Here is a 111,023-nt window from a genome sequence, read left to right on the forward strand (position 1 = left end):
CGCCGCGGGCGTGCCCGACGTTGCGCGCCTGCACGTGCAGGCAATGCACCTGGTGGGCCTGGGCAATCGCCGCGCTGGCATCGCTGCAACTGTCGAGTACTACCAGAATCTGTACCGCTTCACCCAGCAAGCCCGGGTGGTTGGCGGCGATCCGCGCAGCCCGCAGGCAATCATCCAACAGGGCTTCTTCGTTATGTGCCGGGATCAGAATACCGATCATCGTAAACCCTCATGGCGAGCGACCGAGGTGCCATCCAGGCTCCACAGGTCGAGCAGGAAATCCGGGTCCTGGTACTGCACCAACGGTGCTACACCCAGACGCTGTTGCAGCACGGCGTGCACCTGTTCGGCGGTTTGCGGGCAACCGTCAATGGGCACTCGCCAATGGCAGGCCAGGATTTGCCCGTCAGCGGTCAAGGCGGCGAGTGCGCAATCGATCAGACGATTAAAATCACCTGCATCGAGGTAATAACAAAGCTCACTCAATACGATCAGCTCGAATTGCCCGCCGGGCCATTGTTCCGGCAGGCGACGCTGCTCCACCCGGGCATGAGGAAAACACTCCAGCCGCGCTTGTGCCAGCCGTACCGCCGCAGTTGCAGTGTCGCAACACAGCAGGCGTTCACAACGCAGGGCCAACTCGGCACTCAGTTCGCCGTTGGCACAACCCGGCTCGAATATCGACGCATAGCGCGGCCGCGTCAGCACGGCCAAGGTCAGGGCGCGCTTGCGTTGTTCGTACCAGCGCTGACGAAAAGCCCAAGGGTCGTCATTGCCGGCAAACAACTGGTCGAAGTAGGGGGTTGCCACACTCATACGAACACCATCTCAAAAGGTTGCAGCAAGCGCTCCACCACATAGGGCGCCAGCACCGCAGGCAAACCGATTTGCGGGTCGCCCTCCAACTGGCTGGCGAAGGCGTGGATCGCATGGCGTTTGCGTGCCACTTGCTCAGCGGTCAGCGGAATCTTGCGCGCCCGATGCCAGGGCACCTTGTGGTCTTCGGCGGTGGCCCAGTGCCAAGTCCACACCGGTAGTTCACACAGCACTGCACCGACGGCCTTGGCTGCCTTGGCGCTGGCGCGGCCCACGGCCTCATGGTCGCAATGCCCATCCTCGCACCACGTGGCGAACACCACATCGTTAGGCTTGAGGTGGCGCTGGATAAATTCGCAGAGCTGGGCTTCGCGCTCGGCCACATGGCTATCGGCAAACCCGCCGCGCAGCCATTTCAAACTGTGCAGCGGCAAGCCAAGGCGGTGCAAGGCCTGGGCCGATTCCTGCGGACGCACCACACTCAGACGCTCCACCGGCCAGCGCCGGGAGCCCGGGTGGCTGGCGCTGCCATCGGTGACGGAGATCAACTGGATAGGGCGATCCAGCGCAGCCAGCCCTTGCAGCAGGCCACCACTGCCCAGCACCTCGTCATCCGGATGCGGGGCGACTATCACCGCTCGATGCCCTGGCGGCACCAACTGCGCCACACTGATGTGCTGCAATTCGGCCAATCGTGCGCTGTTTTGCCAGTGACTCAACGGCGTGCCCTGGCCAACAATCGCATTGGGCCTCATAGCGCCCATCTCCCTGTGGGCTCGCCGGCGACCTGTTCACCGAGGGCGGCCAAGTCGCGTTCGGCATGACTTTGCCGCACATACACCGGTAAATCGGCCATCAACTGGGCAAAGTGCGGATCCTTGCAATACGGCCCGGCGCCGACCGCGCGGCCCACATGCTGGATCACCTGCTCGACTGTGTCCTCGATACACGCACGCGTCTGTTGCGCCAGTTGCCGCGCATCAGCGCGAGGCTCGCGGTCGATCTGCGCGGCGCTGGCGCGCAACACGCAGGCGGCGCTTTTCAGCGCGCTGTCGACCGCGCCGAGGTGGGCCAGCGCATGGGGCTCTGCACGTGTGGCGCACTGGGCGCGCAGTACTTCACCCAGGCGTTGCGCCGCGCCGTACCAGCACGCGGCAATGCCGATCCCACCGTGCCAGAAGCCCGGACGGGACAGATAGTCGCCCGGGCCGCCCACGGCAATTCCCCTGGCGGCGCTGAACAGGATGTCGACGCTACCGGTCGCCGCCATGCCCACCGCCTTCCAACCCTCATCCGTCACCGTGATGCCCGGTTGATCCATCGCCACGGCCACCAATTGCTGGCGGTCCTCTTCGTCCCAGGCCGTCAGCAAACCATGGCTGACCACCGCCGCACCGGAACACCAGGCTTTGCGCCCCTCGACGAGCAGCCGCTGGCCGTCGCGACGCACGTGCACCTTGGCATTCGGCGGCTCGGCCGCCCACATGCCCCAGGTGCTGCCCAGCGGCGGCAAGGGGCTGTCGAGTTCGGCAATGATCGCCAGGGCATCGGTATGGCCTTCGAACAACTTGCACAGGCGCAAGTCATGCCCGGCCACCTGGGCCAGTTGGCTCAAGCGGGACAGGGTCTGGCCGCTGCCCGGCAACGGCAGTTGATCAAGGCCTTCTTCTTGAAGGGCCCTCAGGGCGTTACCCAAGGCTTGCGTGTCGGCATAGCCCCGGTAGCCCTGGAGGAAACCGTGCAACGCCATTTCACACCTCGCCTTCGTGCTGCAGTTCAAACAGCAGCAGCGAGCGAGCGGTGACCGCGTACTCATGCTCGAAATCAAAGCGTTCCTGGCCACGCACAGCCGGGTCGTTGGTGTCGAGCAGGCATGTCCAGAACTCGCCCTCCGGCACCGGCGGCAGGCGGAAATTGACCAGGTCGTGATGGGCGTTGACCACCAGCAGCAACGTGGCGTCGGCCCCGGCACGGCGAATCCCGGTTTCCTGGGCGCGGCCATCCATCAACATGCCCAGGCAGCGGCCCTGGCTGTCTTCCCATTGCTCGGTAGTCATTTCGTTGCCATCCGGCGCGAGCCAGGTGACGTCCTTCACGCCGATGTCTTCGTTGTAGTCGCCCACCAGGAAGCGCCCACGCCGCAGGATCGGGTACGCCAGACGCAGCTTGATCAGGCGCTTGACGAACTTGAGCAGCGCCTTGCCGTCATCGTCCAGATCCCAGTTGACCCAGCCGATCTCGCTGTCCTGGCAATAGGCGTTGTTGTTGCCGTGCTGAGTGCGAGCGAACTCGTCCCCGGCGACGATCATTGGAGTGCCCTGGGCCAGCAGCAAAGTGGCGAAGAAGTTGCGCATCTGGCGCAGGCGCAGCGCGTTGATCTCCGGGTCGTCGGTAGGGCCTTCGACGCCGTGGTTCCAGGACAGGTTGTTATTGCTGCCGTCCTGGTTGTTCTCGTCGTTGGCTTCGTTGTGTTTGTCGTTGTACGACACCAGGTCGTGCAGGGTGAAGCCGTCGTGGGCGGTGATGAAGTTCACCGAGCTGTACGGTCTGCGCCCGCGGTGATTGAACATCTCGCCCGAGGCGGTCATGCGCCCGGCGAAGTCTGCGAGTTGGCCGTCGTCGCCTTTCCAGAACGCACGCACGGTGTCGCGGAAGCGGTCGTTCCATTCCACCCAGCCTGGTGGGAAGTTGCCCACCTGGTAGCCACCGGGGCCGCAGTCCCAGGGTTCGGCGATGAGTTTCAACTGGCGCAGCACCGGGTCCTGGCGGCACGCCACGAGGAAACTGTGGCGCTCATCGAACCCGTCGCGGTAGCGCCCGAGGATGGTCGCCAGGTCGAAGCGGAAGCCGTCCACGTGCATCTCGGTGGCCCAGTAACGCAGGGAGTCGGTGACCATTTGCAGCACGCACGGGTGGCTCAGATCCAGGGTGTTGCCGGTGCCGGAATCGTTGATGTAGAAGCGCTTGTCGTCGGGCATAAGGCGATAGTAGGAGGCGTTGTCGATGCCGCGCATCGACAGGGTCGGGCCGCGCTCGTTGCCTTCGGCGGTGTGGTTGTAGACCACGTCCAGAATCACTTCCAGCTTCTGCTCATGCAGGTGCGCGACCATCTCCTTGAATTCGGCGATCTTGCCGCTGGCCAGGTAGCGCGGGTCGGGGGCGAAGAACGCGATGCTGTTGTAGCCCCAGTAGTTGGTCATGCCTTTTTCCAGCAGATGCTGGTCGTTGACGAAGGCGTGCACGGGCAGCAGCTCGACCGAGGAAATGCCCAACTGGCGGATATGCTTGAGCACGTCATCTTCCATCAGGCCGGCGCAGGTGCCCCGCACCGACTCGCCAACCGAAGGATGGCGCATGCTGATGCCGCGCAGGTGGGTTTCGTAGATGATCGTGCGGTCCCACGGCACTCGTACCGGTTGGTCGTTGCCCCAGGTGTGCGCCGGGTCGATGACCTTGCACTTGGGCACGAAGGGCGCACTGTCGCGTTCATCGAAACTGAGGTCGTCGTCCGGGTGGCCGATGGTGTAGCCAAACAGCGCTTCGGACCATTTGAGTTCGCCCACCAGTTGCTTGGCGTAGGGGTCGATCAGCAGCTTGTTGTGGTTGAAACGATGACCGTTGGCCGGGTCATAGGCACCGTATACGCGGTAGCCGTAAATCAGCCCGGGGTGAGCATCGGGCAGGTAGCCGTGGAAGATCTCGTCGGTGTATTCGGGCAGTTCGATGCGCTCCAGTTCGACCTCGCCGGTATCGTCAAACAGGCACAGCTCCACCTTGGTGGCGTTGGCGGAAAACAGCGCAAAATTAACACCCAGGCCATCCCAGGTGGCGCCGAGGGGGAAGGGCAAACCTTCACGGATCCGCGACGGCTCATGAACCGGCGTCGCTGTGGTGTTGTCGGGTTTGCTCATCGAGTTGCTCCTGCAAAAGGTCTTTTTTCGGGCCGAACGCCGCCGTACTGACGGTGCTTCAGCGCATGGCTTGGACGGAAAAGGGCCTGCAGCGCGCAATGCGTGCTGCAGGCCCGAGAAATCATGGGGCGGGCGGTTTGGGCTTCTTCGGGGCGGCGGGTTTCTTCGCCGCGGGTTTGGCGGCGGCAGGCGCAGCAGGTTTGGGCTTTGCCGCAGCCTTGGGCGCGGTTTTCGGCTTGGCGGCCGGTTTAGGCTTGCTCGGCGTCAGCGCCTCGGCTTCCGCCAGCTTGCGCGCCATCTCCCAGTGGCGATCGTGGGCGCCATCGGGCTTGCCTTCAGACTCCCAGATCTGATGCGCCAGTTCGCGAATGCGTTTGTCTTCTTTACTCATCACAAACTCCTCACAGAAAATTTTCAGCTTTCTTGATTATCAGGATTGATAAAGACATTGACCGGGAGATCCCCCAGGGCAGCGCTGATCAACAGCTCCTTGTTGGGTGTGACTACGGCCGTTTGAAAAAGTCCCTTCCAGTTTTGTGCAGGGGCGGCGAACGGTAATTTCACCCGCGTATCGCCCCAAACCTGCGCATTGATCTGGGGAAACATCCCGTTTTCAAGCAACGGATAAGACCAGCGCGGCACCACCACCAGTAACTGCTTGCCTTGATGTTCACGGTAGAACGCAACCACGCGCTCAGCGTGCTGGCCCACCACTTCCAAAGGCGTATAGCTGCCATGGCGCAGCAGCTCGGGGCAGGCTTTACGCAGGCCCAGTACTTGGACGATCACTGCCTGTTTGATACGCCCGTCGCGCCAGTTGAACAACAGTTCGCCGATGTCCGGTGGTGCCTGCAATGCACGTTGCCGCGCAGCGAAGTCCACCGGGCGCCGGTTGTCCGGGTCGACCAGGCTGAAGTCCCAGAACTCATCGCCCTGGTAAATATCCGGCACACCCGGCACGGTCAGATGAAGCAAGGTTTGCGCCAGCCCATTCAGGGCGCCGGCGGGGGCGATGGCCTGCGCAGCACTGTCCAACGCACTGCGCAGCGGCGCACCGGCCTCACTGAGCAGCAGGCGCTTGAGGAACGCTTCCACCGCCTGTTCGTAAGCTTCGTTGGGCGCGCTCCAACTGCTCTGCAACTTGGCCTCGCGCAGGGCTTTTTGCTGCCACTGCCACAGGCGTTGCTGGTACGCCGCCAGATCGGGGTTGGGCTCCAGCGGCCAACTGCCCAGCAGCACCTGATAGAGAATCAACTCATCGCCCGCCGAAGGGCTGTCTGCGCTCTCGCGCAGGGGCTCGGCCAGGCGGCGCCAATGCTCGACCTGTTCGGCATACCAGGGTGCGCACTCGCTGAGCACCGCCAGGCGCGCACGGGTGTCTTCGCCGCGTTTGTGGTCGTGGGTGGCGGTGGCCAGCAGGTTGCCGGGAAAGGTCTTCAGGCGCTGTTGATTGGCCGCATGGAAATCTGCCAACGGCGCACTGAATTGCTCGGTACTGAAGCCCACATCGTTGCGCGACAACAGCACCGCCGAACGGTAGAACGCGGTGTCTTCCACGGCCTTGGCGGCGGCGGGCGAGGTCAGTTGCTGGAAGCGCACGCAGGCATGCTTGAGCATCTTGCGCGCGCGGCCTACCGGGCGATTGCGCCAGGGCTGGCCACCCAACCATTGCTCCAGGTGGTCGAGCACCGGCCAGTCGCCTTCGTTGAGGGTACTGCGTGCACCCTCCATGGCATGCTGGAACACCTTGTCGTCGGCCGCACTGCGGCCCTTGGCGCTGATATAGGTGCGGTACACCGGGAAATGCACGATCAGTTCCTGCAAGGCCCGGCGGATGGCGCCCAGGGTCAGGTCACGGGTCATCACGTCATCGCGGGCCACTTGCAGCAGCGCCTGGGCCACGTTTTCGAAGTCGCCGCCCAACGAACCATTGAGGATCTGCTGGCGCGCCAGCCGCGCTTCCTCGCCGAAGGTTGAGGGCCGCTCGCTGTGACGCGTCCACATCTCAGCCAGCGCTGCAAAACCTTCGGGATGGTGCTGCAGCAATGACAACTGGTTCATGAACTCGTAGCCGGTGGTGCCATCCACCTGCCAGTCTTCACGCAGGGTTTCGCCTTCGCCAAGGATCTTTTCAACAAAGATGGGCAAGTGGCGTTGGGGTGACAGCGCGTCTACGCGGCGGCGCAATTTGCGGCAATAGCCACGCGGGTCGGCCAGGCCATCGATATGGTCGATGCGCAGCCCGTCGACCAGCCCCGCGCTGATCAGCTCGAAAATCTTGCCATGGGTGGCTTCGAACACCGCCGCGCGTTCGACCCGCAGGCCGCCGAGCTCATTGACGTCGAAAAAACGCCGCCAGTTGATGTCGTCTGCGGCTGTGCGCCAACTGGCCAGGCGATAGGTCTGTTGTTCGAGCAGGTGATGCAGGCGCTCGAAACCGTCGGGCTGGCGACTGTCGAATGCGATCAGGCGTTGTTCAATAGCGGGTCGCAGCTCGCTGGCGCGTTCGGCCAGGGCTTGTTTGAGCTCGGTGGCTCCGGCGTAGGCGTCGTGCTGATAGGCGAGGGCGGCGAAACGCTCGGCCAGCGATTTGAGTAACTCGTCGCTACCCAGAATCAAGCCGTAGTCCCTGGGGCAAATCGGAAAACGGTGTTCGTAATGCTCGACGTAGAAACTCCCCTGGGCGGCATCGAACTTGAGCGCCAGCGTGCCGTTCTGCAAGGCTTCGCCGTAATCGCTGCCGAGGAAGGGCATCAGCAACTGGCCCTTGAGCAGCGGGTCGGGGGAGTGCCACTGGATGTCGAAGAACTCGCTATAGGGGCTCAGGCGGCCCCATTCCAGCAGGTCCAGCCACCAAGGGTTATCCGCGCCGCCCACGGCCATATGGTTGGAGACGATATCGAGGATCAAACCCATGTCGTGCTCACGCAGCGCGGCGACTAGGCGACGCAACGCCGCTTCGCCCCCCAGTTCCGGGTTGACGCGGGTCGGGTCGACCACATCGTAGCCGTGCATGGAGCCGGCGCGGGCGCTTAACAGTGGTGAAGCATACAGGTGGCTGATGCCCAGTTGGGCAAAGTACGGCACCAGTGGCACCGCGTCATCAAGGGTAAAATCTTTATGAAATTGCAGGCGCTGGGTGGCGCGCAGGGGCAGTGCGTTCATCGGTCACGCTCATAGGCTTGGTTGCGCGCCACGGCCAGCAGTTCGAGGCGACGCGCGGCGCTGTCATTGTCGAGCAGGCTGGCGGCTTCGCCGGGCAAGCGTCGGCGCCAATTGGGGTGGGTGTCGAGGGTGCCCGGCAGGTTGGCTTGCTCCTCGATGCCCAATGCATCTTCCAAGGGCAACAACACCAGTGGCGCACGGGTATGGCCCAGGTAGCGCACGCTGGCGTCGACCATATGGTCGGTGTCGTTGCGGATCTCGTCGATGAAGTTCTGCGGGTCCTGACTCAAGGCTTGGCGCAGTGCCTGGCGTTCGCGCAGGCGGTGTTCGCTCCATTGGTCTACGGTGGGCGCATCGATCAGGCCCAGCTGGATATTCCATTCGATATCGCGGCTGTGCCACCAGCCATTGAGGGTCGGCAAGTCGTGGGTACTGGTGGTGGCCAAGGCGTTGTCGGGCCAATCGAGGATGGGCTTGAACTGGCCGTCATGGTTCTGTTCGAACAGCAGCACACGCATGCCCAGGATCGAACGGGCGCTGAGCTTTTCGCGCAGGCCTTCGGGCACGGTGCCCAGGTCTTCACCGAGGACGATGGCCTGGTGGCGGTGCGATTCCAGGGCGAGCAAACGCAGCAGGTCGTCCACCGGGTAATACAAGTAGGCACCTTCACGGGGGGACGCGCCCAGAGGGATCACCCACAGGCGTTGCAGGCCCATCACATGGTCGATGCGCAAGCCGCCGGCATGGGCGAAGTTGGCCCGCAGCATTTCGATAAAGGCGCGATAGCCATTGCGCTTGAGGCCCTCAGGGGAAAAGGCAGAGATGCCCCAGCCTTGCCCTGCGCGGTTGAGAATGTCCGGTGGCGCGCCCACAGTGAGGTCGGCCAGCAGTTCATCCTGCCGACTCCAGGCCTGGCTGCCGCCGCCGTCGGCGCCCACCGCCAGGTCGGCGATCAGGCCGATGCCCATGCCGCTGCCACGGGCGGCCTGTTGTGCGCGCTCAAGGCTGCGGGCAATCAGCCATTGGGTGAAGGCGAAATAGCCGATTTCGTCGCGGTTGTCCTCAGCGAACTGCGCCAGGGCCGGGCTCTGTGGCGTACGCCAGGCTTCGGGCCATTGGCGCCAGTCCAGGTCCTCACCCGCGGCCGCACGCTGGGCCTGTATGGCTTCGAAGCGGCAGTGGTTTTCCAGGGCTTCGCCGCCGGCCTGGCGGAAGCTTTGAAAGTCGGCATGCTGGGGATGCGCGCCGTGGCGGAAGTCTTCATACAGTGTGCGCAGCAGGCGTTGCTTGGCTTTGGCGGCGGCCGGCCAGTCGATCAGCGTGAGCTGTTCCAGGGCATGCAACTCCTCAGCCAACCCGGCAGCTTCGATGGCGTTGCGCACCTCACGTTCACCGAGGATGCACGCCGGCGAAGCATACAGGCTGTTGAGAAACAGGCGGCTGGAGGGTGAATAGGGGCTGAAACGCTCAGTGTCGGCGCTGAACATCGCGTGCATCGGGCTGATTGCCACGGCGTCGGCGCCGCGCTCGGCGGCGGAACGCACCAGGTGCTCCAGGGCCAGGGTGTCGCCAAAACCGCCATCGCCCAGGCGGCGCAAGGCATAGAGTTGGGCGCTCAGGCCCCAGGCGCGAGCGGGTTGGCTGTCCACCGCGTCGGCCACGCTGTAGCAGTGGCTGGGCGCGACGGCCAGGGTGAAGGTTTGCCCGTCGATATGCACCTGGTGGTAGCCAAGGGCAATCACGCCGGGCAATACGGCCTCGCCATCCAGGCGCAGCTCCAGGGTTTCGCCGCCTTCCAGGCTGACGCGACACGGGGTGTCCGGGGCGAAGTAGCGTGCCAGGTCCAGGCCCGCACCGCTGTCGGTGGTCATCAAGGGCGGCAGGTGCCGGTCCTGCTGCGCCTGCTCAAGTTGCAGCAGGCTCGCGTCGATTTCGGCATCGCTGTCGGCCGGGTGCCCCAGCCCTTTGAGGACGGCGCGCAGGGCATCAGGCTTTACATGTTGCGGGCGACAGTTGGCATCGATCCAATCGACGGCCAGGCCCGCGCGGCTGGCGAGAATTTCCAGGTTCGCTTCGCTCAAAGAATGTCTCCAACAGGGGATAAGCAAACGCGTGCGCTCAAGGGCGGTAAGTGCGCACCTTGCGGGGCAGGCGTTTGGAAAATAATCGGGTGGGGTGCCGGATGATCCAGGGGCTGTTCACTCAGGTTCAGGTCGATCTGCAGCACACGGCCGTTGCCCAGGCGCCAGCGCGCGGTGACGGCATGGTCAGCCAGCACCTGCGCGCCCAGGGCGACGGTGCCGGGCAAGTGCGGCACCACGTGCACGTGACGCAGGCTCAGCAGGTGGCGGTAGAGCTGGGTGTGGTCGTTCTCGACGAAAGAGGGCACCGACTGTAAAAAGGTTTGCAGCGCGTTGGGGTCGGGGATGCGCTGGCGTTGCTCGGGGTCGTGAAACGCCGCGAAGTCGGCAAATTCATTGCGCCGCCCCTCACGCACCGCCTCGGCCAGTTCGCCATGATGGTCGGTGAAAAACAGGAACGGCTCGGCGGCATTCACCTCGTCGCCCATGAACAACATCGGGATCATGGGGCACAGCAACAGTAGGGTGGTCGCGGCGCTCAGTGCCTGGGGCGAACACAGCTGGTGCAGGCGTTCGCCGAGGGCGCGGTTGCCGACCTGGTCGTGATTCTGCAGGAACGCGACGAAGGCGCTGGGGGGCAGATCCGCACTGGGTTCGCCGCGAGCTTGGCCATGGCGTGTCGTCTCGCCCTGGTAGATGAACCCCTCGGCCAGGCAGCGCGCCAGCTTGGCGGTAGGCTGCTCGGCAAAGTCGCTGTAGTAGGCGTCGGTTTCACCGGTGAGCAGCACGTGCAGCACGTTATGAAAGTCGTCATTCCATTGGGCGTCGAAATCGTGCTGCAACAGGCTGGCCTGGTTCAGTTCGTTTTCCAGCATCAGCCACACGTGGCGCCCGCCGTCTACCTGCTGGCGTACCCTTTGTGCCAGTTCCTGCAGAAACCCAGGGTTGTCGATAGCGTGCACGGCATCCAGGCGCAGGCCGTCGAAGCGGTATTCGAGCAGCCACATCAAGGCGTTATCGAGGAAGAAATCCCGCACTTCACGGCGCTCGAAATCAATGCCGGCGCCCCAGGGTGTGTGCACGTCCTCCTGGAAGAACCCCTGGGCATACTGGCCCAGGTAATTGCCGTCGGGGCCGAAGTGGTTGTAGACCACATCGAGGATCACGGCCAAACCGTGGCCGTGGGCACTGTCGATCAGCTGCTTGAGTTGCTCGGGAGTGCCGTAGGTGGCGTGGGGCGCATAGGGCAGCACGCCGTCATAGCCCCAATTGCGTTCGCCGGGAAATTGCGCCAAAGGCATCAATTCAATCGCGGTGACGCCTAGTTCGGCCAGGCGGGGCAGGTGTTTCTCGACAGCAGCGTAGCCGCCCATGGCGCCGACGTGGAGCTCGTAGATCACCGCCGTGTGCCACGGGCGACCCTGCCATTGGCTGTGGCGCCATTCATAGGCGAGGGGGTCGACTACTCGGCTCCACCCATGCACGTCCAGCGCCTGGGCCCTGGAGGCGGGGTCGGGCACCGTGTTTTCGCCATCGATGTTAAAACGGTAAAGCGTGCCGGCAGGGCACGCGATTTCGACTTCAAACCAACCACCGGCCTGGGGCAGCATGACGATGGTTTTACCCTGTTCCAATTCAACGCTGACATAAAATGCGTCTGGCGCCCATAACGCAAAGCGCGTGCGGTGCGCGTCCAGCATGATTGCGCCGTGGGGCCAGGTTTCCAGAGTCCTTGACGGCATCTATGAAGACCTCCCTTAGTTGTTCCAGTCGCTACTTGTTCGATTTCCCCAGGGCCTTGGCCACCAGTTGTTCGTAGAGTTCGGCGTAGGGTTCCACGGCCTGGCACCAGTTGAACGGCTGGGTCATGGCACGGCTGCGCATGGCATTGAGCAGACCGGGGAAGGCGAACACCTTGAAGGCGCGGCGCAGCGCCTCTTCGTAGCTTTGCACCGTGGATTCATTGAACAGGAACCCGGTGACGCCATCCTCAATGGTGTCCGCCAGCCCGCCGGTGTTACGCGCCACCGGCAACGAGCCGAAGCGTTGCGCATACATCTGGCTCAGGCCGCAGGGTTCATAGCGCGACGGCATCAGCAGAAAATCGCTGCCGGCGAACATGCGGCGGGCATCGGTCTCGTTGAAGCCGATGCGCACCCCCACCTGACCCGGGAAGCGCAGTGCCAATTCGCGCATGGCCTGCTCTTCTTCCGGCTCGCCACGGCCGATGATCGCAATCTGGCCGCCGTTTTCGACGATGAAACCGGCGACGGCTTCGGTCAGGTCCAGGCCTTTCTGGTAGACCAGGCGCGAGACCACAGCAAACAGCGGACCACTGGATGGCTGCAGCTCAAACAGCTCGCGCACGTGGGCGGCGTTGATGGCTTTGCCTTCCCAATCGCCGATATTGAAGTTGTGGGTCAGGTGCGTGTCGGTGGAGGTTTCCCAGCTTTCGTCGATGCCGTTGGGAATGCCGCTGAGCAGGCCTTGCTGGGTCTTGCTGGCGAGGAAGCCATCCAGGCCACAACCGAATTCCGGGGTGGTGATCTCCTGGGCGTAGGTGGCGCTCACGGTGGTGATATGGCTGGAATACGCCATGCCCGCCTTGAGAAACGACATCTTGCCGTAGAACTCCATGCCTTCCTGTTGCAGGGCGTGGGGCGGAATGCCCAGTTCGGGCGTCGAGGCCAGGCTGACCACGCCCTGGTAGGCCAGGTTATGAATGGTGAACAGGGTTGGCGTACGTGACCCACGCCAGTGCATATACGCGGGGGCCAGGCCCGCAGGCCAGTCGTGGGCGTGCACCAGGTCTGGGCACCAGTGGATTTGTGCAAGGTTGGCGGCAATGTCCGCGGCAGCCAAGCCCAGGCGGGCGAAGCGAATATGGTTGTCCGGCCAGTCGCGGCCGTTGTTGGCGCCGTAGGGCGTGCCTTCGCGCTCATACAGTTCGGGGCAGATCAGCACATAGATGACCAGGCCGTCCTTGAGGTCCATGCGCCCGATCTTGCACGGGGGCAACGCGGCATGGCCACCCAGTTCACCGACGATATGAATCGGGTTATCGCTTTCCATCACTTGCGGGTAACCCGGAATCAGCACCCTCACGTCATGCAGGTGCGCCATGGCGCGGGGCAGGGCCGCGGAGACGTCGCCCAGGCCGCCGGTTTTCACCAGGTCCGCGAACTCGGAAGTGACAAACAAGACTTTCTTTCGATTCGGATTCTGACTCACGACCGGCCGCACAGTGTTGGGCAGGTCGGCCAAAGACTTTGGCGCTCCTGCCGGCTGACTAAAACGCTCTCCCTGAGTATCTACTGCGGCACTGATCATAATGCACTCCCATCTGTTGGTTGGCTAATGGCCCGCTGCCATCGGCTCCGAGTGACCGCATCCTGCGGCCATGCACACAAGCGCTATACAAACTGGCAAGGCGTATGCCAGTTGCAACGTCGGCTTAAAAAGATTGGATGAGCGGGCATTCGGCCTGAAGCGCGCGTGCTCGCCCTTACCTAAAACTTGACCAGCGGCAGGTTTCGAAAGTTTAGATTTTTTGCGGGGTTTTTGTTTTGGAACGGACCCATCGGTCATGAGTCTAGGACAGATCCCAGCGCCTGCTGGGTTTTCATGCAGATTTTGTAGGACAAAAAACTTTTAACGATATGCGCCTGTGGCGAGGGAGCTTGCTCCCGCTGGGACGCGTAGCGGCCCCAAAATTTTGGGAGCGCTGCGCACTCCAGCGGGAGCAAGCTCCCTCGCCACAGGGGGGGGGGCGCACTTTAATGGTGCGTCAGGCGAGCCCGCGAATGGGCACACCCTTGGCCCAGGCTTGGATATCTTCGATCATCTGCTGATAGAACTGCCGGTAATTCTGCTCGCTCACATACCCCACGTGTGGCGTTGCGAGCACATTGGGCAAGCGGCGAAACGGGTGGTCAGCCGGCAGCGGTTCCTCGGCAAACACATCCAGCGCCGCCCCGGCCAGGCGTCCGCTGCGCAATGCTTGCAGCAGTGCCTGCTCGTCCACAATCGGCCCGCGTGCGGTATTTACCAGGTGCGCTGTGGGCTTCATCCAGCCCAACGCTTGCGCATCCACCAGACCACGGCTGCGCTCGCTGAGCACCAGATGGATGGTCAGAATATCCGCCTGCTCAAACAGCTCGCGCTTGCTGACCCAACTCACCCCTGATTCCGCCGCTCGCTCGGGCGTGAGGTTCTCACTCCAGGCAATCACCCGCATACCAAAGACCTGGGCGAACCTTGCGACTTTCTGGCCAATGCTGCCCAGCCCCAGGACGCCCAATGTCTTGCCGTGCAGGTCGCCGCCCAGGCCGACCTGCCATCCGCCCGCACGCAGTGAGTTGGCTTCGGCGAGCAGGTTACGTGTAGAGGCCATGATCAAGGCCCAGGTCAGTTCCGGTGCGGCGTGTTTATAGCTGTCGGTGCCGCACACCTGGATGCCCAGGGCCTTGGCTGCGGGAAGGTCGATGGCGGCATTGCGCATGCCGCCGGTCACCAGCAATTTGAGCTGGGGCAGCCCTTGCAGCAGGGCTTTGTCAAAGGTTGAGCGTTCGCGCATCAGGCAAATCACCTCGAACCCTTTCAAGCGCTCAGTCATGGTGGCGGTATCGGCGGGGTAGTCGTGGAGAAAATGCACCTTGCCCACGCTGTCCAGCGCCGACCAATCTGCCACGTCGCTGGCCACGTTTTGCCAATCATCCATCACTGCGATCTGTATCGACATGCACGCGGGCCTCGAAAAGTGGCAATTAAAGGGCGTTCAACCCGTGCAACAGGGCTTTATGAAACTGTTCCGGCTCTTCCACCTGGGGCGCATGGCCCAGGCCGGGGAACTCCACCAACGTGGCGCGGGGAATCAGCTTGGCCACCTGCTTGCCCAGTACCTCGTAATGACCAATTTTGGCCTTGACCGCCGCCGGCGCCACATCTTTGCCGATGGCGGTAGTGTCGCTGGTGCCGATCAGCAGCAGGGTGGGCACCTGCAAGTCTTTGAACTCGTAGTACACCGGTTGGGTGAAGATCATGTCGTAAATCAGCGCCGAGTTCCAGGCAACCTGAAGATGCCCCGGGCCTTGGTTCAGGCCGGCGAGCATGTCTACCCAGCGCTCGTACTCGGGTTTCCAGCGCCCAACGTAATAGGTGTTTCGCTCGTAGTTGCGTACACCGTCGGCGCTCAGTTTCAGCTCGCGCTGGTACCACTGGTCGACGCTCTGGTAGGGCACGCCGAGGGCTTTCCAGTCTTCCAGGCCAATGGGGTTCACAAGCCCCAACTGTTCGGTTTGCTGGGGGTACATCAGCGCATAGCGTGTGGCGAGCATGCCGCCGGTGGAATGGCCGATCACCGTGGCCTTTTGAATGCCGAGCTTTTCCAACAGTTGATGGGTGTTGGTCGCCAGTTGCTGGAAGCTGTACTGGTAGTGGTCGGGCTTGCTGGAGGTGCAAAAACCAATCTGGTCCGGGGCGATGACGCGGTAACCGGCGTCACTGAGCGCCTTGATCGAACCCTCCCAGGTAGCGCCGCAAAAATTCTTGCCGTGCATCAGCACCACGCTGCGGCCGTTTGGAGTGCCGGTGGCGGGGACGTCCATGTAGCCCATTTGCAGGGATTTGCCCTGGGATTGGAAGGCAAAATGATTCAAAGGGTAGGGGTATGCAAAGCCCTGCAACTCAGGGCCGTAGGTGTCAGCTAACACGGGCGCCGCGCTGACCGAAAACAAACCGGCTACGCATAATGTACGGATAAAAGGCATGGGTTTTGGCTCCGAGACAGATGCCCGGATGCTCTTTGCCCGCGATTAACGGGGGATTAACGCCCACTGCAACGTCAGCGCTGCGATTACGCCATAGCGCAGGCTTTTCGCCAGGGTTACCAGCAGTAGAAAACGCCACAACGGCTCACGCATCACCCCAGCCACCAACGTCAGCGGATCACCAATGACTGGCACCCAACTGAGCAACAACGTCCAGTGCCCCCAGCGTGCGTAATGGCTGCGAGCCTTGTCCAGCTGATTGGCGCTCACCGGGAACCAGCGTCGCTCTTTGAAGCGCTCGACCGAGCGCCCCAGCAGCCAATTGACCAGCGAGCCCAGCACATTACCCAGGGTGGCGATGCCCAGCAGCAGCCAAAGGTTGTAATGCCCGCTGAGCAGCAGGCCGACCAGCACAGCTTCCGACTGCAGGGGCAATAACGTCGCGGCGCCAAATGCCGCGCCGAACAGCCCCAGGTACCCCATCAACACCGGTCAGTGAGCCGGGTAGTCCGCTACCACCACGTCTTCGCCGTCGCGGGTCAAGCCAATGATTTGATACGCCTCGCTGCGTCCGTCTACTTCCATGCCTGGCGAGCCCAATGGCATGCCCGGTGCGGCAAGGCCCAGCAGGTCGTTGCGCTTGCGCAGAGCCAGGACCTGCTCGGCGGGTACGTGGCCTTCGACGAACTTGCCGTCGATCACCGCGGTGTGGCAGGAGCCAAGGCGTGGCGCCACGCCCAAGCGTTGTTTCACCGCGCTCATGTCGGCTTCAACGTGGTCGTTGACCTTGAAACCGTTGCTCTCCAAGTGGCTGATCCACTTCTTGCAGCAGCCGCAGTTGGCGTCGCGGTGTACATCGATGGGGATCAGTTCGGCGGCCTGGGCCAGGGTGGTGGTAAACAGGGCACTGAGCAGGGCCAGTCGCAATGGGGTTTTCATCGTGGGTCTCACTGAAGGCGCGGCAATAAGCCGGGCATTCTCCCTGCTTTTGCCGGCATGTTTGCAATGTGACGTCGTGGTAATGTTTCTAAATTATACGAACCCCGGATTGTCCAGCCGCTGCTTGAGCCGGTCCAACGCAATCGCCGACAACGCGACCATGCGCTCATGCAAAGACGCCAGTTGCAGTTCAGTCTCGTAAGTCAGCACCCGTTTGAACAGGGTGCCTCCCTGATGAGCGCGCAAGCAGTAATGGATGCAACCGTCAACCGCCAGGGAGGTGAACACGGTCTTGAACTCGCTGGGGCGGCGGGCGATTTGTACGCGGTAACTCATGGGGACGCGTATGCCCAGCAGGTCGATGATTTCGGTAAAACGCGTGCCGACCGGTAATGAGCCGGTGGTGCCGGTGTCGGCGCTGAGGGAGGTGGGGTGCCACTCGTGCCAGCGGTCGGGCTGGGTCACATAGTCATAAACCGCCTCGATCGGCGCCTGGATGAAGCGTTCCTGACTGATCTGCTCCAAGCGGACCGAATGCTCAGTCGCGTGCATGACACACCTCCTGTGTGGCGGTTTTTACACTAGGAGTTGTGAGAATAGTCTGACTCCCATGCTTTGCACGAGAGTCGGCAGACCGTTGATCAATCCCGCTGAGAACGGCCCCCACAAGGGTTTCCAGCAAACGCTAGATATCCAGCATGGCCAGCACTTCCTTGGGGTAACGCAGGCCTGCGGTTGCATTGGCAGGGAAGATTGCATCCAGCGCAGCCAGTTCGTCAGCGCTGAGAGAAATCGACAGCGCCTCCACATTCTCTTGCAGATAGGTGCGCCGCTTGGTGCCCGGAATCGGGATGATGTAATCGCCTTGGGCCAATACCCAGGCCAGCGCCAGTTGCCCGGCCGTGACACCTTTGTCTGCCGCCAGGCTCTTGACCTGTTCTACCAGCAGCAGGTTTTTCGCAAAGTTCTCCCCCTGAAAGCGCGGGCTGAAGCGTCGGTAATCATCGGCGCCGAAATCATCCGGGCTCTTCAAGGCGCCGGTGAGAAAACCTCGGCCCAACGGGCTGTACGGCACAAACGCGATGCCCAGGCGCTGGCAAGCGGCGAGGCAACCATTGTCTTGCTGGTCGCGGCTCCACAGCGAATATTCACTTTGCAGGGCGCTAATGGGATGGACCTTATGCGCCCGTTCCAGAGTAGCGGCGGACGCCTCGCTCAGGCCCAGATAGCGCACTTTGCCCTGTTTCACCAGGTCGGCCATGGCGCCGACCGTTTCTTCGATGGCCACGTCGGGGTCGATACGGTGCTGGTAGTACAGGTCCAGCGTATCCACCCCCAGGCGTTGCAAGGTGCCGTCGATGGCGTTGCGGATATACTCGGGCCGGCCATTCACCCCGCGCACTACGGGGTTGGCAGGGTCGCGCACAATCCCGAATTTACTGGCCAGGAAGACCTGGTCGCGCTTGCCGGCAATAGCCTTGCCGATCAGTTGCTCATTGGTGTGCGGGCCGTACATGTCCGCGGTATCGAGAAAGTTGACGCCCAGCTCCAGGGCGCGGTGCAAGGTTGCGGTGGCTTCGGTGGTATCGGTGCCGGGCGTGTAGAAATCGGTCATGCCCATGCAGCCAAGGCCGATGGCAGACACATGCGGGCCGTTTTTACCGAGTTGTCGAGTGTGCATAGGGAAGCTCCTTGTGATGAGGGGCCCATTGTTACCCTTGAAAAAATGCAGATAAACCCGCTAAAAGTGCTATCACTGTTCGTAATATCTAAACAATTCCCCACGGGAGCATTTTATTGGATCGTTTTAACGCCATGCGCGTGTTCACTCGGATTGTTGAATTGGGCGGGTTTGCCAAGGCCGCCGACAGCCTGCAATTGCCACGCGCCTCCGTGACGATCCTGATCAAGCAACTGGAGGCCCATCTCGGCGTGCAACTGCTGCAGCGCACCACGCGCCACGTCAGCCCGACCCTGGATGGCGCGGCGTACTACCAACGTTGCGTGCAATTGCTGACTGATCTTGAGGAAACCGAGGCGGTGTTCTCCACGCGGCGCCAGAACCCCCGGGGCACATTGAGCATCGATATGCCCTCAGGCATTGGGAGCTTGATTGTCATTCCGGCCTTGCCAACGTTCACCGCGCTGTACCCACAGATCGAGTTGGAGATCGGCCTCAATGACCGGCCAGTGGATCTGATTCGCGAAGGCGTCGATTGCGTGTTGCGCGGTGGTCCGGCCCTGGATGAATCGCTGGTGGCACGCCCCTTGGCGATGATGGAACAACTGACCCTGGCCAGCCCCGCGTACCTTGAACGCATGGGCACGCCCACTTGCCTGGAGCAGTTGGCGGGTCACCAAATGGTCGAGTACGTGTCCAGCGCCAGCGGTAAACGTTTTGGCCTGGAATTTCTGCTGGGCAGCGAGTTGCATCCGATCAACCTGCCGAAAGTGGTTGCCGTGAACAGCTCTGCCGGTTACTTCGCTGCGTGCGAAGCCGGCTACGGGCTGATCCAGGCACCTCGTTATCACTCCCTGCGCCAACTGGCCGAGGGCACGCTGGTGCAGGTGCTCCCTGATGTGGCAGTGCCGAAGATGGCGCTGACTGCGTTGTACCCGCCTCATCGGCAGTTGTCGCAGCGGGTGAGGGTGTTCGTCGATTGGCTGGTGCAGTTGTGCGCTCGGCCCGGCACCGGCTTGCAAGGCTAGGCTTGCGCCCTGCGATAGGCGCCAGGCTGTTGCCCGGTGACTTTATGGAAGGCTCGGGTAAACGCCGCCACCGATTGATACCCGGCCGCCAGCGAAACCTCGGCCACCGTCTGGTCCGCCTTGAGCAACCCACAGGCGTGGCGCATGCGGATCATCAGCAGCACTTGCCCGGGCGACTGCCCACACAGTTCGCTGAAGCGCTTGAAAAACGCCGAGCGCGACAACCCGGTACAGGCCGCCATGCTTTCCAGGCTCCAGGGCTCGGCGGGGCGGGCGATCAATTGCTCCAGCAAATGTGCGAACGCCGGTGCCCGGCCCAGCGCCGCAAGGCCGCCAAGCTCGGTGTTGTCGAGCACTTGCTGGCGCAGCACATACAGAAACAGCAGGTGGCACAGGCGCTCAAGCAGCGCGGAAGAGGGCGCTGGGGTGCGTGCGCATTCTTGCAGGATCAATTCGAACAGGTTGCGTGCAGCCATCAGCGACGGGTCGCCGGCGCGCAGGATGATCCAACTGGGCAGGGTGTCGACGATCAGCGTCGACAATCCGGATTGGAAGTGAAAGAAACCGCAGACTAGTCCTACGCCGTCCGTGGCCGTGCTATCGAGAGGCAGCATCGAGCGGCGTGGGCACTGCTGGGCGCCGGCCGCCGTGGCTTGGCCGGAAAGCCTGAAGGCAAAGTCACGCAGCAGGAACACCGCGTCACCATTGTTCAGGTGTTGGGGCGTTGGATCACCGTCGATATGCAGCCAGCATTCGCCTTGCACAATCAAGTGGAAGCTCGCCTGCGCCAGGCCATGGGTGCTCGCGTGCCAGTCACCACAATAACGGCCGACGTGAAACAGGCTGGTGTTGAGTTCGAGGCTATCTAATAACCAATCGACAAGTACATCGGACGAATTCATCTAATGGAAAGACTCAAGAGCAAGTAATCGCTACTTTAGCCTATTGAGCGCTTTTTTTAGAACCAACAGACTGGGGCATTCAAACCCAACAGGAGTCCACTTCATGTCCCGTGTACCGTTGCTCACGCCTGAAACCGCACCGGAAGCCGCCAAGCCCTTTCTGGAAAACGCGCTGAAAGGCTCGGGTTTTATCCCTAACCTACTGGGCGTACTGGCCAACGCACCGGCTGCGCTGGAAACCTACATCACCGTCTCCGGCTTGAATGCCAAGGCCGAGCTGAGCCTGGCCGACCGTGAAGTGGTGCAACTGATAGCTGCTACTACCCACGGTTGTGATTTCTGCGTCGCCGGCCACACGGCGGTTGCCCGCAACAAAGCCAAGTTGCCCGAGGAGGTGATCGAGGCCTTGCGCCGCCGGGGTGAGTTGCCTGACGCGCGCTATGAGACACTTGCCGCGTTTACCCGTGAAGTGATCGCCACCCGTGGGGATGTGAGTGACGCGGGCTTTGAGGCGTTCCGCGCCGCTGGCTACACCGACGGCCACGCGCTGGAAGTCATCCTGGGTGTCAGCCTGGCAACCCTGTGCAACTTCGCCAACGTGTTTGCCCGCACCCCGCTGAACCCGGAGCTGGCGCAATACCGTTGGGAAAAACCGGCCAACTGATTCGGCGTTGGCCCACCTGCTGTAAAAGGAGAGACATGAATGCTTGACCCAATCTTGAGCCGTTGGCTCGATGTTCAAGCGCAGGCCCTGGACGTGGGCAGTTGCGATCCACAGGAAGTGCTGCCACGGCTGGCAGAAGCCAATATTCTGAGAATCGGCGTGCCCACCCACCTGGGCGGCCTGGGCGGCGATGTGGCGGGTGCGGTCGAGGCCATCGCCAATGTGGCCAGCCATTCCCTGGCTGCGGCGTTTGTGTGCTGGGGCCAGCGCTCGTTTATCGAGTACCTGCTGCAGAGCCCCAATCAGCGCTTGCGCGAGCAGCTGATGCCAGACCTGCTCAGCGGCAAGTTGGCCGGCGCCACCGGGTTGTCGAATGCGATGAAGTTCCTGTCGGGTATCGAGACGTTGCAGATCAGCGCCGAGCCCAACGACCACGGTTGGATCCTCAACGGTCGCCTGCACTGGGTGACCAACTTGCGCAAGAATGGCTTTGTCGCTGCGGCGGCCATCGAGCATGCCGGGGGCGGCGCGCCATTTATCCTGGCCATTCCGGATTCGGTGGCCGGGTTGCAGCGCTCCCGTGACCTGGAGCTGCTCGGGCTGCAATCGAGCAACACCGCAGCGCTGGGCCTGGAAGGCGTGGAGCTGAGTCGCGAGTGGTTGTTGCACGAGGATGCGCGCAAGTTTTTACCGGCGGTACGCCCGGCGTTTCTAGGCTTGCAGTGCGGTATGTCGATTGGTTTGGCACGGCGTTCCCTGGCTGAAGTAGCCCACCATTTGGGCGCCAGTCGTACCGTGTTGCGCGACGAGCTGGAAGCCCTGCGCGCAACGCTGGATCATCTGGTCAACGAGCTTGAAAAGGGGCTGTTGGCCGGGCGCTTTACCGCCGAGCCCATACCGCTGTTCAAACTGCGTATCGCCTTGGCCGAAACCGCCGCCAGCGCTGTGCAGCTTGAACTGCAAGCCAGCGGTGGCAAGGCCTACCTGACCGCCCACGGCAGCGGCTTTGCCCGGCGCTGGCGCGAGTCGGCCTTTGTACCGATCGTAACGCCCAGCCTGGTGCAACTGCGTACCGAGCTACACCGCCAGGCCAATCTATGAGCCAGGCGGTATTGACGGCCCAGGGCATTTGCCTGGGGTATGGCAGCGGGCCGGTGTTGCAAGGCTTCGACTTGCACTTGCAACCGGGTGAAGTGGTGTCGATCCTGGGCCCGAGCGGCGTGGGCAAATCCAGCCTGCTGCGCGTGCTGGCCGGCTTGCAGGCACCTCAGGCTGGCCGCGTGCAGGTATTGGGCGAGCCGTTGAGCGGCCCGCATCCGCGCGTGGTGGTGGCTTTTCAAGACCCGAGCCTGTTGCCTTGGCTGACCCTGGAAAAAAACGTTGCCTTCGGCCTGGATTTCGCTCGCCAACCGCACTTGAGTGGTGAAGAACGCCGCCGTCGTGTTGATCACGCCATTGCAGCGGTGGGGCTGGAGCCTGCGCGCCAGCAGTTCCCGGCGCAATTGTCCGGTGGCATGGCACAGCGCACGGCACTGGCCCGCTGCCTGGCGCGTCAGCCACAAGTGTTACTGCTCGACGAACCCTTCGGCGCGCTCGATGAAGTGACTCGCGCCGATATGCAGCACCTGTTGCTCAAGGTCAATCGTGAGCAAGGCTCGGCGGCCGTATTGATCACCCACGACATCGACGAAGCGCTGTTGCTGTCGGACCGCATCCTGCTACTGGGTAACCGCCCGGCGCGGACGTTGGGCGAGTGGGCTATCGATTTGCCACACCCTCGGGAAGAACAGGTCGAGGCCATCGGCGCGCTGCGTATCGAAATTTTGAAAACCTTACGGCAGGCGGGCCGCCCTCAACCCAACCCCCTTGAACAACAGGAGTTTACTTATGTGTCTGGATGACCTGGCCCACTCGCGCCGTGACTTTCTCAAACTCTCCGCCGTGCTCAGTGCCGCCGGCGCCTTGCCTCTGCTGAGCAGCCTGCAGGCGCGTGCCGCCAACGAGCCCGACGCGCCGGTGCGTATTGGCTATCTACCTATCACTGACGCCACGCCACTGCTGGTGGCCCACAACAATGGCCTGTTCGAAGCCGAAGGCATCAAGGCCGAGCGCCCAGTGTTGTTGCGCAGTTGGGCCCAAGTGATCGAGGCGTTTATCTCCGGCCAGGTCAACGTGATACACCTGCTGTCGCCAATGACCGTATGGGCGCGCTACGGCAGTAAGGTCCCGGCCAAAGTCGTGGCATGGAACCATGTGGGCGGTTCGGGCTTGACCGTATCCCCAGGCATTACCGACGTGAAGCAACTGGGCGGCAAGTCGGTGGCGATTCCGTTCTGGTACTCGATCCATAACGTGGTGGTGCAGCAACTGTTCCGCGATAACGGCCTCACACCGGTCACCCGCGCCACCGGCAGTTCGATTGCTGCCAATGAGGTCAACCTGATCGTGTTGCCGCCCTCGGACATGCCTCCGGCCCTGGCCAGCAAACGCATCGACGGCTACATCGTCGCCGAACCGTTCAATGCCCTCGCAGAAAACCTCAAGGTTGGTCGCGTGCAGCGCTTCACGGGTGACGTGTGGCGAAACCATGCTTGCTGCGTGGTGTTCATGCACGAGCACGACCTGGCTAACCGTCCGGAGTGGTCGCAGAAGGTGGTGAACGCCATCGTCAAGGCCCAGGTGTGGACCCGCAACAACCGTGAAGAGGCGGTGAAGCTGCTGTCCAAGGATGGCCCGAACCGTTACACGCCCCATGCCGAACCGGTGTTGAGCAAAGTCCTGGCGCCGGTGGCCAGCGACCGCGCCTCCTACGTGGCCGACGGCGCGATCCAGCACGCCAACTGGGACGAGCATCGCATCGACTTCCAACCGTACCCGTTCCCCAGCTACACCGAAGAACTGGTGCGGCGCTTGAAGGACACCTTGATCGAAGGCGACAAAAAGTTTCTCACGGACCTGGACCCAGCCTTCGTGGCCAAGGACTTGGTGGACGACCGCTTCGTGCGCAACGCGATCGAAGCCGTGGGTGGCATGCAGACCTTCGGTTTGCCGGATGGTTATGAGCGGCACGAGGAGATCGGCGTTTGAACAACAGCAGAATCCCCGGCTGGTGGCTGGGGCTGAGTGGCTTGGCGGGTTTGTTGGTGCTGTGGTGGTTGGGCGTGAAAGTGTTCGGCGAGGCCGATGGCCTGTCGGCGCGCTTTTCCCTGGCGGCCACCGCCAGCAGCTTGTGGGAATTGCTCGGGCGGGGTGAGTTGTACCTGCATATCGCCGTGAGCCTGAAGCGTATTTTCGTCGGGCTGTTTATCGCGTTGTTGGTAGGCGTACCCCTCGGGCTGCTGGTGGGCAGTTCGCGTAACCTGGAGGCGGCGACCACGCCAGCGTTCCAGTTTCTGCGGATGATTTCGCCGCTGTCCTGGATGCCGATCGTGGTGATGCTGATGGGCGTGGGCGACCAGCCAATCTATTTCCTGCTGGCCTTTGCCGCTGTCTGGCCGATCATGCTCAACACCGCAGCGGGCGTGCGTCAGCTCGACCCGCGCTGGTTACAGTTGAGCAAGAGCTTGAGCGCCACGCGTTGGGAAACCTTGCGCCGGGTGGTCATTCCTGGCGTGGTAGGGCATGTGCTGACCGGCGTGCGCCTGGCCATCGGCATCCTGTGGATCGTGCTGGTGCCCTGCGAAATGCTCGGGGTCAGTGCGGGGCTGGGGTATTACATCCTCGACACCCGTGATCGGCTCGCGTATTCGGAGTTGATGGCGATGGTGGTGGTGATCGGGGTGCTGGGGTTCGCGCTGGATGCGTTTGCGCGTTGGTTGCATCGGCGGTGGGTGCATGGCGGCTGAGTGGTTGAAACCGGCGTCGAGGCTCCGAACCCGCCTGACGAGTAGGTAATGTCGATGCAGTAACGCGTGAAGCCCCCAAGCGTGCTGCACGCGTTGTGCACGAAGCGTTATCCGGATGCAGATCAGCGGCGCTGGTAACCGCCACCACCCTCATAGCGGTGATCATGCCAGCCCCCGCCGCGCGGGAAGAAGAAACAACCGCCCAGGCTCAGCATGATCATCAGTGGAACCAGCAGGATGAGTCGTCGCAGCATTTCACAGTTCTCCAAGGGGTATTCGCAAGGCCTGTCAGGCGGAGGGCAAGCCAAAACTTTTCATCGCCTGTAACATAAGACCCTGCCGAAACCGCGCCATCCCCGTGACTGGGTATGTGCTTGGCATGCACGGCGATACACAGTGGATACATTCTTCAGGTTCAGGAACTCGTCATGACCCAAAAGCAACGCTTGAAATACTCGCTTCTGATTGCCCTGGCTGTACTGGGCGCGATGTTCGGCCTGTCTTATCTGCAGAACGCAGGCGTGATCAGTGAAAAAACCTTCCAGTACCTGGCCATCGCGATTGCCGTGGTCGTCGTCGTGATCAACGGCATCATGCGCCGCAAGGTCAAGCCTAACTTCTGACGGGCGTCAGTCAGGCACGACCTTCGAGTACCTTGGCAGCCTCTTCATGGAGGCTGTAGCTCTTGTCAGCGTTGAGGGTGATCACGCCCTCGCTGCATAGACGCTTGAGCACCTCGCGCACGCTGAGAAACGACAACGGTATGCCCAGCTCCAGCAAATGGCTGTGCACGCCGCGTACCCCGAGGGTGCGCTGGTTGTCGGCGGCAGCGAGGAGGGCGTCGATGACCTTCAGCCGGATCAGGCTGGTGCGCAAACCGAAACACTTGAGCAAATGGCGGATGCGCTGGTTGCCCTGCTGTTCGGGCGCGTTACCGAACGCCCGTGCGTCGTTGCCATAGTGGGTATCTGCGGCCTTTGAATGTCCATCCGTGGGCACTTGCGGGTTATACATGCAAAAACTCCTTTTCAGAGCCTGATCAGGAAAAAGATGGTGCTCTTGGGTAATAAGACGAACGAGTGACGCAAATCATGAAACGATGGATGTAGAAAATTTGTCGGTATCAGGTTTGTCACATCCCCTGCGCCGTCGATAGGCAACCTTGTGCGGTTAAATTTTGCCGGGCGATGTGCGTTCTTACGGTGGGGTAACCATCCCTCGTAAGGCTGTTCAATTTGACTGTGGAGTCGGCGTGATTATTTCCAAGGGGTTGTCCAGAGTGGGCACGGCAGGGCTGTTACTCGCCTTGAGCCTGGCCGTATCGGCACGCGAGCAAGTGACGCAAACGTCGGCGGATATACGGCGTACCAGTTATGGCGTGCCGCATATTCGCGCCTCTGATGAGCGGGGCCTGGGGGTGGGTATGGGTTACGCCTATGCCCAGGACAACCTGTGCTTGCTGGCCAATGAAATAGTCACGGTCAATGGCGAGCGGGCGAGGTTTTTCGGGCCGGACCAGGCGACCCTGGAAGAGCGCAACAACCTTGCCAGCGATGTATTCTTCAACTGGCTGAATACACCCGAGGTCGTTGCGGCATTCTGGAAAGCCCAGACGCCCGAAATGCAACAGCGCATCGAAGGGTACGTGGCCGGCTACAACCGTTATCTCAAGGATAAGGGCGCACCCGCACAGTGCCAGGCCGCGTGGGTACGGCCCTTGGTAGTGCAAGACCTGGTGAAGTTGACCCGCAGGCTATTGGTGGAAGGGGGCATCGGCCAATTCGCCGAAGCCTTGGTCGGGGCAGCACCGCCGCAGGCCACCGCCAGTGTGCAGTCCGGTGCCAAAGCCTTTGCCACGGCCGCCGCCAACCAGCAACGCTTCACGCTGGATCGAGGCAGCAATGCCGTTGCCGTGGGCCGTGACCGCTCATTCAATGGCCGTGGCATGCTGCTGGCCAACCCGCATTTCCCGTGGGTGGGCGGCATGCGTTTTTACGAGATGCACCTGACCATCCCGGGCCAGTTGGATGTGATGGGCGCCGCACTGCCAGGGCTGCCCGTGGTGAACATCGGTTTCAACCAGCATGTGGCGTGGACTCACACCGTGGACACGTCCAAACACTTCACCCTGTACCGCCTGACCCTCGACCCCAAGGACGCCACCCGTTACCTGCTGGACGGCAAGTCCATCCCCCTGGATAAAACCGCCGTAACGGTACAGGTCAAGCAAGCTGACGGCAGCCTCAAGGCCGTGACCCACACCGTCTACAGTTCGCAGTTCGGCCCCGTGGTGCAATGGCCGGGCAAGCTCGACTGGGACAACCACTACGCCTTCAGCCTGCGCGACGCCAACCTGGGCAACGACCGGGTGCTGCAACAGTGGTACGCCATGAATCGCGCCGGTAGCCTCAAGGAGCTGCAAACCTCAGTGCATACCCTGCAAGGCATCCCCTGGGTCAACACCCTGGCCGCCGATGACCAGGGCCAAAGCCTGTACATGAACCTGTCGGTAGTGCCCAACGTCAGCGCCGCCAAGCTGGCAAAATGCAGCGACCCACGGGCCGGCCTGCAAATGATCATACTCGACGGCGCCCACAGCGCCTGCGCGTGGGACATCGACCCGCGCGCGGCCCAGCCGGGTATCTTCCCGGCCGACCAGTTGCCCCAGTTGCAACGCACCGACTACGTGCAACACTCCAACGATTCCGCCTGGATGGCCAACCCCAAGGCGCCGCTAAGTGGCTTTTCGCCGGTGATCAGCCAGGACAACATCGGCCTCGGCCCGCGTGCGCGCTTCGCGCTCCAGCGCCTGCAAACCCTCGAGCAGCAGCCGATCACCGTCACTGATCTGCAAGACATGGTCATGGACAACGAGGTGTACCTGGCGGGCCAAGTCATGCCCGACCTGCTGACGTTCTGCGCCAAACACCTGGGCACTGACGCCGCTACGCTACAGCCGCTGTGCACCAGCCTGAAAAACTGGGACCAGCGCGCCAACCTCGACAGCGGCGTCGGCCTGGTGCACTTCATCAACCTGGTGCAGCACCTGCAGCAAATCCCTGACGCCTGGCGCGTGGCCTTCGACCCGGCCCATCCCCTGACCACCCCTAGCGGCCTCGCCATCGACCGCGCCCCGGTCGCCAAGGCCCTGCGCGCAGCCATGCTGGCCTCCAGCGCTGAGGTCAGCAAACTGGGGCAGACCCGCTGGGGCGATATCCACGTCTCCGGCCAAACCCCCATCCACGGCGGCCCGCAAGAACTCGGTATCTACAACGCCATGCAAACCGTGCCCCGCGCCGACGGCAAACGCGAAGTCGTCAGCGGCACCAGCTACCTGCAAATCGTCAGCTTCGACGACAAAGGCCCCAACGCAGTCGGCGTCTTGGCATTCTCCGAGTCCAGCAACCCGGCGTCCGCCTATTCAAAGGACCAGACCCAAGCCTTCTCCGAGAAAAAACTGCGCCCATTGCCCTTCACCGAGGCCCAGATCAAGGCCGACCCGCACTACCAAATCCACACGGTGAAGGAGTAGGGCAGAGGCGCAACCCCTTGATGCCAAGGCAGAATATTTTTTGAAATCAAGGGGTTGCAGGCATAGGCAAATGAGTACATAATGGCGCCCATCGAACGCAACGAAGCATTAAAAACTTCAATGTATTCAATGAGTTAGAGTAGAGGCAGGCTTCACGTAGCCCACTCAAGTTTGTATGCGGTGAATGTCAGCAACCAGGGCATTGATCGTTTGAGGCCGAGTAGCAAAATGGTTATGCAGCGGATTGCAAATCCGCCTACGCCGGTTCGATTCCGACCTCGGCCTCCACTCTTGAAAACCCCGTAGATTAACGTCTACGGGGTTTTTTATTGCCTAAAATGCAGCAATACCGCCACCGCCCTGATTCCGTGAAACTGATCGAAGCGAATGATGTCCGATTGCTATCGGCCAAGGAAGAGGTCCGCCAAGCGCGCATTGGGTCTACGCTCAGTAAAGCCTCAAGCGACCTCCTCATGCCGGTTTAGCCGCGCGCTTATCCTGCCAGCGCAGGATAACGTCCGCACTCATCAAAGCTGACAGAGTGACCCATGAAACAAAAAATTCTTCTTGTAGCCGTGTGTGCTGCACTCATCCAAGGCTGTGCCGCCCCTTCCAAAAGCCATGAAGAATCACCTTCAATGCCTATTACCTCAGCAGCTGTAGCCCAGCCGACCTTATCCGCTTACGACTGGAACCTGGTCTCGGCAACGGATGCGTCGGGCAAGCCTCTTGTGGCGATGAACAAAGGCATCGAGCGCAAGTTGCGCGTTGCCTTCGGTGACAAGAACCTGAGCATCAGCGGTGGCTGCAATCGTCAGTTCGGCGGCTTTCACTATCAGGACGGAGTTCTGAAGGTTCAGCCACTGGCCTCTACGCTGATGGCCTGTGACAAGAGCCTGATGGACCTTGATGCCCAAGTAGGGCGGCTGTTCAAGGGTGATCTGCGCGCTGTGATCACCGGCGATAACGTGGCGCCGATGCTGCAACTGACGACAGCGGATGGCTCGGTGCTCAAGCTGCAAGGCGAGGCCACCCCGCAGACCCGCTACGGTAGCGAGGGTGAGGTCAAGTTTCTGGAAGTGGCGGCCAAGACGGTCAAGTGCAGCCATCCTTTGATCCCAGGTTATCAGTGCCTGCAAGTGCGCGAGCGTCGCTATGACGACGCGGGCCTGCAACTGGCGACCCAAGACACCTGGCATCCGCTGTACCAGCCTATCGAAGGCTTTGTGCATCATGACGGCGTGCGCACTGTGCTGCGGGTCAAACAGTACGAATGGAAGAATCCGCCAGCGGATGCGCCTTCGACGGTCTACGTGTTGGATATGGTGGTCGAGCAGGACGCTTCTGGCAGCAAGTAAGCGAACACAAACCCCGTAGATCAGCGTCTACGGGGTTTTTTATTGCCTGTGATTTATGCGTGTTTTCGACGAGTGACACGTCTAGATCAAGGGTCCTGGGTCGATCAGGGGTTGTCACGTGCGGATTTGCCGACTACCCTGAAAATGTTTGAATTATTACAAACAATTTCGGTGTGACTGTTTTTTAGGTCATACGGCTTCAGGACGAGGAACGAAAAATGTTTTCACATGAAGGTACTGCACTAGAGCTGTTGGTCTTGGTTTTTGGCGTCACTGGGTTATTGTTGATCGCCTGGTTTATTCACCATCAATACGAGCTAAAGTCGCGTAGGCATGTAAAAAAACAACATGTTTCTGGCCAGCAGCGTGAAGCTCAGAGCCGCTGACTGTCCCTTCACCCGTGCCAGCCTTTACGGCTGGCTTCAGCATCCGGTTTTCAATGGACTGCAAGGTTTTCCCGAGCCCACTGCTCAGCAGTGGTGACAGGAATCGATTGTTGCTCGTTGAACGTGGCCGCCTTAGGCCAGGCCACACCATTGCCTTGTGCGAATACAGCACGGTACTTCTTGATGTGGTGCGTGGGGTCTTTTTCCAGTGCCTGCATGAGATAGTCAACCGTCCACACGTTGCGTTTGAACGGGCGATCCAGAACGCGTTCCAGCATGCTCGCAACCTGCCCATACGTGACGGTGTCGCCGGCGAGATAGACAATCTGATTGCGCATGCGCGGTTCGAAGAACACGATTTGCGCTGTCAGCGTACCGATGTCGTCCGGTGTCGTGAGCGTCACGCTGTTCTCGAGGCTGCCCAGGGCGTTCACTGTGTTGTTGTCGAAGTCGACGACCTCGAACACCGGCTCGAACAGGAAGCTGGTGAACATGCCTGTCGAGATGATGACCCATTCAGTGTTGTCCTGGGCGCGCAGCAACTCACGCACATCCAGTTGGGCATCGAACAGATCCTGGGGGCTGCCCCGGCCAATCACTTCGAAATCCACGCCAAACTGCCAGGGGAAGTAGCGCTTCACGCCGGATTTGAGTGCGGCGGTTGCCAGCTTCATCGGGGTTTCTCGGCCCGCGATCATGCCCGCGCAGCCGATCACGGTATCGAAGCGTGCGAAGACCTTGGCAAGTTGATCGATTGAGTCGTTCACCAGATCTGCGGCGACCATCTGGATGCCCAGGCTGCGCAGCTCATCGATGTCTGCCTTTTTCTCGGGCGCTTGAGTGTTGATGGTCGATTCCCTGAGTAATACGCTGATGGTGGAACCGGGCGCGCGTTTGGCCTCCCGCGCCAGGTTGCGCAAAACCGGCAGGCCGAGTTCGCCGGCACCTAGAACGAGGATCGATTGAGGGGGAAGTGGGGTCATTTCAGGCATGATTTCTCCGCAGGCCTGTTGGCGATAAGATGAGCCCATGCTGGCACGATTCGGCAGCGCTCATAAGAAGGCACACGTGTGATACCAGGGGTAGAAATGACCGATCAGGAAACGCTCAGCCAGGCAGAAGTTATCTGCCAGTCGCTCAGAGAGGAGGACGATGGCGTCAGGCGTGAAGTCCTTGCTCATGCCGGTAGCCGCTGGGCATTGGGCATCCTGCATGCCCTGGGTGTGTACGGTGCAATGCGTCATGCCGAGATAAAACGACAGATGACGGGTGTGACTCAGCGCATGTTGACCAAGACGCTTCGTGCCATGGAGCGCGATGGTTTGTTGGTTCGGCGCGAGTTCGGTGAAATTCCTCCCCGCGTCGAGTACGAGCTGACGCCGCTGGGCAGGGAGCTTTTGATTCGCATGTCGCCTATCTGGACCTGGGTGGTGGAAAACGTGGAGGACTTTCGCAAGGCTCGGCGTATTTTCGACAGTCAGGAAGGCAAAAAACCGGCATGGCAGGTTCCCACACCGGTTCCCGATGCGCCTCGGTAAGCGCTACTTCTCGATGAAGGCTTTGCAAGTGTATGCCTCGATCCATCCCTAGCTGTACGGGGCGCAGCGCGCCATAACCCACTACTGTCGCAGGCACATCACCACCGCTTGGATGCCGCGCCATGTTCATGTCTACCAGCCTGTTATCAGCCTTCGTGCTGTTCGCTTTTGTCTCTTCGATCACCCCAGGGCCCAACAACACCATGTTACTGGCCTCAGGCGTGAATTTCGGCTTTCGACGTTCGATGCCTCATGCGCTGGGGATCAGCATTGGCTTCATGCTGTTGGTGATTTGTGTGGGGCTGGGCTTGGGCGAGGTGTTCAAGCTGTTTCCGTGGGCCTACACGCTATTGCGTTATGTCGGCGCCGCGTATTTGTTGTATCTGGCGTGGAAGATTGCCAATGCGGGCGGCATGTCTGATAACCCGGATGAGCATGGCAAGCCGATGACCTTCCTCGGTGCGGCGGCCTTCCAGTGGGTCAACCCCAAGGCGTGGATCATGGCGCTGGGGGCGATCACTACCTACACGCCGGCCGAGGGTTATGTCACCAATGTGCTGGTGATCGCCCTGGTGTTTGCGGTGGTCAATTTGCCGAGCGTGTGTGTATGGGTGGGGTGTGGCAGCGGCTTGCGCAACTTGCTGCGTAAGCCGCGCTGGTTGCGGTTGTTCAACTGGTCCATGGCCGGGCTGTTGGTGCTGTCGCTGTATCCGATGCTGTTTGTGGGCTGAGGTGGCGTAGGTAACGCGTTGATTGTCAGGCCGTCATCGCAGCATAGGTATCTACATAACTTCGGCACGACGCTAAATCTGTGGCGAGGGAGCTTGCTCCCGCGACGGCCTGGCAGCCGACACAGATATAACTGACGCGCCGCGATCCAATGTGGGAGCTGGCTTGCCTGCGATGACCATAGGTATCTACACAGCTTTGCAAAGCACCCGTAGCAGCCGACGGTAACCACGATGCGAAGCGAGTCGCTCTTGATCTGCTTTTGATCTTAGGCGCCCCGTCAAACCACGCTGGCCGGAATCAAAAGTGAGCCGCTGTAAAAGCGGAACCCTAAGTGGCCGCTACCGCAGGAATGGATATGTACACGGTCCAACTGAGTTGACCGTCAGGCCGTCATCGCAGGCAAGCCAGCTCCCACATTTAGGTCTCGGGGCGTCAGGTAGATCACCGTCGGTTGGCAGGCCGTCACGGGAGCAAGCTCCCTCGCCACGATGCGGGATTAGACCGGCGAGATGGTCGCCAACATGCCGATGCCAATGGTCAATACCAAAAAGCCGAACAGGAAAATAGCCATCTTGGTCATAAGGCCTCCGAGGGGAAGGGGACGACAGGAGTGTCGGGATGGGGCTATTGTCCGCCTCAAGCGGTTTTCAATACAGGCGCAGATCGAAAAGAAAAAACCGTATCAGATCACCGCGCAGCGCCTGGGCCGTGGCTTTTCAAGCGAACAGTTTTTATCAAGATCAGTGCAATGGCCGCTGCCAGCCTCGAGCGTCACCTGAGACAGGCACTGCATTTGCCCCTAAGATAGCCCCCACTGCACAACAATAAGCGTGGGCCGACCCTCGATGGAAAGACGCCAGTTCAGCGGTGGCATGCAAGGCAAGAACCTGCGCTACCTCAGTGATAATCCCCAGCAATCGACGCCGGTCACCCGTGTCGGTTTTTTGCTGCTCGAACACTTCTCCTTGCCGGCCTTCACCCAGACCCTCGACACGCTGGTGACCGCCAACCTGTTGCGCCCTGATCTGTTCGCTACGCGCACTTTCGGGTGGGGCGAGGGCGAAGTCATCAGCGACTTGGGCCTGATCATTCGCCCGGATGCGAACCTGATGCTGGCGAGCTTGCAGGACTTGGACCTGTTGGTGATCTGCGGTGGTTTTCGCACCGAACTCAAGGCCAGCGAGCCATTTATCCAATGGCTGCGCAGTGCGGGTGAAGCGGGCGTGCGCCTCGCCGGTTTGTGGAACGGCTCGTGGTTCCTCGGGCGTGCGGGGCTGTTGCAGGGTTACCGCTGCGCCATCCATCCCGAACATCGGCCGGCACTGGCCGAAGTGTCCAAGGCGGCGCAGGTCACCAGCGAACCCTATGTGATCGACCGCGACCGCCTCACCGCGTCCAGCCCCTCGGGGGCTTTCCATATGGCCTTGGACTGGATCAAGAGCCTGCATGGCAAAGCCTTGGTCGAAGGCATCGAAGATATCCTGGCGTTCGAAGAGTCGCGCTACCGCCGTATCAAACCCACTGAAAATATGTGTGTCAGCGCGCCGTTGCGCGAGGTGGTGAAGTTGATGGACGCCAACCTCGAAGAACCCCTGGAACTCGATCAACTCGCCGTCTACGCCGGCCGTTCCCGCCGTCAGCTGGAGCGCCTGTTCAAAGAACAGCTGGGCACCACGCCGCAGCGCTACTACATGGAACTGCGCGTCACTGAGGCGCGACGCCTGTTGCAGCACACCGAGTTATCCCAAGTGGATGTGCTGGTGGCGTGCGGGTTTGTCTCGCCGAGCCATTTCAGCAAATGCTACAGCGCGTATTTCGGCTATCGCCCCTCCAAGGAGAAGCGGTTGGTCAAGTAGCCTGGCGGGTGTAGCAAGATTTTCACGAGGAGTGGCAATGGATATCACGCTTTTGGATCGTTATCGCGGCAGCCTACTTGGGCTGGCGTGTGGCGATGCTGTAGGGACGACGGTTGAATTCATGCCCCGCGGCAGCTTTTCTCCCGTGACGGATATGCTAGGCGGCGGACCGTTTAGCCTCAAGCCTGGCCAATGGACTGACGATACGTCCATGGCACTGTGTCTGGCCGAAAGCCTGTTGCGCAAAGGCGGTTTTGACGCGATGGACCAGATGGGACGTTATCTGAATTGGTGGAAGTGGGGTTACTTGAGTTCTACCGGAGAGTGCTTTGATATCGGCATGACGGTTCGCGAAGCGTTGGAGCAATTTCAGCAAAGTGGCAACGCTTTTGCGGGCTCAACGCATCCGTATTCGGCCGGCAATGGTTCGATGATGCGCCTCGCACCTGTCGTGTTGTTTTACTTTCCAGATAGGGCGGACATCCACCTGTTTGCCGAGCAAAGCTCGCGAACTACGCATGCCGCGCAGGAGGCTATCGAGTGCTGCCTGCTGCTGGCCGAGGCTATCAGCAATGCCCTGAGCGGTGTTCCAAAGAAGCAGGTGCTGAGTTTTTCCCACACCGCGCTGTCGGCCCCTAAGATCAAGGCTATCGCCTCTGGCGATTATCGCGATAAAACCTCTGCTCAAATCGTTGGCTCAGGTTATGCGGTGGCTTCGCTGGAGGCCGCATTCTGGTGTTTCGATCAGACCTCAAATTTTGCTGAAGCGATACTCGCTGCCGCCAACCTTGGGGATGACGCAGACACTACTGCCGCAATCGTTGGGCAACTGGCGGGGGCGTATTACGGCGTCCAGGCTATCCCTGTCGGTTGGTTGAACAAGCTATGGATGCGCGATGAAATCCAAGAAACGGCTGATGCGTTATTCAGCACTTCGCGCTTACCACGGTAAGGTTTAGAAACGATCTAGCCGATAAGGCTGTAGTTCTGGCACCCGCTCACCCGCAGCAAGTTGCCCAACCCACTCGGCCGTCACCGCCGCTTGTGTCAGTCCCAAATGCTGGTGACCAAATGCAAGCAGCACTTTGCCTTCGCACACCCGGTCAATGATCGGCAGCGAGTCGGGCAGGGAAGGGCGAAACCCCATCCAGGGCGTGGCTTCGCTGTCGCTCAAGTCGTGTTGGAACAGCCCTTTGCTCAACCGGTGCAACTGCCAGGCCCGTTGCATATTGGCTGGGCGGTCGAGGCCGGCGAATTCGACCGTGCCGGCCAGGCGCAGGCCACCGGTCATGGGCGTCATGATGAATTTGCGCTCCAGTGAAGTGACCGCGAAGGGCAGGCGCTGTTGTTCCTGGGGCAGCATCAGGTGGTAACCGCGTTCGGTGTCCAGCGGCACTTGTTTGCCGGTGAGAGCTGCGGTGAGTTTGGCCGAGTGGGCGCCGCAGGCAATCAGCACTTGCTGCGCTGTCAGTACGCCTTGGTCGGTCATCAGGGAAACGCCGCTAGCCTCCAGCCGTCCGTCCAGAACGCGCTGCTGAAGAAATTGCACCCCCTCAGCCTTGGCCGCGTTCACCAGTTCGCCAACCACCGTGTACGGGTCCAGAAAATGTCCGGTAGCGGGAAAGAACAAACCGCCTTGTATGGCGTCGCTCAGTTGCGGCGCAGCCTTGCGCACCGCATCGCCGCTCCAGAAGTCCACGGCGACGCCTTGCTGCCGCATGCGTTGCTGCACTGCATCCAGTGCAGCGCGGGATTCGGCGCGCTCATACACCAACAGCGAACCGTCTTCACGCAGCAATGGCGCTTGCCCAATCGATTGCAGCAAGCGTTGCCACGCGCCCAGGCTGCCTTCGTTCAGCGCGCGAAGGCCGGCTACGGTGCGCTGATAACGCACTGGCCGCAGGTTCAGCAGCAGGCGAATAAACCAGGGCAGGGCGCGGGGCAGGTAGGTCCAGTCCAGGCGCAGCGGGCCCATGGGGTCCAGGAGCATGGCGGGCAAGCGCTTGAGGATCGACAGGTCGGCGATGGGAAACACCTGTTCCGTCGCCAGGTGGCCGGCGTTGCCGTAGGAGGCACCCATGCCGGGTGCCTGCGGGTCGAGCACGACGACTTGGCGGCCTTGGCGTGCCAGCTGCAAGGCGCAGGCGACGCCGATAATGCCGGCGCCGACTACGACGATGTCTGCTTGCTTGGGATCGGCCATGATTATGCTTCTCGCTGGCCGTCGAGCAGGCGCCGCAACCGCAGCGGGTTGTCGTGCTGCAGCGCGGTGGGAAGCAAGGTGTCCGGGAAGTCCTGGTAACACACCGGGCGCAGGAACCGCAGAATCGCCGCCGTGCCCACCGACGTACTCCGCGCATCCGAAGTCGCCGGAAAGGGCCCGCCATGCACCATGGCGTCGCACACTTCTACGCCGGTCGGCCAGCCGTTCACCAGCAGGCGCCCAGCCTTGCGCTCCAGCACCGGCAGCAATGCCCGCGCCTGTGGCAGGTCGTGGTCATCCATGTGCAGGGTTGCGGTGAGTTGACCTTCCAGGTGCTCGGACACCCGGCGCATTTGCTCGACATCACGGCACTGCACCACCAGCGAGGCGGCGCCGAATACTTCGGCTTGCAGGTGTTGATTGTTCAGGAACGCCTCGGCCTGGGTCACGAACAGATGGCCCTGGCCCTGGTTCGGCCCGGTCGCTGGCAAGCCCTTGGCGGCGATGTGAGCGTGCTGTGCCAGGGTCTTCAGGCCGGTTTCGTAAGTGCTGAAGATGCCCGGTGTGAGCATGGTCTGGGACGGGCAACGCGAGAGCCGCTCACTGGCAGACTGAATAAAACGGTCCAGAGCGGCGCCTTGCAGGGCAATCATCAGGCCAGGGTTGGTACAGAACTGGCCGGCGCCTTGGGTCAGCGACGCGACGAATCCTTCGGCCAAGGCTTCGCTCCGAGCTTCAAGCGCAGCAGGAAACAGGTACACCGGGTTGATCGAGCTCATTTCTGCGTACACCGGGATCGGCTCCGGGCGTGCCTGCGCCGCTTGGCACAGGGCAATACCGCCACTGCGCGACCCCGTGAAGCCCACAGCCCGGATGCGCGGGTCGCGCACCAATGCGATACCCACCTCGTTACCCGCACCATAGAGCAGTGAAAACACACCCTCCGGCAAGCCACAATCTTTGACCGCCCGGGCGATGGCGCGGCCCACCAGCTCGCTGGTGCCGGGGTGCGCGTTATGCGCCTTGACGATCACCGGGCAACCGGCGGCAAGGGCCGATGCGGTATCGCCGCCCGCCACGGAGAAGGCCAGAGGGAAGTTGCTGGCACCGAACACGGCTACCGGGCCCAGGGCGATATGGCGCTGGCGCAGGTCGGCACGGGGCAGGGGTTGGCGCTGGGGCTGTGCGGTATCGACGCGCACGTCGAGCCATTCGCCCAGGCGCACGGTGCGGGCAAAAGCGCGCAGTTGCCCGCAGGTACGGCCGCGTTCACCTTCAATGCGTGCGCGAGGCAACCCGGTTTCGGCGCAGGCGCGTTCGATCAACTCATCGCCCAAGGCTTCGATGTGGCTGGCGATGGTTTCAAGCAACGCGGCGCGATCTGCCAAGGTGGTTTCGCGGTAAGCGTCGAACGCGGCCCACGCCAGTGCGCAGGCCTGGTCGACGTGCTGCTCATCCCCGCAAGCGTAGGCGGGTTCCAGTGGGGTGTTGGTAGCGGGGTTGATCGCCCGGATCGCATCGCGATGGCCGCAAACCGATTGCTGACCGATCAGCATCTTGCCTGTCAGAGTCATGGGGACATCCTGGAAAACAGAGGAGTGTTGTAGGTGCGAGCTTTTGTGGCGAGCAAGCTTGCTTGCGCTGGGGTGCGAAGCGCCCCCAATAAAAGCCGGAGACTGCTGCGCAGTCAGCGGGAGCAAGCTCCCTCGCCACAGCAAGCTCGCTCCTACACAAAATCAAACGACGTTCTGTTCGGCCGACCAGTTGGCATACCACTGGCGGAACAGCGCGTACTGCTGCTCGGCATACCGGCGCTGGGCAGCGCTGAGCTCGTCGGTTTCGTTGAAGTGCAGGGCGTAACCCTGGTTGCCGTTGAGCACCATCAAATGCTTGTAATACAGCACCAGGTCGCAGCCCTCGTCGAACGATGACAACACCGCCAGTGCAGCTTCCAGTTCGCGGGCCTGGCGACGCGCCTTGGCATCGCCCTTGGCGGCCTTTTTGCTCAGGGCCACCAGTTGCAGCACCTCGCGCGGCAGTGCATTGCCGATGCCGGTGATAGCGCCGGTGGCGTTGCAGTTGACGAAGCCGTGTACCACCTGGGTGTCGACGCCGACCATCAGGGTCACATCATCATCCTGGGAGGTGATGTTTTCGGCGGCGTAGCGCAGGTCGGCTGCGCCGCCGAACTCCTTGAAGCCGATCAGGTTCGGGTGTTCGCGGCGCAGTTCGAAGAACAGGTCGGCGCGGGTGGCGAAACCATAGTAGGGGCTGTTGTAGATCACCGCCGGCAGGTTGGGGGCGGCGTTGAGGATTGCTGCAAAGTGGGCCTTTTGCGCAGTGACCGAAGCCCCTCGGGACAGCACGCGGGGAATCACCATCAAACCATGGGCGCCGACGTTGGCGGCATGGGCTGCGTGGGATACGGCTTCACGGCTGTTCACCGCCCCCGTACCGACGATGGTCGGCACACCCGCAGCCACCAGGCGCGCCACGCCTTCCTGGCGCTGGGCCTCGGTGAGCAGCGGCCAGTCGCCCATGGAACCGCAATACACCACGGCACTCATGCCGATGTCGATCAGCTCGCGGCCCTTGGCCACCAGTGCGTCGAAGTCCGGTTGGCGCTCGGCGGTGCAAGGGGTCATCAGGGCGGGCATGCAGCCGGTGAAGATGTTGTCGCTCATGGTGCTAACTCCGGTTTCAGTTGAATGAATAATGGGCTCAGATGCCCCAGGCAAACGGGTCTTGTTCGTCGATCAGCAAAGTGCTGTCGGCGGTCATGTAGGCGCGGCCGGTGATGAATGGGCGTACGCGTTCGCCGTCCCATTCATAGCGGCCCAGGAACTGGCTGCCGGTGATGCTGGCTTGTACCCAGGGTTCTCCTGCGGCCAGTTTTGCGTCGGCGGCCAGGCAGGCGAGCTTGGCGCTGGTGCCGGTGCCGCAGGGGGAGCGGTCATAGGCTTTGCCGGGGCACATCACGAAGTTGCGGCTGTCGGCGTGGGCGTCGTCGGCGAACAGTTCGATATGGTCGATCAGCGCACCGTCTGCGCCACGGATGCCTTGGGCTTCGAGGGCGTTGAGCATGGCCCAGGTGTAGTCGGTCAGGGCCTCCACGTTGTCCATCTGCAACTCATGGCCGTGGTCCGACACCAGGAAGAACCAGTTGCCGCCCCAGGCGATGTCGCCCAGCACCACGCCATGCCCAGGCACTTCAACCGGCACCTGCTTGCGGTAGCGGTAAGCGGGCACATTGCGCAGGGTCACGCTGCCGTCCTCGTGCAAGGTGGCCGCGACCGGGCCGACCGGCGTGTCAAGGCTGTGCACGCCCGGTTGGATCAGCCCCAGGTGGTGCAGCGAGGCAACCAGGCCGATGGTGCCATGGCCGCACATGCCGAGGTAGCCGGCGTTGTTGAAGAAAATCACCCCGCAGGTCGCCCCCGGCGTGACTGGCGCACAGTACAGCGCGCCTACCAGTACATCGTTGCCCCGTGGCTCCAGCAGGCAGGCGCGGCGCCATTGATCGTGGTGGGTGCGCAGGTGCTCCAGTTGCTCGGCGATCGAGGCACCGACCAGTTCGGGAAAGCCGCTCATGACCAAGCGTGTAGGTTCACCGCCGGTGTGTGAGTCAATCACATGCAGCCGTTTCATAAGGCGCTCCATCAGTGGGTAGTCGGGGATAGTGGGGCGCTGTAGTGCGCGTCGCTGACGGCTTCGCTTTCGTCCTCTTCCTGCTCCAGGCGTACCCAGTGGGCGGGTACACCGGTGGCGGCGCCCCAGTAGTAAATGCCCAGGGCGCAGGCCGCCACCACCAGGGTGTCAAACGGGTGGCTGATCACCCCGATACCGCCAAAGCTGCCGAGTTTGGAGAGCAGGATGGTCACGGCGTAGAAGCCGATCAGCCAGGCCGAGGAGCGTACTTGTTGCTTGAGGTTCAGGTGCGCGGTCGGCACCCAGCGCGCGCACAGCAGGTACACCACAAACATCAGGATTTGCAGGCCCAATAGCCACGACACCGTGCTCCAGCCCGACCAGTAGACGATCAACGCAGCGATGATGAATGACAGCGGGCCCAGCACCGCCATGCCCTTGACCCGAAACGGGCGCGCCATGTCGGGTGCATTGCGGCGCAGGGCGGCGACTGTCACCGGGGCCACGGCATAACTGAGGATCAGGGCGGCAGACACCACGTTAATCAGCGCTTCCCAGGACGGGAACGGCAAGGTCCAGAACACCGACAGGCCAAAGGTCAGCCACAGCGCCGGGCGCGGGATGCCGGACTTCTCATCGATGCGCGTGAAGATCTTGAAAAAGGTGCCGGTCTGCGCCCATCCATACACCACGCGCGGGGTGGCGTTCATGTAGATGTTGCCGCAGCCGCTGGGGGAGATCACTGCATCGGCCACCACCAGGTAGGCCAGCCAGCCCACGCCCAGCGCCAGGGCGATATCGCGATAGGGCAGGGCCAGTTCCTTGCTGATGCCGGCCCAGCCATTGGCGAGCATTTCGGTAGGCACGCCGCCGAGGAACGCGGTTTGCAGCAGCACATAGATGGCCGTAGACAACAATACCGAGAGGATCAAGGCGATGGGGATGGTGCGCTGTGGGTTTTTCACTTCGCTGGCCACCGAAATGATCGGCGTCAGGCCCAGGTAGGCAAAGATCACCCCGCCTGCCGACACGGCCATCTCGATGCCCGACAAGCCGAACGGTGCAAAGCCATGCACCTGGAAGTTCTCCGGCTTGAAGAAGGTGAACAGCACGCCGATCACCAGCAACGGCACGATGAACTTGAATACGCTCACCAAGTTATTGGCGATGGCAAAGGTCTTCACGCTGCGGTAATTGAGCACAAAGAACAGGCACAGCAAGGCAAATTGCACCAGCCAGCCCAGGGTGGTGGGGTCGCTGGAGCCGGCCTTGGTCAGCTCTGGAAACCAGGCTGCCGCATATTGACGCGAGGCGACCACTTCAATTGCCACCAGGCTGGAAAACGCGATCAGCGTGATAAAGCCCATCAGGTAGCCCAGCAGCGGGCCATGGGAATACACCGGGTAGCGCACCACGCCGCCAGCGCGGGGTAGGGCGGCGCCCAGTTCGCAGTAGACAATGCCCAGCAACAGCACGGCGAAACCGCCCAGCAGCCAGGAAAAAATCCCCGCCGGGCCTGCGATGGCAGACACGTGACTGGCGGCGAACAACCAACCCGATCCGAAGATGGCTCCCAACCCGATAAAGGTGAGGTCCATCAGTGACAGCTGTTTCTTGAACTTGCCTTGGCCTGACATAGCGGCGCCTTCTTGTGAGTTATTGGATAGGCATGCAGTGGCGCTATCCTGAACCCATCAGGCAGGCTGACGATTGATGTTTTTCGCAGGGATGGATGACGAATTCAGCACAATTTGCCGCGCTCGACAGCGCTCGCCCCATGCCTCAATCTGCTGGCTGTCGACGAATAAAGGGGCTGAGAAAGTCATGTTGCAAAGCGCGTTCGCGAGCCTTTTCCAAGGCAGCCGACCCCACAGCATCGAGCAGCTATTAAGCGGAGTAGAGCAGTTGCTGCCGATGCTTGATGTACTGCCCAACGCCGCGATTTTCATCAAGGACATCGACGCTCGCTACGTGCTCGCCAACCGCACCCTGGTGCAACGCTGCGGCCTCAAGCACCTGCAACCGCTGCTGGGCAAGACCAGCGCCGAAGTGTTTCCCGCACAATTGGGCCCCGGCTATACCGAACAGGACCGTCGTGTGCTGAGGCAGGGCCTGGTGTTGGAAGATCAACTCGAATTGCACCTCTACGGCACCCGCGAACCCGGCTGGTGCCTGACCCACAAGTGGCCGCTGTACAACCAACTCGGCGCGATCATTGGCCTGGCCGGAATTTCGGTGGACTTGCAGTCTGCCAGCGAAACCCACCCGGCCTATCAGCGTCTGGCGGCGGTGGACGAACACATCCGCAGCCATTTCAACCGACGTGTCACCCTGGGGGAATTGACCCGAATCGCCGGGATTTCCGTGGCGCAACTGGAGCGCTACTGCAAGCGCGTGTTTCACCTCACGCCTCGGCAAATGATCCAGAAAGTCCGGCTGGAACATGCCCGGCGGTTGTTGCATACCGAGCTGCCGATTACCGAGGTTGCGCTGCAATGCGGGTACACCGATCACAGCGCGTTTACCCGGCAGTTCAAATCTTCAACCGGGTTCACCCCTAGGCAGTACCGGCAAGCCACGCAAGGCAGCAGCGCAGGTGAATGTCTTCTGTAGGAGCGAGCTTGCTCGCGAAAAACTCACAGGCGCCGCGTTCATTCAGGAAGCACGCGTTATCGTTGACGTTTTTCGCGAGCAAGCTCGCTCCTACAGGGTAAGCGTTCTATTGCGATGCAACGAATGCCGCCCACGCCCCTCATATGCTTACACCGACCCTTTTCACCACGACAGGTACCGAGCTTATGACCGCGGCGAACAACGATCATGTGAACTGGCTGGTGCAACATTCCATGCTCCACGCAGCGCGGCAGCGGGCCAAGCTCTATTCGGGGCAAGGCCGCCTGTGGCAGCAGCCTTATGCACAGACCCGGCCGCGTGACGCTTCAGCCTTGTCGTCGGTGTGGTTCACGGCCTACCCCGCCTCGATTGTCACCCGCGAAGGCGGCACCGTGCTGGAAGCGTTGGGGGACGAAACCCTGTGGCATACCCTGTCGAAGATCGGCATCCAGGGCATTCACAACGGCCCGCTGAAGAAGTCCGGTGGTTTGTCTGGCACCGAGCACACCCCGACCATCGACGGCAATTTCGACCGCATCAGCTTCGACATCGACCCGCAACTGGGCACCGAGGCACAATTGCAGGCCTTGACGCGCATGGCTGCCGCGCACAATGCGGTGATCATCGACGATGTGATCCCGTCGCACACCGGCAAGGGCGCGGACTTTCGCCTGGCAGAAATGGCCTATGAGGACTATCCCGGCCTGTACCACATGGTCGAAATACGCGAGGAAGACTGGCCGTTGCTGCCCGACGTGGCTGCCGGACGCGATGCACAAAACCTCAGCCCCTCCCAGGTAGACGCACTGCGCGACGAGCACTACATCGTCGGCCAATTGCAGCGGGTGATTTTCTTCGAGCCCGGCGTCAAAGAAACCGACTGGAGCGCCACCCCGGTGGTGCTCGGCGTAGATGGCAAGCCGCGGCGCTGGGTGTACCTGCATTACTTCAAGGAAGGCCAGCCGTCGCTCAACTGGCTCGACCCTTCGTTTGCTGCGCAGCAGATGATCATCGGTGATGCGCTGCACGCCATTGATGTGATGGGCGCGAAAATCCTGCGCCTGGATGCCAATGGCTTTCTCGGCGTGGAGCGCAAGCTCGATGGCACGGCCTGGTCCGAAAGCCATCCGCTGTCGATCACCGGCAATCAGTTACTCGGCGGCGCCATTCGCAAGGCGGGCGGGTTCAGTTTTCAGGAACTCAACCTCACCGTGGACGACATCGCGTCCATGTCCCACGGCGGCGCTGACCTGTCTTATGACTTCATCACCCGGCCGGCCTACCAGCATGCATTGCTGATGGGCGACACCGAGTTCCTGCGTCTGATGCTGCGCCAGATGCACAGCCTCGGCATCGACCCCGGCTCGCTGATTCACGCGCTACAGAACCACGATGAACTGACCCTGGAGCTGGTGCACTTCTGGACGCTACACGCCCATGACAGCTTCCTGTTCCAGGGCCAGACCTTCCCCGGCAACATCCTGCGCGAGCATATCCGCGAACAGATGTACGAACGCCTGACCGGTGAGCATGCGCCGTACAACCTCAAGTTCGTCACCAACGGCGTGTCCTGCACCACCGCCAGCATCATCACCGCAGCCCTGGGTATTCGTGACCTGGAGGCGATCACCCCGGCGGATATCCAGCAGATTCGCCAGATCCATTTGCTGCTGGTGATGTACAACGCCATGCAACCTGGGGTGTTTGCCTTGTCCGGCTGGGACCTGGTGGGCGCGCTGCCGTTGGCGGCCGAAGACGTGGCGCACCTGATGGCCGATGGCGACACACGCTGGATTCACCGTGGCGCCTATGATCTGGTAGACCTGAACCCCGACGCCGAACTGTCAGCTGGGCAAATGCCGCGCTCCAAAAGCCTGTATGGCAGCCTGAACAGCCAACTGCAGGACCCGGAGTCCTTTGCCTCCCAACTGCAAAAAATCCTCGCCGTACGCCGCGCCTACGACATCGCCGCCAGCCGCCAGATCCTGGTGCCGGACGTCGAGCATCCAGGCTTGCTGATCATGGTGCACGAACTACCGGCGGGTAAGGGCACGCAAATCACTGCGCTGAACTTTGGCGCCACGCCGATCACCGAAACCCTGCACCTGCCCAACATCGCACCGGGGCCGGTGGTGGATATCATCAATGAGCGGGTGGAAGGCGATTTGACCGAGGAGGGCGCGTTCACGATTACCCTGGACGCTTATGAAGGGTTGGCGTTGCGGGTGGTGAGCAGCACGCCGATGTAAAGGCGACGAAACGGTAACTGTGGCGAGGGAGCTTGCTCCCGTTGGACTGCGTAGCAGTCCCAGCCTCTTTGAACAAAAGAGCGGGGCGGCTTCGCGCCCCAACGGGAGCAAGCTCCCTCGCCACAGGTTAGTGTTTGGTGGCTAACAGCGCCGTGCCACGCGATCAGTGGTGCTTGTTCTTGTGCTTATGTTTGTTGCCTTTGTGCTTGCCACCACCGGAACGATGACCGCTCTCGTCATCCGCCAGGTTGTTACCCAGCGCGCCACCGGCTGCGCCACCCACGCCGGCGCCGATGGTTGAACCGGTGGTGCCGCCCAGGCGATTGCCAATCAGCGAACCGCCTGCCGAGCCCAAACCGCCGCCAATCGCCGCTTCGGTCTTGTTGCCCTTCTGCGCACCCACTGCACTCCCGGCTGCGCCCCCCACGCCGGCGCCGATGGCCGCACCTGTCGAGCCACCAAGCTGCTGGCCCACCACGTTGCCCAATACACCGCCGACACCGCCTCCCAGCGCCGCCGTACCATCTCCAGCGGCCAGGGCCCCTTGGGAGATCAGAATGCCCAATGCCAGGGCCGGGAATGTCATTTTCATTTTTTTGTACCTCAAGGGCTGTCTCAGGCGCTCACGGGGTAAAGCACGCCTGGCATTTTGATTAGAGCACACGCCATAACACTTGGGCTTGGGTGATAGCCCCTTGCACAAGAAAATTTTTTCGGCCCTCTTGAATTCCTTTTGCGCGTCCATAAATTTTTGATCACGCGATGCCGAATCCGGGTCGCGTACTAAATCACTTGGAGAAACTCAGGAGATTTTAAAATGGCTACTACCCTGTCGTTGGCCCCACTGTTCCGTCAATCGGTGGGCTTTGATCGCTTCAATGACCTGTTCGAGTCGGCGCTGCGCAGCGAGGCTCCGAATTCCTATCCACCTCACAACGTGGAAAAGCACGGTGACGACGCGTACCGCATCGTGATCGCCGTGGCTGGCCTGACCGAGGAGGATCTGGATATCCAGGTCGAGAGGGGTGTATTGACGGTTTCCGGCGGAAAACGCGAAACCGACGATAAGGTCGCTTACCTGCACCAGGGCATTGCCCAACGTGCGTTCCGGTTGTCGTTCCGCTTGGCCGACCATATCGAAGTACGTGGCGCATCCCTGACTAACGGGTTGCTCAACATCGACCTGCTGCGTGAAGTGCCTGAAGAGGCCAAGCCAAAACGCATCATGATTGGTGGTGAGACCAAACCCGAGCTGCGTCAGGTCAGCTTGCAGTAAAACAATCGGCGGTAAAAAGGCGCTCTACGGAGCGCCTTTTTGTGCGCGCTGCAAACGCAGGCCGGCTAAGCCTGGGTATTGGGTGCAAACAACCGCCTGGCCTCGGCAAAACACTTCTCTGCGATGACCGAGCGCGGTTCGGTCTTGCGCATCACCATGCCCAGGGGCGCAAGGACACTGGCGTCTGGCAGGTGGATAAATGCCAGGTTTTCGATGGGGTTTTCCAGGCCGCTGTCCAACGGCATGATTGCGCAACAGAAGCCTTCGTGGATGGCCTGGAACAGTTGATAGGTGGAGTCGCTTTCCAGAATCGGCTGGGGATCGATACCGCGGCTGCGGAAACTCAAGTCGATGGATTTTCGGTAGTGCATGCCATTGCTGATCATCCCAAGGGGCAGTTCGGCGGCTTCTTCCCAGCTCATCTGTGTGCCTTCGAAGTGGAAGTGGCGGGTGTCGTACAGCAGGCCGACGCGGGTTTCGCCCAGCTCGAAAAACTCCAGGTAATTGGGGCTGACGTGGTCCAGGTAGCACACGCCCAGGTCCAGTTGGTTGGTGCCCAAGGCTTCGATGATTTTGTCCGAACTCATGGAGGTGAGGCTGAACTTGAGTTCCGGGAAGCTGTGGGACAAGCCCTGGATAAAGCTGATCGGGTTGAAGCCGCTCAGGGGCACCAGGCCCAGGCGCAGGTTACCGACCAACTGGCCGCGACACGCAGCGGCTTCGGCGAACAGGCCGTCGTGTGCGGCGAGCAGGGTCCTGGCCCAGGCCAATACGCGTTCGCCGGCCTGGGTGAAACCTTCGAAGCGTTGGCCGCGGGTTACCAGCTCCAGGCCCAGTTCTTCCTCCAGGTTGCGCAGGCGCATCGACAGGGTGGGCTGGGTGATGTTGCAGCGCGCGGCGGCCTGACCGAAATGGCGGGTCTGCTCCAGCGCGATCAGGAATTTAAGCTGCTTGATGTCCATGAAGGCACCTGCCTGGAAATAAGTGAACGGTCATGATTGGCGCAAGTGCCTGAAACCCACGGGGTGGAGCCGATGATCGCATTGTAACGACCGCCACGTCCAAGTGCCCTTGCCACCGTGCGGCTGCATTGTTCCATTTTTGAGATGGAGCGGCCCGTTTCAGCCACTACCTAACCCTGAACGCGATGCTTAAGGTGGTCCCACTGTTTTTTTGGGGTGGGCCTGCTGACACACGTCCAGGTCGTTGCCCAAGCGTATCTGTACAGGAAGTACAGGCACGGCCGGGCGCAGTTCCGGCGCACACGCCAGGGAGGTATCGCCAAGCAAGAGGAAATGCAAATGACTGCATCAGGTAACGCTGCAAACTTCAATGGGCAAAAGCCGACGATTGACCCCGCTGACACCGCCATGTTGCTGATTGACCACCAGAGTGGTCTGTTCCAGATCGTCAAGGACATTGATGTTCCTCAATTGCGCGCCAATGCCATCGCGCTGGCCAAGGCCGCGACCCTGCTTAAAATACCGGTCATCACCACCGCCTCGGTGCCGCAAGGCCCCAACGGCCCGTTGATCCCGGAAATCCACGAAGCCGCGCCGCACGCCCAGTACGTGGCCCGCCGTGGCGAAATCAACGCGTGGGACAACCCGCAGTTCCATGCCGCAGTCAAAGCCACCGGCAAAAAGACGTTGGTGATCGCCGGCACCCTGACCAGCGTGTGCCTGGCATTCCCGTCCATTGCGGCGGTGCATGAAGGCTACAAGGTGTTCGCGGTGGTCGATGCCTCGGGTAACCACTCCAGGTTGGCCACCGACCTGACCGTTGCGCGCCTGGCCCAGGCCGGCGTAGTGCCGATCGACATCATGGGCACGCTGTCGGAGCTGCAAGGCTCCTGGAACCGCCCGGATGCCCAGGAGTGGGCCAACGTCTATACCCAGGCCATGCCGCACTACCAGCTTCTCATCGAGAGCTATGTCAAGGCTCAGGAAGTGGCAAACAACCACGAAGTACTAGACTCACAGCGCTAGTAAACACGCTGGGTTCTTTACGGGGCGCCCACTCGGGGCGTCACCTTCTTTATCAGGAGTACCACGATGTCTACACCTTACGTTCGCTTGGACAAAGACAACGCCGCTGTGCTGTTGGTCGACCATCAGGCCGGCTTACTGTCATTGGTCCGCGACATTGACCCGGACAAATTCAAGAACAACGTGCTGGCCCTGGCTGACCTGGCCAAGTACTTCAAGTTGCCGACCATCCTCACCACCAGTTTCGAAACCGGCCCCAATGGCCCGCTGGTGCCCGAGCTCAAGGCACTGTTCCCGGATGCGCCGTACATTGCGCGCCCAGGCCAGATCAATGCCTGGGACAACGAAGACTTCGTCAAGGCCATCAAGGCCACCGGCAAGAAGCAATTGATCATTGCCGGCGTCGTGACCGAAGTGTGCGTGGCGTTCCCGGCGCTGTCGGCCCTGGCCGAGGGCTTTGAAGTGTTTGTGGTCACCGACGCCTCCGGCACTTTCAACGAACTGACCCAACAGTCCGCCTGGGCCCGCATGTCGGCCAACGGCGCGCAACTGATGACCTGGTTTGGCCTGGCCTGTGAGCTGCACCGCGACTGGCGCAACGACATCGAGGGCTTGGGGACGTTGTTCTCCAATCACATTCCGGACTACCGCAACCTGTTCACCAGCTACAACGCGTTGACTGAAGGCAAGTAAGCCTGATGGAAGGCGGCCGCTAGCCGTGGGGGGAGCGGTAGAACGCCTATTTCCCTGACACCCCTAGGTCCAAATGTGGGAGCTGGCTTGCCTGCGATGGCGGCATTGCGCCCGACGCCTATTTACCTGACACACACGCGATCCAACGGTGGGGTGTGTGTCAGGTAAATAGGCGTTGGCTGTCAGACCGTCATCGCAGGCAAGCCAGCTCCCACAGTTGGATGGCGCAGCTTCAATGGGATCAGCTTCGACCGTCACGGGAGCAAGATCAGTACCGCTAGAGGTATGACAACACTGTAGTCGTATTTTGTTACTAACCCATGCCCTAAAAATACAGCGCTGTGGCGGCAAAGCGGGACAAAACACCCCCTCGCCATTCAATTTTCATAAAAATGTAACAACCCTGCTTCACAGTTCGGGAGCCCGTCACCACAACGAGTTCCTTTTAATGAAAAGCTTGATGAAGTCCGCAGCACTCGCCGTTACGGTATCCCTGTGTGCCTCCTCCATGGCCTTCGCCGCCGAAAACGTACGCCTCACCGGCTCTGGCGCCAGCTTCCCTGCACCGATCTACCTGACCTGGTTCAAGGATTTCAGCAAGAAGACCGCTGGCGTCACCGTGGATTACCAGTCCAAGGGCAGCGGCGCAGGTGTGCAGGACTTCCTGAATAAAACCGTCGACTTCGCCGCCAGTGACTCGGCCATGAAAGACGAAGACATCGCCAAGGTTGCCGAAGGCGTGCAGTTGCTGCCAATGACCGCCGGTGAAATCGTGCTGGCCTATAACCTGCCGGGCAATCCCAAGGGCCTCAAGCTGCCACGCGACGTTTACTCCAATATCTTCCTGGGCAAGATCACCAAGTGGAACGACCCACAGATCGTTGCCGCCAACCCGGACCTGAAGCTCACCGACACGCCGATCACCGTGGTGGTACGCGCAGATTCCAGCGGCACCACAGCGGTATTTACCAAGCACCTGGCCACCATCAACCCTGAATTCAAAACGGCGCTGGGGGAGGGCAACACTGTCAACTGGCCGGCCAGCGACAAATTCATCAAGTCGCCCAAGAACGATGGCGTGACCGCCACCGTACGCCAGACCCCAGGCGCGATTGGCTACATCGAGTACGGCTTCGCCAAACTGGCCAAGGTTGACTTCGCTCAGTTGCAGAACAAGGCAGGCCAGTACGTGGTGCCGAACGCCGAAAGCGGCGCCGAGGCCCTGGCCGCAGTGAAGATGCCGGAAAGCCTGGTGGCCTGGTTGCCGGACCCGGACGGTGCCAAGTCTTACCCGATCACCTCTTACACCTGGATGATCTTCCGCAAGGACAACGGCAACCCTGCCAAGGCCAAGGCCATGCGCGAAATGGTTGAGTACAGCCTGACCGAGGGGCAGAAAATCGCCGACTCCATGGGCTACATCCCGCTGCCGCCATCGGTGGTGGAGCAGGTGCGCAAAGCCTCCGCCAACATTCAGTAACACCCGTGAGGCCGCTCTCGGTGTGGGCTGTTTGCCGCGCCGGGGGCGTTTCCCCCCTGTTCCGGAATTAGCCAATGAACAAACCTTTCGTCGTACCGGTTAACCGGGATTCTGCCTGCCAACCTCCCTCGGCCAAAGACTTCCTGGTCGATCGCACCTTCCGTGGGCTCGCGCGAATCGGGGTGGTACTGATTCTGGCGTTGGTCGCAGCCTTGGTATTCGAGGTGGGACGCAAGGCCTTGCCGGGCATGGAAAAGCACGGGTTCGATGTGCTTTTTGGCAGTGTCTGGGATGTTAACCAGGGCAAGTACGGGATCTTGCCGGCCATTTGGGGCACGCTCTACAGCGCTTTCATCGCGCTGATGATTGCAGGCTTTTTCGGTGTCAGCATGGCGATTTTCCTGACTCAGGATTTTCTGCCGGCCAAGCTGGCCGCTGTGTTTCGCACCATCGTTGAACTGCTCGCGGCCATCCCCAGCGTAGTGTACGGCTTGTGGGGCATCTACGTGGTGATCCCGGCCATTCGGCCACTGACCACCTGGTTGAACAGCGAACTGGGTTGGATACCGTTTTTCGGCACGTCCCTGAGCGGGCCGGGGTTGCTGCCGGCGGCGCTGGTGTTGGCGATCATGATTCTGCCGACGATTGCCGCCGTATCCCAGGACGCGCTCACCAGCGTGCCGATGAAGACCAAGCAGGCCGCCTACGGCATGGGCACCACCCATTGGGAGGCGATTCTCAAGGTGATGGTGCCATCCGCCGCCACCGGTATTTTCGGCTCCCTGGTACTCGGCCTCGGCCGTGCGCTGGGCGAAACCATGGCGCTGGCGATGCTGGTGGGCAACGCCAACAACATTTCCCTCTCGCTGTTCGCGCCGGCCAATACCTTGGCAGCCTTGTTGGCGCTGAACTTCCCCGAAGCCGGGCCCAACGAGGTGGAGGTATTGATGTACGCCGCTCTCGTCTTGATGTTCATCACGCTGCTGGTGAATGTCATCGGTTCCATGATCATGCTCTACGCCCAACGGGGTAACCGATGATGACGAATCTCACATCCCCTATCACCGCTGTGCCGAGCCTGCAGCGCAAGTTCGAAGGCCGCGCCTTGCGCAGTCTGGTGTTGACCACATTGGTATGGTTTGGCGCGCTGCTGGCCAGTGTGCCGCTGATTTCCGTGCTCTACATGCTGATCACCCGTGGCGGCGCACGCCTGAGCCTGGAGGTGTTCACCGAACTGCCGCCCACCGGCTTCGAAACAGGCGGCGGTTTCGGCAACGCCATGGCCGGCACCTTTGTGATGGTCGGTATCGCTGCGGCGATTGCGGTGCCGGTCGGCATCATGGCCGCGATCTTCCTGGCCGAACTGGGGCCGGACAGCAAATTGGCCAACGCTGCACGCTTTGCCGCCAAGATGCTCACCGGCTTGCCTTCGATCCTGGCCGGCGTGTTTGCCTATGCCTTGGTGGTGATGACCACCGGCACCTACTCGGCACCGGCCGGCGGCGTGGCCCTGGCGGTACTGATGCTGCCCATCGTGGTGCTGACGGCTGAAGAGTCGATGCGCATGGTGCCCAAGATCATGAAGGACGCCGCCTATGGCATGGGCTGCACCCGCTCCCAAGTGATCTGGAAGATCATCTTGCCGACCGGCCTGCCAGCGATCCTCACCGGCGTAATGCTTGCAGTGGCACGTGCCGCAGGCGAAACCGCGCCGTTGTTGTTCACCGCGCTGTTCAGCAACTACTGGATCTACCACGACGGCGACTTGGCGGTGATGAACCCCACGGCCTCCCTTGCAGTGTTGATCTACAACTTTTCCGGCATGCCCTTCGACAACCAGCTGGAGCTCGCCTGGGCGGCCTCGTTGGTGTTGGTGATGATCGTGCTGGTCGTGAATATTGTGAGCCGTATCTTCGGCAAGCCTAAGTATTAAGAACGGGAGCATCTGAATCTTGAACGTCTCAACTGCGCAAATAGCCGCTCCGTTTGTTACCCAATCGCCTGTGGTCATGGACTGCAAGCTGGACAGGATTTTCTACGGCAACTTCATGGCAGTGCGTGACAGCCATGTGCCGATCGAGAAAAACAAGATCACCGGTTTCATCGGCCCGTCCGGCTGCGGCAAAAGTACGGTACTGCGCAGCCTCAACCGCATGAACGACCTGGTGAAGGGCTTTCGCTTCGAGGGCCACGTGCATTTCCTGGGTCAGGACGTATATGGCAAGGGTGTAGACCCGGTGGTGGTGCGCCGTTACATCGGTATGGTGTTCCAGCAGCCGAACCCGTTTTCCATGAGCATCTTCGACAACGTCGCCTTCGGCCTGCGCTTGAACCGCTACAAAGGCGACCTGGGCGACCGCGTCAAGCACGCCCTGCAAGGCGCGGCGCTGTGGGATGAAGTCAAGGACAAGCTCAAGGTCAGCGGCCTGTCGCTTTCCGGTGGCCAGCAGCAACGGCTGTGTATTGCCCGCGCTATCGCCACCGAGCCGGAAGTGCTGTTGCTCGACGAGCCGTGCTCGGCACTCGACCCGATTGCGACTCGCCGGGTAGAGGAGCTGATGGTGGAACTGAAGAAGGATTACACCATCGCCCTGGTCACCCACAACATGCAGCAGGCCATCCGCGTGGCGGACACCACGGCGTTTTTCTCGGTGGATATTTCCCAGGGCACGCGTACCGGCTACCTGGTGGAAATGGGCCCGACCGCGCAGATTTTTGGCAGCCCGCGTGAACAGATGACCGAGGATTACATCAGCGGCAAATTCAGCTGAGTAACTCCATGTTCGATAGAAACCACACGTGCGCCACCGTCAGCCCAGGAACGCCAATGTCTGCAACGCATCGTCTTGATTTGTCAGCGATTGAACGCGCGCTCCGCAAAGTGCAGAGCCGCTTTGCCCAGCTCAGCACGCAATTTACCGAGCCGCGCGACCCCTTGACCGACGAAGTGCTGCACAACGTGCTTGAAGGCTATGCGCTGGTTGACGACTATGTCGCACGGGGCGTTGACCTGTTTGACCTTCATCATCTGGACCTGATGCTGGAGATCAACGCCACGGTGCTCTGCGGTAGCGACCCGGCGCGCCGCGTGGAATACGCGCAGCACCTGGCCGCCACCGAAGAGCACTTCTTCAACAACGTTGAAGGCGGTATCAAGGACTTGTTCAATTGGTACTGCGCGTATCGCAGTGAATCGGTGTGGAAGCGTGCGGCCGGTGTGTATGTGCGCATCCTCAGCAAGCCGCAGTTGTTCATCGAAGGCAACAACCGCAGTGGTTCGCTGATCGTCAGTTATCTGCTGATGCGGGCCGGGTTGCCACCGTTCGTGCTGACGCTGGAAAATGCCGAGGGTTACTTCAATCCTTCCTCGGTAATCCGCAACTCGGCCAAACATGGGGTCAAGGCGTTGTATGAATTGCCCAAGATCAAGAAAAAGTACGCCGCCTTCCTGGAGGAACAGGCGCCGGATCCCAAGGCGTTTTTCTTGAGCGACGCACCACAGCCTATTTATCAGGGAGGCCATTAATGCGCCGGTATCCAACACTCGCCAGCCGAGCCGTGCAAGCCATCCAGCAGGCGCTTCTCACGCGTGCCGCCAAGCGCCCGAGCGTACGCATCTCCTTTGATATCGACGACACATTGGCTTGCCAGCTCCACCACGCTGACGTCGAGAGCAGCTGGCTACCGGCCTGCGCTCATCGTTGGTGGGGAGAACCGCTGCGTATCGGTACCCGTTCGCTGACGCGGCAGCTGCGGCGCCAGGGTTGCAGTATCTGGGTCTACACCTCATCGGGCAGGGCGCCTTCCTACATCAGGCGTTGGCTGATGCTGTACGGCATCCGTGTCGACGGCGTGGTCAATAGCGAGCGGCATAACCACGCCCTCACGGTGCATGGGCTGTCGAACACCCCCTCGAAATTTCCGCCGGCCTTCGATATTGATTTGCACGTGGACGATTCCGAGGGCGTGCGCCTTGAGGGCAACGACCACGGCTTTCGCGTGGTGGTGGTCGACCCGCAGGATGAGCACTGGGCGCAACGAGTGCTTGAAGCCGTCGCGGGCGTGCAGGCGCAACTGGCCCGGCAGCAATTACCCAGGTTCAAGCAGCCTGTATGCCAAGGTGCTGAGGTTTATTCTTCCTGAGCTCCAGTGAAACCTGAACTTATCGAGCCCTTATTGCAGTTCACAACTTGCTATAAGGGTTTGATTTTCTTTGACTCGCCAGTCACGAACAACACAGAACTTCACCTCTTGTTCGTCAAACAGCGCTTATGGCGCTTTTGTCGTCTATCTTTCTAAGTACATACCCTTGTCATCCGATAGTCGGTCACTTTAACGCGGCACTTCTGGGCTAGTGTTGACGAGCTTCCTTAATGGTCAACCTAGATATTAAGCAACGAAGCAGCCTGAACAGAATGCACAACAACAACTTCAATGCATATTGTTTAGCCCGACGCATCAGGTATTACCGTTGACTTTCGGTGTTGATCGCTGGGCTCAAGGAGTACTGACATGGCTATATTCGATTACAAGGGGCAAGATGCCCGCGTCCTGATTTCAGATGCCTGGACCCTCGCCACTTATACCAGTGGTGTAGCGACCGTCGGCGCGCTCTACAATATTCCGGGGCTTGTGCTGGGCGAGGGCAACACCTTCGCGCTGCCCAAGGGCTGGCGTGAGATCGGCGCGAGCGAACTGCAGGTTGATAGCAGTCACACCGACATCACTGGAAGTTTTACCGGCGACGGCGTCTTTGGTTCTCAAGCCAGGGTGTTTGGTCAATACGATGACAGCGGCCAATTAGTCAAAATGGGTTTTTCCATTGCCGGCACCAACTCGCCAATTGATCTGCTGGGTTGGCCGGCGATGATCGATAACTCTTATATCAACGGCTACGACTACCTGCTCAACTCAATCAAGGATTACGCCACCGGCCATAACCTGAGCGGCAAGGATGTTCTGGTCACCGGCTATAGCCAGGGTGGCTCCGTTACCAACAGCATGTATATCGGCAAGGACACTTTGGCAGACGGTTTTTTCAAGGATTCGGACTACTTTGGCATGGAGTCGCCCAAGTCCAGCAACAGCGACGGAATCTTCAACTTCGGTTTTGAAAACGATGTGGTCCACCGCCTCACGGGGCAAGAGACCAACGTGGGCAGCGCCATTATCGATGCGCTTCAAGGCAGTGACGCCAGTTACACTTCGACGACTGACAACATCGTGCTGTTCGACACGATCTACGCGCTGCCAACCTGGCCCAATGGTCCGTTCTCAATTGCCAACCTGTCAGGCTGGGCCGCGCACCTGGAAGGCATTTTCATCAACCCTATCCAGCGTATCGCCCAATCGACCTTCTACGATTACATCGAACGCGACAGCACCATCATCATCAGCAACCTCGACGCCATCAGCCGCAGCTTTACCTGGGTCAGCGACAAACAGACCGCCACCTCCAACCATTACGGCACACCGTCCTTCCTGCTGGGCACCGACAGTTCGGACAAGCTGCAGGACGGGCGCAGCGATGACTTCCTCGACGGGTTCAAGGGTGACGACAGTTTCCGCGTGAGTACCGGTACCGATATTGTCGCCGGCGGTGAAGGCAACGACAAAGTCTTCCTCAAAGGCACTGTGTCTTCCTACGAAGCGGTGAAGCTCAGCGATGGCACGTTGTTTCTGAACGACAGCAGCGGCCAATATGGCCTGAAGGAATTGCACGGCGTAGAGCATGTAGAGTTCGAAACCGGCCTGGCCAACAGCCTCGGGCATGTGCCCGTGCTCGGCGGGCTCTTCGGTGGCATCGGCGAGGCCCTCACGCCGGCCTATACGGTGACCAGTGGCAAACTCGACTTCGAAGGCCTGTTCGGCGCCGATAAGGCGTATGCCAGATCCATCGAAGGCAGCCAACTGGCCGACACCCTCAAAGGCACCGCCGCGCGCGACCTGATATTCGGCCAGAACGGCAATGACCGGCTCGAGGGTGGCGCCGGCAATGACCTGCTGCACGGCGGCGACGGCAACGACACGCTACTGGGTGGCACCGGTAACGATTCGCTGTATGGCGCCAGCGGCAATGACGTCTTGATCGGCGGGCTGGGCAATGACCAACTCAGCGGTGGCGTGGGCAGCGACCTGTTTGTTTTCGACCAGCGCGGGTTCGGTCACGACGTGATCAGTGACTTCAACATTCATCAGAATGGGAAAGACCTGCTGGTGTTCGCCAAGTCGCTGTTCGCCAGCGCTGATGCTGTGCTCGGTGCGACTACCCAGCATGGCAGTGACAGCGTGATTCTGGCGGGGGACAGCAGTGTCACCCTGGTGGGGTTCAATGCGGCGCAGTTGAGTGCAGAGATGATCAGCGTGGTTTGATGCCGGATCGGTAAAGCCGGTGATAAAACCTCACAGGATCGTTGATGCTGTGGGGTTTTTTCTTGCTTATCGCTTTATAGCAATCTGTCAGTGCGAGAGGCAGCATCAGGTTTGTATTTGGTTGAGATCCAGATCTCGCAGTATTGCGCTTTCTTTACTTGCTGGTAGCCATCATGTGTTTGCTTCGCATGACTACGGCTCGATCAGGTCGTAATCGCTCCACGCTGCTTGGGCAATCCAATCCAGGTGCGATGCCCGTACGAAGGCTTTCTTCGAGGACTTCTTGCAGCATCAACAACTCCTCACGCTGCACTTTTAGCGTGGCTTCGATGTGCTGTATCTCCTCCAGGCGTACATTGATCTGTTCCAGAGTGAGGGATTTGGAGCAGCTACCGTCATGAAGGAAGAGGCCACGAATGGTGTCGAGGGAAAACCCCAACCTTTGCGCATGGATCACGACTTCCAAGCGTTTAATGGTGGTTTCGCTGTAATAGCGATAGTTGTTCACGTCACGCGTGGGAGCGTCCAGCAGGCCTTGCTCCTCGTAGTAGCGTATTGCTGAAGCAGCAAGGCCTGTGCGTCGCGAAATCTCGCCGATCTTCATTTTTTGCTTGACCTTCAAGTTGACTTTAATCCGCAGTATAAGCCGGAGCGCAATCCTGAAGGTATTCGGATTGGGCTGGATAAAGACCGTTGACCTACGTGGAATATGAAGAATGAGCAAAATAACCGAGTTACTGAATTGGCGTTATGCGACGAAAAGTTATGACCCGTCCAAGACCGTGCCGGCTGAAAAGCTGGAGCGAATTCTGGAAGCGGTACGACTGACGGCGACCTCGAGCGGCCTCCAGCCATTTGAATTGCTGGTGGTGACTAATCCGCACATTCGCGAAAAGATCAAGGCGGTCAGCTGGAATCAGTCCCAGGTGACCGACTGCTCTCATTTACTGGTGTTCGCCGCCTGGGATGACATAACGCCTGAGCGCGTCAACATGATGTTCGACCTGACCAATACTGTACGAGCTACTGTCAACCAGGGGTGGGAAGATTACCGTCAAATGCTCCTCGGCATAGTCGCCGAGCGTGGGCAGGAGGCCAATTATCAAGCGGCTGCGCGCCAAGCCTATATTGGACTGGGCTCGGCTTTAATCGCCGCAGCGTCCGAGCAAGTCGACGCAACGCCCATGGAAGGCTTCGATCCCTCGGCTGTCGATGAGATTCTGGGACTGGGGGCCAGGCATCTGCGCAGTGTGGTGCTCCTGCCGTTGGGGTATCGGGCAGCAGAGTCTGACTGGCTGGTAAACCTGAAAAAAGTACGGCGGTCTCGAGAAAACTTCGTCACTGAAATCAACTAGGGAGACCGTGCAGCCGCCCCACATTGCGGCAATAGTGGGGTGGCGCTTCATGCGCCGAACGGATTGTGTTCGGCCGGCAGGACGCCGCTGATGAGAATTGCGGAACAGAAAAGATAAGGGCCTGCCCAGGTTTCCCTGGCAAGCCCTTGATATCTATGGTGCCCGAACCCGGAATCGAACCGGGACGCCCTTACGAGCGGGGGATTTTAAGTCCCATGCGTCTACCAGTTTCGCCATTCGGGCGGTAGCGCGGTGTAACAGGGTTGGGAATATATAGATCCAGCCGCTTCAGCGCAACCTCCCAGCCGGTTTTCCCGCATAAAGATGCGCAGAAAAAAACGTGGCAGATCAGTGATCTACAGGGCCTTTGTACCAAGTCCTGATGAACGCTTGCAACCCAGGAACAAGCCCCATAAATGACAGTCATAGCGATATGCCATTTCGGCATTTCGCAGGGAGTCGTTTGATGCTCAGTATCCGTAAGCAGGCTTGGATCATGGCCGCAGGTGTAGCGGGGTTGTTGGGCACTGGCGCGTTCAGCTCGGCGCAGGCGGGGAGTGCGGTGCAGTGGGGCGAATTTAGTGCGTCGTCTTCAGACAAGTTGACGGCCGGCTCGATGGACGTGGGCGGTGCCTATGTGTTGAAGCCGTCGGGTGTTTCCGTGGGGGATGTCGAGGCGCTGCAAGCTGGGCAAAAACAGAGTCAAAGCGAACTGCAAAGCTTGAAAAGCAAAGTGGAGGGCCAAGAGCGTGCGTTTGATGAGTTCAAGCGCAAGGACGGTTCGAGTGCCAGTAGCAGTGACAGTCAGCTATCGAGTCTCAAGCGTACGGTGGATGAGCAGAAGAGCACGATAGAGCGGCAGAAAAGCGAGATCGACGGTCTCAAGCGCAGCCTGGATGATTTGAAGCGCAGCGTGGAGACCTTGAGCAGCAAGGTGAAGTGACAGCACTGATGCTGTGGGCAATATAGGGCAACTGTGGGAGCTGGCTTGCCTGCGATAGCGATGTGTCAGTCACAGGTATGAACCTGTTACACCATCGCAGGCAAGCCAGCTCCCACATTGACCGTGTCGGCCTTCAGTCAATCAGTGCCAGCAAGTCGGTGACCCCCACGTCCACACCCGCCTGGCTCAGCAGTGTCGTCACCTGGCCGCGGTGATGAGTCTGGTGGTTGAAAAAGTGCACCAGCAAACCGAAGAAGGGTTTCTCGGCGGCCACGCCGCGCATGTTGTGATAACGCAGGCGTTGGTCGAGGTGGGGCTCTTGCAGGCTGTGGGCCCAATCGATGATGAGTTGATCCAGCCAGGCGCGATGGGCCGCTAGTTCGGCAAGACTGGCGAAGGCCAGTTGCTTGAGGTCGCCGGGCGTGGCAACCCCGTTCAGCGGCGCCAAGGCCGCAAAGTTGGCCGGGTGTTCGGCGAAGCGCTTGAGCCAGACGGTGTCACCCAGCATCAGGTGGTTCAAGGTGCCGAAGATCGAACCGAAAAACGCTTGGCGGTCCAGGGTCAACTGCGCGTGCGTCAGGGCGGCGGCGGCGTCGTAGACCTTGCGGTTCATCCATTGGTTATAGGTGGCCATCAGCGCAATGTGCTCGATGCGGTTCACCGCGGTTCTCCCTTCTTGGCGTGATGGCGCCATCATAAAGCTTGCCCGCCCGACGGTCATGGTGTTCCATCGCGGGAGGACTATGTTTGATCAATGCCACTATTGCGCCCCGGAGGGCGACACCATGAATACCAGCGATCTACTGGAACAACTGTTGCGTGCAGGGCAGCAAGGCGGCGGGGCTTCGGGCGGCGGCCTGGGCGGGTTGCTTGGAGGGTTGTTGAAGGGCGCCGGCACCGGCAATGCGTCTGCGGCGGGTGGCGGTTTGGGTGGTTTATTAGGTGGCCTGGGCGGCTTGTTGGGCGGCGCTCCGGCAGGTGGTACCACCCAGACGCGCAGCGGCGGTGGGATGAACTACGCGGCGCTGGCGTCCCTGGGGATGGCGGCCTTCCAGGCGTATCAAGCCTGGCAACGCCAACAGGCTTCGGCACCGCAGCAAGCTATCCAGACCGTTGACCAGCTTGAAGGGCCTGAAGCCGAAGCCCATAGCCACGGCGTACTGCGTGCGTTGATCGCGGCGGCCAAGGCCGATGGCAAAATCGATGCGCAAGAGCAGCAGATGATTTCTGCCGAGATCGGCCGTCATACCGACGACCCACAACTGCAGCAGTGGCTCGACGCCGAAGTCGCCAAGCCCCTGGATGCCGCCGATTTTGCCGAGTATGCCAATGACCCCGCACTCGCTGCGGAGATTTACCTGGCGAGCGTGATGCTGGTCAACGATCAGCAGGACGCCGAGCGCAATTACCTCGACGACCTGGCCGGTCAGTTGCAAATCGATCCGCAATTGCAGCTGCATCTGGAGCAGCAGGCCAAAGCCTAGAACCTCAGCGTCGCCCCAGTGGTCAGCCACTGGGCGCGATCGCCAATCAGGCTGCGCCCGACCAGCAGGTCCACGTCAACACATTCACCAATGTGCAAACGCGGCCCAGCCTGCCAGGCCTGTTCGCCGCCTTCCTGGCCATAACGCTCGCCAATCAGCGTGAGCTTCTCTGCCAACTGATATTCGAACCCCGTGCCCCAGGTCAGGCGATGTTGTTGATCACCGTCGTTGTAGGCGTGGCTCCAGCCGGCGTTCAGGTTCAGGCGCAAGGCATCCAGGGGTTGCCATGTCAGGGGGATGTTCAGGTCTGCGCCGTCAAGCCCGTGATGGCGATCCAGCGCGACATGCGCCCCGACAGCAATCGCCAGTTCCAAGCCCAAGTCTTGCCGTGACAGCACCTGCACCTTGGCTTGCGGGCTGATCTGCGTCTCGCCTTTGCCTGCATCCACGGCCCGTGACAACGCGGCGCCCCATTGCACGGCGGGCATGGCGCTGAACGTGCAGGCGGGCGACAAGGTGCCGTTATGGGTACTGCCCGCGTGCCGCTGGGCGCTGTACCAGGCGTCGACATTGCATTCACCCGGCGTGTTGATCGCGCCGTCGTCAACCACATAAGCGCCGCCTGCGGCTTGGGCTTTTGAAATCAACGCGGCCACCAGGACAAGGCCCAGGATCACGCCGATAAAGATCAGGTTGCGCTGCAATGCGCGGCGCTTTGCTGGCGGCAGTAACAGCAGGGTGTGGCGAGAGTGGCGTGCGCGATATTTGGCAAACCCGTCGCGGCGTGCCGGCGTGTGTTTTTTGTGCATGATGCACCTCGCTTGAGTTCAGCTTTCTACGGTCAGCACCGAAATGCCGCTGGCTTTGGCCTGGCAAACCAGCTCCGAGGTATCGTCACCGCCCGGCAGGGCAATGATCAGATCGGGGCGGCTGTCGGCCAGCATGAAGTGATTGCGCTGGCGTTCCGCCTGTTTGCCATGGCGCTGCCAATTGGGTGGATAACGCACTACGTCGATACCGATTTCCCGGGCCCATTCCTCGATCTCACTGCCCAGGAACTGGTTGCCGCCGTGGATCAGTACCTGCACCGGGCGCAGGCGGTGGTAAGCGTCCAGCACATGGCGGGACTTTTTGGTGTCGGCGTAATGACGACCTGCACAGATCAACACGCGCATGAGCAAATCCTTGTATTGCACGCAGGCGACCGGGCGGCCGCCTGCGTTTGAACGGCGGGGAGGGTCAGTACCACTGTTTGAAGCGGCGGATGTAGATCGTCTTCATCAGTTGGGCGACGCAGCAGTAAGCCAGCAAGGTGCCCACCAGCCATGGGAAGTACGCCAGCGGCAGCGGTTGCAGGCCCACCAGGGTGCCCAGCGGTGAGAACGGCACGTAGATGCCCAGGGCGATCACGATGCAGGTCATCATCAACACCGGCCAGGCGGCCGTGCTCTGGAAGAACGGGATCTTGCGGGTGCGTAGCATATGTACCACCAGGGTTTGCGAGAGCAGCCCTTCGATAAACCAGCCGGACTGGAACAGCGTCTGCATTTCCACACTGTTGGCCGAGAACACGTACCACATCAGCGCAAAGGTGGTGATGTCGAAGATCGACGAGGTCGGCCCGATCCAGATCATGAAGCGGCCGATGTTTTTCGCATCCCACTTGCGTGGCTTGGCCAGGTATTCCTTGTCCATCTTGTCCCAAGGCAGGGCCAGTTGGGAGATGTCGTACATCAGGTTCTGCAGCAGCAGATGGATCGCCAGCATCGGCATGAACGGGATGAACGCACTGGCCACCAGCACCGAGAACACGTTGCCGAAGTTGGAGCTGGCAGTCATGTTCAGGTACTTCATGATATTGCCGAAGGTTTCGCGGCCCTTGAGCACGCCTTCTTCCAGCACCATCAGGCTCTTTTCCAGCAGGATGATGTCGGCCGATTCCTTGGCGATGTCGGTGCCGCTGTCCACCGAAATACCCACATCGGCATCCCGCAGCGCCGGTGCATCGTTGATACCGTCACCGAGGAAGCCGACGGTGTGCCCGTTGGTTTGCAGCGCCTTGAGCACGCGGGATTTTTGCAGCGGCGTGAGCTTGGCGAATACGGTGCGCTCTTCTACGCGGCGCAGCAGGGTGGCGTCGTCCATGGCTTCGATTTCCACACCCAGCAGCGGCTGGCCGGGTTCCAGGCCAACCTGGCGGCAGATCTTGCTGGTGACCACGGCGTTGTCGCCGGTCAACACCTTGATCGCCACGCCAATCTGTTGCAGCGCCGCAATGGCCGGGCCTGCGGTTTCCTTCGGTGGGTCCAGGAACGTCAGGAAGCCCTGGATCACCAGGTTGCGTTCGTCGCTGGTGGTGTACTGCTGGCGTGCCAGCGCTTTAGGGATATTGCGGGTCGCTACCACCAGCACGCGGAAACCGTCTTCGTTGTAATCATTGGCGAGCGCCAGTAGCGCCTCACGACGGCGGTCATCCAGGGGCAAGGCTTCGCCGGCCTCCATGACATGGGTAGAAATGCTCAGCATCTCTTCCACCGCTCCCTTGCATACCAGCAACTGATCACCGGCGGCATCCTTGACCACGATCGACAGGCGACGACGGACAAAGTCGAACGGCAATTCATCGACCTTGCTGTAGGCAAACGGCACCTGGAACTTGGGGTTCTGTTCCGAGAACTGCACCACCGCCTGGTCCATCAGGTTTTTCATGCCGCTCTGGTGAAAGCTGTTGAGCCACGCCAGGGACAGCACGGCGTCATCGCGCTGGCCAAAGGCATTGACGTGATGCTCGAGGATGATCTTGTCCTGGGTGAGGGTGCCGGTCTTGTCAGTGCACAGCACATCCATCGAGCCGAAGTTCTGGATCGCATTGAGGCGCTTGACCACCACTTTGCGCTTGGCCATGGCCGTAGCCCCCTTGGCCAGGTTGGCGCTGACGATCATCGGCAGCATTTCCGGGGTAAGGCCGACGGCTACCGCCAGGGCAAACAGGAAGGCATCGCCCCAATCGCCCTTGGAGAAGCCATTGAGGAAAAACACGATGGGTACCATCACCAGCATGAAGCGGATCAGCAGCCAGCTGACACTGTTCACGCCCCGGTCGAAGGCGGTTTGCACCCGCGAGCCGACAATCGCCTTGGCCAGGGAGCCAAAGTAAGTGCGCGGCCCTGTTGCCACCACCACTGCTTTAGCGCGGCCGCTGACCACGTTGGTGCCCATGAAGCAGATGTTCGGCAAGTCCAGCAGGTTGCCCTGGTCGGCGGCCAGCGTAGAGGCGGACTTTTGCGTGACATCGCCCAGGGTGTCGTACTTCTCCACCGGCAAGGCTTCGCCGGTCAGCACGGCCTGGCTGATAAACAGGTCGCGGGACTCGATCAGGCGGATATCGGCGGGGATCATGTCGCCGGCTGACAGCTGCACGATGTCGCCGGCCACCAGGTCGCGCATCGGCACTTCGCGCAAGACCGGCTGGGCGCCAACCTGCTCGCGGCGCAGCACGGTGGCGGTAGTGCGTACCATGGCTTTGAGGGCTTCTGCGGATTTGGCCGAGCGGTGTTCTTGCCAGAAACGCAGCAGGCTGCTGAGCAACACCATGGTCATGATGATGATGACTTTGGTCAGGTCGACTTCTTCACCTGCCTGAAGTGGCAACCAATAGTCGGTGACAAAGCTGATACCGCCCAGGGTCAACAGCACGTAGATGAAGGGGTTGTTCAGTGCCTGCAGGAACTGGACGATAGCGTGTGGCGGCTTGTCATGGGCCACTTCGTTATAGCCTTCGCGTTGCAGGCGCGCCGAGGCGTCCAGTTCGGTCAGGCCGTCCTGGGTGGCCCGTACATTGGCGAGGGTGGCCGCCAGGCCATTGTGGGCTTCGCGGGCGGCACGCATCGACAGCCTGGTGTCGGGGGCGGTGCCATTTTTCTTGTGCAGAGGCGTGTTTTTTACGGCGCTCATTGTCTGTACTCCTGTCGCCAATTCTCGACAAAACATACCCTCTACTTACCTGCAGACAGGCGAGCGAAAGCATGCCGAGCCGCGGACTTCGCGATCGGTTCAAATAAAGTATTCACATAACTTCTGAAGGGCCCGCTAACAGCAAGTTAGTTAACTAGCGTGCAGCAGGCTACTACTGGACGTGTTCATAAAGAACTCCAGGGTCATCAATAAGAAAGTTGCTGTTTCCAGCGAGGTCAGGCGGCGCGAGTACTCAGGTAGAAACCGAGCATCAAGCGCGCTTGCGCCAGGCAGGAAACCTGGGGTCTCTGCGGGTCTTGAGGGTCGGCATGATCCCAGTGCTGCACCAGGTGGCCGCTTTCAGGGCAGATACGCCAGTGCGCCAGCGGCGGGGCTGGGCGCACTTGAGGGGAGGGTGTGACAAAGGTCGAGCGGCTTGGCGAAAAGCCCGCCGGCGCTCGGCACAGCTTGGCGCGCAGGGCTGCGACCAGTGTGCGCGTATCAGGCAAAACAAGGAGTTGGAAGGTCATAACACACCTCGGGACCGGACGGGCGACCGGTGAGGCAGTTACGGTGGAGCATCAAGCTCTAGCGCAGCTTACCGGACCTGGAACGCGAGTCCTGTCATATTCTGGGTTTGGCGCCCGATGCCCGCAAAGGCGGTGCTCGGACAGCGACTAGATACTGTGTCCATTGGCTTCTTTTGTGAGGTTTAAAAAAGGCCCCAGTTGCGGGCACGGGCAATCTACTCAGGGCGTCAGTGAATGTCAACGTATGATTAATTAAATTAACCAGTGTTCAGAGTTTGTTCAGACAAGAGGCGCGCGTAAGTTGTGGGTTGAATAACTTCATACACCTTGCGCGGCGAGGAGTGCCAGATAGATCAATACTAAACCGCAGGCCGCATAACTCACACGCTGCCAAGTCGGTGATGCGTTCTTGCGTAGCAGGTTCACCAAGGCGGCGGTAAGAAAACACGAGAGTACCGACGCCAGCATGAAGCCGGCAAAAAACATCAGGGTCTGTCCGTGACTGGGGGTGGTGCCGACAATCCCCGACAGTGCGCTGCCCAAGGCGCCCCAGTAGACGATGTTTTTCGGATTAGCCAAGGAAATCGCCGCGCCCACCGCCAACGCATTTTTGCCTGAGCTGGCAGGGGCATTGTCCATTGCCGGTAACTGCCAGGCATCAATCAGGCTGCGAATGCCCAGCCAGGCCAGGTACAGCGCGCAGACGATTGTAAGTGGAACCCGCACTGCATCATGCTGGATCAGCAGTGCGATACCGGTGAGGCCAATCACGGCCCAGACGGCGTCGCCCACCAGTGAGCCGAACTGCACCAGCAACGCCGGCGTGAAGCCATGGAGCAAGCCGCGGCGCAGAGTCTCTGCCAGCACGGCGCCGGGGGAAAGGCAAAATACAAAACCGAATACCAGAGCATAGACAAAGATCGACAGCATGCTCAGTTCCTTTCGAGAAAGTGCCAGAGCATACGTCAGTCCGGGAGAGGGATACCACGCCCTCTGTAGGAACGCCCGCGATGGCGGCGCGTCAGCGACTGAATCTTCAACTGAACCACCGCTATCGCAGGCAAGCCAGCTCCCACACTGGCCGTGTATTGCCCACAGGATCAGCGCCCCCTGTAGGAGCGAGCGTGCTCGCGAAAAGCGTCAACGATAACGTGCGTTTCCTGAATGACCGCGGTGCCTATGAGTTTTTCGCGAGCAAGCTCGCTCCTACACAGGCTGCGGCGTTAAGGCAATGCGATGGAGTTCAACCTTCAATTCATCCGGCGATAGACGTGCAAAGGGCAGCGCAAAAAACGCCTCGCAGCGTGCGGTGATAATGTCGAGGGTGGCCTTGAATGCAGCCTCTACTTGCGCCTCGTCACCCTGCACTTCGGAAGGGTCCTCCAGGCCCCAATGCGTCTTCACCGCTGGGCCGAAATATACGGGGCACGCTTCACCGGCTGCTTTATCGCACACGGTGATGACCACATCCGGCGGGCTGTCTTGAAAGGCCTCATTGCCCTTGCTGTACAAACCTTCGATGCTGATGCCCGCCGCCTGCAGCGTGCTCAGGCTACGGGGCAAGACCTGGCCCTTGGGAAAACTGCCGGCGCTGATCGCTTCAAAGCCCGGCGGCGCCAGGTGGTTGAACATCGCTTCGGACAAGATGCTGCGGCAGCTGTTGGCGGTACACATGAACAGCACTTTCATTGCAGTCTCCATTAGACGCTCAGGCGCAAGGCGAGGGCGGCGAGGGTGATCAGCAGGACGGGCAGGGTCAGCACGATCCCGACCTTGAAGTAGTAACCCCAGGTGATGGTGATGCCTTTGCGTGCCAGGATATGCAACCACAACAAGGTGGCCAGGCTGCCGATGGGGGTGATTTTCGGGCCCAGGTCGCTGCCGATCACATTGGCGTAGATCATCGCGTCCTTGACCACGCCCACGGCATGGCTGGACTCGATGGACAACGCGCCAATCAGCACGGTCGGCAGGTTATTCATGGCTGATGAGAGCAGCGCTGTCAGCACCCCGGTGCCCATGGCCGCGCCCCACACACCATAGGTGGCGAAGGTGTCGAGCCAGGTGGCCAGGTAGTCGGTCAGGCCGGCGTTACGCAGGCCATAGACCACCAGGTACATGCCCAGGGAAAAAATCACGATCTGCCACGGGGCTTCCTTGAGGACTTTACGCGTGGAAATCTGATGACCTTTGGCTGCAATCACCAGCAGCAGTACCGCACAGAACGCGGAGATCGCACTGATGGGAATGCCCAATGGTTCCAGAGCGAAACAGCCGACCAGCAGAATACCGAGTACCCACCAGCCGGCACGAAAGGTCGCACGGTCATGGATGGCACTGGCGGGGTCTTCCAGGTCGGACGGGTTGTAGGTCTGCGGAATATCCCGGCGGAAAAACCACAGCAGCACCGCGAGCGTGGCGGCGACACTGACCAGGTTCACCGGCACCATCACCGCGGCGTATTCGTTGAAGCCAATCTTGAAATAGTCCGCCGAGACGATATTCACCAGGTTCGACACCACCAGCGGCAGGCTCGCCGTGTCGGCGATATACCCTGCGCCCATGACGAAGGCCAGCGTCGCCGCCGGGGAAAAGCGCAAGGCCAGCAGCATCGACATCACGATAGGCGTCAGGATCAACGCCGCACCGTCGTTGGCAAACAGCGCCGATACCAGCGCACCCAGCAACACCATATAGGCAAACAACCGCCGGCCGCGGCCACGCCCCCAGCGCGCCACATGCAGCGCCGTCCAGGCGAAGAAACCGGCTTCGTCCAGCAACAGGCTGATGATGATCAGCGCGACGAAGGTGCCGGTGGCGTTCCAGATGATCTGCCACACCGCCGGGATGTCCGCCAGGCTGATCACCCCGCAGGCCAGCGCCAGGATCGCGCCCAGTGTGGCACTCCAGCCGACGCCCAGGCCCTTGGGTTGCCAGATGACCAGCACGATGGTGACGAGGAAAATCGCAATTGCGACAAGCATGAATAAACGCTCCGATGGCTCAGCAGCAGGTGCTGGCCCGTTGTGGTCTGTCGCCCATTGCATTCAGACGCAGTGCGTCATCCTGCAACCATGGCTGGTTGGCTTGCAGAGTGGTGTCCAGCACCTGAGTAACCCAGGCGGGCAGTGCCGGATTGATGCGGTAGTAGATCCATTGCCCTTGACGTCGGTCCACCAGTAGCCCGCAACTGCGCAATTGCGCGAGATGGCGGGAGATTTTTGGCTGGCTGTCGTCCAAGGCATGGATCAACTCACACACGCAAAGTTCGCCCTCGCGCAGGATCAGTAAGGTCACCCGTGCACGGGTGGCATCGGCCAAGCACTTGAACAGGGTGGGAGGAGAGAAGAGGTCTGACATGGTCAAGGACTTTTCAAGTAGAGATATTCGAATATACGTATTTGCATATATATAGGTCAAATCTTGTTTCAATTGATATGGATCAAAACCCTTTGAAAGCGCCACAACTGTTTGAAATTAAAATGAAACACAAATGTCCTAACGTGCCTGCCCATTGCTGATGAAGGAAGACCCCGCGTGACCCGAGCCACCCGCAACCTGCGCAAGACCCTGGATTCCGTCGCGGAAAATAACGAAACCGCGGCCTTTGACCTGATGCGCGCCGTGGAAAAACTCGGCGATGAAGTGCTGCGCCAGCGCCTGCTCAATACCATCCACCGGCTGAACCAGGATGCGTATGAATTGCGCGAAGCCCGGGATTCGGTGGAGCAGGTTTCGGTAAAGCTCGCCTGAGCAAGATCGTTCAAGACAAGCTTTCGTTCGCGCTGGCATGCTTGTCGACTGTCTGTCGATGAGCCGCTTCCATGCCCACTGCATTACCTCATTACGCCTTCACCCGCGGCGCCATCGCCGTCATTCCCTTATCCCTGGCCTGTGCGCCCTGGGGGTTGCTGGCCGGCTCCATGGCCATTGACGCGCAATTTACCCCGCTGCAAGCCCAAGGCTTGTCTGCCATTGTGTTTGCCGGTGCCGCACAACTGGTGGCCATCGGCATGGTCAAGAGCGGTGCCAGCCTGATTTCCATCGTGCTGACCACTTTGCTGCTCACATCCCAGCATCTGCTCTATGGCATGCACATGCGTCCTACGCTGTCTTCGCTCAACACCCGTTGGCGCATGAGCCTGGGGTTCTTGTTGACCGATGAATTCTTTGCCCTGGTCAACCACTACGACCGCGAGACCTTCAACCGCTGGTACGCCCTGGGCGTCGGCCTGACGTTTTACCTGGTCTGGAACCTCTTCACCCTTGCCGGCATTGTGCTGGGCAAAAGCATTCCCGGCCTTGATCAATTGGGGCTGGAGTTCTCGATTGCCGCGACCTTTATCGCCTTGATCACCCCTGTGGTGCGCGACGTGCCCACGGTGGTATGCGTTGCCGTGGCACTGCTGAGCTCGGTCTGGTTGAGTTATCTGCACTGGGAGTCGGCGGTGGTGGTCTCGGGTGTGTTGGGGATGAGCGCGGGGTTTGCCTGTAAACGGCTGGGAGTGGGGCAACGATGATTTACCTGATGATTGTGGCCATGGGCCTGGTGGTGTTCTTCAACCGTTACCTGTTTATCGAGCCGCGCTTGCCAGTACGGCTCAATCGCGGTGCGCGTGAATTTCTGGGCTTCGCCGTGCCGGGCATGCTCACCGCGATCTGCGGGCCGATTATTTTCCTGGCTGACCATCGGCTCAACCTGAGCCCGAGCAACCCTTATCTGCTGGCCGGCATCTGCGCCGTGGCGTTGATGTACTGGACGCGCAGCGTGTTGACCACGGTGCTATTGAGCATGGCGCTGTTCTATCTGTTCCGTTGGTGGTTTTGACACCCGGGCAAAAAAAAAGCCCGCGGGGTGGCGGGCAGAAGGGAGACTTCTAAAAAATGAGCCTGGCCACTATAGGCGGCGTGTTTGCCCTTCACAGTGAAACAAAGTTCATGGGCGCGTCAGTTGGCAGACGCACAGTGGTAGAGTCACGGTTTTTCCAAGGAAGCAATGGCATGCACAAAGTGGTAATGGGCGCATTGATACTGGCGGCACTGACCGGTTGCGCCGGTTCGAAGATGAAGGAAGCGCGCGCAGGCAGCCCCTACAAGACCCTGGCATCAGACAAGGCCACTCTGGTCGTTGCCCAGTGCATCCAGTTCGGCTGGCAGGATGAAAGCGTGTTCGGCGTCGATGCTGGCGGCTTCAAGGAAGCGACCGAGGCGGGTGGTTTTACGGTGTATACCACCGGTGGCGATTACTTTGTCGATGTACTCAGCACCGGCGCGGGTTCTACGGTCAACTACTATGCAGCACAGGACAATATGCCGGCCAAACGTCGCCTGGCAGCACTGGCCACTTGTCTGTAAGTCGGTTGCCTTAGCCATATTCCGAAATGCCTGGCGGGACAGCCGCTGGGCATTGGCCTATGATTCACTTGCTCGTTCGACGTGATGGCTCTTTACCGGTACACGGATGTCGAGGCTTAAACGTCGAACGAGCTCCTCCACCCCAACCTCACCGGGGCATGAAACCCAAGTGCCAGCGTCGCGGAATCAACAGTGTCGCCACCCCCAAGGCCGCAGCCAACGCACCACTGACCCACAATGCGCGCAGGCCCATCTGCTGTTCCAGCAGTGCACCGATCACAGCGCCAATGAACATCCCGCCCCACGGAATCAATTGCACGCGCCAGCCATTGCGGCGCTCCCCCAATAACCAACGGCCGAGCCCGCGACCAAAGCGTGACAGCGCTCCGGTGACGTAGGTCAGCCCCACCGGCAGCCCGTTCACTTCCTCGACGGCCGCGTTGAGCATGCCCATGGCAATGATAGCTGCGAGCAACGCGGGCAAGGTGTCGGTCGATGGCCACAACGCCGCAGCGCAGAGCAAGGCGCCGATGCACAGTAATAAGGGCAACGCATGGCGCTTGCTGAAACGGCTGACCAGCACGCCCAAGGCATTGCCGACCACGAAGGTGGTGACCAGCAATACCAGGCGCCCGGTGAGCCCCAGGTCGCCCGCACTGATGGCCACCGCCAGGCGCGTGGTGTTACCACTCATGAACGAGACGAAATCGCCGCTGGCCATAAAACCGATCGCATCGGTCATGCCCGCCAGCACCGACAGGCAGGCCACCAGCATCAAGCCCACGCGCCCGCGCCAGCGCTGACGACGGGCGAGCGTGGCATTGGTGTAAGGCTTGCGGGACGAAGGCAGCATGGGGCTGGTTTCCTCGGTGAGATTATCCGGCCACTACCGTAGGGCGCTTTGCCTGTCCGCGCAATGACCTCAGACACGCTCCAGTTGCCAGCCGGTGGCGTGCCACGTCAGATGGTGAGTCGGCTCGATCGCCTGCAAGAATGCCTCGTCGTGTGATACGGCCAGCAGCGCGCCGGTAAACCCCTTCAAAGCCTGCTCAAACGCTAGCACTGACTCCAGGTCCAGGTGATTGGTGGGTTCATCCAACAACAGTAATTGCGCCGGTGTATCACGCCACAAGGCCAGGGCCATCGCGGCTTTCAAGCGCTCGCCGCCGCTGAGTTGCCCTGCCGGCTGCGTAACCCGCAGCGCGTCCAGCTGCAAAAACGCCAGACGTGTGCGCAGTTCGGCTTCGGCCAGCGGCGTGTCGAGCAGGTTGAGTTGCTCGACAAGGCTGCGCCGGTCGTCCAGCAGCGCCAGGTGCTGATCAATGTACGCACTGGGCACCGCTACGCTGCACTTGCCACTGACCGCCTGCCAGTGGCCGGCCAGCAGTTTGAGCAAGGTCGATTTGCCGCAACCGTTCGGCCCACGCACGGCAACGCGAGCCGGACCTGTCAGGTTTAGCGTCAGGTAGCTGACGGGCGCCAGGGGATCGAGCCAGGGCAATTGCGCCTGCTCCAGCACCAGTACCTGGCGGCCATTGGGGACCGTCGAGCCTGATAATGCGAGCAGTGTGGGCGTCTCATCCGCCACGCGCTCGTAAGCCTGGCGCACCTGGGCGTCGAGTTGGTTTTTGCACGCATGATGGGCGCTACGCACGCTGCTGACGATCTCCTTTGCTGCGCTTTTCCAGCGCGCCTTGGTAAAACGGTCGACGTTGGCGGTCTCGGCCTGTTTACGTGCGCGTGCGGCATGGCGCTGCAGGTCGTCGTGGTCTTTTTGCAGACGCCGACGCTCACGGCTGCGGGCCAGACGCGCCTGTTCCCACGCAGCAATCGCGGCCTGCTGGTGAGTATCGCGTTGCTGGCGATAGGCGTCGTAGTTGCCGCCGTAGACCTGAATGCCAAGGGGCGAAAGCTCAATGATGCGACCCATGACGTTGAGCAACTGTCGATCATGGCTGACCACCACCAGGCCACCTCGCCAATCGCGCAACACACGCAACAGCCAATCGCGCCCGGCAGCATCAAGGTGGTTACTGGGCTCATCCAGAATCAGCAACTGCGGCGCAGCCAACAACGCCCCGATCAGCGCGACCCTGGCGAGTTGGCCACCGCTGAGTTGATCGGCCGGGGTACTGGCACTGAGGGTCTGCAAACCCGCTGCATCCAGTGCCTGGCGCAGGCGCTCGGCGAGGTCCCAGCGATCGTCGATCAGTTCCAGGTCACCGAGGCGTGCATCGCCCTGGGCCATACGTGCAAGGGCAGCCAAGGCTGCGGCAGTTGCGGTGATATCGGCGATGGTTTGCCCTGGTTGAGCCGTGATGGCCTGGGGCACATAGGCAACGTGGGCCGGTTTTTTCAACGTGCCGGAGGAGGGCAGCAGCACGCCGGCCATCAACTTGGCCAGGATACTTTTGCCCCGTCCATTGCGCCCGACGATACCGGTAGGCGTTTGATCAATGGACAGGTTCACGTCGGCCAGCAAGGTTTCGCCATTGGCGAACTGGAAAGACAGGTGTTGCAGGGAAACAAGAGCGGGCAGCCGTTTGACGTCAGTCATCAGCACCTCCAAAAAAATGTCGAACAGGCCAACAAGCGCGCCAGCGGCTCGTTGCAGATACATTTTGGAAGGCTTAGATGTTCACGTCGGCGGTCATCCCGTGAGTCAGAAGGGAGGCAGAGCCTAACCCACCTTAACTTTGTGCGGCAAGTCTTCGGCCAGTTTTTCCAGGAACATCGCCAGCGCGACTTCTTCGGCTTTCAAGCCTTTGCGCACCCGCGGCTTGGGCAACTTCGACAATTCGCCGAGGCTGAAATGCTCGAGCACCGCCGGGTGGATATAGCACTTGCGGCACACCGCCGGCGTATTGCCCAACTGCCGGGAGACATCCTTGACCATCGCCACCACATGCCGCTTGGCGTCGGATTCGGGCTGCCACGCCAACTCGCGCAACACCGCCAGCGCCATTGCTGTACCAGCCCAGGTGCGGTAGTCCTTGGCGGTAAAGTCTTCGCCGGTCAGGCTGTGCAGGTAGTCGTTGACATCCTGGGAGCTGACGGTATGCCGCTCACCGTCTTCGTCCAGGTACTGGAACAGGTTTTGCCCTGGCAATTCCATGCAACGCTTGACCACCCGGGCCAGGCGCCGATCCTTGACGCTGACTTGGTGCTCCACGCCACTCTTGCCACGAAACTGGAACTGGATCTCACTGCCCTTGATGTCCACATGGCGGTTGCGCAAGGTGGTCAGCCCGTAGGATTTGTTTTCACGGGCATATTGGGTATTGCCGACGCGGATCAGCGTGGCGTCCAGCAACATCACCACCGTGGCCAACACCTTTTCGCGGGTAAACCCCGGCTCGGCGATTTGAGCTTCGAGCTGTTTGCGCAATTTGGGCAACGCGGCGCCAAAAGCCTGCAAGCGCGAGTACTTGTCGCTGTCGCGCACCTCGCGCCAGCGTGGGTGGTAACGGTATTGCTTGCGGCCACGGGCGTCGCGGCCGGTGGCTTGCAGGTGGCCGCGAGGGTCGGCACAGATCCACACGTCGGTGTAGGCGGGCGGCACCGCCAAGGCGTTCAGGCGTTTTATTTCGTCCGCGTCGGTAATGCGCTCGCCCTTGGCGTTCAGATACTGGAACTTGCCTCGCACTTTTTTACGGCGGATGCCGGGCTGGGTGTCATCCACATAATGCAGGTCGCGGGGCAGGTCGGCGGGTAGCGAAGAGTCAGGCATGGGGCGGGTTCCTTGGCAACAAATCAGGCCGGTATGTCTGATTGACCGCAGCACCCTGCGGTCGTGCCAAATGGTTAAGCCAGCACCGCCACCGCCTTGATTTGCGCCCACAGTGTCTGGCCCGGATGCAGTTGCAACTGGTCGTGTGAGAAGCGCGTGATGCGTGCCAGCAAGGGCGTGCCGCCGGCGTCGAGGCGCACCAGCACGTGGGCGCTGTTGTCCGCGCCAATAGTCTGGGTGACGGTCACCGGCAAGCGGTTGAGGATGCTGCTGTGTTCCTGGGCCTGCAGGCTCAGGCTTACATCCCGTGCCTGGACCTTGACCCGCAGCGGGCTGCCCACCGCCAGCGGGACATGGGCCACGCGCATCTGCAACGGGCAATCGGGCAACTGCAGAGTGAGCAACTGATAGTGCGCGTCGTAGGCAACGACGCTGCCGGCGATCACCACGCCGGCATCGTCGCCCAGCGCCAAGGGCAGGTCGAGGCGCGCCAGGGTCTCGCCGATCGGGCCGCTGGCCAGGGCCTTGCCGTCGCTGAGCAAGACAATATGGTCGGCCAGTCGCGCCACTTCGTCCTGGGCATGGCTGACGTACAGCACCGGGATATCCAGCTCGTCGTGCAGGCGTTCCAGGTAAGGCAATATCTCGCTTTTGCGCTGGCTGTCCAGGGCCGCCAGTGGTTCATCCATCAACAACAACTTGGGGCTGGTGAGCAAGGCGCGGGCGATGCCGATGCGTTGGCGCTCGCCGCCGGACAAGTGTTGCGGGTGACGCTCAAGCAAGTGCCCGATGCCCAACAGTTCGGTGGCCTGCGCCAAGTCCACGCGCCGTTGCGGGCGCGGAATACGTTTGAGGCCGAACTCCAGATTGGCGCGCACCGACAGGTGCGCAAACAGGCTCGCCTCCTGGAACACATAGCCCAGAGCGCGTTTATGCGGCGGTACAAACATCCCTTTGCTGCTGTCTTGCCAGACCTCGCCGTTGACTTGTACAAAACCGTGTTCGGCGCGTTCCAATCCGGCGATGCAGCGCAGGCACGTGGTCTTGCCGGAGCCAGAATGCCCGTACAGCGCGCTCACGCCACGGCCGGGTAATTGCAGGTCAACATCCAGTGTGAAGGCGCAATACTTCAGGTGCAGGCGTATATCCATCATCGCGATCAGCTCCAGCCCATCTTGGTTTTACGGCTGGAATAGAGCGCCAGCAACACGAGGAAGGCGAACACCACCATGGCCCCGGCCAGCCAATGGGCCTGGGCATATTCCATGGCTTCGACGTGGTCGTAGATCTGCACCGAGACGACACGGGTCTTGTCCGGGATATTGCCGCCGATCATCAGCACCACGCCGAACTCACCGACGGTATGGGCAAAGCCCAGGATCGAGGCGGTGATGAACCCAGTGCGTGCCAGCGGAAGGATCACCGTGAAAAACGTGTCCCACGGGTTGGCGCGCAAGGTCGCGGCCACTTCCAGCGGGCGCGTGCCGATGGCAGAAAACGCATTCTGCAACGGCTGCACCACGAAGGGCATGGAGTAGATCACCGAGCCAATCACCAGCCCGGCGAAACTGAAGGTGAGGGTGCCCAGGCCCAGCCACTGGGTGAACTGGCCGACGTACCCGTTGGGCCCCATGGCCAACAGCAAGTAAAAGCCGATGACCGTTGGCGGCAACACCAACGGCAGTGCGACCACTGCGCCGATGGGGCCGCGCCACTTGGAACGGGTGCGCGACAGCCACAGGGCGATCGGTGTGCCGATGATCAATAGGATCAGGGTGGTCAGTGAGGCCAGTTTGAGGGTCAACCAGATCGCAGAAAAATCAGCACTCGTCAGGGGCATTTACAGCTCGTAACCGTAGGATTTGATAACGGCAGCCGCTTTCGGGCCTTTGAGGTAGTCCACCAGAGCCTTGGCGGCGGCGCTGTCCTTGCCCTTGTTGAGGATTACGGCGTCCTGTTTGATCGGGTCATGCAGGGACGCCGGAACAATCCACGCCGAACCGCCGGTGACTTTGCCGTCTTTGTAGATCTGCGACAAGGCCACAAAACCCAGCTCGGCGTTGCCGGTAGACACAAACTGATAAGCCTGGGTGATGTTCTGGCCCTCGACGAGCTTGTCCTTGACTTGGTCGCTCAAGCCTTCCCTGGCCAGCAATTGGGTGGCGGCCAGGCCGTAGGGCGCTGTTTTGGGGTTGGCGATGGACAAGTGCTTGAATTGGTTTTTCTTCAGCACATCACCCTTGGCATCCACATAGCCTTCTTTGGCCGACCACAGCGCCAGGGTGCCGACCGCGTAGGTGAAGCGTGAACCCTTGACGGTAGCGCCTTCGCTTTCGAGTTTTTGCGGGGTGGTGTCATCGGCGCTGAGGAACACCTCAAATGGCGCGCCGTTCTTGATCTGAGTGTAGAACTGCCCGGTGGCACCGTAAGCCGCGACCAGTTTATGGCCGGTGTCTTTCTCGAAGTCGGCGGCAATCGCCTGGATCGGGGCGGTGAAGTTGGCGGCCACGGCCACCTGCACTTCATCGGCATGGGCCGTACCCAAGGCAAAGGCGGCAAGCAGGGGGGCCAGGCGCGAAACGCGGGTCATCATGAAGCAACTCCTTGAAGGTGTACGGCAGGTTGTAGGTAAAGAGGCTTACCGCTATGTATGGGAATATATAGCGGTAGGCTATTGCCGGTATAGCACCAAGTTGCTGCGCAGGTCAGTCGCGGGTGAATCTGGCTAGCGCGTGCTCGGCCAATTCGCGGGTCAGGTCATAGGTGGACAGGTCTTTGCCGAGCCTCAGGGCCTGGCCTGCCCACAGGTTACTGAAACCGGCTTCATCCTTGGCCTTGAGCGGCATTAATGCGCCTCCGGCTTTGGGGAACGCCGGCGCCGTCGGGTTGATTGCGCCGAGCTCACGCATCACCCGGTTGACGATGCCCCGCGCCGGGCGGCCGGTAAACAGGTTGGTCAGCGCGGTTTCGCTGGCTTGGGCATGGCGCAGCGCATGGTGATGGGAGGCGCTTACCGTAGCTTCGGGTGTGAACAGGTATGCCGTGCCGACCTGCACTGCCGAAGCGCCCAGCGCAAAGGCGGCGACGATGCCGCGCGCATCGCCGATTCCGCCCGCAGCAATCACCGGCACGCTGACCGCGTCGACAATCTGCGGTAGCAGCGCCATCAAGCCGATCTGGCTGTTGAGGTCATCGCTGAGAAACAGGCCACGATGCCCACCAGCTTCGATGCCCATGGCGATAATCGCGTCGCAGCCGTGCTGCTCCAGCCACACGGCTTCCTCGACAGTGGTGGCCGATGACAGCACCTTGGCACCGGTGGCTTTTACCCGGTCCAGCAAAGACTTCTCTGGCAGGCCAAAATGAAAGCTCACCACTTCTGGCCGAAACGCTTCCACTACCTGGCAGGCTGCGTCATTGAACGGCGCGCGGTTGGACACCGGGGTTGGCGCATCGAAGTCGGCGCCCAGCTCATAGTAGTAAGGTTGCAGCAAGGCCTTCCAAGCCTGGTCCCGCGCGTCATCGGCATCGGGGGGTTGATGGCAGAAGAAGTTGATGTTCAGCGGCGCATGACTGGCCTGGCGAATGAGAGCCAAGGCATCGCGCAGTTGCTCCAGGCTCAGCGCCGCCGCAGGCATCGAGCCCAGGGCGCCGGCCTGCTGGGCGGCGATGACCATGGCGGTGGTCGTCGCGCCAGCCATCGGCGCCTGGATAATCGGCACCTCAATGCCCAACAGGTCAAGAATGCGGGTGTCTGGCCAGGTGCTCATGGGGTGCTTCTCCAGCGTTAGTAGGGCTTTTCGCTGTTTTAGCAGGGCAATCAGCACCCGGCCAGTCTGTTTTATTCACTGGACGGAAGCGGCGTTTTGTGGCGCTGGGTTTCGCGCTCGAGTAACTGGCGCTTGCGCTCTACGCCCCAGCGGTAGCCCGACAGCTCGCCACTGCTGCGCACCACGCGATGACAGGGAATCGCCACCGCCAGGTGGTTGGCACCGCAAGCCTGGGCCACGGCGCGAAAGGAGGAAGGTGCACCGATACGCTCGGCAATCTGCGCATAGCTGGCGGTGCTGCCCGCAGGGATTTCGCGCAACGCCTGCCACACCCGCTCCTGAAAGGCCGTGCCGCGCAGGTCCAAGGGCAAATCCAGGCCCACGGCAGGGGCCTCGACAAAGCCGACGACGTGGGCCACCAGTTGTTCGAAACCCTGATCCGCGCCGATCAACTCAGCCTTGGGAAACTGGTCTTGCAGGTCGCGCACCAGTTTGTCCGGATCATCACCCAATAAAATCGCACACACGCCACGTTGGCTTTGCGCCACCAGAATCGCCCCCAGCGAGCACTGGCCAACGGCAAAGCGGATGGTGTTATTGGCGCCGCCGCCTTTGTAGTCTCCAGGTCTCATGCCGAGCACTTGGTCGGCGGCTTCATAAAAGCGGCTATTGGAATTAAAGCCCGCGTCATACAGGGTGTCCGTCACCGAATGCTGGCCCTTGAGGCCGTCGCGCACTCTGCGCGAACGCAGGGCGCTGGCGTAACCCTTGGGGGTCAACCCGGTGTTGGCTTTGAATACGCGGTGGAAGTGAAAGGGACTCAGCCCGGCGCATCGGGCCAGCACATCCAGGCTAGGCGGAGTTTCGGCCTGCTCGATTTGCCGGCAGGCCTCGGCCACCAGTTGCCCATGGTGAGCGGCCAACTGGGTCTGGTCGCCGGCAGCGCGTTTACTGGGACGATAACCGGCGGCTTCGGCCTGCGCCGGCGTGTCGAAAAACTCGACATTCTCCGGGCGCGGCAAACGCGAAGCGCTGCTGGGGCGGCAATACACGCCGGTGGTTTTCACGCCGTAGACAAACAAGGCGTCGGCCTTGGCATCACGGGCAATAATGGCAGCCCAGCGCGGATCGTGTTCGTTGTTCATGGCCTGCACTCTTGACGGTTCAGGAGCAGATTAAGCCTGCCGCTCGCAATCGACACTCCGAAGCTTGCGGTCAAATTAACCGGCGGTGCGAAAGGTCAGGTTGATGCGCTGCGGGCCCATGACCGGATGCACGCCGTCCTTGATCGGCATCACGCCATGAAAGCGCAGGCGATCAACGCCGCCCCACACCACCACATCACCATGAAACAGCGAGACCTTTTGGGTTTTGTCGCTGCGCGCATGGCCACCGAACAGGAAAATCGCCGGCAGCCCCAGGGACACCGACACCACGGGCGCGCTGTAGCTGCGCTCGTTCTTATCCTGATGCAGGGACATCTTCGCCCCCGGTACGTAACGGTTGATCAAGCAGGCATCGGGTTGAAAACCGCCAAAGCCGGCCTCGATAGCCGCAGCCACCGCCAGTTGGCGCAATGTGTCGGGCATGACGGGCCAAGGTTGCTGGCTGCGCGGGTCGAGTGGGCTGTAGCGATAGCCACGGGCGTCGGTGGTCCAGCCCAGCTCGCCGCAACTGCTCAGCGCCGCCGACATGGTAAAGCCGCCGGGAGTGACCATCTGCCGAAACGGTGATTGAGCCAGTACACGCCGCAGCTCCGGCAATAACCGCTCGATCCAGGGCAGGGCATAGCCCCTTAGTACATAGGACTCTTCGCCAATTTGCTCGCGCCCGGCAGGCTGTTGCAGGGCCTCGTCGGCAAACAAATCGGCGGTAGGGCCAGGCATGGCTTACAGCGCCTTGCTCACGTTGATGTCGGTGATTTCGTCGCTGGGATCATGAATTTTTGCCAAGGCTTGCTTGGCTTCTTCGATGCTGTTGTTTTGCAACTGGGCAAATTCAAAGCGGCGTTCGCCGTTGAGCTTGTACTTGATGACGTATTTGGTTGTGGTGGTCACAGCTTTTTTCCTGTCAGGTGTTCGGGTCAGCTCAGCTTGCTGCTGGTACGACGAACGATACGGATCTTGTGGGACAACGCAGGTTTACGGGTCACGCTGATGGCGCGACGGGTCACCACATCCAGGGTGATGTTCCAGAACCCGGTGCTGGGCGCGGTGATCTTGGCCGGGAATTTATCAAATGCGCCGCCGTGGTAGGTATGGCGGCCGCCATTTTTGAAGCTGCGAAAGTTCGCATCGCTCATCAGGCGAATATTGCAGGTCTGCGAGCATTCGATGACGACAATGTCTCCCTCGTTGAGGTGCTCACGCTGGTGGATGAATTTCATGGGGTGTCTCCAGAAGGGCTTTTTCTGAAAAATCAGAACGATACGTAGGTTAAGATGGAGTTTATCAGCCCCAGCGCGTTTATTATCGGGCCGTCGTCGACGACTTCGACAATTTAAAACAGTTATTTACCGAGTTATCACAGATAAATCCTACGTTGGTGGGAGAAAATTACCATCCCCGCTGTCGTAGGGTCTTTATCGGAGGTTTTTGTATGAAGTGGAGTGTGTTGGTGCTGGCCTTGGCAATAGGTGGGTGTGCTTCGGTTGCAGATATCAAGCAGACCCCGCCAACATTGGTGGTCATCTCAGGGAAGAAACCGCAGGAATATGCGGCGTGTGTGGTACGCAAATTGGAGGCGACCCGTCGGCCGCCGCAAATCGAACCCCATAAAGACGGCATTCAGGTGATCGTGCCGCAGAAGTTCTCGGCAGACCCGTCGGCGATCTTTGAAATCGAAGACCGCTCCAGCGGTAGCAGCATCAAGCTTTATGAAAGCATGTCCAATGTGCCGATCCGCCCGGGCGACGTGAAGAAGGCGGGGGAAGAATGCATTTCCGGTTGAGCTCCAGACTCATCCCTCACACCCGATAAAAAAAAGCCCTTACCCTGCAGGGACGGTATGCATCCGTTAAACTGTCGGGCATTCACTATAAAGATGCCGCTCAAACCCGGGGTTTGAGCGGCATTTGTTTTTCTGGAAAGCCGGTTATGAAACGAGAACACGTCAAAGCCCGCCATGCCGAAGGGCAGATCTCGGCCACCCATGTCATCCAGAACCCCGCCGATCTGGGCGAGTGGATCGTATTTTTCAAGAAGAGCGGCGGGCGCAGCTACTTCCTGGTGGACGAACAGGATGAGGTCGAATCATTTGCTCGCCTGGATGACCTGATCGAAATCCTGCGGGGCCTGGGGATCAAGTTCGCTGAAGTGCACCTGTAGCAACGTTACTTGCAGACCACCACCACGCTGCGGCCTTTGAAGTTGCCCACGTCCTGGCCCAGGGTCTTGTCGCTTTCCTTGAGTGCCGGCGTGCCATTGGTGCCGACGATGCGGTAGCCGGTGCCCGCGCAGGAGGCGTCCGCCTTCTCGTAGCAACTGGCCCATGAATTGGCCTCGCCCGAGCAGTCGATGGTCAGGCCTTGCTCGCCATTTTTCAGCAGGGTGTCGGAGGCGGTGGTGCAGCCGGCGAGTGCCAGTACCGCGGTCAGTGCCAGGATTTTTTTCATAGAGGGGGTCGTCATCGAGGGTATTGGAAGGGCGCGCTGACACTGTCGTGGCGTTGTTGAAGATTATAGCGAACTGCCATCTAGGTACAGACAAACAAAAAAGCCCCGTTTAACGGGGCTTTCAAAGCAGTGCAAAGAGGCTTACTTGGTTTTCGGCCGCTTGCTCGATGCATGGCCTGCCTCATCCACAAACACTTCGGCGACGGCGATCGCCATGCTTTCGGACTCGAATACGCCGGCAACGCTGTCACCGTGAAAATTGATCAAGTGCCAGCCGTCTGCTCGCTTAGTGATCAGGTAGCCGTTTACACCTTTTGGTTCTGACATCTGTTGGCAATCTCGTGGTCTTGGTTCAAGGCGCCCATGATAGCGCCAAATGCCGGGGCAGGGCGCAAGTTGTTGCGGGTCAGTGCCAGGGGTGCAAAAGCGTGCTAAAACCATTGCAGCCCTTTCAAACAAGGGGTCGACGCGAGTTCTGACCAACCGTTGGTGACACCCATTGCAGGATCAGCGGAACTTACGCCGACATTTTTTCTCTATGATGACATCGCAACGCCAGCAGAACCCCATTGTAAGGTGACTGCGGCCTGATTAGACTGCGCCGAATTCCGTACGCACAGCCCTTTGTAAGGACTCATATGATCAAGAAATGCTTGTTCCCAGCAGCCGGTTACGGCACTCGCTTCTTGCCAGCGACCAAAGCCATGCCCAAAGAAATGCTGCCAGTGGTGAACAAGCCACTGATTCAGTACGGTGTGGAAGAGGCTCTGGATGCCGGTTTGAACGAGATCTCCATCGTCACGGGTCGTGGCAAGCGCGCGCTGGAAGACCACTTCGACATCAGCTATGAGCTGGAAAACCAGATCAAGGGCACCGACAAGGAAAAATACCTGGTCGGTATCCGTAAACTGCTCGACGAGTGCTCGTTCTCCTACACCCGTCAGACTCAGATGAAAGGTCTCGGCCATGCCATCCTTACCGGTCGCCCGCTGATTGGTGACGAACCCTTTGCCGTGGTCCTGGCGGACGACTTGTGCGTCAACCTGGAAGGCGACGGTGTGCTGACCCAGATGGTCAAGCTCTACCAGAAATACCGTTGCACCATCGTTGCGGTGATGGAAGTCAACCCAACCGAAACCAATAAGTACGGTGTTATCGCCGGTGACGATATTGGCGATGGCCTGATCCGCGTACGCGACATGGTCGAGAAGCCAGCGCCGGAAGACGCGCCATCGAACCTGGCGATCATCGGTCGTTACATCCTCACGCCGGACATCTTCAAGCTGATCGAAGAAACCGAGCCAGGCAAGGGTGGCGAGATCCAGATCACCGACGCTCTGCTCAAGCAAGCCAAAGACGGCTGCGTGATTGCCTACAAGTTCAAGGGCCAGCGTTTCGACTGCGGCGGCGCTGAGGGCTACATCGAAGCGACCAACTTCTGCTACGAGCATTTCTACAAGACGGGCAAGGCTTACTGATCCACGCTTGCCGGCACGTTTTAAGCGAAAGCCACCTTCGGGTGGCTTTTTCGTTTTTCAGCCCCATGTAAGTCGGTATGCTGGTGTACTGCCGAGGAGAGTGAAATGGCCTACGATTTTGACCTGTATGTAATTGGCGCCGGTTCCGGCGGTGTTCGCGCGGCGCGCTTTGCCGCGGGCTTTGGCGCCAAGGTGGCTGTGGCCGAGAGCCGCTACCTGGGCGGCACCTGTGTGAACGTCGGCTGCGTGCCAAAGAAGCTGTTGGTGTACGGCGCGCATTTTGCCGAAGATTTTGAACAGGCCAGCGGCTTTGGCTGGTCCCTGGGCGAGGCGAACTTTGATTGGGCGACCCTGATCGCCAACAAGGATCGTGAGATCAACCGCCTCAACGGTATCTATCGCAACCTGTTGGTAAACAGCGGCGTGACCCTGCATGAAGGACATGCACGCCTGGTCGATGCCCATCAGGTGGAGATCAACGGTGAGCGTTTCACTGCCAGGCACATCCTGATCGCCACCGGAGGCTGGCCGCAGATCCCTGAGATTCCAGGGCGCGAGCACGCCATTGGCTCGAACGAGGCGTTCTTCCTTAAAGAGCTGCCCAAGCGCGTGCTGGTAGTGGGTGGTGGTTATATCGCCGTTGAGTTCGCGGGCATCTTCCACGGCTTGGGCGCGCAAACCTCATTGCTGTATCGCGGTGACTTGTTCTTGCGCGGCTTTGACGGTTCGGTGCGCAAACACCTGCAAGAAGAGCTGACCAAGCGCGGCCTGGACTTGCAGTTCAATGCAGACATCGAGCGCATCGACAAACAGGCCGACGGCAGCCTCAAGGCCACTTTGAAGGATGGCCGCGTGCTGGAAGCCGATTGCGTGTTCTACGCCACTGGCCGCCGTCCAATGCTGGATAACCTGGGCCTGGAAAATACCGGGGTCAAACTGGACGAACGCGGTTTCGTCGCGGTGAATGATCTCTATCAGACCGCCGAGCCGTCGATCCTGGCGATTGGCGATGTGATTGGTCGTGTGCAACTGACGCCGGTGGCCCTGGCTGAAGGCATGGCCGTGGCGCGGCGGTTGTTCAAGCCCGAGCAATACCGCCCGGTGGATTACGCCAATATCGCGACGGCGGTATTCAGCCTGCCGAATATCGGCACAGTCGGCCTGACAGAAGAGGATGCACGCAAAAATGGCCACAACGTGCAGATCTTTGAAAGCCGGTTCCGGCCGATGAAGCTGACCCTGACCGATTGCCAGGAAAAGACCTTGATGAAGCTGGTGGTCGACGCCGACACCGACAAAGTACTGGGTTGCCACATGGTCGGTCCGGATGCGGGTGAGATCGTGCAAGGGCTGGCGATCGCGCTCAAGGCGGGCGCGACCAAGCAGCATTTCGATGAAACTATCGGCGTGCATCCTACGGCGGCGGAAGAATTCGTCACCATGCGCACGCCTGTAGCGGACTGATCAGGTTGGCTCTGCTGCCTCTGGCGCCGTTGCAACGACGGTCGCCAAGCGCAGGGCTTCGATGCTTGCCTGGGCCTTGACCAGGTCCAGCTCAAGCGCCTTGTTGTGCTGCTGATACTCCAGCAGTGATGCTTGGCGCGATTGGCTGTCCAGCACGGCAACCCGCAGGCGTTCCTGGAGCAGGGTGCGCTCGCTGTCGATCTGGCTGAGCTGCTCCTTGAGTTTCAGCTGTAGCGCCTGGTCCTGGCGAGCTTGCTCCTGCAGCGCTTTCAATTCCTTGGTTGTCACTCGCTGCTCACTCAGCAGGCGCTCGTTGTCGCGATGCAGTTGGGTGATTTCGTCCTGGCGCACCAGTGCGCTTTGCTGCGCCTGACGCAATTCGGCCTGTACCTGTTGCAACTGGCCCTCATGGCGACGCTGTTCCTGCTCGCGCTGCTCCTTGATGGCAGTGCGGTAATGCTCAAGCGCATCGCGGGCGTGCAGGTGTTTTTCTTCCAGTGAGCGAATCTGCTCGTCTTTGTCGTTGAGCCTCAGCTCGTAGTCGCTGCACGCCTGGCTCAACCCGGCGTTACGGGTTTGCTCGGTCTGCAGGCTGGTGCTGGCGGTTTGCAGCGCCGCGCTTTCTTCAGCGAGGGCAGCGGCCTGGATATCAAATTGCTGTTTGAGCTGGGTGTGCGCTTCTTCCAGGGTTTCTACCTGGGCGAGCAGGGCGGCTTTTTGTTGCTCGAATTGCGCCAGGGCCAGGTCGATCGGCTCTTGGGCCTTCTCTTTCAGGCGTTGGGACAGGCGGGCGACTAGCTCGCCCAGCTCATCATCAATCGGTGCTTGGGTGATGGTCTGGCGCGTCTCGCTTTCGTCCAGCTCTTTCAAATAGCGATGAATGGTGGTTTTCGAGCCGGTATTGCCCATTTCGATACGCACCGCATCGATGCTGGGGTTTTCGCCACGGGCGAGGATCGCCAGGCGTGCCGTTTGCACTACTGCTTTTTTTATGCCGCCGCGAGCCATGGGGTCTCCGTCGATTTAGTACTGTGGTACGTGGTATGTATATACATACTATATCATGATTGAAAACTGGTTGAAATTCATGATTTAACAGATGGGATATTGGCGTATTATCCCGTGTCATAAGCATTTTCATCAGCCATCCACCCTTCAGCAGTACGAAAACACGCCTATGAGCGACCTCGACCGATATCTCAACGCCGCCACTCGCGACAACACGCGCCGCAGCTACCGCGCGGCGATCGAGCATTTCGAAGTCAGTTGGGGAGGGTTCCTGCCAGCCACCAGCGAGAGTGTGGCGCGCTACCTCGTGGCGCATGCCGGGGTATTGGCAGTCAACACCTTGAAATTGCGGCTCTCGGCCTTGGCGCAATGGCATACCAGCCAAGGGTTTGCCGACCCGACGAAGGCGCCGGTGGTACGCAAGGTGCTCAAGGGCATCCGCGCTGTGCACCCGGCGCGGGAGCGGCAGGCCGAGCCTTTGCAGCTCACGCAGTTGGAGCAAGTAATCGCTGCCCTGGACATTGAAGCCAAACAGGCCAGCGAGCGTCACGACCAGCCGCGCTTGCTGCGGGCCAAGCGCGACGCTGCGCTGATTCTGCTGGGCTTCTGGCGCGGCTTTCGCAGTGATGAGCTGTGCCGATTAAGCATTGAGCACGTGCAAGCCGTGCCAGGCGCAGGCATCAGCCTGTACTTGCCACGCAGTAAAAGTGACCGTGACAACCTCGGCAAAACCTACCAGACCCCAGCGTTGCTGCGGCTGTGCCCGGTGCAGGCTTATAGCGAGTGGCTCAGCGCCTCGGCGCTGGTGCGCGGCCCGGTGTTTCGCGGCATTGACCGCTGGGGCAACCTGGGTGAGGAGGGCTTGCACCCCAACAGTGTGATCCCGTTATTGCGCCAGGCCCTTGAGCGCGCAGGCATCCCCGCCGATCAATACACCAGCCACTCCCTGCGTCGGGGTTTCGCCACTTGGGCGCATCGAAGTGGTTGGGATTTGAAGTCGCTGATGAGTTACGTCGGCTGGAACGACATGAAATCTGCGATGCGCTATGTTGAAGCGACGCCGTTTTTAGGCATGACCCTGGCAACCCAAGCGCTGATTTGAGATTTTTTCTATTAATAGCGTCACCTGATAGAGAAACCCAATCGTCAGCATCAGGTTTGCCAATGAGCCATCGACCGAGAGAGCCGGTAGGATTCACCTCATCAACTTCTTAACCCCTGACGGAGAGTCAACGATGCCTATCATCAACAGCCAAGTAAAACCGTTTAAAGCCACCGCTTTCAAAAACGGCAGCTTCGTCGATGTGACCGACGCTGACCTGAAAGGCAAGTGGTCGGTTGTCTTCTTCTACCCAGCCGATTTCACCTTCGTCTGCCCGACCGAACTGGAAGACCTGGCTGACAACTACGCCGAATTCCAGAAGCTGGGCGTCGAAATCTACAGCGTTTCCACCGACACCCACTTCGCCCACGCCGCCTGGCACAACACTTCGCCAGCCATCGGCAAAATCCAGTACACCATGATCGGCGACCCAACCCTGACCATCTCCCGCAACTTCGACGTACTGATCGAAGAAGCTGGCCTGGCAGACCGCGGCACCTTCGTGATCAACCCAGAAGGTCAGATCAAGATCGTTGAACTGAACGACGGTGGTGTAGGCCGTGACGCTTCCGAGTTGCTGCGCAAGATCAAGGCTGCTCAGTACGTTGCCGCCCACCCGGGTGAAGTGTGCCCAGCCAAGTGGAAAGAAGGCGAGGCCACTCTGGCGCCGTCTCTGGACCTGGTCGGCAAGATCTAAGTCTGTGAACGCGTATCAAGGGCGGGTATCCGCACTTAAGTAAGCTGCATCCGCCCTCAAAACGCCCGGGCGAGATTCGCTCGGGCGTTTTTTTGTCTGCAATAAACCGAATGAACAGGAAATCGCCCGTATGTTGGACGCCAATCTTAAAGCTCAGTTGAAGTCATACCTGGAACGGGTCACCCAGCCGATCGAGATCGTCGCCTCCCTCGACGACGGTGCGAAATCCCAGGAAATGCTTGCTCTTTTGCAGGACGTAACCAGCCTATCCACGCTGATTACTCTGAACACCGATGGCAATGATGGGCGCAAGCCATCGTTCTCCATCAACCGCCCGGGTGCCGAGATCAGCCTGCGTTTCGCCGGTATCCCCATGGGCCATGAATTTACTTCGCTGGTGCTGGCCCTGCTGCAAGTCGGTGGCCACCCGTCGAAGGCCAGTGTCGAAGTGATTGAACAGATCCGCGCCCTCAAAGGCGAGTTCAGCTTCGAGACTTACTTCTCGCTGTCGTGCCAGAACTGCCCGGACGTGGTCCAGGCGCTGAACCTGATGGCCGTGCTGAACCCGAACATCCGCCACGTTGCGATTGATGGCGCGCTGTTCCAGGCTGAAGTCGATGAGCGCCAGATCATGGCGGTCCCGAGTGTCTACTTGAACGGGGTCAACTTTGGCCAAGGCCGTATGGGCCTGGAAGAAATCCTCGCCAAGCTCGACACCAGCGGTATCGAGAAAGCCGCGGAGAAAATCAGCGCCAAGGATGCCTTCGACGTCCTGGTAGTTGGCGGTGGCCCGGCCGGGTCTTCGGCTGCCATCTATGCGGCACGTAAAGGTATTCGTACCGGTGTGGCGGCTGAACGCTTTGGTGGCCAGGTGCTGGACACCATGTCCATCGAAAACTTTATCTCGGTACAGGAAACCGAAGGGCCGAAACTGGCCAGCGCACTGGAAGCCCATGTGCGTCAGTACGACGTGGATATCATGAACCTGCAACGCGCCAGTAGCTTGATTCCGGCAAAAAATGCCGGTGAGCTGCACGAAATTCGCTTCGAAAGCGGTGCGACCCTCAAGTCCAAGACCGTGATCCTGGCCACAGGCGCCCGCTGGAGAGAGATGGGTGTGCCCGGCGAGCAGGAATACAAGGCCAAGGGCGTGTGCTTCTGCCCGCATTGCGATGGCCCGCTGTTCAAGGGCAAGCGTGTGGCGGTGATCGGCGGCGGTAACTCCGGCGTAGAAGCGGCCATTGACCTGGCCGGTATCGTCAGCCATGTCACCTTGCTTGAATTCGACAGCAAGCTGCGCGCCGATGCCGTGTTGCAACGCAAGCTCTACAGCCTGCCGAACGTGGATGTAATCACCAGCGCGTTGACCAGTGAAGTCAAAGGCGATGGCCAGAAAGTCACCGGCCTTGCCTACAAGGACCGCGACACTGGTGAGTTCAAGACCATCGACCTGGAAGGCATCTTTGTGCAGATTGGCTTGCTGCCCAACACCGACTGGCTCAAAGGCAGCGTAGAGCTGTCGCCGCGTGGCGAGATCATTGTCGATTCCCGTGGCGAGACTTCACTGCCTGGCGTGTTCGCCGCCGGAGACGTAACGACTGTGCCGTACAAGCAGATCGTGATAGCAGTAGGCGAGGGCGCCAAGGCTTCGTTGAGCGCGTTCGATCACTTGATCCGCACCTCTGCTCCGGCGTAATCCTGAGCTGCAAATAAAAAACCCCATGAGCGATCATGGGGTTTTTCTCGTTCCCACGCCCGGCGCGGGATTCTCGTTCCCACGCTCCGCATGGGAATGCATCCGGTGACGCTCCCCGTCACGCAGTGCTTATGACATCGGCGCCGGCTGGATGATCTCCACCCAATAAGCATCCGGGTCTTTGATGAACGCGAGGCTCTTCATACGGCCATCCGTCAGGCGTTTCTGGAAGTCGCAACCCAAGGCTTCGAAACGTTCGCACGCCGCGACAATGTCCGGCACCGAGATGCAGATATGGCCAAAACCACGCGGGTCGGTGTTGCCGTTGTGGTAGGCAAAGTCGGCATCGTTTTCGGTGCCGTGGTTGTGGGTCAGTTCGAGAATGCCCGGAATCGACTTCATCCACTGGGTGCGCTCGGCCGCGTCGGCCGGGATCTGGGCCTTGTCCACCAGGGCCAGGAAGTACAGGCTGAATTCGGCTTCCGGGAAGTCACGTTTCTCGACCAGGGAGAAACCGAGGATGCGCGTGTAGAAGTCCAGCGACTTGGTGATGTCCTTGACCCGCAACATGGTGTGGTTGAACACAAAGTTCGCCGTGGCGTTGTCGGGTTGGGCAGTGACGCCCGGGAAGGTGTTCAATTCGTGCAGGCTCATGGGCCCTCCAGAAAAAATGTGAGATGAGCGGTCCATTGGCTTGCGGCCTGCGCCCATGCAGGCGGGCCATGATACGCAAGCCGCACCGGCTGCGCCAAATGAAAAAGCGCGCCCAACCCTTGCAGTCAGCGCGTGCCGGGACGCACACTTTGCGGCTGGAACCTTGGGTGTTTTTGCAATGATCGAGTTTCGTAGGCCACTGTTGAGTGCTGTGTGCGTGTTGTTGGGCAGCTCGTTTGTGTTGGCAGCCGAGCCGGAAGTCCATTGGCCCAGCGGTTGGCAGGTCGAAGAAGTCGTGCCTGACGGCGAGCTCCCTGTCAAACCCCAAGCAGTGTCCCGGCAGCGAGCGATCAAGAATGATGAAAATGGCGCCACGTTGATGGTAATGGAGTTGACCGGAACGCCGATTGAGGCCGGCCATAAAGTTAATCTTCCCGGCGTGTTGCTGGAGATGCGCAAGTCGATCCAGAAAGACTTTGCCCGTGGTGGTTATCAAAGCGTGTGCAGCAAAATGCACCCCACGACATTGAGTCGTCTTGATGCGTTGGAAACTACCTGTGTGATTACCGAGAACGGTCGACACGTATTGTCGCAAACATTAGTCGGTGCGCTGGATGTCGACAAAGCCTATGTTTTTTCATACGCAGGCCAGGCGCAAGCGTACGAGGCGAGCAAGGAGGAAGTCAGTCTGGTGCGCAACAGTCTGAAACTTTGACAGGTTCAAGCTGAGCGAATTTGAACAATACGAACCCTGAGTTAAGTTCGATTCCGAACCGTTAGAGCAAAAAAAACCCCGCGTATGCGGGGCTATTTTTTAGTACATGTTTCAGCCGCGAAGCCAGGAGTCTACAGTGGCGGCGCCGTACTGCTCTTTCCAGGCTTTGAGGCCGCGGTGGTTGCCACCTTTGGTCTCGATCAGCTCGCCGGTGTGCGGGTTGTGGTAAACCTTGACCACCCGTGCGCGGCGCTGTTTTGGCGCCGCGGCGGCCGGTGCGCCGCCTTTGCGTGGCGCTGGATCGAGGATGGCGATCACATCGCGCAGGCTTTTGTCGTATTTGCCCATCAGCGTCTTGAGCTTTTCTTCGAATTCGATTTCTTTCTTCAGGCCAGCGTCGTTCTTCAAGGATTCCAGCTGGGCAAGCTGCTCTTGAAGGGCTTTTTCTGCTGCGCGAAATTCGGCGAGTCTGGACAAAATCTATACTCCAATAATGTAGTTGCTGATATCAACTGCAGACAAAGCTATAAGCCAAGAACGTTAAGCCACGTCAACGAAAAAGACCCTTCTGCGAGTTCTGCACAGGCAGAAAAAATTGTAGTAGTTAATTCATCTCGAGTAAATCATGTCTTTTAAAGAAAGACCAATCTTTCATGGTAGGTCGTACACGACTATTCAACGATACCCAACGACTTAATGAATTCATCGCAGGGTAATGGTCGACCAAACAGGTAACCCTGTAGGAAATCCACGCCCTGGGCAACGAGGTATTCACACTGTTGGGCTGTTTCCACGCCTTCGGCAACAATGCCTAGATCCAGCTTGACCGACAACTCTATGATGCTGTCTAGAATATGCCGCGACAGCGCATCCGCACCGATCATGGCGACAAAGCTTTGATCGATCTTCAAGTAGTCGACATTGAAATTGCGCAAATAGCCCAAGCTGGAGTGGCCGGTGCCGAAGTCATCAATGGCGATCATGACCCCCATTTGATGCAGCGCCTCGAACAGGCGGCGGGTGGTCTCGGTGGGTTCGATCAGTTCCCGCTCGGTCAACTCCAGCACCAGGGTGACCTGGCCGGGTGGGAACGCGGCGAGGAATTCCCGGCAGTCCTGCACCAGCGCCATGTCCTGGCAATGGCGGGCTGTGATGTTCACGCCGATATGAAAGCCAGGGCTGAAGCGTGCGGCATGGGGCGCCAATTGCACGGCGGTCTGGCGCAGCAGGGCACGGGTCATCGGCACGATCAGGCCAGAGTCTTCGGCCAGGGGAATAAACAGGTCCGGGCGCACCAGGCCTTCTTTGGGATGCTTCCAGCGCATCAGGACCTCACAGCCGGCCCATTGGCGTGTGTCACCCCGTACCACCGGTTGGAAATACGGGATGAACTCATTGGCTCCCAAGGCGCGTTGTAACTCGTGGGTCGGCGCGGACGAGCGTTTTTGCAGCCAGTGAGCGAGCAGCCCCGCCAATATCCCGAAGAACACCACCAGGCTGAACAGCGCCGGATACCGCGCCTGCATGTAGCGCCAGACTTCACCCTCGGGCATCCCGGCCTCGACATTGTATTGATAGCGCTCGGAAGCCAGGCGTTGTGGCGCCACGGCAAATACCGGCAGCGCGCCTTGATGCACCTTGCCGTCGGCACCCAGCCAGTTCGGGCCGACGTGCAGTACCAAGTGCGCGTAACGGCTGATCAGGCGCAAGGCGTTGGTGAGGTGGTAACCGTCAACCGAGGCAAACGCGCCTTGATCGCCTTCCACCAGGCGATACACCAATAGCGCGGTATCGGGTGTAACGGGGTTGCCATTCATCAACCACAGGCGCCCATCGACATAGTCGTCCGGGTTGACGGGCGATTGGTAGCGACCGCCAAACAACGAACTGCAATAGATGTTTTTCTGCCAGGACAGCGTCGTGGCCCGCACAAACGGCCGGCGCGTGACTTGTTCACGTAGCGCCAACTTGGCGACGCTGTCACAAGGTTTACCGGCCAGCGGCAGCAAAGCCTGGGCAGCGATGGCGGTATTGTCCAGCATCAGGTCGAACTGGCGCACCGCTTCTTGAGCGGTTTGCGCTGTGCTTTGCTCGAGCGTGCGTTCGGCTTGCCAGTAAAGAATTACCACCCCCAACAGAATGGGCAGCAGCCCGCACAGGGTGCTGATGAAATAGCGTGCGGCTCGGCTTCGTGGGCCTTTGACGGTCAGGGGCATGGGAGCAGTCAATCGTGAAAAAGAGAGTGGGCTCTGCCGATGATAGATGGCATTGCACGGGGCTGCTCACTTGTTTAACGCCTACTGACCTAGCCGTTCGGTCAGTTGTGGCGGGCACTTCAACTTGGCAACATAAACTTCATTGCAAAACGTAAGAGACTCGGTAGCCCTTAATCCCTACAGCCTCTTTCATAGCCGCTCAGCCCAATTTTGGCGGGAGGGCCGCGTCTCGCCCTTCGATTGATGAGTCATGGCTTGCAACTCTTTCACTGACATTCACGAGGAAGTATCTGTAATGAAAACTATCGCATTGGCCGTTGTATTTCTGGCGGTCACCGGCGTTGCCGCTTTGCCTGTTGTCGCCGCAGACGGCAAGATCACCTTGACCGGTGAAATCACCGGCACCACTTGCAGCATCAGCGGTGGCACGGGCTCTGCGCCCGGCACCAGCCCGGACTTTTCGGTGCCACTCAACAAGGTCCAGGCCAGCGCGCTCAAGGCGCCCGGCCAGACTGCCGGGGCGAAACCCTATTACATCCATGTCGGTTCCTGCCCGAAGGATACGACCGTCGCCGTGATGTATGAGAGCAGCAGCCCCGCGATCAATCCGGCGACCGGTAACCTGGTCAACCAGGCACCCGCCAAGCCGACGCCTGCCACCCTCGTTGAGGTGCAACTTGTGGATGGCGTCACCCACCAGCCCATGGATTTGCGCCTGGGCCAGAACTCCAGCCCCGCGAAAGTCCCGGCAAGCGGCGAGGTGTCGCTGCCCTTTGCTGCCCAATACATTGCCACGGGCACTGCTACGCCAGGCCCGGTCAGTACGCAAGTGCTGTATTCGGTGACGTTCCCCTGATCGAGGCCCCGTTGCCTGGCCGTGCGCCAGGCAAGGACAGACGAAATGCTTGCCCGGACATTGCTAGTGACCCCCCTGCTGAGCGCACTGCTGACCAGTGTCGGGTTGCTGTCCGCCGCTCACGCCGGCGTAGTGATCGACGGCACGCGGCACATCTATCCGCAGCAGCGTCGAGAAATCACGCTGCGCCTGACCAATGACGATCAGCGAGCGCCGCGCCTGGTCCAAGTGTGGCTGGACCAAGGCGACCCGGCGCAAGACCCCACCGGCAGCGACGTGCCGTTCAGCCTGTCGCCACCTGTGTTTCGCATGGACGCGGGCAAAAGCCAGGTAGTGCGACTGGTGTATACCCAGGACCCACTGCCGGATGACCGCGAATCGTTGTTCTGGCTCAACGCCTTGGAGATACCGCCCAAGGTCAACGTGGCACCGGGCAGCCCGCAAGAGGCCCCTTCGAACCACCTGCAGTTCGCTTTTCGTATCCGCACCAAAGTGTTTTTCCGCCCGGCCCAATTGCCGGGCTCCGCGGACGAGGCGCCCACCCACTTACGCTGGACCCTGCACCGGAGTGCCCAGGGGCCGCTACTGGAAGTGCACAACCCATCGGCTTATCACGTGACCTTCAATGAGGTTGCCTTGGCCATGGGCTCGGGCCCGGGTGCTCGCCTGTTACCGGCGGGAGAGGGCATGGTGCCCCCCGGCGGCAGCCTGAAGCTGCCCGTCAAGGATGTCGCACAAGCAATACCCGCCGACGCCCAGGTGCATTTCAAATACATCAATGATTACGGCGCATTCTCCGTGCCGCAGCGTGCTCCCCTGAAGTTCTGATCATGTATGCCTTATTGCAAATACCCGTTCACCGCTTTACGGCCTGGCTGTTTGCCAACCCCAACTTACTGCTGTGGCTGGGCCTGCTCAGTACCTTATTGATGTCGGCAGAAGCCGCGCCACTGGTGTTTGACATCGAGGCGTTCGCCAGCGGCCTGTCCTCTTCGGCAGATATCTCACGCTTCAATACCAGCAACGTGTTGGCGCCAGGTGTTTACCGCGTAGATGTGATGCTCAACGGGCAATCGATGGGGCGCCGCGAGATCACCTTCGCCCCCCTTGCCGGACAGGACGACGCCCAGCCTTGCCTGAACGCTGCCGAGCTTGGCCAACTGGGGGTTTCTGTGCAGGCGCTGGCGGATAACACCGAGCATGCCTGCCGGGATTTTGCCGAGTGGATACCCATGGCCAGCAGCCGCGTCGATATCGAGACCCTGACCCTGGATGTCAGCATCCCGCAGATCTATATCAACCGTTCCGCGCGCGGCTACATTGACCCGTCTGAATGGGACAATGGCATTGACGCCGCGCTGCTCAACTACAACTTCAGTGCCGCGACGGCGACAGCGGGCGCCGGTGAGGATCGTGGCTACCTGGGCCTCAACGGCGGTCTCAACCTGGGCGACTGGCGACTGCGCCATCAGGGTGGGCAGGCGTGGGCATCCGGTAGCGGCCTGGCGCGTTATCAACACACCGCCACCTACCTGCAACGGTCCCTTGGCGCCTGGCGTTCACAACTGACCGTCGGCGACAGCTTCAGCAGTGGCCAGATCCTCGACGGTGTGCGTGTACGCGGCATCACCCTGGCCACCGATGACCGCATGCTTGCCCAGTCGCAACAAGGCTATGCGCCTCAGGTGCGAGGCATTGCCGACAGCAATGCAACGGTGACAGTGCGCCAGAACGGCTACACCCTCTACGAAACCACAGTGGCCCCGGGGCCGTTTGTCATCGATGACCTGTACCCCACCGGGTACGGCGGCGACCTGCACGTCAGCGTCACCGAGGTCGACGGCCGGCGCAGCAGCTTCGTGGTGCCTTACTCCGTGGTGCCTTACCTGCTGCGTGACGGTGCCAGCCACTACAGCGTGACCTTGGGGCAGTTGCAGCAATACGGCGTCAGCGATGCCAGCCCGCTGATCTTGCAGGGTACGCTGCAGCATGGCCTGGGCGATCGTCTGAGCGCCTATGGTGGCAGTACGCTTTCCCCAGGCTACGGCCAGGCCAAAGCCGGCCTGGCGATGAGTACTCCGATTGGCGCGTTCTCCCTCGACAACACCCACTCGCGCACCCAAGTTCTGGGGCTGGGCGTAGTCGGCGGGCAAAGCTGGGGCCTGGCCTATAACAAGAACCTGCCGTTCTCGGGAACGCACTTTGCGCTGGGCGCCTATCGTTTCTCCACGGACGGGTACCTGAACCTGCCTGATGCGCTCAATGTGCGGGAACTGGCCCGCCAAGGCGGGAGTATCAACAGTTACGCGAGGCAGAAAAGCCGCCTCGACCTGACAATCAGCCAGCAGTTGGGCGCAGGCTCGCTGAGCCTGTATGGCAGCTCCATCGACTACTGGGCGGGCCGCCAAGGGCGCCAGACATCCTTCACCCTCAGTTATGCGGCTAATTGGAAGTCACTCAACTGGAACCTTTCGGCGCAGCGCTCGCGTGTCAGTGAAACCCATCAATTGAACGATCACGAGCGCAGCGACGAAATCTTTTTTGGCCGGTCGGCGCAAGCCGGGCGCGTGGATAATCACCTGGTTCTGACACTGTCCATGCCATTGGGCGCAGGAACGCGTGCGCCAACCCTGAGCAGCAGCCTGTCGCACGATGCTGGCGATTCACGCGGCAGCCAGCATCAGGTGGGAATCAATGGTTTGCTGGGTGACACCGGTGAAGCCAGCTACGGGCTGACTGGCAGCCGTGGCACGGGCCACCAGCAAGGCTCCAGCTTCAATGCCTACGCGGGCTATCGCAGCCGGGCTGCAAGCCTGCGGGCCGGCTATGCCCAGGCCCGCGACAGTTCGCAACTATCCATGAGTGCCGATGGCGGGCTGATAGCCCACGAGGGTGGCGTGACTTTCGCGCAAAACCTCGGTGAAGCCTCGGCACTGGTGTATGCGCCGGATGCACAAGGTGCCCGGCTCGGCAGCAGCGGGGCGCGTATCGATAAGCAGGGTTATGCGGTGCTGCCAGCCCTCAGGGCTTATCAGCGCAATGAAGTAGATATCGATCCCGAGGGCATGCCCATGGATGTCGAACTCAAGGAATCGAGTCACGCCGTGGTGCCGACGCTGGGAGCCGTCTCACTGGTCAGGTTCGAGACCGTCAGTGGCCGTGCCGTGGTGATCAAGGCCACTCATATGGGTGGCAAGCCGTTGCCATTTGCCGCGCAAGTGTTTGACGAGCGCGGCGTCGAAATCGGCGTGATCGGCCAGGCTGGCAAGGCTTTTGTGCGCGGGGTTGCCGACCAGGGGCGGTTGACGGTGCGCTGGAATGCAGGGGCGGCTGACCAGTGCTTCATCCATTACCGTTTGCCGCCGCGCAGGCCCGAGCAACGCCAGGAAAGCGCGGACCAGTTGGTCAGTCAATGTGCCGACCATGGTGATGCGGACGAGGAGCGCAGTTGATGACTCATCGATTGCTCCGCGTGCTGCTTGGCCTGGCCCTGGCGGTGCAGACAGTATTGGCCCATGGGGAAATCGTCATTGACCGCACGCGCATCATTTACCCGGCCAGCGCCGCTGGGGTAACGGTCAACCTGCACAATGAGGCCGACGGCCCGCGATTGGCCCAGGTGTGGATCGATGCGGGGGACCCGCAGGTCGCGCCCGAGTCCAGTGATGTGCCCTTTACGGTGACCCCGCCGATCCTGCGCCTGGATGCCGGCAAGCACCGCGCATTGCGGGTGATGTACCACGCGACCCAAGACAAGGCCATGGCCGTGCCTCAGGAGTTGGTGTACTGGCTGAATGTGCTGGGGATCCGCCCGTCTGTCGACACCGGCAACCAGCTGCAATTTGCCTTTCGCACACGGATCAAGCTCTTCCTGCGCCCGGACGCGTTGCCAGGCCAAGCGCAGCAGGCGGTGGATACGTTGCAGTGGCGCCTGGCAGGCGACGGCCCGGTCCTGCAGGTGCGCAATCCCAGTGCCTTTCATGTGACGCTTTCCAGCGTGTTGCTGACCGTCGATGGCGTCGAGTACCACAGTGAGGCCCCGCCGATGCTGTTGCCGCGCTCGGTTGCCCGCATCGTGCTGGAGGGCCCGGCGCCGTGGGGGCAGGGTACGGTCGCGCTGCGATTTACCACCCTGGATGACCATGGCATGACGCGTACGCACACAGTGTCTTTGGGGCACACGAAGGATTTGGCGATATGAACGGTGTCCGGCAATTTATGTTCAGGTTTTTACAGATTGGCGTGTGCTTGAGTATTTGCGCAGTCGCGATGGACGCACAGGCGCATTTCAATGCAGGCGTCTGTACCCCCCAAGCCCCGGTGACGCTGTTCGTCCCGCCCATCACCCTGCCTGACAACCTGCAGGTGGGCGAGGCGATTGGCTACCCAAGTGGCTATGACTTCGCCGGCAATGGCTTTGTCATGCGGTGCCGCTACACCGACTGGCCATTGTCGCAGCCGGTGTCGGCCAACATCAGCGTGGTCAATTCGCCGGCGACCGGCATAACGTTCAACGCAAATGGGCTGACGTTGCCGGTCTATGCGACCAGCTACCCTGGCGTCGGGTTCGTCATGATGGCCGGGGATCCGTCCCAGCATTTGAAGGTCATCACCCACACCGGCGTCACGCTGTTGGACACCAAGCACAACAAACCCAATGGCTGGGGCCTGCAAGGGCGCGTGTATCTGGTGGCGACGGGCCCGATCACCTCGGGCACCATCCCTGGGAACACAGTCGCCAGGTATATGCTGACCAATGTCAATATCGAAAGCCCCGGCGCTGCCTCGGTCAACTTCGCCGATACGGTGATATTGCCGCCGCAAAAGCCAACTTGCCGGGTGACCACGCCGTCGCTTGCAATGCCGCTGGGGCAGGTGCCCAGCCGTGATTTCAAGGGAGTCGGCAGCAGCGCCGGCAGCGTTAGTCGCGACATAACCCTGGACTGTGCCGGCGGCACCGGCGGCATCCTGGATGTATGGATCACCGTGACTGACCAGACGGAACCCGGCAACCGCAGTAACCAGTTGTCCTTGACCCGCAACTCGCACGCCCGCGGCGTCGCCCTGCAATTGCTCAGTGGCGATCGGTTGGTAAGCTATGGGCCCGATTCCTCCGGCGTGGGCAACCCGAACCAATGGCAGGTCGCAAACACGGGCAACGGCGCCCTGACGATTCCCTTGACCGCCCGTTACGTTCAAACCGCGTCGACCATCAAGCCTGGTACCGCCAACGGCCTGGCCTCGTTTACCCTGAGTTACCGGTGAGCCCCGGGATCAGGGTACAGCGTTTGCGCCAGTGCGATAAACGCCAGGGTTGCGGGAGAGGCCTGGCGGCGATCCAGCACCGCCAGGCCTATGCGGCGCGGTACGCCCGGTGACAACGGGCGGGCAACGTAGCGCTGGTCGGCATCGGCCGGCAGTGAGCCCTGGGCCACGATACTCAGGCCGTCGCCGCGGCTTACAGCTTCCAGGGTAGTAAGTAGCTGAGTGCAGCGATAACGCACTTTAGGTTGCAACTGCGCTTCACCAAACAACCGCGTGACCAGCTCTGCTGAGCCTGCCTCGGTCAGGATGAACGGGTCATCGCACAACGCTTTCAAAGGTACCGCCATGCTTGCCGCCAAGGCATGGCCGACCGGTATCAGCGCCACCAGTTGGTCTTCGAGCAGGGCCACGGTGTCGAAGCGTTCCTGCTCCAGTACCACGAAGCCCACATCCACCCGGCGCTGATCCAGCCATTGAACGACCTGCCGGTCCGGCCCTTCGTCTATATGTACCTCGATACCCGGATAGTCCCTTCGAAAGTGGCTGAGAATGGTTGGTAGCAAACGGTTCGAAGCGGTGGGGCCGAACGACCCTATACGCAATGTACCGCGCTTCATCCCGCGGGCATCGGCGGCTTCCTGCTGCAAGGTGTTGGCCAGGCCCAGCATGCCCCGTGCGCGCCCAAGTAACTGCGCGCCGATATCGCTCAGTTCCACCAGGGTCTGGTGCCGGCGAAACAACTCTACCCCCAGTTCCTGCTCCAGGGCCTTGATCGCATGGGACACCGCCGATTGGCTGATGCCCAGGCGATGCGCCGCACTGGTGAAGCCTCGGAGTTCGGCGACCAGGGAGAAGATTTCCAGCTGGGTCAGGGTCATGAGTAAAGCCTTGTTTTACGATGACAAATCATTAGTAAAAGAATAGTCCCATCCTTTCTCACGTTGAGCACATTCTTATGCATGCCCGCGAAGGCCTCACTTACCTGAAGCTGGCCGCTGTCACCATGATCTGGGGCGGGACCTTCGTCGCCGGGCGCTTTCTGGCCGATCACGTGGACCCGCTGCTCGCGGCCTGCCTGCGGTTTATCCTGGCCAGCCTCGCGTTGCTGCTGTTCCTGGCCTGCGCGCGCATCCCACTGGCGCGCCCAACTACAGGGCAAATGGCGCGGCTGGTACTGCTGGGCCTATGCGGCATCTTTTTCTACAACCTGTGTTTTTTCTATGGCCTTCACTACATCAATGCGTCGCGGGCGTCCTTGATCGTGGCATTGAACCCGGCAGTGATCGGCCTGGCGTCCTGGTTGTTGTTCAAGGAGCGCCTGGGCCGGGCCAAGTGGCTGGGTATCGGGCTGTGCCTGGTGGGGGCGGCTGTGGTGATCGTGAGCCGCAATCCCAACCTCATGCAGGGGGCCCGCAACGCTTGGATCGGTGACCTGTTGATCCTGGGCTGCGTAATGGCCTGGGGGGCCTATTCGCTGCTGTCTCGGGAACTCAACCAGACGTTGGGGCCGGTGCAAACCGTCACTTGGTCGGTGCTGTGGGGTACGCTGATGTTGACCCTTGCCACCCTCGCCACCGGTCGGCTGACGCTGCAAGGTTTCAGCGCGCTGCAGCTGGCGCAGTGGTACAGCCTGCTGTACCTGGGTGTGCTGGGTTCGGCCCTGGCCTATATTGGTTACTACGACGGCATCCGGCGAATCGGCGCGACCCGCTCCGGGGTGTTCATCGCCCTCAACCCGCTGACAGCGGTGATATGTGGCGCGTTGCTGCTGGACGAAGCCTTGACGGTGCCGATGCTGGCGGGTGGCGCGGTCATCCTGTTGGGCATCTACCTGTGCAACAAACCCCTTGCGCGGGGCAGGGCAATGGGGATTTGATAAGAGTACGGACAAACCTGGTTACGCTGTGTAGAATCAGTTTACGCATACAAGAATATGGACTTGCGCTCACGCAAGCCTCGGCCGTCAGAGACTGATGACACCATGAAGCTACTTGGCTCCCCCCTCATCTTTGGTGACTTCCTCGCCCGCAGCGTGCGAGGCCTTTCTTGTGCGCCACCCTCCAGCCTCATCCTTGCTTGCAACTAAACAATTGCTACCCACAAGAATGATGAGGCACCGAACATGACCGACCAACTCGACAACCCAATGGGCCTGATGGGCTTTGAATTCATCGAATTTGCATCGCCCACCCCAGGCACCCTGGAGCCGATCTTCGAGATCATGGGTTTCACCAAAGTGGCGACCCACCGTTCCAAGAACGTGCACCTGTATCGCCAGGGCGAGATCAACCTGATCCTCAACAACGAACCCGATAGCCTCGCTTCTTACTTCGCGGCCGAGCATGGCCCGTCGGTGTGCGGCATGGCGTTCCGCGTCAAGGACTCGCAACAGGCCTACAAACGTGCCCTGGAGCTGGGCGCCCAGCCGATCCACATCGACACCGGCCCGATGGAGCTGAACCTGCCGGCGATCAAAGGCATTGGCGGTTCGCCGTTGTACCTGATCGACCGGTTCGGCGAAGGCAACTCGATCTACGACATCGACTTCGTCTACCTCGAAGGTGTTGATCGCAACCCGGTAGGCGCTGGCCTGAAGGTCATCGACCACCTGACCCACAACGTCTATCGCGGGCGCATGATCTATTGGGCCAACTTCTACGAGAAGCTGTTCAACTTCCGCGAAGCGCGTTATTTCGATATCAAGGGCGAGTACACCGGCCTGACCTCCAAGGCCATGAGCGCGCCGGACGGCAAGATCCGTATCCCGTTGAACGAGGAGTCGTCCAAGGGGGCCGGGCAGATCGAAGAGTTCCTGATGCAGTTCAACGGTGAGGGTATCCAGCACGTCGCGTTCCTCACCGACGACCTGGTCAAGACCTGGGATGCACTGAAGAAGATCGGCATGCGCTTCATGACGGCGCCGCCAGACACGTATTACGAAATGCTCGAAGGCCGCCTGCCGAACCACGGTGAACCAGTGGACCAGTTGCAATCGCGCGGCATCCTGCTGGACGGCTCGTCGATTGCCGGTGACAAGCGTCTTCTGTTGCAGATCTTCTCGGAAACCCTGATGGGCCCGGTGTTCTTCGAGTTCATCCAGCGCAAAGGCGACGATGGGTTTGGCGAGGGCAACTTCAAGGCACTGTTCGAGTCGATCGAGCGCGACCAGGTGCGTCGTGGGGTCTTGACCGCCGACTGATCCATGTGAGGCCGGGCAGGCTGTTCCGGCGCTTCACGCACAGGCTCCGTATCGAAAGGTACGGAGCCTTTTTTTGCCTGCCAAACAGGTCTGACCGATCTTGTAACAGACAAATCCTCGGGGCAGGGGAACGGAGTCGACATGGCTTCCACTCAGGAGTGACGCAAGAGCTGATCTTCTCCTGTGTCGCAACCTTGCGTTTCGCGAACCCCAATTGTGAGGAAAGACTGATTATGACAAAACAAACTCTGGCGGCTGCAGTGCTCGCTTTGTGCGGCTTCGCTGCCAGCTCCGCGCATGCGGCAGACGGTACCATCACGATCACCGGCTCGGTCAGTGGCACCACCTGCACCATCAGCGGCGGTACCGGGGCCTCGCCAGGCTCAGGCGCCAACTTTCCGGTAGTGCTTGACCGCGTACAAACCTCGGCTCTCAAGGCAGCAGGCGATACGGCAGGCGCCAAGCGCTACTTTGTGTATGTGGGCGGCTCGGGCGGGTGTCCGGACGGTACCAAGGTCGCCGTACGTTATGAACCGACCAGCCCTGGCATCAACCCGGCAACCGGCAACCTGCGTAACACGGCAACGGCGACACCCGCCTCCCGGGTAGAGGTACAAATTCTCGATGGGGCTTCCAACACGCCAATGGACTTGCGCACAGGTAATAACTCGACCGTTGCCACCGTTACCAGTGGTCTGGCGACCTTGCCGTTTTACGCACGCTACATCGCCAACGGCGGAGCGGCAGGCGCGGGCAATGTCACCAGCAGCGTGCAGTACTCGGTCACCTTTCCTTGATGCAGCCAGGCTGATGACCACTGCGTTTGTTGCCTGAGATCCTCGCTCGACCCAGTGGTCGGGCGCAGGACAACCGTTTTCAAGGATTACCTGATGCAGGATTTACTGATGATCTTGAGTCGTCGTGTGGTGCGGGTCGCGCTGAGCCTGGCCTTGGGGATGGCATCGCACACGGTGCACGCGGGAGTGGTTATCGACGGTACGCGACAGATTTACCCCGAGCCGCGACGTGAGGTCACCGTGCGAGTAACCAATGATGACAAACACGCGCCCCGCCTGGTCCAGGCGTGGCTGGACGCGGGTGACGCGCAGGAAGCGCCGACACTGAGCGATGTGCCTTTCGTCCTGTCTCCTCCGGTATTTCGCCTGGACGCCGGCAAAAGTCAGTCCATGCGCCTGTCCTACACCAAGGCACCGCTGCCGACGGATAGAGAGTCGCTGTTCTGGTTGAACGTACTCGAAGTGCCTGGCGCTGCCAGTGAGTTTGACCCCACGCTTGAAGACAGCCAGCGGAATCACTTCAAGTTCGCGTTTCGTATCCGCACCAAAGTGTTTTTTCGTCCGGCGCAGTTACCTGGAACACCCGAGGAGGCGCCTGGGCTGTTGCGCTGGTCCGTGGAACGGGGCGCCCAAGGCAGCGTGATACAGGTGCATAACCCCTCGGCGTATCACGTCACCTTCAACGACATTGTCCTGCTCATGGGCTCTGGTCCCGAAGCGGAAAAACTGTCCCTGACGGAGGGCATGGTGGAGCCAGGAGGCACGTTGAAGGTGCCGGTGCCGAAAGCCGCGAAGGTAATACCCGCCGATGCGCGGGTGGATTTCACTTACATCAACGATTTCGGCGGCTTTTCATCCGCGCAGCCTGCTGTATTGCACCGCTGAACGCGGCCCCTAAACGTTGCTGATGGCAAGCAAACGTACATTTCTCAGCGTCCACTGAAGTCATAACTATGCCTAGTCACATCCAAGTACGGGTGCATCGCTGCGCCCCGATTTTGCCATTCCAGCATCGCACGATAATGCTGGGCGGTTTGATGAGTGCGGCCGTGATCGCCAGCGATGTCGCGCTTGCGGCTGAGTTGAGCTTTGATCTGAACGCATTCTCCAGTGGCCTGGCGTCGTCGGTTGACACGTCACGGTTCAATACCAGCAACCAGATGAGCCCTGGCGTATACCGCGTAGATATCGTAGTCAACGGCCAGACCCTGGGGCGCAGGGAGGTGGAGTTTGTTGCGGCCCATGCAAAGACCGGGGCGCAGCCGTGCTTGAGTCGTGAAGTATTGGAAAAAATCGGTATCGCGATGGATAAAGTCGATACTGATGCCCATGGGCGCGAACTCTCGAACCCTGCCGCCGCCGGCCAGTACTGCGGCGACCTGGGGCAGTGGATTCCGATGGCATCCAGCACGTTCGATCCGGGTGCACTCGAGTTGGCGGCCAGCGTGCCGCAGGCCTACATGAAGCGTTCCATGCGCGGCTACATTGACCCCGAGTTGTTGGATGAGGGCATTGCCGCCGGGCTGCTCAATTACAACTTCAGTACCAATACGGTCACCGCAGGTGAAGGTGACGGTCGTACTTACCTGGGCCTCAATGCCGGTATCAACCTGGGTGCATGGCGCTTGCGACATCAGGGCGCCCAGGCCTGGGGCAACCGCACTGGCTTTGAGACTTATCAGAACACGTCCACTTATGTACAGCGCAGCATCATCCCCTGGCAGTCACAACTGACCCTCGGAGACACCTTCAGCAACGGACAGATTGTCGACGGGGTGCGCGTGCGGGGCGTCACTCTGGCCACCGACGACCGGATGCGCCCGCAGACGCAGCAAGGTTACGCACCGCAGGTTCGGGGGACGGCCGACAGTAATGCAACGGTCACGGTCAGCCAGAACGGCTACACCATTTATGAGACCACGGTGCCGCCCGGCCCCTTTGTTATCAGTGACCTGCATGCCACCGGCTACGGTGGTGATTTGATCGTCAGCGTGACCGAAGTCGACGGGCGTCGGAACACCTTCGTCGTGCCGTACTCGGTGGCCCCGCAGTTATTGCGCGCCGACGCGACAAAGTACAGCGCCACCTTGGGTAAGGTGCAGCAAAAGGGCGTTGACGCGAAGGGCGCCAACGTCTTTCAAGGCACTTTGCAGCACGGTTTGACCGATGATCTGACGGTCTACGGTGGCGGTAGTGTTTCCAAAGGCTATGAACAGGGAAAGCTCGGTATCGCGTTGAATACGTCCTTCGGTGCGTTCTCTCTGGACACTGCCACCTCCCATACCGAGGTGCCCGATCATGGGCGCCAGTCCGGGCAAAGCCTGGGGCTGGGTTACAACAAAAGCCTGCCGGCCTCGGGTACGCATTTTGCGCTGGGTGCGTATCGGTTCTCCACCGAGGGTTACCTGAACCTGCAGGATGCACTGAATGTGCGCGAAATCGCGAGCCGGGCAGGTGACATCAACAGCTATGCCCGGCAAAAAAGCCGGCTCGACATGACAGTCAGCCAGCAGTTGGGTATCGGCACCTTGAGCTTGTACGGCAGCTCCGTCGACTATTGGGGAGGACAGGAAGGGCGCCAGGTTTCATTCACCGCCAGCTATGGCTCGACCTGGAACAAGGTCAACTGGAACCTGTCGGCACAGCGTTCCAGGGTCCAGGACACGCGACAACTGACCCAAAGCGAGCTCAGCGACGATGTGTTTTTCGGGCGTATCGGCCAACCCGGGCGTATCGATAACCGCTACATGCTCACACTGTCGATGCCGCTGGGGGGCGAATCGCGAGCGCCGACGATCAATACTTCGTTCTCCCGGGACACCGGTGATACACGGGGCAGCCAGCAGCAGGTGGGCATCAACGGGTTCCTGGGCGAGGACACCGCGCTCAACTACGGTGTTTCAGCCAGCCGCGCAACCACTGAAAGCACGCACTCCGGCCAGTTCAACACCTATGCCGGCTATCGCACGGATGCCACCCAACTGCGTGCCGGATATAGCCAGAGCCGCGATAGCTCGCAGCTTTCGTTTGGCGCCGATGGTGGGGTGGTCGTTCATGCCGAAGGTATCGCGTTCTCGCAAAGCCTAGGCGAAGCCTCGGCGCTGGTGCATGTGCCAGGTGCAGAAGGGGCCAGGCTCGGGGGGAGCAGCGGTGCACGGGTCAACAGCAGCGGGTTCGCTGTCGTGCCCAATCTGACGGCGTTCCAGAATAATACGGTGGAAATCGATCCGGAAGACATGTCGATGGATGTAGAGCTCCAGGAGTCGACGCGCAACGTCGTACCGACCTCGGGCGCAGTATCGCTGGTCAAGTTCGACACGCTCAGTGGTCGGGCGGTACTGGTCAAGGGCGTCCACGAGAATGGCAGCCCGCTGCCATTTGCAGCACAGGTATTTGATGCGCAAGGGCGTGAGGTAGGCGTGGTGGGGCAGGCCAGTAAAGCCTTCGTCCGAGACATCCCGCAGGAAGGTCGTCTGACCGTCAAGTGGGGCAGCAAAATCGCCGAGCAGTGCGATATCTACTACCACATGCCGCCGATCACCGAGGGCCAACGACAGGCCACTACCGATTACCTTCAGGGGGTGTGCGTGGCAAGCCAAGGGCGCCAGGTTGCGGGGCAGCTATGAGTGAGTGCCGATGGATGACTGTTGCGGCGCATGACTTATTCGATATGACAGAGGTGTTGTTTTCATGACTAGGTTTTCACTTGCCAGCGTGGTGCTGGGAGGATGGATGGTGGCGCTGGAAGCTCAAGCGATCACCTGTGCCCCCGGCCCGGCGGTGAATATTTCCATTCCCCCGATCACGGTTGCGGCCGGGCAGCAAATCGGGCAGGTGGTCGGGTCCGCCAATGGCTATCGCTTCGACAGTCCTCCATCGTCCGCGCTTCGGTGTACCACACGAATTGCTTTAGGGGCACAGGCCAGGCTGGCACTGGTCAATAGCACGCCGACGGGCCGGACATTTTTCGCTAGCGGGCTTTCAATGCCAGTGTATGCCACCAATGTGCCTGGGGTGGGGTTTGCCCTGATGGCGAGGGACCCGAACCGGCCGTTCATGGCCATCAACACGGCAGGTGTCACACTCATTGTTGGAGATGCCAGAGCAAGGCCCATCGTCCTTGGGCTTGATACCCGAATTTATTTTGTCGCCACAGGCGCCATAACGGGTGGCACGATCACCGCCAGAAACATTGCAAGGTATACGATCACCGGCACGCCCATCACCGGCGCTGGCTATTACGCAGTGAACTTCTCCAACGTCACCATCAATGCGCCACGAAAACCCACCTGCAGGGTCTCAACACCTTCGGTCGCCATGCCTATGCCGGCCGTGGCTGCTCGTGATTTTCGCGGCGTGGGCAGTTTCGCCGGCAGCGTGACCCGCAATATCACACTGTCATGTGCGGGTGGCATCGGCGGGGCAACGCGTGACGTATTTGTGACGGTGACAGACCAGACCGTGCCGGCTAATCGCAGCGACGTACTGTCCTTGACCCGTACCTCTATGGCCAGTGGCGTTGCTCTGCAATTACTACGGGGGAACACGCTGGTGCGCTACGGGGCTGACTCCACGACGATTGGGAACCCGAATCAGTGGCTGGTCGGCAGTACTGGCAATGCGACTGTCCAGATCCCTTTGACCGCACGTTATATCCAGACCGCCTCCTCGATCCGTCCCGGCAGCGCGAACGGGTTGGCGTCATTCACAATGAGCTACCGATGAGCAGCGCGCTTTGGCGCGGGGGCCTGGGCGTGCTGATGAGCTTGCAGGCAATCGCCGTGCAGGGCGAAATCGTGATTGACCGCACGCGTGTCATCTACCCGGTTACCGCGCGCACGGTGGTGGTCAATCTGCACAATGAGGCTGACGGTCCGCGCCTAGTGCAAGCGTGGATCGATGATGGCGATGCGATGGCGGCACCCGAGAACAGTGATGTGCCGTTCACGATTACGCCACCCATCGCCCGTATGAACGCGGGTACCGGGCGCGCCTTGCGGATCATGCATGATCAAACGCCAAAACAGGTGGCAGACCGGGAGTCGGTGTACTGGCTGAACGTACTGGCAATCAGACCGAGCGTTGAGGCATCCGATGAAACCAACGCCCTGCAATTTGCCTTTCGTACGCGGATCAAGCTTTTCCTCCGGCCCGCCCAATTGCCGGGAAAGGTACAGGACGTGGTTCATGCGCTTCAATGGTGCCTAAGCCGAGGGGACGACGTGGGGTTGGAGGTGCTCAACCCCACGGCGTATCACGTGACCTTGTCTGGTGTGGTTCTGACACTCGGTGGTGTGGAGCATCACAGCGAAGATCCGCCGATGGTTGCACCTTATGCTACTGCACGGGTTGCGATACCTGAGTTGCCTAGCGGCGACCTATCCGGCCCGCAATTACAGTTCACCACCTTGGATGATGATGGGGCTACTCAACATCATCAAGCACAGTTGCAGTTTGTCGACTGTTCGTCGGTCAAACCCTACGCTGCCGCACCAGATGCTTGAACCCTTCGAACACCAGCACCATGACCGCGATCCAGATCGGGATGTAGGTCAGCCATTGGCCTGCCTTGATCCCTTCACCCAGCAGCAGCGCCACCACCAGCAACAGCACTGGCTCGACATAACTGAGCAGCCCGAACAGGCTGAACGCAAGCAGCCGGCTGGCGATGATATAGCTCACCAACGCCGAAGCGCTGATCAGACCCAGTATCGGGATCAGCGCATACAGATTGGGGTGGGCATCCATCACTGCAAAGCCCTGTTCGCCGCTTTGCACAAACCACCATGCCACCGGCAGCATCAGCGCCATGTCCAGCCACAGGCCGCCCAGGTGGTCGGTCTTGAGGTATTTACGCACGATAAAGTACAGCGGGTAACCGATGATCACCACCAGCGTCGCCCAGGAGAACCCACCTGCCTGGTATAACTCGTTGAGTACCCCGAGCCCGGCAAAAAACACCGCGACCTTTTGCAGGTAGGAAAGCTGTTCGCCCCACACCAGGCGCCCGGTGAGCACCATGGTCAGCGGCAGCAGGAAGTAACCGACCGACACATCCAGGCTGCGCCCGTTCAGTGGCGCCCACATGAACAACCACAGCTGCACGCCGAGCAAGGCCGACGACACCAGCACACCGCCGATCAGCCGTGGCTCGGCCGCGAGCATGCGCAGCAGTTCCCAGACCCGGCGCCACTCGCCGCTGACAAGCATGAACACCGTCATGCAGGGCACGGTGAGCAACATGCGCCAGCCGAAAATCTCCAGGCCACTCAAGGGCGTTAGCAGTGATGTGAAGTAATACATCACGGCAAACAACACCGAAGCCAAGACCGATAACACCACACCTTTAGACACGTTTTCCTCGCGAAAGCCAATTATTGCGCGGGTAGTCTACAGGCGTGCCAATCGACCGGATACAAAATGCCCGACATCGTTGAACCCGGGCGAGGACGAATGCCCCGGCGTGACCAACGAATCAATGAACGCCTCGTCTTCAGCGCTGATCTTCACCGCCAGCGCCCCGGTGTAGGCGTCCCACTGCGCCTCGGTCCGTGGCCCGACAATCGCCGAGCTTACCGCCGCATTGTTCAGCACCCAGGCGATTGCGAACTCGACGATCCCCACGCCACGCCCTTGGGTGTATTGCTGGATCTGCTGGGCAATGCGCAGTGATTCAATTCGCCACTCGGTTTCCAGGATGCGTTTATCCTGGCGCGCGGCACGGCTGCCGGGCTCGGGCGTGACATCCGGTGCGTACTTGCCGCTGAGGACCCCTCGGGCCAGTGGACTGTACGGCACCACTCCCAGGCCATAGGCCGCTGCAGCGGTGATCTGCTCGACCTCGGCCTGACGGTTGACGATGTTGTACAACGGCTGGCTGATGATGGGTTTATCGACGCCCAGGCGTTCGGCCACGCGAATCACTTCAGCGATGCGCCAACCCCGGTAATTGGACAGGCCCCAGTAGCGGACCTTGCCCTGGCGGATCAGGTCACCGATGGCGGACACGGTCACCTCCAACGGCGTGTCGTGGTCTTCGCGGTGCAGGTAGTAGATGTCCAGGTAGTCGGTATCCAGGCGTGCCAGGCTGGCGTCCAGCGCGTTGAACAGACGCTTGCGGCTCAAACCGCTGCGGTTGGGCACGCCATCGGTAGGGCCGAAGCCAACCTTGGAGGCCACCACCCAATCCTGGCGGTTGCGCGCGATCGCCTCACCGACGATTTCTTCGGAGCGCCCGCCTGTATACAGGTCCGCCGTGTCGATGAAATTGATGCCTTGGTCCCAGGCCTTGTCGATGATGCGCAGCGAATCTTCGGTGCTGGTCTGTTCGCCAAACATCATGGTGCCGAGGGTCAGAGCGCTGACCTTTAACCCGGACTGGCCCAATGTGCGGTAATTCATGCAAAGCTCCTCACGCAAATGTAAGTGATGCAATACCAGACCCGAGCGCTCTGGAACAAGCCCTGGGGGCATTTCTTCATGTGCGTAGCAAAGTCAGGCAGCGGGCCTGTAAAAAACGGTGCAGCACTTTCACGCGTTCCGACACTTGCAGGCGGTGCGGGCACATCAGGTTGAACGGCGAGGGTTCGCCTTGCCAGTCGGTTAGCAAGGGTACCAACCGCCCAGCCTGGATATCACGGGCCACATCCAGGTTGGCCTTATAGGCAATGCCATGCCCCGCCAACGCCCAGCGGCGGACAATCTCGCCGTCATCGCTGAGGTAGTCACCGCTCACCTCGACTTCTTGAAGCAACGCCCCCTGGCGGAAATACCAGGTGCTATTGGCCTGGCCCCGGCGCATATAGCGCAGCGTGTTGTGGTGGGCCAAATCTTCGGGCGTATGCGGAGTACCATGGCGCGCCAGGTAGTCGGGGCTGGCGCAGGCAATGCGATGGTGATCGGGTACCACCGGCAGGGCCACCAGGCTGGAGTCTCTAGGCACGCCAAAGCGCAAGGCGATGTCGACCGTGTCGCGAAACAAGTCGGCATTGCTGTCATTGAGCAACAGTTGCAGACGGATGGTGGGGTGCTCCACCTTGAACTCATCCAGCCAGCCCAGCAGCACATTGCGACCAAAGTCCGAGGGCGCGGCCAACTGCAATAAACCACTGAGGCTCTGGCCCTGTTGCTTGATGGCGTGCTCGCCGTCCGACAGCGCCTCCAGTGCCACCCGCACACTGTCCAGGTAACGCCGGCCTTCTTCGGTCAGGCGCATGCTGCGGGTGGAGCGGGCGAGCAGGCGGATGCCGAGGCGGGTTTCAAGGCGCTTGAGGGCAATGCTGGCAGCCGCCGGCGTGAGGCCAAGGCCACGGGCGGCGGCCGTCAGGCTGCCGGTGTCAGCGCTGCGCACGAAGACTTCAAGGTCGAGAATGGAGCTCATTGATAAAAATCCTTTAAATATCTTGTCGTTTTACCCGG

110 protein-coding genes and 2 tRNA genes (1 of these 112 cut by a window edge) are annotated in these 111,023 nt (G+C 60.5%); 53 read left to right on the forward strand and 59 right to left on the reverse strand.

Annotation, left to right across the window (positions count from 1 at the left end):
- The 16 genes from ACP7CZ_RS19620 to ACP7CZ_RS19695 all read right to left on the reverse strand — a co-directional run.
- Positions 1-220, reverse strand: partial view of a glycosyltransferase gene (locus ACP7CZ_RS19620; RefSeq protein WP_294204272.1) — the beginning only. It extends 440 nt beyond the left edge of the window; only the first 220 of its 660 coding nucleotides appear in the window; the start codon lies at positions 218-220; its stop codon lies off the left edge, out of view.
- Entirely contained in the window at positions 217-816 is a 600-nt protein-coding gene (locus tag ACP7CZ_RS19625; protein WP_054897373.1) for an SAM-dependent methyltransferase, read from the reverse strand. Before ACP7CZ_RS19625 ends, ACP7CZ_RS19620 begins: the two co-directional genes overlap by 4 nt.
- Positions 813-1,571, reverse strand: a complete 759-nt coding sequence (locus tag ACP7CZ_RS19630; protein ID WP_294204274.1) for a PIG-L deacetylase family protein — start codon at positions 1,569-1,571, stop codon at positions 813-815. The genes ACP7CZ_RS19625 and ACP7CZ_RS19630 overlap by 4 nt, the downstream gene beginning before the upstream one ends.
- Positions 1,568-2,566 carry an acyl-CoA dehydrogenase family protein gene (locus ACP7CZ_RS19635; protein WP_294204275.1) on the reverse strand — a complete coding sequence of 333 codons (999 nt, stop codon included), beginning with the start codon at positions 2,564-2,566 and terminating at the stop codon, positions 1,568-1,570. The genes ACP7CZ_RS19630 and ACP7CZ_RS19635 overlap by 4 nt, the downstream gene beginning before the upstream one ends.
- Before the next feature lies 1 nt (position 2,567).
- Positions 2,568-4,727, reverse strand: a complete 2,160-nt coding sequence (gene glgX, locus ACP7CZ_RS19640; RefSeq protein ID WP_054897376.1) for a glycogen debranching protein GlgX — start codon at positions 4,725-4,727, stop codon at positions 2,568-2,570.
- Positions 4,728-4,848: 121 nt separating this feature from the next.
- Entirely contained in the window at positions 4,849-5,118 is a 270-nt protein-coding gene (locus ACP7CZ_RS19645) for a DUF2934 domain-containing protein (protein ID WP_003191595.1), read from the reverse strand.
- 23 nt (positions 5,119-5,141) lie between these two features.
- Entirely contained in the window at positions 5,142-7,892 is a 2,751-nt protein-coding gene (locus tag ACP7CZ_RS19650) for a malto-oligosyltrehalose synthase (protein WP_294204278.1), read from the reverse strand.
- Positions 7,889-9,973 (reverse strand): 4-alpha-glucanotransferase, encoded by a 2,085-nt coding sequence (malQ, locus tag ACP7CZ_RS19655; protein ID WP_236455175.1) that lies wholly within the window; start codon positions 9,971-9,973, stop codon positions 7,889-7,891. Before malQ ends, ACP7CZ_RS19650 begins: the two co-directional genes overlap by 4 nt.
- Entirely contained in the window at positions 9,970-11,715 is a 1,746-nt protein-coding gene (gene treZ, locus ACP7CZ_RS19660; RefSeq protein WP_236455174.1) for a malto-oligosyltrehalose trehalohydrolase, read from the reverse strand. The genes malQ and treZ overlap by 4 nt, the downstream gene beginning before the upstream one ends.
- 31 nt (positions 11,716-11,746) lie before the next feature.
- Positions 11,747-13,303 carry a glycogen synthase GlgA gene (gene glgA / locus ACP7CZ_RS19665; protein ID WP_259284341.1) on the reverse strand — a complete coding sequence of 519 codons (1,557 nt, stop codon included), beginning with the start codon at positions 13,301-13,303 and terminating at the stop codon, positions 11,747-11,749.
- Between the two features lie 457 nt (positions 13,304-13,760).
- Positions 13,761-14,714, reverse strand: a complete 954-nt coding sequence (locus ACP7CZ_RS19670) for a D-2-hydroxyacid dehydrogenase family protein (protein ID WP_259284340.1) — start codon at positions 14,712-14,714, stop codon at positions 13,761-13,763.
- Between the two features lie 25 nt (positions 14,715-14,739).
- Positions 14,740-15,741, reverse strand: coding sequence for an alpha/beta fold hydrolase (locus tag ACP7CZ_RS19675; protein WP_089041778.1), 1,002 nt, complete (start codon positions 15,739-15,741; stop codon positions 14,740-14,742).
- Positions 15,742-15,786: 45 nt separating this feature from the next.
- Complete coding sequence (locus ACP7CZ_RS19680; RefSeq protein ID WP_054897382.1) at positions 15,787-16,230, reverse strand: YqaA family protein; 444 nt, start codon at positions 16,228-16,230, stop codon at positions 15,787-15,789.
- A 3-nt stretch (positions 16,231-16,233) separates the two neighbouring features.
- Positions 16,234-16,680, reverse strand: coding sequence for a DUF411 domain-containing protein (locus ACP7CZ_RS19685; protein WP_034127552.1), 447 nt, complete (start codon positions 16,678-16,680; stop codon positions 16,234-16,236).
- Between the two features lie 93 nt (positions 16,681-16,773).
- On the reverse strand, positions 16,774-17,232 hold the full coding sequence (locus ACP7CZ_RS19690; protein WP_054897383.1) for an SRPBCC family protein: 459 nt from the start codon (positions 17,230-17,232) through the stop codon (positions 16,774-16,776).
- A 133-nt stretch (positions 17,233-17,365) separates the two neighbouring features.
- A complete protein-coding gene (locus tag ACP7CZ_RS19695; RefSeq protein WP_054919182.1) occupies positions 17,366-18,361 on the reverse strand; it encodes an aldo/keto reductase in 996 nt (331 codons plus the stop codon).
- A gap of 116 nt (positions 18,362-18,477) precedes the next feature.
- On the opposite strand from ACP7CZ_RS19695, the gene ACP7CZ_RS19700 reads away from it, so the two are divergent.
- Positions 18,478-19,389, forward strand: coding sequence for a LysR family transcriptional regulator (locus tag ACP7CZ_RS19700; protein ID WP_054897385.1), 912 nt, complete (start codon positions 18,478-18,480; stop codon positions 19,387-19,389).
- Here the strand turns inward: ACP7CZ_RS19700 and ACP7CZ_RS19705 are convergent.
- Entirely contained in the window at positions 19,386-20,291 is a 906-nt protein-coding gene (locus tag ACP7CZ_RS19705) for an AraC family transcriptional regulator (RefSeq protein WP_057975801.1), read from the reverse strand. The two genes, ACP7CZ_RS19700 and ACP7CZ_RS19705, sit on opposite strands and share 4 nt — an antisense overlap.
- 103 nt (positions 20,292-20,394) lie before the next feature.
- Here ACP7CZ_RS19705 and ACP7CZ_RS19710 point away from each other — a divergent pair, with 103 nt between their 5' ends.
- Genes ACP7CZ_RS19710 through ACP7CZ_RS19730 form a run of 5 tightly spaced genes read left to right on the forward strand, consistent with a single transcriptional unit; the run spans position 20,395 to position 24,800 of the window.
- The gene (locus ACP7CZ_RS19710) at positions 20,395-20,955 is read left to right on the forward strand and encodes a carboxymuconolactone decarboxylase family protein (protein ID WP_054897387.1); all 561 of its coding nucleotides are present in this window, start codon (positions 20,395-20,397) and stop codon (positions 20,953-20,955) included.
- Positions 20,956-20,994: 39 nt separating this feature from the next.
- Positions 20,995-22,056: an acyl-CoA dehydrogenase family protein gene (locus ACP7CZ_RS19715; protein ID WP_054897388.1), complete on the forward strand. Its 1,062-nt coding sequence runs from the start codon at positions 20,995-20,997 to the stop codon at positions 22,054-22,056.
- Positions 22,053-22,856: an ABC transporter ATP-binding protein gene (locus tag ACP7CZ_RS19720; protein ID WP_294204285.1), complete on the forward strand. Its 804-nt coding sequence runs from the start codon at positions 22,053-22,055 to the stop codon at positions 22,854-22,856. The genes ACP7CZ_RS19715 and ACP7CZ_RS19720 overlap by 4 nt, the downstream gene beginning before the upstream one ends.
- The gene (locus ACP7CZ_RS19725) at positions 22,843-24,042 is read left to right on the forward strand and encodes an ABC transporter substrate-binding protein (RefSeq protein ID WP_294204286.1); all 1,200 of its coding nucleotides are present in this window, start codon (positions 22,843-22,845) and stop codon (positions 24,040-24,042) included. The genes ACP7CZ_RS19720 and ACP7CZ_RS19725 overlap by 14 nt, the downstream gene beginning before the upstream one ends.
- Positions 24,039-24,800, forward strand: coding sequence for an ABC transporter permease (locus ACP7CZ_RS19730; protein WP_054897391.1), 762 nt, complete (start codon positions 24,039-24,041; stop codon positions 24,798-24,800). Before ACP7CZ_RS19725 ends, ACP7CZ_RS19730 begins: the two co-directional genes overlap by 4 nt.
- A gap of 122 nt (positions 24,801-24,922) precedes the next feature.
- On the opposite strand, the gene ACP7CZ_RS19735 is transcribed toward ACP7CZ_RS19730, so the two are convergent.
- A complete protein-coding gene (locus tag ACP7CZ_RS19735; RefSeq protein ID WP_254914091.1) occupies positions 24,923-25,054 on the reverse strand; it encodes a hypothetical protein in 132 nt (43 codons plus the stop codon).
- Between the two features lie 174 nt (positions 25,055-25,228).
- On the opposite strand from ACP7CZ_RS19735, the gene ACP7CZ_RS19740 reads away from it, so the two are divergent.
- Positions 25,229-25,423: a hypothetical protein gene (locus ACP7CZ_RS19740; RefSeq protein ID WP_198791322.1), complete on the forward strand. Its 195-nt coding sequence runs from the start codon at positions 25,229-25,231 to the stop codon at positions 25,421-25,423.
- A gap of 10 nt (positions 25,424-25,433) precedes the next feature.
- Here ACP7CZ_RS19740 and ACP7CZ_RS19745 read toward each other — a convergent pair whose 3' ends face one another.
- On the reverse strand, positions 25,434-25,814 hold the full coding sequence (locus tag ACP7CZ_RS19745) for a fe2+ zn2+ uptake regulation protein (protein ID WP_198791321.1): 381 nt from the start codon (positions 25,812-25,814) through the stop codon (positions 25,434-25,436).
- A gap of 238 nt (positions 25,815-26,052) precedes the next feature.
- On the opposite strand from ACP7CZ_RS19745, the gene ACP7CZ_RS19750 reads away from it, so the two are divergent.
- From ACP7CZ_RS19750 to ACP7CZ_RS19760, 3 genes are all read left to right on the forward strand, one after another.
- Positions 26,053-28,332 (forward strand): acylase, encoded by a 2,280-nt coding sequence (locus tag ACP7CZ_RS19750; protein WP_294204290.1) that lies wholly within the window; start codon positions 26,053-26,055, stop codon positions 28,330-28,332.
- 214 nt (positions 28,333-28,546) lie between these two features.
- Positions 28,547-28,620: transfer RNA gene (locus ACP7CZ_RS19755), tRNA-Cys, on the forward strand.
- Between the two features lie 350 nt (positions 28,621-28,970).
- The gene (locus ACP7CZ_RS19760; RefSeq protein ID WP_232241591.1) at positions 28,971-29,690 is read left to right on the forward strand and encodes an META and DUF4377 domain-containing protein; all 720 of its coding nucleotides are present in this window, start codon (positions 28,971-28,973) and stop codon (positions 29,688-29,690) included.
- A 436-nt stretch (positions 29,691-30,126) separates the two neighbouring features.
- Here the strand turns inward: ACP7CZ_RS19760 and ACP7CZ_RS19765 are convergent, their stop codons facing one another.
- A complete protein-coding gene (locus tag ACP7CZ_RS19765; RefSeq protein WP_294204292.1) occupies positions 30,127-31,068 on the reverse strand; it encodes an aromatic alcohol reductase in 942 nt (313 codons plus the stop codon).
- Positions 31,069-31,164: 96 nt separating this feature from the next.
- On the opposite strand from ACP7CZ_RS19765, the gene ACP7CZ_RS19770 reads away from it, so the two are divergent.
- From ACP7CZ_RS19770 to ACP7CZ_RS19785, 4 genes are all read left to right on the forward strand, one after another.
- Complete coding sequence (locus ACP7CZ_RS19770) at positions 31,165-31,614, forward strand: winged helix-turn-helix transcriptional regulator (protein WP_034127533.1); 450 nt, start codon at positions 31,165-31,167, stop codon at positions 31,612-31,614.
- Positions 31,615-31,736: 122 nt separating this feature from the next.
- Positions 31,737-32,345, forward strand: a complete 609-nt coding sequence (locus tag ACP7CZ_RS19775; protein ID WP_294204296.1) for a LysE family translocator — start codon at positions 31,737-31,739, stop codon at positions 32,343-32,345.
- An 873-nt stretch (positions 32,346-33,218) separates the two neighbouring features.
- Positions 33,219-34,202, forward strand: a complete 984-nt coding sequence (locus ACP7CZ_RS19780) for a GlxA family transcriptional regulator (protein WP_294204404.1) — start codon at positions 33,219-33,221, stop codon at positions 34,200-34,202.
- Between the two features lie 37 nt (positions 34,203-34,239).
- On the forward strand, positions 34,240-35,154 hold the full coding sequence (locus ACP7CZ_RS19785; RefSeq protein WP_060765133.1) for an ADP-ribosylglycohydrolase family protein: 915 nt from the start codon (positions 34,240-34,242) through the stop codon (positions 35,152-35,154).
- Between the two features lie 3 nt (positions 35,155-35,157).
- On the opposite strand, the gene ACP7CZ_RS19790 is transcribed toward ACP7CZ_RS19785, so the two are convergent.
- From ACP7CZ_RS19790 to ACP7CZ_RS19810, 5 genes are all read right to left on the reverse strand, one after another.
- On the reverse strand, positions 35,158-36,405 hold the full coding sequence (locus ACP7CZ_RS19790) for an NAD(P)/FAD-dependent oxidoreductase (protein ID WP_294204298.1): 1,248 nt from the start codon (positions 36,403-36,405) through the stop codon (positions 35,158-35,160).
- Positions 36,406-36,407: 2 nt separating this feature from the next.
- Entirely contained in the window at positions 36,408-37,979 is a 1,572-nt protein-coding gene (locus tag ACP7CZ_RS19795) for an aldehyde dehydrogenase (NADP(+)) (protein WP_294204300.1), read from the reverse strand.
- 162 nt (positions 37,980-38,141) lie between these two features.
- Positions 38,142-39,089 (reverse strand): dihydrodipicolinate synthase family protein, encoded by a 948-nt coding sequence (locus tag ACP7CZ_RS19800; protein ID WP_072446546.1) that lies wholly within the window; start codon positions 39,087-39,089, stop codon positions 38,142-38,144.
- 37 nt (positions 39,090-39,126) lie between these two features.
- Entirely contained in the window at positions 39,127-40,053 is a 927-nt protein-coding gene (locus ACP7CZ_RS19805) for a 4-hydroxyproline epimerase (RefSeq protein ID WP_054898122.1), read from the reverse strand.
- A gap of 11 nt (positions 40,054-40,064) precedes the next feature.
- Positions 40,065-41,690 carry an APC family permease gene (locus tag ACP7CZ_RS19810; RefSeq protein WP_198791313.1) on the reverse strand — a complete coding sequence of 542 codons (1,626 nt, stop codon included), beginning with the start codon at positions 41,688-41,690 and terminating at the stop codon, positions 40,065-40,067.
- A 187-nt stretch (positions 41,691-41,877) separates the two neighbouring features.
- Between ACP7CZ_RS19810 and ACP7CZ_RS19815 the strand changes: the two genes are divergently transcribed.
- Both ACP7CZ_RS19815 and treS read left to right on the forward strand, forming a co-directional pair.
- Entirely contained in the window at positions 41,878-42,666 is a 789-nt protein-coding gene (locus ACP7CZ_RS19815) for an AraC family transcriptional regulator (RefSeq protein ID WP_181124276.1), read from the forward strand.
- 185 nt (positions 42,667-42,851) lie between these two features.
- Positions 42,852-44,915, forward strand: a complete 2,064-nt coding sequence (treS, locus tag ACP7CZ_RS19820; protein ID WP_294204307.1) for a maltose alpha-D-glucosyltransferase — start codon at positions 42,852-42,854, stop codon at positions 44,913-44,915.
- Positions 44,916-45,078: 163 nt separating this feature from the next.
- Here the strand turns inward: treS and ACP7CZ_RS19825 are convergent, their stop codons facing one another.
- Positions 45,079-45,507, reverse strand: a complete 429-nt coding sequence (locus ACP7CZ_RS19825; RefSeq protein WP_034127523.1) for a glycine zipper domain-containing protein — start codon at positions 45,505-45,507, stop codon at positions 45,079-45,081.
- A 225-nt stretch (positions 45,508-45,732) separates the two neighbouring features.
- On the opposite strand from ACP7CZ_RS19825, the gene ACP7CZ_RS19830 reads away from it, so the two are divergent.
- Positions 45,733-46,191, forward strand: a complete 459-nt coding sequence (locus ACP7CZ_RS19830; protein WP_014718573.1) for an Hsp20 family protein — start codon at positions 45,733-45,735, stop codon at positions 46,189-46,191.
- A gap of 65 nt (positions 46,192-46,256) precedes the next feature.
- On the opposite strand, the gene ACP7CZ_RS19835 is transcribed toward ACP7CZ_RS19830, so the two are convergent.
- Positions 46,257-47,153 (reverse strand): LysR family transcriptional regulator, encoded by an 897-nt coding sequence (locus tag ACP7CZ_RS19835; RefSeq protein ID WP_294204310.1) that lies wholly within the window; start codon positions 47,151-47,153, stop codon positions 46,257-46,259.
- 339 nt (positions 47,154-47,492) lie between these two features.
- Between ACP7CZ_RS19835 and ACP7CZ_RS19840 the strand changes: the two genes are divergently transcribed.
- The 9 genes from ACP7CZ_RS19840 (at position 47,493) to ACP7CZ_RS19880 (ending at position 56,724) form a co-directional block, all read left to right on the forward strand.
- The gene (locus tag ACP7CZ_RS19840) at positions 47,493-48,179 is read left to right on the forward strand and encodes an isochorismatase family protein (protein ID WP_057975819.1); all 687 of its coding nucleotides are present in this window, start codon (positions 47,493-47,495) and stop codon (positions 48,177-48,179) included.
- A gap of 66 nt (positions 48,180-48,245) precedes the next feature.
- Entirely contained in the window at positions 48,246-48,872 is a 627-nt protein-coding gene (ycaC, locus tag ACP7CZ_RS19845; protein WP_003191542.1) for an isochorismate family cysteine hydrolase YcaC, read from the forward strand.
- Positions 48,873-49,320: 448 nt separating this feature from the next.
- On the forward strand, positions 49,321-50,352 hold the full coding sequence (pstS, locus tag ACP7CZ_RS19850; RefSeq protein WP_089041766.1) for a phosphate ABC transporter substrate-binding protein PstS: 1,032 nt from the start codon (positions 49,321-49,323) through the stop codon (positions 50,350-50,352).
- Positions 50,353-50,426: 74 nt separating this feature from the next.
- The gene (pstC, locus tag ACP7CZ_RS19855; RefSeq protein WP_127881570.1) at positions 50,427-51,392 is read left to right on the forward strand and encodes a phosphate ABC transporter permease subunit PstC; all 966 of its coding nucleotides are present in this window, start codon (positions 50,427-50,429) and stop codon (positions 51,390-51,392) included.
- A complete protein-coding gene (pstA, locus tag ACP7CZ_RS19860) occupies positions 51,392-52,285 on the forward strand; it encodes a phosphate ABC transporter permease PstA (RefSeq protein WP_014718563.1) in 894 nt (297 codons plus the stop codon). The genes pstC and pstA overlap by 1 nt, the downstream gene beginning before the upstream one ends.
- A 76-nt stretch (positions 52,286-52,361) precedes the next feature.
- Entirely contained in the window at positions 52,362-53,123 is a 762-nt protein-coding gene (gene pstB / locus ACP7CZ_RS19865; protein WP_019817112.1) for a phosphate ABC transporter ATP-binding protein PstB, read from the forward strand.
- Between the two features lie 56 nt (positions 53,124-53,179).
- Entirely contained in the window at positions 53,180-53,878 is a 699-nt protein-coding gene (locus ACP7CZ_RS19870; protein WP_034127520.1) for a hypothetical protein, read from the forward strand.
- The gene (locus ACP7CZ_RS19875; RefSeq protein WP_294204316.1) at positions 53,878-54,495 is read left to right on the forward strand and encodes a hypothetical protein; all 618 of its coding nucleotides are present in this window, start codon (positions 53,878-53,880) and stop codon (positions 54,493-54,495) included. The genes ACP7CZ_RS19870 and ACP7CZ_RS19875 overlap by 1 nt, the downstream gene beginning before the upstream one ends.
- 369 nt (positions 54,496-54,864) lie before the next feature.
- A complete protein-coding gene (locus ACP7CZ_RS19880; RefSeq protein ID WP_294204318.1) occupies positions 54,865-56,724 on the forward strand; it encodes a calcium-binding protein in 1,860 nt (619 codons plus the stop codon).
- A gap of 154 nt (positions 56,725-56,878) precedes the next feature.
- On the opposite strand, the gene ACP7CZ_RS19885 is transcribed toward ACP7CZ_RS19880, so the two are convergent.
- Positions 56,879-57,346, reverse strand: coding sequence for a MerR family transcriptional regulator (locus ACP7CZ_RS19885; RefSeq protein WP_229999364.1), 468 nt, complete (start codon positions 57,344-57,346; stop codon positions 56,879-56,881).
- Positions 57,347-57,440: 94 nt separating this feature from the next.
- On the opposite strand from ACP7CZ_RS19885, the gene ACP7CZ_RS19890 reads away from it, so the two are divergent.
- The gene (locus ACP7CZ_RS19890; protein WP_034127517.1) at positions 57,441-58,079 is read left to right on the forward strand and encodes an NAD(P)H-dependent oxidoreductase; all 639 of its coding nucleotides are present in this window, start codon (positions 57,441-57,443) and stop codon (positions 58,077-58,079) included.
- 156 nt (positions 58,080-58,235) lie between these two features.
- Here ACP7CZ_RS19890 and ACP7CZ_RS19895 read toward each other — a convergent pair.
- Positions 58,236-58,322 (reverse strand) — tRNA-Leu (locus ACP7CZ_RS19895).
- Positions 58,323-58,545: 223 nt separating this feature from the next.
- Here ACP7CZ_RS19895 and ACP7CZ_RS19900 point away from each other — a divergent pair.
- Positions 58,546-59,022 carry a hypothetical protein gene (locus ACP7CZ_RS19900; RefSeq protein WP_198861593.1) on the forward strand — a complete coding sequence of 159 codons (477 nt, stop codon included), beginning with the start codon at positions 58,546-58,548 and terminating at the stop codon, positions 59,020-59,022.
- Positions 59,023-59,155: 133 nt separating this feature from the next.
- Here ACP7CZ_RS19900 and ACP7CZ_RS19905 read toward each other — a convergent pair whose 3' ends face one another.
- Positions 59,156-59,683 carry a DinB family protein gene (locus ACP7CZ_RS19905; RefSeq protein ID WP_054897299.1) on the reverse strand — a complete coding sequence of 176 codons (528 nt, stop codon included), beginning with the start codon at positions 59,681-59,683 and terminating at the stop codon, positions 59,156-59,158.
- Between the two features lie 124 nt (positions 59,684-59,807).
- On the opposite strand from ACP7CZ_RS19905, the gene ACP7CZ_RS19910 reads away from it, so the two are divergent.
- The gene (locus tag ACP7CZ_RS19910) at positions 59,808-60,506 is read left to right on the forward strand and encodes a tellurite resistance TerB family protein (protein WP_034127613.1); all 699 of its coding nucleotides are present in this window, start codon (positions 59,808-59,810) and stop codon (positions 60,504-60,506) included.
- Here ACP7CZ_RS19910 and ACP7CZ_RS19915 read toward each other — a convergent pair.
- The 8 genes from ACP7CZ_RS19915 to ACP7CZ_RS19950 all read right to left on the reverse strand — a co-directional run bounded on the left by ACP7CZ_RS19915 (position 60,503) and on the right by ACP7CZ_RS19950 (position 68,350).
- Positions 60,503-61,315, reverse strand: coding sequence for a hypothetical protein (locus tag ACP7CZ_RS19915; RefSeq protein WP_186527361.1), 813 nt, complete (start codon positions 61,313-61,315; stop codon positions 60,503-60,505). The genes ACP7CZ_RS19910 and ACP7CZ_RS19915 overlap by 4 nt on opposite strands.
- 18 nt (positions 61,316-61,333) lie before the next feature.
- A complete protein-coding gene (locus ACP7CZ_RS19920) occupies positions 61,334-61,681 on the reverse strand; it encodes a DUF2493 domain-containing protein (protein ID WP_003191350.1) in 348 nt (115 codons plus the stop codon).
- A 64-nt stretch (positions 61,682-61,745) separates the two neighbouring features.
- A complete protein-coding gene (gene mgtA / locus ACP7CZ_RS19925; protein ID WP_057975829.1) occupies positions 61,746-64,460 on the reverse strand; it encodes a magnesium-translocating P-type ATPase in 2,715 nt (904 codons plus the stop codon).
- A gap of 236 nt (positions 64,461-64,696) precedes the next feature.
- Entirely contained in the window at positions 64,697-64,990 is a 294-nt protein-coding gene (locus tag ACP7CZ_RS19930; protein WP_294204322.1) for a hypothetical protein, read from the reverse strand.
- Between the two features lie 318 nt (positions 64,991-65,308).
- Positions 65,309-65,920: a LysE family transporter gene (locus tag ACP7CZ_RS19935; RefSeq protein WP_054897296.1), complete on the reverse strand. Its 612-nt coding sequence runs from the start codon at positions 65,918-65,920 to the stop codon at positions 65,309-65,311.
- 276 nt (positions 65,921-66,196) lie between these two features.
- Entirely contained in the window at positions 66,197-66,679 is a 483-nt protein-coding gene (locus ACP7CZ_RS19940; RefSeq protein ID WP_054919095.1) for an arsenate reductase ArsC, read from the reverse strand.
- A gap of 11 nt (positions 66,680-66,690) precedes the next feature.
- Positions 66,691-67,974 carry an arsenic transporter gene (locus ACP7CZ_RS19945; protein ID WP_294204323.1) on the reverse strand — a complete coding sequence of 428 codons (1,284 nt, stop codon included), beginning with the start codon at positions 67,972-67,974 and terminating at the stop codon, positions 66,691-66,693.
- Positions 67,975-67,993: 19 nt separating this feature from the next.
- Positions 67,994-68,350, reverse strand: coding sequence for a metalloregulator ArsR/SmtB family transcription factor (locus ACP7CZ_RS19950; protein WP_034127507.1), 357 nt, complete (start codon positions 68,348-68,350; stop codon positions 67,994-67,996).
- Between the two features lie 177 nt (positions 68,351-68,527).
- On the opposite strand from ACP7CZ_RS19950, the gene ACP7CZ_RS19955 reads away from it, so the two are divergent.
- The 4 genes from ACP7CZ_RS19955 (at position 68,528) to ACP7CZ_RS19970 (ending at position 70,345) form a co-directional block, all read left to right on the forward strand.
- Complete coding sequence (locus ACP7CZ_RS19955; RefSeq protein ID WP_003191339.1) at positions 68,528-68,743, forward strand: hypothetical protein; 216 nt, start codon at positions 68,528-68,530, stop codon at positions 68,741-68,743.
- A 71-nt stretch (positions 68,744-68,814) separates the two neighbouring features.
- Positions 68,815-69,510, forward strand: coding sequence for an AzlC family ABC transporter permease (locus ACP7CZ_RS19960; RefSeq protein ID WP_054897293.1), 696 nt, complete (start codon positions 68,815-68,817; stop codon positions 69,508-69,510).
- Complete coding sequence (locus ACP7CZ_RS19965; RefSeq protein WP_014718527.1) at positions 69,507-69,818, forward strand: AzlD domain-containing protein; 312 nt, start codon at positions 69,507-69,509, stop codon at positions 69,816-69,818. The genes ACP7CZ_RS19960 and ACP7CZ_RS19965 overlap by 4 nt, the downstream gene beginning before the upstream one ends.
- Before the next feature lie 173 nt (positions 69,819-69,991).
- A complete protein-coding gene (locus ACP7CZ_RS19970; RefSeq protein ID WP_054897292.1) occupies positions 69,992-70,345 on the forward strand; it encodes a hypothetical protein in 354 nt (117 codons plus the stop codon).
- A gap of 148 nt (positions 70,346-70,493) precedes the next feature.
- Here ACP7CZ_RS19970 and ACP7CZ_RS19975 read toward each other — a convergent pair whose 3' ends face one another.
- The 11 genes from ACP7CZ_RS19975 to ACP7CZ_RS20025 all read right to left on the reverse strand — a co-directional run bounded on the left by ACP7CZ_RS19975 (position 70,494) and on the right by ACP7CZ_RS20025 (position 80,231).
- On the reverse strand, positions 70,494-71,198 hold the full coding sequence (locus ACP7CZ_RS19975; protein ID WP_057975835.1) for a YoaK family protein: 705 nt from the start codon (positions 71,196-71,198) through the stop codon (positions 70,494-70,496).
- A 69-nt stretch (positions 71,199-71,267) separates the two neighbouring features.
- Complete coding sequence (locus ACP7CZ_RS19980; protein ID WP_054897336.1) at positions 71,268-72,902, reverse strand: ABC-F family ATP-binding cassette domain-containing protein; 1,635 nt, start codon at positions 72,900-72,902, stop codon at positions 71,268-71,270.
- A 123-nt stretch (positions 72,903-73,025) separates the two neighbouring features.
- Positions 73,026-74,075 carry a DNA topoisomerase IB gene (locus ACP7CZ_RS19985; RefSeq protein WP_034127504.1) on the reverse strand — a complete coding sequence of 350 codons (1,050 nt, stop codon included), beginning with the start codon at positions 74,073-74,075 and terminating at the stop codon, positions 73,026-73,028.
- A gap of 74 nt (positions 74,076-74,149) precedes the next feature.
- On the reverse strand, positions 74,150-75,229 hold the full coding sequence (modC, locus tag ACP7CZ_RS19990; protein ID WP_103299632.1) for a molybdenum ABC transporter ATP-binding protein: 1,080 nt from the start codon (positions 75,227-75,229) through the stop codon (positions 74,150-74,152).
- 5 nt (positions 75,230-75,234) lie between these two features.
- Positions 75,235-75,915 carry a molybdate ABC transporter permease subunit gene (gene modB, locus ACP7CZ_RS19995; RefSeq protein WP_294204330.1) on the reverse strand — a complete coding sequence of 227 codons (681 nt, stop codon included), beginning with the start codon at positions 75,913-75,915 and terminating at the stop codon, positions 75,235-75,237.
- Positions 75,916-76,668 carry a molybdate ABC transporter substrate-binding protein gene (gene modA, locus ACP7CZ_RS20000; protein ID WP_054898424.1) on the reverse strand — a complete coding sequence of 251 codons (753 nt, stop codon included), beginning with the start codon at positions 76,666-76,668 and terminating at the stop codon, positions 75,916-75,918.
- 112 nt (positions 76,669-76,780) lie between these two features.
- Positions 76,781-77,845: an NAD(P)H-dependent flavin oxidoreductase gene (locus ACP7CZ_RS20005; protein ID WP_294204332.1), complete on the reverse strand. Its 1,065-nt coding sequence runs from the start codon at positions 77,843-77,845 to the stop codon at positions 76,781-76,783.
- A 71-nt stretch (positions 77,846-77,916) separates the two neighbouring features.
- On the reverse strand, positions 77,917-78,990 hold the full coding sequence (gene ada / locus ACP7CZ_RS20010; RefSeq protein WP_054919077.1) for a bifunctional DNA-binding transcriptional regulator/O6-methylguanine-DNA methyltransferase Ada: 1,074 nt from the start codon (positions 78,988-78,990) through the stop codon (positions 77,917-77,919).
- A 75-nt stretch (positions 78,991-79,065) separates the two neighbouring features.
- Entirely contained in the window at positions 79,066-79,731 is a 666-nt protein-coding gene (alkB, locus tag ACP7CZ_RS20015; RefSeq protein ID WP_236453522.1) for a DNA oxidative demethylase AlkB, read from the reverse strand.
- 3 nt (positions 79,732-79,734) lie between these two features.
- Positions 79,735-79,902, reverse strand: a complete 168-nt coding sequence (locus tag ACP7CZ_RS20020) for a hypothetical protein (protein ID WP_089041756.1) — start codon at positions 79,900-79,902, stop codon at positions 79,735-79,737.
- A 26-nt stretch (positions 79,903-79,928) separates the two neighbouring features.
- Positions 79,929-80,231 carry a DUF1883 domain-containing protein gene (locus ACP7CZ_RS20025; RefSeq protein ID WP_003191319.1) on the reverse strand — a complete coding sequence of 101 codons (303 nt, stop codon included), beginning with the start codon at positions 80,229-80,231 and terminating at the stop codon, positions 79,929-79,931.
- Positions 80,232-80,443: 212 nt separating this feature from the next.
- Between ACP7CZ_RS20025 and ACP7CZ_RS20030 the strand changes: the two genes are divergently transcribed.
- Together ACP7CZ_RS20030 and ACP7CZ_RS20035 are read left to right on the forward strand one after the other, a co-directional pair.
- Positions 80,444-80,794 (forward strand): hypothetical protein, encoded by a 351-nt coding sequence (locus tag ACP7CZ_RS20030; RefSeq protein WP_003191317.1) that lies wholly within the window; start codon positions 80,444-80,446, stop codon positions 80,792-80,794.
- Between the two features lie 146 nt (positions 80,795-80,940).
- Complete coding sequence (locus ACP7CZ_RS20035) at positions 80,941-81,171, forward strand: hypothetical protein (RefSeq protein WP_034127497.1); 231 nt, start codon at positions 80,941-80,943, stop codon at positions 81,169-81,171.
- Between the two features lie 5 nt (positions 81,172-81,176).
- On the opposite strand, the gene ACP7CZ_RS20040 is transcribed toward ACP7CZ_RS20035, so the two are convergent.
- Together ACP7CZ_RS20040 and ACP7CZ_RS20045 are read right to left on the reverse strand one after the other, a co-directional pair.
- The gene (locus ACP7CZ_RS20040) at positions 81,177-81,458 is read right to left on the reverse strand and encodes a hypothetical protein (protein WP_003191312.1); all 282 of its coding nucleotides are present in this window, start codon (positions 81,456-81,458) and stop codon (positions 81,177-81,179) included.
- A 141-nt stretch (positions 81,459-81,599) separates the two neighbouring features.
- The gene (locus ACP7CZ_RS20045; protein WP_034127495.1) at positions 81,600-81,785 is read right to left on the reverse strand and encodes a hypothetical protein; all 186 of its coding nucleotides are present in this window, start codon (positions 81,783-81,785) and stop codon (positions 81,600-81,602) included.
- 311 nt (positions 81,786-82,096) lie between these two features.
- On the opposite strand from ACP7CZ_RS20045, the gene galU reads away from it, so the two are divergent.
- Both galU and gorA read left to right on the forward strand, forming a co-directional pair.
- Positions 82,097-82,936, forward strand: coding sequence for a UTP--glucose-1-phosphate uridylyltransferase GalU (gene galU, locus ACP7CZ_RS20050; RefSeq protein WP_003173830.1), 840 nt, complete (start codon positions 82,097-82,099; stop codon positions 82,934-82,936).
- Between the two features lie 105 nt (positions 82,937-83,041).
- On the forward strand, positions 83,042-84,400 hold the full coding sequence (gorA, locus tag ACP7CZ_RS20055) for a glutathione-disulfide reductase (protein ID WP_294204385.1): 1,359 nt from the start codon (positions 83,042-83,044) through the stop codon (positions 84,398-84,400).
- Here the strand turns inward: gorA and ACP7CZ_RS20060 are convergent, their stop codons facing one another.
- Positions 84,401-85,408, reverse strand: a complete 1,008-nt coding sequence (locus tag ACP7CZ_RS20060; protein WP_294204387.1) for a DNA-binding protein — start codon at positions 85,406-85,408, stop codon at positions 84,401-84,403.
- Between the two features lie 169 nt (positions 85,409-85,577).
- Between ACP7CZ_RS20060 and ACP7CZ_RS20065 the strand changes: the two genes are divergently transcribed.
- From ACP7CZ_RS20065 to ahpF, 3 genes are all read left to right on the forward strand, one after another.
- Positions 85,578-86,510, forward strand: a complete 933-nt coding sequence (locus ACP7CZ_RS20065; RefSeq protein ID WP_096144618.1) for a site-specific integrase — start codon at positions 85,578-85,580, stop codon at positions 86,508-86,510.
- A 133-nt stretch (positions 86,511-86,643) separates the two neighbouring features.
- Positions 86,644-87,207 carry an alkyl hydroperoxide reductase subunit C gene (gene ahpC, locus ACP7CZ_RS20070; protein ID WP_003191303.1) on the forward strand — a complete coding sequence of 188 codons (564 nt, stop codon included), beginning with the start codon at positions 86,644-86,646 and terminating at the stop codon, positions 87,205-87,207.
- 130 nt (positions 87,208-87,337) lie between these two features.
- Entirely contained in the window at positions 87,338-88,903 is a 1,566-nt protein-coding gene (gene ahpF / locus ACP7CZ_RS20075) for an alkyl hydroperoxide reductase subunit F (protein ID WP_054898431.1), read from the forward strand.
- A gap of 129 nt (positions 88,904-89,032) precedes the next feature.
- Here ahpF and gloA read toward each other — a convergent pair whose 3' ends face one another.
- Entirely contained in the window at positions 89,033-89,557 is a 525-nt protein-coding gene (gene gloA / locus ACP7CZ_RS20080) for a lactoylglutathione lyase (RefSeq protein ID WP_054898432.1), read from the reverse strand.
- Between the two features lie 178 nt (positions 89,558-89,735).
- Between gloA and ACP7CZ_RS20085 the strand changes: the two genes are divergently transcribed.
- Positions 89,736-90,272, forward strand: a complete 537-nt coding sequence (locus ACP7CZ_RS20085) for a DUF4946 domain-containing protein (protein ID WP_034127490.1) — start codon at positions 89,736-89,738, stop codon at positions 90,270-90,272.
- Between the two features lie 111 nt (positions 90,273-90,383).
- Here ACP7CZ_RS20085 and ACP7CZ_RS20090 read toward each other — a convergent pair whose 3' ends face one another.
- Together ACP7CZ_RS20090 and ACP7CZ_RS20095 are read right to left on the reverse strand one after the other, a co-directional pair.
- Positions 90,384-90,749 carry a histone-like nucleoid-structuring protein, MvaT/MvaU family gene (locus tag ACP7CZ_RS20090; RefSeq protein ID WP_014718508.1) on the reverse strand — a complete coding sequence of 122 codons (366 nt, stop codon included), beginning with the start codon at positions 90,747-90,749 and terminating at the stop codon, positions 90,384-90,386.
- A gap of 194 nt (positions 90,750-90,943) precedes the next feature.
- Positions 90,944-92,488, reverse strand: coding sequence for an EAL domain-containing protein (locus tag ACP7CZ_RS20095; RefSeq protein ID WP_252950539.1), 1,545 nt, complete (start codon positions 92,486-92,488; stop codon positions 90,944-90,946).
- 295 nt (positions 92,489-92,783) lie between these two features.
- Between ACP7CZ_RS20095 and ACP7CZ_RS20100 the strand changes: the two genes are divergently transcribed.
- The 5 genes from ACP7CZ_RS20100 to ACP7CZ_RS20120 are packed head-to-tail and all read left to right on the forward strand — an operon-like array spanning position 92,784 to position 98,609.
- Positions 92,784-93,344, forward strand: coding sequence for a fimbrial protein (locus ACP7CZ_RS20100; protein ID WP_054898434.1), 561 nt, complete (start codon positions 92,784-92,786; stop codon positions 93,342-93,344).
- 45 nt (positions 93,345-93,389) lie between these two features.
- Positions 93,390-94,172 carry a fimbrial biogenesis chaperone gene (locus ACP7CZ_RS20105; RefSeq protein ID WP_034127487.1) on the forward strand — a complete coding sequence of 261 codons (783 nt, stop codon included), beginning with the start codon at positions 93,390-93,392 and terminating at the stop codon, positions 94,170-94,172.
- A 2-nt stretch (positions 94,173-94,174) separates the two neighbouring features.
- Positions 94,175-96,796, forward strand: coding sequence for a fimbria/pilus outer membrane usher protein (locus ACP7CZ_RS20110; protein WP_252950537.1), 2,622 nt, complete (start codon positions 94,175-94,177; stop codon positions 96,794-96,796).
- A complete protein-coding gene (locus ACP7CZ_RS20115; RefSeq protein WP_054919065.1) occupies positions 96,796-97,545 on the forward strand; it encodes a fimbrial biogenesis chaperone in 750 nt (249 codons plus the stop codon). Before ACP7CZ_RS20110 ends, ACP7CZ_RS20115 begins: the two co-directional genes overlap by 1 nt.
- Positions 97,546-97,562: 17 nt before the next feature.
- A complete protein-coding gene (locus ACP7CZ_RS20120; RefSeq protein ID WP_294204399.1) occupies positions 97,563-98,609 on the forward strand; it encodes a fimbrial protein in 1,047 nt (348 codons plus the stop codon).
- On the opposite strand, the gene ACP7CZ_RS20125 is transcribed toward ACP7CZ_RS20120, so the two are convergent.
- Positions 98,600-99,487, reverse strand: a complete 888-nt coding sequence (locus ACP7CZ_RS20125) for a LysR family transcriptional regulator (RefSeq protein WP_057975860.1) — start codon at positions 99,485-99,487, stop codon at positions 98,600-98,602. The two genes, ACP7CZ_RS20120 and ACP7CZ_RS20125, sit on opposite strands and share 10 nt — an antisense overlap.
- A 77-nt stretch (positions 99,488-99,564) precedes the next feature.
- Here ACP7CZ_RS20125 and ACP7CZ_RS20130 point away from each other — a divergent pair, with 77 nt between their 5' ends.
- The 7 genes from ACP7CZ_RS20130 to ACP7CZ_RS20160 all read left to right on the forward strand — a co-directional run bounded on the left by ACP7CZ_RS20130 (position 99,565) and on the right by ACP7CZ_RS20160 (position 108,109).
- Positions 99,565-100,485 carry a DMT family transporter gene (locus ACP7CZ_RS20130; protein WP_054898439.1) on the forward strand — a complete coding sequence of 307 codons (921 nt, stop codon included), beginning with the start codon at positions 99,565-99,567 and terminating at the stop codon, positions 100,483-100,485.
- Between the two features lie 246 nt (positions 100,486-100,731).
- On the forward strand, positions 100,732-101,808 hold the full coding sequence (gene hppD, locus ACP7CZ_RS20135) for a 4-hydroxyphenylpyruvate dioxygenase (protein ID WP_034127483.1): 1,077 nt from the start codon (positions 100,732-100,734) through the stop codon (positions 101,806-101,808).
- Between the two features lie 233 nt (positions 101,809-102,041).
- Complete coding sequence (locus tag ACP7CZ_RS20140; RefSeq protein ID WP_034127482.1) at positions 102,042-102,605, forward strand: fimbrial protein; 564 nt, start codon at positions 102,042-102,044, stop codon at positions 102,603-102,605.
- A 93-nt stretch (positions 102,606-102,698) separates the two neighbouring features.
- Complete coding sequence (locus ACP7CZ_RS20145; protein WP_229999370.1) at positions 102,699-103,490, forward strand: fimbrial biogenesis chaperone; 792 nt, start codon at positions 102,699-102,701, stop codon at positions 103,488-103,490.
- 68 nt (positions 103,491-103,558) lie between these two features.
- On the forward strand, positions 103,559-106,231 hold the full coding sequence (locus ACP7CZ_RS20150; RefSeq protein ID WP_294204400.1) for a fimbria/pilus outer membrane usher protein: 2,673 nt from the start codon (positions 103,559-103,561) through the stop codon (positions 106,229-106,231).
- Between the two features lie 64 nt (positions 106,232-106,295).
- Positions 106,296-107,330, forward strand: coding sequence for a fimbrial protein (locus ACP7CZ_RS20155; RefSeq protein ID WP_080757688.1), 1,035 nt, complete (start codon positions 106,296-106,298; stop codon positions 107,328-107,330).
- Positions 107,327-108,109: a fimbrial biogenesis chaperone gene (locus ACP7CZ_RS20160; protein WP_052199965.1), complete on the forward strand. Its 783-nt coding sequence runs from the start codon at positions 107,327-107,329 to the stop codon at positions 108,107-108,109. The genes ACP7CZ_RS20155 and ACP7CZ_RS20160 overlap by 4 nt, the downstream gene beginning before the upstream one ends.
- Here the strand turns inward: ACP7CZ_RS20160 and rarD are convergent.
- The 3 genes from rarD to ACP7CZ_RS20175 all read right to left on the reverse strand — a co-directional run bounded on the left by rarD (position 108,078) and on the right by ACP7CZ_RS20175 (position 110,985).
- Positions 108,078-108,959, reverse strand: coding sequence for an EamA family transporter RarD (rarD, locus tag ACP7CZ_RS20165; protein WP_294362759.1), 882 nt, complete (start codon positions 108,957-108,959; stop codon positions 108,078-108,080). The two genes, ACP7CZ_RS20160 and rarD, sit on opposite strands and share 32 nt — an antisense overlap.
- A 36-nt stretch (positions 108,960-108,995) precedes the next feature.
- Positions 108,996-110,006, reverse strand: a complete 1,011-nt coding sequence (locus ACP7CZ_RS20170; protein WP_294172493.1) for an aldo/keto reductase — start codon at positions 110,004-110,006, stop codon at positions 108,996-108,998.
- Positions 110,007-110,082: 76 nt separating this feature from the next.
- Complete coding sequence (locus ACP7CZ_RS20175) at positions 110,083-110,985, reverse strand: LysR family transcriptional regulator (RefSeq protein WP_294172496.1); 903 nt, start codon at positions 110,983-110,985, stop codon at positions 110,083-110,085.
- Between the last annotated feature and the right edge of the window lie 38 nt (positions 110,986-111,023).

Origin of the sequence: Pseudomonas sp. DWP2-2 (genome assembly GCF_049897065.1) — a bacterium.
GTDB lineage: Bacteria > Pseudomonadota > Gammaproteobacteria > Pseudomonadales > Pseudomonadaceae > Aquipseudomonas > Aquipseudomonas paracarnis.

What these genes read in the sequence shown, in the direction of transcription:
- ACP7CZ_RS20040 (WP_003191312.1), bottom strand. Translation starts at nt 81,458, where the DNA reads ATGAAAAAAATCCTGGCACTGACCGCGGTACTGGCACTCGCCGGCTGC.
- ACP7CZ_RS20115 (WP_054919065.1), top strand. Translation starts at nt 96,796, where the DNA reads ATGACTCATCGATTGCTCCGCGTGCTGCTTGGCCTGGCCCTGGCGGTG.
- ACP7CZ_RS20170 (WP_294172493.1), bottom strand. Translation starts at nt 110,006, where the DNA reads ATGAATTACCGCACATTGGGCCAGTCCGGGTTAAAGGTCAGCGCTCTG.
- treZ (WP_236455174.1), bottom strand. Translation starts at nt 11,715, where the DNA reads ATGCCGTCAAGGACTCTGGAAACCTGGCCCCACGGCGCAATCATGCTG.
- ACP7CZ_RS20105 (WP_034127487.1), top strand. Translation starts at nt 93,390, where the DNA reads ATGCTTGCCCGGACATTGCTAGTGACCCCCCTGCTGAGCGCACTGCTG.
- ACP7CZ_RS19830 (WP_014718573.1), top strand. Translation starts at nt 45,733, where the DNA reads ATGGCTACTACCCTGTCGTTGGCCCCACTGTTCCGTCAATCGGTGGGC.
- pstS (WP_089041766.1), top strand. Translation starts at nt 49,321, where the DNA reads ATGAAAAGCTTGATGAAGTCCGCAGCACTCGCCGTTACGGTATCCCTG.
- ACP7CZ_RS19900 (WP_198861593.1), top strand. Translation starts at nt 58,546, where the DNA reads ATGCTCAGTATCCGTAAGCAGGCTTGGATCATGGCCGCAGGTGTAGCG.
- ACP7CZ_RS19795 (WP_294204300.1), bottom strand. Translation starts at nt 37,979, where the DNA reads ATGACTCTGACAGGCAAGATGCTGATCGGTCAGCAATCGGTTTGCGGC.
- ACP7CZ_RS19770 (WP_034127533.1), top strand. Translation starts at nt 31,165, where the DNA reads ATGACCGATCAGGAAACGCTCAGCCAGGCAGAAGTTATCTGCCAGTCG.
- alkB (WP_236453522.1), bottom strand. Translation starts at nt 79,731, where the DNA reads ATGCCTGGCCCTACCGCCGATTTGTTTGCCGACGAGGCCCTGCAACAG.
- ACP7CZ_RS19840 (WP_057975819.1), top strand. Translation starts at nt 47,493, where the DNA reads ATGACTGCATCAGGTAACGCTGCAAACTTCAATGGGCAAAAGCCGACG.
- galU (WP_003173830.1), top strand. Translation starts at nt 82,097, where the DNA reads ATGATCAAGAAATGCTTGTTCCCAGCAGCCGGTTACGGCACTCGCTTC.
- ada (WP_054919077.1), bottom strand. Translation starts at nt 78,990, where the DNA reads ATGAACAACGAACACGATCCGCGCTGGGCTGCCATTATTGCCCGTGAT.
- ACP7CZ_RS19685 (WP_034127552.1), bottom strand. Translation starts at nt 16,680, where the DNA reads ATGAAAACCCCATTGCGACTGGCCCTGCTCAGTGCCCTGTTTACCACC.
- ACP7CZ_RS20160 (WP_052199965.1), top strand. Translation starts at nt 107,327, where the DNA reads ATGAGCAGCGCGCTTTGGCGCGGGGGCCTGGGCGTGCTGATGAGCTTG.
- glgA (WP_259284341.1), bottom strand. Translation starts at nt 13,303, where the DNA reads ATGATCAGTGCCGCAGTAGATACTCAGGGAGAGCGTTTTAGTCAGCCG.
- ACP7CZ_RS20030 (WP_003191317.1), top strand. Translation starts at nt 80,444, where the DNA reads ATGAAGTGGAGTGTGTTGGTGCTGGCCTTGGCAATAGGTGGGTGTGCT.
- gorA (WP_294204385.1), top strand. Translation starts at nt 83,042, where the DNA reads ATGGCCTACGATTTTGACCTGTATGTAATTGGCGCCGGTTCCGGCGGT.
- ACP7CZ_RS20150 (WP_294204400.1), top strand. Translation starts at nt 103,559, where the DNA reads ATGCCTAGTCACATCCAAGTACGGGTGCATCGCTGCGCCCCGATTTTG.
- ACP7CZ_RS19985 (WP_034127504.1), bottom strand. Translation starts at nt 74,075, where the DNA reads ATGCCTGACTCTTCGCTACCCGCCGACCTGCCCCGCGACCTGCATTAT.
- ACP7CZ_RS20145 (WP_229999370.1), top strand. Translation starts at nt 102,699, where the DNA reads ATGCAGGATTTACTGATGATCTTGAGTCGTCGTGTGGTGCGGGTCGCG.
- ACP7CZ_RS19940 (WP_054919095.1), bottom strand. Translation starts at nt 66,679, where the DNA reads ATGAAAGTGCTGTTCATGTGTACCGCCAACAGCTGCCGCAGCATCTTG.
- ACP7CZ_RS19975 (WP_057975835.1), bottom strand. Translation starts at nt 71,198, where the DNA reads ATGCTGCCTTCGTCCCGCAAGCCTTACACCAATGCCACGCTCGCCCGT.
- ACP7CZ_RS19800 (WP_072446546.1), bottom strand. Translation starts at nt 39,089, where the DNA reads ATGAGCGACAACATCTTCACCGGCTGCATGCCCGCCCTGATGACCCCT.
- ACP7CZ_RS19960 (WP_054897293.1), top strand. Translation starts at nt 68,815, where the DNA reads ATGCCCACTGCATTACCTCATTACGCCTTCACCCGCGGCGCCATCGCC.
- ACP7CZ_RS20120 (WP_294204399.1), top strand. Translation starts at nt 97,563, where the DNA reads ATGTTCAGGTTTTTACAGATTGGCGTGTGCTTGAGTATTTGCGCAGTC.
- ACP7CZ_RS19805 (WP_054898122.1), bottom strand. Translation starts at nt 40,053, where the DNA reads ATGAAACGGCTGCATGTGATTGACTCACACACCGGCGGTGAACCTACA.
- ACP7CZ_RS19965 (WP_014718527.1), top strand. Translation starts at nt 69,507, where the DNA reads ATGATTTACCTGATGATTGTGGCCATGGGCCTGGTGGTGTTCTTCAAC.
- ACP7CZ_RS19765 (WP_294204292.1), bottom strand. Translation starts at nt 31,068, where the DNA reads ATGCCTGAAATGACCCCACTTCCCCCTCAATCGATCCTCGTTCTAGGT.
- ACP7CZ_RS19735 (WP_254914091.1), bottom strand. Translation starts at nt 25,054, where the DNA reads ATGCTGCGACGACTCATCCTGCTGGTTCCACTGATGATCATGCTGAGC.
- pstA (WP_014718563.1), top strand. Translation starts at nt 51,392, where the DNA reads ATGACGAATCTCACATCCCCTATCACCGCTGTGCCGAGCCTGCAGCGC.
- ACP7CZ_RS19915 (WP_186527361.1), bottom strand. Translation starts at nt 61,315, where the DNA reads ATGCACAAAAAACACACGCCGGCACGCCGCGACGGGTTTGCCAAATAT.
- ACP7CZ_RS19745 (WP_198791321.1), bottom strand. Translation starts at nt 25,814, where the DNA reads ATGTATAACCCGCAAGTGCCCACGGATGGACATTCAAAGGCCGCAGAT.
- ACP7CZ_RS19910 (WP_034127613.1), top strand. Translation starts at nt 59,808, where the DNA reads ATGAATACCAGCGATCTACTGGAACAACTGTTGCGTGCAGGGCAGCAA.
- ACP7CZ_RS20060 (WP_294204387.1), bottom strand. Translation starts at nt 85,408, where the DNA reads ATGGCTCGCGGCGGCATAAAAAAAGCAGTAGTGCAAACGGCACGCCTG.
- ACP7CZ_RS19675 (WP_089041778.1), bottom strand. Translation starts at nt 15,741, where the DNA reads ATGCCTTTTATCCGTACATTATGCGTAGCCGGTTTGTTTTCGGTCAGC.
- ACP7CZ_RS19785 (WP_060765133.1), top strand. Translation starts at nt 34,240, where the DNA reads ATGGATATCACGCTTTTGGATCGTTATCGCGGCAGCCTACTTGGGCTG.
- pstC (WP_127881570.1), top strand. Translation starts at nt 50,427, where the DNA reads ATGAACAAACCTTTCGTCGTACCGGTTAACCGGGATTCTGCCTGCCAA.
- ACP7CZ_RS19715 (WP_054897388.1), top strand. Translation starts at nt 20,995, where the DNA reads ATGCTTGACCCAATCTTGAGCCGTTGGCTCGATGTTCAAGCGCAGGCC.
- ACP7CZ_RS19815 (WP_181124276.1), top strand. Translation starts at nt 41,878, where the DNA reads ATGTTGCAAAGCGCGTTCGCGAGCCTTTTCCAAGGCAGCCGACCCCAC.
- ACP7CZ_RS20130 (WP_054898439.1), top strand. Translation starts at nt 99,565, where the DNA reads ATGCATGCCCGCGAAGGCCTCACTTACCTGAAGCTGGCCGCTGTCACC.
- ACP7CZ_RS19645 (WP_003191595.1), bottom strand. Translation starts at nt 5,118, where the DNA reads ATGAGTAAAGAAGACAAACGCATTCGCGAACTGGCGCATCAGATCTGG.
- modB (WP_294204330.1), bottom strand. Translation starts at nt 75,915, where the DNA reads ATGCCCCTGACGAGTGCTGATTTTTCTGCGATCTGGTTGACCCTCAAA.
- ACP7CZ_RS19760 (WP_232241591.1), top strand. Translation starts at nt 28,971, where the DNA reads ATGCCTATTACCTCAGCAGCTGTAGCCCAGCCGACCTTATCCGCTTAC.
- ACP7CZ_RS19690 (WP_054897383.1), bottom strand. Translation starts at nt 17,232, where the DNA reads ATGCACGCGACTGAGCATTCGGTCCGCTTGGAGCAGATCAGTCAGGAA.
- ACP7CZ_RS19780 (WP_294204404.1), top strand. Translation starts at nt 33,219, where the DNA reads ATGCAAGGCAAGAACCTGCGCTACCTCAGTGATAATCCCCAGCAATCG.
- ACP7CZ_RS19740 (WP_198791322.1), top strand. Translation starts at nt 25,229, where the DNA reads ATGACCCAAAAGCAACGCTTGAAATACTCGCTTCTGATTGCCCTGGCT.
- ACP7CZ_RS20100 (WP_054898434.1), top strand. Translation starts at nt 92,784, where the DNA reads ATGAAAACTATCGCATTGGCCGTTGTATTTCTGGCGGTCACCGGCGTT.
- ACP7CZ_RS19970 (WP_054897292.1), top strand. Translation starts at nt 69,992, where the DNA reads ATGCACAAAGTGGTAATGGGCGCATTGATACTGGCGGCACTGACCGGT.
- gloA (WP_054898432.1), bottom strand. Translation starts at nt 89,557, where the DNA reads ATGAGCCTGCACGAATTGAACACCTTCCCGGGCGTCACTGCCCAACCC.
- ACP7CZ_RS19950 (WP_034127507.1), bottom strand. Translation starts at nt 68,350, where the DNA reads ATGTCAGACCTCTTCTCTCCTCCCACCCTGTTCAAGTGCTTGGCCGAT.
- ACP7CZ_RS19705 (WP_057975801.1), bottom strand. Translation starts at nt 20,291, where the DNA reads ATGAATTCGTCCGATGTACTTGTCGATTGGTTATTAGATAGCCTCGAA.
- ACP7CZ_RS19725 (WP_294204286.1), top strand. Translation starts at nt 22,843, where the DNA reads ATGTGTCTGGATGACCTGGCCCACTCGCGCCGTGACTTTCTCAAACTC.
- ACP7CZ_RS19650 (WP_294204278.1), bottom strand. Translation starts at nt 7,892, where the DNA reads ATGAACGCACTGCCCCTGCGCGCCACCCAGCGCCTGCAATTTCATAAA.
- ACP7CZ_RS19635 (WP_294204275.1), bottom strand. Translation starts at nt 2,566, where the DNA reads ATGGCGTTGCACGGTTTCCTCCAGGGCTACCGGGGCTATGCCGACACG.
- ACP7CZ_RS20140 (WP_034127482.1), top strand. Translation starts at nt 102,042, where the DNA reads ATGACAAAACAAACTCTGGCGGCTGCAGTGCTCGCTTTGTGCGGCTTC.
- ACP7CZ_RS20175 (WP_294172496.1), bottom strand. Translation starts at nt 110,985, where the DNA reads ATGAGCTCCATTCTCGACCTTGAAGTCTTCGTGCGCAGCGCTGACACC.
- ACP7CZ_RS20095 (WP_252950539.1), bottom strand. Translation starts at nt 92,488, where the DNA reads ATGCCCCTGACCGTCAAAGGCCCACGAAGCCGAGCCGCACGCTATTTC.
- ACP7CZ_RS19790 (WP_294204298.1), bottom strand. Translation starts at nt 36,405, where the DNA reads ATGGCCGATCCCAAGCAAGCAGACATCGTCGTAGTCGGCGCCGGCATT.
- ACP7CZ_RS19625 (WP_054897373.1), bottom strand. Translation starts at nt 816, where the DNA reads ATGAGTGTGGCAACCCCCTACTTCGACCAGTTGTTTGCCGGCAATGAC.
- ACP7CZ_RS20155 (WP_080757688.1), top strand. Translation starts at nt 106,296, where the DNA reads ATGACTAGGTTTTCACTTGCCAGCGTGGTGCTGGGAGGATGGATGGTG.
- ACP7CZ_RS20085 (WP_034127490.1), top strand. Translation starts at nt 89,736, where the DNA reads ATGATCGAGTTTCGTAGGCCACTGTTGAGTGCTGTGTGCGTGTTGTTG.
- mgtA (WP_057975829.1), bottom strand. Translation starts at nt 64,460, where the DNA reads ATGAGCGCCGTAAAAAACACGCCTCTGCACAAGAAAAATGGCACCGCC.
- ACP7CZ_RS19825 (WP_034127523.1), bottom strand. Translation starts at nt 45,507, where the DNA reads ATGAAAATGACATTCCCGGCCCTGGCATTGGGCATTCTGATCTCCCAA.
- ACP7CZ_RS20005 (WP_294204332.1), bottom strand. Translation starts at nt 77,845, where the DNA reads ATGAGCACCTGGCCAGACACCCGCATTCTTGACCTGTTGGGCATTGAG.
- ACP7CZ_RS20125 (WP_057975860.1), bottom strand. Translation starts at nt 99,487, where the DNA reads ATGACCCTGACCCAGCTGGAAATCTTCTCCCTGGTCGCCGAACTCCGA.
- ACP7CZ_RS19835 (WP_294204310.1), bottom strand. Translation starts at nt 47,153, where the DNA reads ATGGACATCAAGCAGCTTAAATTCCTGATCGCGCTGGAGCAGACCCGC.
- ahpF (WP_054898431.1), top strand. Translation starts at nt 87,338, where the DNA reads ATGTTGGACGCCAATCTTAAAGCTCAGTTGAAGTCATACCTGGAACGG.
- ycaC (WP_003191542.1), top strand. Translation starts at nt 48,246, where the DNA reads ATGTCTACACCTTACGTTCGCTTGGACAAAGACAACGCCGCTGTGCTG.
- ACP7CZ_RS19630 (WP_294204274.1), bottom strand. Translation starts at nt 1,571, where the DNA reads ATGAGGCCCAATGCGATTGTTGGCCAGGGCACGCCGTTGAGTCACTGG.
- ACP7CZ_RS19870 (WP_034127520.1), top strand. Translation starts at nt 53,180, where the DNA reads ATGTCTGCAACGCATCGTCTTGATTTGTCAGCGATTGAACGCGCGCTC.
- treS (WP_294204307.1), top strand. Translation starts at nt 42,852, where the DNA reads ATGACCGCGGCGAACAACGATCATGTGAACTGGCTGGTGCAACATTCC.
- ACP7CZ_RS20025 (WP_003191319.1), bottom strand. Translation starts at nt 80,231, where the DNA reads ATGAAATTCATCCACCAGCGTGAGCACCTCAACGAGGGAGACATTGTC.
- ACP7CZ_RS20045 (WP_034127495.1), bottom strand. Translation starts at nt 81,785, where the DNA reads ATGTCAGAACCAAAAGGTGTAAACGGCTACCTGATCACTAAGCGAGCA.
- ACP7CZ_RS19890 (WP_034127517.1), top strand. Translation starts at nt 57,441, where the DNA reads ATGAGCAAAATAACCGAGTTACTGAATTGGCGTTATGCGACGAAAAGT.
- ACP7CZ_RS19710 (WP_054897387.1), top strand. Translation starts at nt 20,395, where the DNA reads ATGTCCCGTGTACCGTTGCTCACGCCTGAAACCGCACCGGAAGCCGCC.
- ahpC (WP_003191303.1), top strand. Translation starts at nt 86,644, where the DNA reads ATGCCTATCATCAACAGCCAAGTAAAACCGTTTAAAGCCACCGCTTTC.
- ACP7CZ_RS19980 (WP_054897336.1), bottom strand. Translation starts at nt 72,902, where the DNA reads ATGACTGACGTCAAACGGCTGCCCGCTCTTGTTTCCCTGCAACACCTG.
- ACP7CZ_RS19810 (WP_198791313.1), bottom strand. Translation starts at nt 41,690, where the DNA reads ATGTCAGGCCAAGGCAAGTTCAAGAAACAGCTGTCACTGATGGACCTC.
- hppD (WP_034127483.1), top strand. Translation starts at nt 100,732, where the DNA reads ATGACCGACCAACTCGACAACCCAATGGGCCTGATGGGCTTTGAATTC.
- modC (WP_103299632.1), bottom strand. Translation starts at nt 75,229, where the DNA reads ATGATGGATATACGCCTGCACCTGAAGTATTGCGCCTTCACACTGGAT.
- glgX (WP_054897376.1), bottom strand. Translation starts at nt 4,727, where the DNA reads ATGAGCAAACCCGACAACACCACAGCGACGCCGGTTCATGAGCCGTCG.
- pstB (WP_019817112.1), top strand. Translation starts at nt 52,362, where the DNA reads ATGGACTGCAAGCTGGACAGGATTTTCTACGGCAACTTCATGGCAGTG.
- ACP7CZ_RS19875 (WP_294204316.1), top strand. Translation starts at nt 53,878, where the DNA reads ATGCGCCGGTATCCAACACTCGCCAGCCGAGCCGTGCAAGCCATCCAG.
- ACP7CZ_RS19670 (WP_259284340.1), bottom strand. Translation starts at nt 14,714, where the DNA reads ATGTCGATACAGATCGCAGTGATGGATGATTGGCAAAACGTGGCCAGC.
- ACP7CZ_RS19930 (WP_294204322.1), bottom strand. Translation starts at nt 64,990, where the DNA reads ATGACCTTCCAACTCCTTGTTTTGCCTGATACGCGCACACTGGTCGCA.
- ACP7CZ_RS19720 (WP_294204285.1), top strand. Translation starts at nt 22,053, where the DNA reads ATGAGCCAGGCGGTATTGACGGCCCAGGGCATTTGCCTGGGGTATGGC.
- ACP7CZ_RS19695 (WP_054919182.1), bottom strand. Translation starts at nt 18,361, where the DNA reads ATGCACACTCGACAACTCGGTAAAAACGGCCCGCATGTGTCTGCCATC.
- ACP7CZ_RS19880 (WP_294204318.1), top strand. Translation starts at nt 54,865, where the DNA reads ATGGCTATATTCGATTACAAGGGGCAAGATGCCCGCGTCCTGATTTCA.
- ACP7CZ_RS19945 (WP_294204323.1), bottom strand. Translation starts at nt 67,974, where the DNA reads ATGCTTGTCGCAATTGCGATTTTCCTCGTCACCATCGTGCTGGTCATC.
- ACP7CZ_RS20035 (WP_034127497.1), top strand. Translation starts at nt 80,941, where the DNA reads ATGAAACGAGAACACGTCAAAGCCCGCCATGCCGAAGGGCAGATCTCG.
- ACP7CZ_RS20065 (WP_096144618.1), top strand. Translation starts at nt 85,578, where the DNA reads ATGAGCGACCTCGACCGATATCTCAACGCCGCCACTCGCGACAACACG.
- modA (WP_054898424.1), bottom strand. Translation starts at nt 76,668, where the DNA reads ATGATGACCCGCGTTTCGCGCCTGGCCCCCCTGCTTGCCGCCTTTGCC.
- ACP7CZ_RS19775 (WP_294204296.1), top strand. Translation starts at nt 31,737, where the DNA reads ATGTTCATGTCTACCAGCCTGTTATCAGCCTTCGTGCTGTTCGCTTTT.
- ACP7CZ_RS20110 (WP_252950537.1), top strand. Translation starts at nt 94,175, where the DNA reads ATGTATGCCTTATTGCAAATACCCGTTCACCGCTTTACGGCCTGGCTG.
- ACP7CZ_RS19935 (WP_054897296.1), bottom strand. Translation starts at nt 65,920, where the DNA reads ATGCTGTCGATCTTTGTCTATGCTCTGGTATTCGGTTTTGTATTTTGC.
- ACP7CZ_RS19920 (WP_003191350.1), bottom strand. Translation starts at nt 61,681, where the DNA reads ATGCGCGTGTTGATCTGTGCAGGTCGTCATTACGCCGACACCAAAAAG.